Origin of the sequence: Spirosoma endbachense (genome assembly GCF_010233585.1) — a bacterium.
In the GTDB taxonomy this organism is placed as follows: domain Bacteria; phylum Bacteroidota; class Bacteroidia; order Cytophagales; family Spirosomataceae; genus Spirosoma; species Spirosoma endbachense.
Genome location: NZ_CP045997.1, coordinates 519,045 through 634,387, shown reverse-complemented (window position 1 = coordinate 634,387; position 115,343 = coordinate 519,045). Strand labels below are relative to the sequence as shown.

Below are 115,343 nucleotides of genomic sequence, written 5' to 3'. Positions count from 1 at the left end.
GACCGACTCCACATCCCAGGCCGAAGCAAACCAGTCGATACCCTGTTCGTGACAATACTGATCGATGGCCGTATATTCCAGCATGCCAAATTCAGTTTTGCGCTTATAGTCGATGTAGGTCATGCGACCCCAGGGCGTGTCGCGCATGATGTTCCACTGATCGCGGGGAACGCAAATTTCGGGCGTCCGTTTCTGAAACTTCACCGCATCGGCTCTGGCGGCTACGGCTTCATCGATCAATTTTTTAGCCAGTTCGAGCGAGCCGTTGTGGTTAATGCCAATTTCGGCAATGACATAACTGGGTTGTCCATGGCCAATTTTTCGGCCTGTGTTAAGTGTAATGGTTCTCATTGGGTTGTATGGTTGATGCAAGTTGAACGGATACAATATGTTTGGCGTCAATAATTAATTCGGCCAGTTCGCGGAAGCAGCCTTCGCCACCTTTCGCATCGCAGCAGTAATCGACAATGGATTTGTTGTAACGGGTTGCATCAGCCGGGCAGGCCGAAAATCCAACGGCTTTCTGGATCTCCAGATCGTTGACGTCGTCGCCGATGAACGCTACTTCCGACGCATCTAAATCCTTGCGCTCCAGGATCTCGGCCAGTAAAGACAGCTTATCTTTACTGCCAAGGTGCAACTCTGTAATCTTTAATTTGGCAGCCCGCGACACAACCGATGGTGAGGTTTCGCCGGTAATAATTCCCGTCTCAACACCCACCAGTTTCCGAAGCCGCTCAACGGCCATACCATCCCGCATGTTGAATTTCTTCAGCACCTCGCCTTTTTCGCCGTAATAAACGCCTGCATCGGTCAGAACGCCATCGCAGTCCGTCAATAGGAGTTTTATGCGAGCAGCTTTTTCGATTAATTCCTGATTCAAATTGTTTTACGGTTTATGGTTTACAGGAGTCGATTGGCGGAAACTGCCATTTCGGGTATTTTCGGGCCAATCGACTCCTGTAAATCAGTTCATTAAATTGCCGTCCAGCCACCATCGACTACCAGATTGGCACCCGACATGTAAGCCGATGCATCGCTGGCCAGAAAAACAACAGCCCCCTGATACTCATCGGGTTGGGCCATACGACCCAGTACGGTTTTAGCGGAGTAATTCGAGATGAAAAACTCGTTCTGGCCGTTTTCTACACCGCCCGGCGAGAGCGTATTGACCCGAACGCCTTTCTGCCCCCAGTAAGCGGCCAGAAACCGGGTGAAATTGACTACGGCACCCTTGGTGGCCGGATAAGCGGCTGTTTTGTAAAAAGTCTGTTCGCCTGCTTCATTGCGGTAAATGCGCTGGTCGGGACCCACAAGTCCATAGGTAGAAGCTACGTTGATAATGCTGCCTTTGCCTTGTTGGGCCATCACGCTACCGAATACCTGAGAACACAGGAAAACACCTGTTACATTGACTTCCAGTGATGCCCGAAACTGGGACACTGGAAAGTTTTCGAAAGCCGTTAATTCCAGCGCCATGGCCGGATTTTCGACGGCTTCGTTTAAAGCTGCATTGTTGACCAGTACGTCAATTCGGCCATAACGTTCCAGAATCCGGTCGCGGACTTGTTTAACCGTTGCTTCATCGGTTACATCGAGTCCGATGCCAAAATGAGTATCGCCCAATTGGGAAGCGAACGACCGAGCCGCTTCTTCGTTTAGGTCGGCCACAACGACATTGGCTCCGGCTTCCGCCAGTGCCCGGCAGTGGTTGCGCCCGATCAGCCCAAGCGCCCCGGTCACAATAGCCACCCGATCGGTAAGTGAAAATTTATCAAGCACAGGAAAAAAGTTTTCGATTTTCAGCTTGTAGGATTTAGTGTTAATGTATTGTAAAGCAAGGCATTAACACTAGAATTATTTTCAAACTGTTACCCTCGGTTTGATGTTATAATCACTCGTTTTGCGGAATACCGCTTCGAGCACTTCACCGTGCAGATACGATTTTACGTTACCGCTTTCGATCGCTTCCTTCATAATCGGCAGCACATCCCGGTAGGCCGAAAGCGTATAGGCAATATCCTCATCGGAGTGACTGAAACACATGTTGTGAAAACCCGCCCACAAGATGCCGCGCTTGATCATTTCCTGTTGCATCAGGGTTTTGAGTTCCAACCCATTACCAGCGCCAGGCGCGAACGTAACCATCGATCGGCAGTTATAGCCAATGCACCTGGTCAGGTGCGATAGACCTAGTTCAGCAGCCAGCTGGTTGTAGCCATTTTTCAGTAAGCCGCCTTTTTCGTCGAGATAAGCCGGTACATTTTTATCGCGAAGTTCGTTGATCGTAGCGATGCAGGCAGCGAGAGAGAGGGCTTCCCCGCCGAATGTTGTATAGCTAAATACTTCATTGTTAAAGAGATTCATCACATCAGTACGGCCGGTCAGGAGGGCGATGGGCATGCCATTGGCACAGGCTTTGGAATAAACCGCCAGGTCGGGTTTGACGTTGAAATACTCCTGTGCCCCACCGATCGCGATCCGAAAACCAGTCCACATTTCGTCGAAGATCAACAGGGTTCCGTTTTCGCGGCAAACCTCCGCCAGTTCTTCCAGAAATCCGGGTTTAGGTGCTTCGAAGATGAACGGTTCCAGGATCAGTGCAGCAACGGTGTCGTCGAGCGCTGCCTTGATGCTGTCGATGTCATTGTATTCAAACGTGTAGGTCATATCCTGAATCGCATCTGGAATACCTGCATTCCGGCTCGTAACGGCGATGTACCAGTCGTGCCAGCCATGATAGCCGCAGCAGAAGACTTTTTCGCGACCCGTAAACGCACGGGCCACACGAATGGCGGCCGAGCAAACATCGGCACCGGTCTTACTGATTTTTACCGCTTCAGCATTCGGAATAATTTCCTGAATCAACTCCGAGAGTTCAACTTCAAGCGGATGCATCAGCGAGAAGGTGATGCCTTTGCTGAGCTGCTGTCGAATGGCCTCATCGACAACGGGATAGCAATAACCCAGCGAAACCGGCCCAATGGCTGCGTTAAAATCAAGGTATTCGTTGCCATCGACATCCCAAACGTGTGCGCCTTTGCCACGATCAAGGTATTTCGGGGCAATACCTTTCGTAAACTGCCCTGGTCCTTTGGCAAGCGTCTGGGTAATGGGCTTCTGAACGGCCAATGCCCGTTCGTAATACTGATCCGACACTGTAATGTCAGGATAGGTTTCGTTAAAACGGATACTATTCATGAGATGATGAGTTATGCAGAGTGAATGGGTAAGCGAACGGATCATGGATCGCCTGGTATCATTCTCTGTCAGTCGGCTAGATTTTCTACCAGATGCTCGATGATGGCCTGGGCAATTTGGGCCCCCGTAAATCCTTCATGTTCCAGTACTTCATTCAGGCGGGCCGGTTTATACCATTTCCCTTTCAGGGCAAAGGGGAGAACATGGGCCGTTTTGCGGTATTTGAGAAGTGTTTCTGCCACAATACTATACAGCCCACCAGTCAGGAAATGATCCTCAACGGTCACGACCAGATCCGAATTGGCACAAACCTCCAGAATGACCGTTTCGTCTACCGGTTTCAGACTGCGCATATTCACCAGACCAACCGAGTACCCATCATGACGTAACAAATTGGCGGCAATCAATGCCTGTTCGAAGAGCATACCGTACACCAGAATCGTTACATCGGAACCCCTCGAGACCACTTCGGCGCACCCGATTTCGAAGGGTTGGTTGTGTTGATAGGTGGCTGGTCGGGTTGAGATCCGCACGTAGGATGGCGATTTTGAGGCCCAGATCGTGGGTAGCATCTGGAGTAGATCCTGTTCATCAGCCGGGCAAAAGACCTGCATGTTCGGAATACCCCGCATCAGGGCGATATCTTCAACCGCCTGGTGCGTAGGGCCATTGCCATCAGACAAAAAACCCGGAATAAAGCTGCTCAGTTTAACGGGCAGATTACCAATGCCAACATCGGTACGGATAAATTCATAAGCCCGCATCGACAGGAAAGCCGCCAGGGCATGAACAACGGGAGTGCGGCCCCGTAGCGCCAGTCCCGCAGCCGCACCAATCATAGTCTGTTCCGTAATGCCGGTGTCGATAAAGCGATTACCAAGATTTTTGGGCATATTCCGTACCAGTGCCCGGTTTTCGGCCGTCATAACGACAACCCGTTCATCGGCAAGAGCAGTTTGGGTAAGTAATTCCTCGTAAGTCATTTTTTTAGTTGCTCTAAGGTGTATACGATAAGCTATAAAAAGCTTGATCGAAGGGCTCGGTCACCTGTTCTATAGCGGGTTCATACAGCTTATATTCCTTTCTTTTAGCGCACTACAAGCGTTTCAGATTCCAGTGTAGCTGTGTGTTCGCCGTGTAGTTCAGCGAGCAGAGCATTTACTTCATCGTGAGTGAAATTGCAGAACCAGCGATCGGCGCGGGCTTCAATACTCGGCAAGCCTTTGCCCCGGCGCGTATCGGCGATGAGCACATTGAGCTTCCCGGACTGAAATGGAAATATGGATAGTGTATCATCTAACACTGTAAAGTCGTGCCCATCTACCCGTTTGACCCCAGCCCCAAAGGCCAAAAATTTATCGACCAGCGGTTCCAGTGGAATCAGTTCTTCCGTAGGCATGTTGGCCTGGAAGAAGTTTCGGTCGACCACAAAGAGCAGATTATCAAGCTTGTAGGCATTAGCTACCAGAACGGCCTCCCAGACGGAGCCTTCGTTTAATTCACCGTCGCCCAGAATACAGACGACCTTATTGGGCGATCCGGCTATTTTACAATCCAGGGCGACGCCCAGTGCTACCGATGGCAAATGGCCCAATGAGCCGGAATGAAATTCAATACCGGGAACTATCACATTTGGGTGCCAGTAAATGGAATCCCGTGTCGATAAATGATTGTTGAGCCGTTCGACAGGGAGCCAGCCCAGTTCGACGAAGGTGCCGTAAAGGGCGGGTACGTCATGGCCTTTCGACAAAAACAGGTAATCGCGACCAGGATCGTTCAGTGTTTCTTTTTTTATGTTCAGAAACTGTTTGTAGAGATAAACGACCAGATCCGTCGCCGAGAGCGACGCGCCCGTAAAGCACCCTCCATCCGTAGACATCCGGATGATGTGTTCCCGAACTTTCAGGGCTGTTTTTTGTAGATCAGTTAACTGTTCACTATTCATGCACTACTTGGGTTTATGGTTTACGGCGTTCTGTTTTTGGTTCATGAAAAAACCGCAAAATGAATACGGCAAACCCATTAACTAATTACTGAGTACTCTCGTTTGATTTGCTGAAACAGTGTGGAGTTCGTTTAAATGATTGCGGTACCAGTTTACGCCCGCTAAATCGGCATTGATGGCATAGATTTCGGGTTTGCGCTCAAGTAAAGCCAGAATGTCTTCGCAGGAAAAGGCTGGGTTTGCCGGATATAATTCCTCGTAAACAGTACGGATGAACGCATAATCTTCCCGGTAGTCAATCGTGAAGCGGTGGCTCATGGAGTAATCCAGACCCGTTTGCCAGCTCACGTTACCCCTGCGGAACGTTTCGGGTGCCGTATCCCAGATATAGGGTGTGGTGTGTTCGCGTTCGAGGGGCTTCGTTGCTTCGAAGTGTGTTCGTTCCAGACAGGCTCGGGTCATTATTTCGACATCGTTGCCATCGGGCCAGGTAGCCGGGTGTAGATTACTGACGAAGTCATACTGTCCGGGATGATCCAGGAAAAACTGTAAAGTCTGATCGACAATACGCGGGTCGATCAATGGGCAGTCGGAGGGAATTTTAACCGCAATGTCTGCATTCCAGCGTTCTGCAATCTGGTAATGCCGATCCAGACAATCGTCCAGGCCTCCCCGAAAAAAAGCCACATGCTCATCCCGGCAAAATTGCTCGATCAGATCGTCGGACGGGTCGGTTGACGTTGCAACGACTGTCGTGAACGGTGTCTGGCACTGATTCAATCGCTCAAGCATTCGGGCCAGTAATGGTCTGTCCAGAATAGGCATCAGGACTTTGCCTGGCAGGCGGCTCGATGACATCCGGGCCTGAACGATGACAACAAGGGCTGAGCGGTTCATATACTCAAAACAAACGGCACGTAAACACCTGATTCAAATTAATTGCGCTAGTTACAGCGAAAGTCGTTGCCGGTCATATGCCACGGCTTCGTATTGATACGATTTAACAAAATGTTCATCTGGACCCGTATCCCTTAGGAAGTCGCGGCAGATGCGGGCAATGTTCTGAGCCGATGTGCCACCGTTCTGAATGGGCGTTAATCGACGGAGTTCATCGATATCGAAGTAAGACGAAACCGGCTTTAATAAGGCCATTCCTACATACACCACCGTTGAATACTGCGTGATGAGTTCCGCGCAGTTGGCGATCATTTCGTTCGTATTGCCTTGCTGAAAAATCAACGCATCAGGTGGGGCAATCTGCCGGATTTCGGCTTCGGCCCGCTCCCAGGCTTCGTTAGGATGGAGCTTGAACAATAGCTGGCGTCCATTAGCCATCGAAACAGCTTTGCGAATAAATCCCAGCCGGTCTTCGCTTCGGAAGGTTTCCCGGATATCCGATGTGGCCACCATGACATAATCGTGATGCGGGAAATCATTTGCCATATACTGGCGAACGTTATCGAAGTTGGGAATGCCCGTCACGAAAATTTTGCTGGCTTCCGTGCCCATCCCCGTAAAAAAGGATTTATAGCCTTCTGACGCTGCGCAATAGATGTTACAGAGGTTCGACGCGCCGTTGAGCGATGTACCAACGCTGAAGTAGCGCGGTAAACCCAGGGCTTTCACGGCCCTGGTCAGCCAGGTTACTTCGTCGACCATACCTTCCTGCACCCAAATGCTCTTCGTGGCCTTTACCGCTCCCGGCACAACCAGGTCAGAGCATACCACGATGAGGTCGTAGCGGTTTTGTTTTGCCTGATAATCGATGTTGAGGTTGAACGAGCGCAGATACGTTTCGGCATCAGTTCGGAATTTGCCCGCCAGAATGGTATGATCGAGCCAGCCCTGTCGGATTCCCCAGTTAATTAACTTAGCATCAGCATAGAACTGACTGAACCAGCAGTCATATTCATCGGCAAGCTGCGCCGAAATCTGGTGCATCTGCGAGGTCTGATTAACCGAACCGACTATGAAGAGTATTTTCTTTTTCACAGGAACAAGCTACTAAATTCTAAAAATCGAACTTCATTCTAAAGCGGATACCATAGCCCTGAGGGGCCAGTGGATTATCGAGGTATGACAGTCGTTTGATCAGGTCGACCCGGAGGATCTTGAAGATGTTGGCAATACCCACGCTTGCCTCCATGTAGGGCCGGGAATCCAGTGCAAATGAAACAGGCTTACCATTTTCATCCGTTGGTAGCCGGAGCAGGCCATCAGACTGCCCGGTCGTTATATTGTCGGGACCAGGTCGGTTTTCCGGGCGTAGTCCGCCCCACAAACCTTTGAACGTAACTACTTCACGCAGTTTGAGTTTTTTTAATAAAGGAATCTTATTGAAAATGAACCCATTGAAGTAGTGATCGGCAAAAACAGCCCCGTAATGATCACTGACAAACTCCAGGAAGTTCATCATATTATACGACTCCGGTTGATAAGCGTAGGTCTGGTTGGCGCGGTGAATGGTTAGCAATGGGAAGGGGAGCCGACCAAATGTTTGCCCGCCTTCGAGCGTAATGTCTGTATAGCCGATGGGTGCCACATAAAACCGTTTGTTTGCATAGACCATCAGACGCTGAAAGTTGTATTGCCCATCCAGTAATCCTTTAATTCCAGCGGTAAAGCGGATTTGAATGATCGGATATTTGTTTACGATGGGAACCCGATAGTTTTTACCCTGATAAAACTGCTCGTGGGGAGCATACCGTAGGCCTGCCGTTAGTTCAGTACTGGTTACGTTCGATATGGGTAATACTCCCCCTTCCGGTACATACCGGTCAAACGTAAGTGCCCCCGCCGGTGTTTGTTCAATGCGCTTTACATTGAGGTTAAGGCCTAGTCCGCTCTTCGATTCGTTGAGGTAATCGATGGCGAAAACCTGGTTATAGGTCCGCCGATTGTTGGGCCCACGTTTGAACGAGAGCAAAAAATTGTCTTCCTGCACAAACTGAAGTTCCTGCCCCGGAATTTTCAGGTCGTTCTGGACACTGACCTGCAAATGCTTGATCGGGTAGGTATAGGTGTTATGGTCCGTCAGCGAAAAGGTGGCTGAAGCAAAATATTTGACCCGTTTGTCGCGAAAGCCATACGCGCCGTAGGTTTCAAAAGCCATTCGGTCGCTAAAGGTTGTCGTTGTTCGTCCACCCACGCGTAATCGCAACCCTTCGACCGGATTGAAACTATAGAATGTATTGACTGGACCAAGCTCAAATGGGCCGAACGGTTTATAGCCTTCCAGTAGAAATAGCGCCGTGTTCATGAATTTCTGGAATACCGGGACTTTTCGGACGCTATCGACCATTTCATAGATACCCAGTTCTTTATCCGAAAGGGGTTGATGGCGAGCCTGCGCCCAGAAGGAATCAGATCGTGTCAGGGCATCTTTACTGACATCGCTCGATAAACCACTGAATCGTTTGGAATCAATGGGTTGATTCACCATGTAATCGCGATACGAAACACTGCGCTGGCCAAACAAGCCCATGCCGTTCTCTTTTTTGAGGAGATTGAACTCAATGGCCAGCTCATCTTTGGTGAGCATCAGCCCCTGATCCTGCACAAAATCATATTCCTGGGCCAGCCGCATGTCAGTGACGAAATTGACGTTAATGTCTTTCGAAAAACCCATGACCACTTTCCGAATCGCGTAGCTCGAATCGAGTGCGATTGCCATTGTTCCCTGAAACAGTAAATCGGTTTTGTTTCGGGGCGAAAAGCCAAGATTCACGCATCGAACACCTTTGATATCCGTTGAATCGATGATGACGTACTTGTAAAATTGCGGAGCCAGGGGCGAGGTCGGGCCGAGAAACTGATTCGATAGCAGCATAATGCTGTTATCGTACACATTGACATCCTGATAGAGGGTTTCCAGATAAACCTTGATGCCATTATTGTCCACGTAATTTCCCAGTCCGGTCATTTTTTCGCCTTCCACGACTTCTTTTTTTCGCTCGGGGTTACGGCTGTAGAGTACGTTGGAAATGGATTCCTTCAGATAAATGGGTAGGTTTACTTTACCCGTTACCTGTGACGTATCGAGATAGTTGAAGACAAAATCGAACTTTTTGAGCGATCGGCGATTACGGAATTTTTCGGAGATGTTGCTCAGATCGAATTCAATCTTTTCGTATTTGTTATACTGGTAAAACGAAAGCGCTTCCTTGCGGTTCTGACCCTTGTGGGCGATCACTTTTTCGATCAGTAAAACCGCCGGATTATCCTTATTCCGGTAGCGTTCGCGCTTCCCCCGAACCGTCACCTCCGACAGGTTCTTTTGCTGCGGCTGCAACCGGAAGTTGAGCACCAGTACTTTCTGCGAACCATCGATGGTGATTGTTTTTGATTCCGGCGCATAGCCAACAAAGGAGGCCCGGAGAGTAATCGTACCTGGCGATAACTCCAGGGCATAAGCCCCATTCAGGTCGGATTGTGTACCCATTGTTGAGCCTTCGACCAGAACGTTCGAGAACTCAACCGCAGCATTGGTACGTGCATTAATCACTTTACCCCGAACGATCGTTTTTTGTGCAAACAGTTGACAGACAGTTAGTAAACACAAAAGGAGGGAGACCAGCCAGAATCGGTTGGAACGAGTGAGAGAGGGATGAAAAGCATCCCGGTCAGACGAGCCCGTATAGTTTTCGTCCATAAGCAAGATGAATCGTTGAATGGTGTGCCAACCCCATTTCTATGAAGTAAACTCGGTTGACTACACACATACAGTGTAAGTCCAAAAAAAGTTTTCACTTATTTTAAATTCTTGTTTAAAATAAACGTTTACTTTATTTTGTCCAAGAGAATACTGGTCAAGGATAATTTAAAGGCTGAGATTTTTTGACTAATGAGTACGTTTCATAGCTGACAATCTTAACTGCTCAAACCCCTATCTGAACCCTGACAAAACAACAAAATGAAGACTAAAATAAGAAGGTTAGGGAGGCCGTTTTGGGTAGAATCGCATCATCGTACCGATACAATTCAGAAGGCTGGACAGCTACAATTTGTTGGATTTTTACGAGGTAGTGACAAGGATCTGCCCGCCATTTTTAACAGTTGCAGCTGGTCACAAACACCCTCAGATTGTCGCGATTGCCCCTCATATTAATACCTCGTCCGGTTTAACTTTGTGCATACAGTAAACGAATAGCAAATAATATGAGAAAGATCCGAATCCTGGAACATATCTCACTCGACGGCGTGATCCAGCACGAAAACGACGAAAACTTCACGCATGGCAATTGGACGATGCCTTTTCGAAGTCCGGCTGGCTTAGAGGCCGTTGAAGAGGCACAGGGCAGCCCCTTCGATCTGCTGCTTGGCCGTCACACCTACGATTTGTGGTCCGACTACTGGCCCAAAGCCGGCAATATGCCGATAGCCAACGGCCTGAATGCTGCGACCAAATACGTCGCCACCCACCGACCGGACAGCCTCGAATGGGGGCCGTTTATGGACTTAGGTACGGATAGCATAGCGGGTATTCGCAGCCTTAAGGAAACAGACGGCCCTGACCTGATCGTCTGGGGAAGTTCAACACTGACGCCGGTGTTGCTCGACCAGGGATTGGCCGACGAGGTTGTATTGCTGGTCTACCCGGTTTTCCTGGGCCGGGGCAAGCGTTTTTTTTCGGACAGTGTGGACCCGTGCGAACTGGCTTTGGTCAGCACGAAGGTTACGCCCACAGGCGTGTTCATCAATACGTACCGGCACGTTAGATCGCTGCGAACTTAAGTTTGCACCAATTCCGGGTCTTTTTCCAGAGTACTGATCTGCTCGGGCTTGAAGCGATTTGTAAACCTGATCAAGGATCGTTAATGCAGGAACCGGTCCAGGTCAATGCGTATGGAGAGCTGGCTGGTTCCGGCTGTGGGAACCGATGAGAATCGGGCATAGGTGAGCTGGAAGCCACGAGCCTGTACGGAAGCGCCAAACGAAATACCGGCACCACCTGCGCCTGTTGCTACTTTACCCTCCTGGCGTTTTTGGTGATTATAACCCAAAAGTAAATGCACATGCCGGCTAACCAGAAATTCGGCACCGATACTCAAATGACGGGCAATTTTTTCCATTACGCTCGTCGTTTGTGAAATCAAATTGCCGTTCAGATCGTAGCGTACATTCAAATTGGGATCGTTATAGCTGATGTCGAATCGCTGTAAATGGTGGGCCGTTACGGTCAGGCGTATGGGCGCGTGTTTGGGCTTTACGGTTACCCCAGCCTGTAAATCGAAAGGCAGATCAGCGTCGGTTGGTCCGTAATTTTTGAGGAGATAACCAACGTTTTTAGCCACCAGACCGAAGGTTAAGTCCTGATTTGGATGCCGCCAGACACCGCCCAGATCGGCCAGGATGCCGAATGCAGAATAAGTTTCGATACTTGAACCGACTGCTTTGATCGTAACACCAAGCGTGAAATTACCTTCTGTCCGGGCATGAGTGAGGCTCAGCGCATAGTCGTTGGCACTGAATGTGCCCAAGGAATTACCCGCTGGGTCGGTCAGGTCAAACTGACCATAACTAAGATACTGCAAGCCTATTGCCCAACGGGCATGCCGGTCTACTGAATTAGATGAGATGGGTAGACCGTACTGTAAGGTATAATACTTCGCAGCTGCGAGATAAGGCATCAGGCTAATAGCCAGTTGATTATCTTTGCTGGAATCGGCAAGTGCCGGGTTGTTGAGGTGATACGAACCGTCGGGTTTAGTGGCAGAAGCAACCTGCCCGCCAAGGGCAGCAACACGTGCGTGCGTGGGCAGATCCAGAAACGAAAAAACGCGTTGCCCGCCGAGGGTTTGAGCATCAGTGATTCGAGAAAGGATGGAAAGGAAAATCAGCCCCAGATAACGTTTTCGCACAGATCAAACAACTAGTAGTTTAGCAAATGTCGGCGAAAAAGCCTGAAAGCTCAACTTCAGGGCTCTATAAACCAAACCCAATTTTTAGTCCGGCGGCTACGCTTAGCTGAGGGCTACGACCTGGTTGAAAGCGATCGGGCAGAAACCCACAGCCACATTGCCGTTCATCGGGAGTTGTTTGCGTAATACCGTAACGTACCCCGACACCAATGTACAGATCCAGCAATACGCGGGACAGGCTGGTAACTGACTCACCAGGGATGGCAATCTGACGTCCCCATTTTACATGGCTACCCACCACAAATCGACTGATGGATTTCTGAGAAACCGGGGCATTTAGCGCTGCATAACTACTTTCTTTTGTGCCATTGATCTGTTTGGCAAATCCTTCAACAGCGATGTAATTGCCTAAAGGGAAATTGCTTCGAATGTGAATGTTTTGCCGATTGTTCGTGCGGTAGTGACTGGTGTAGTGACGCCATTCCGATCGAAAACGCCAGATCGACCAATCTGCAAATTTTTCCTTCTGATCCGTTGTAACCGATAACCCTTTATGGCCGTAGCCAATTTCAGCCTGAACGGAGTTTTGACGGCTGATGCGAACTTCAACAGCTCCCTGAACGGTTGCGTCGGGGTCGAGCAATAAAGACAAAGGGGCCAGTTTTAGAATAACTCCGGTCGAGTGCCGATAACGAATTGTCGAATCCTGCGCCGAAACGGATCGCGTAACGAGCAGAAAAAAGAACAGGTAGAGTCCTTGTTTCATCGTGGCTTTAAATAAACATTGGTCTAAATGATGATACAAAATTCTACAAAATCGTTGGAATTGATAAGAACATTTAACTTTGTCTAATTCGCTTTCGCAACGATCAACCTCATGCAAACAGAAACCCGTCCCGATACCGATTCCTCTTCAACTGCCAAGCTCTCAAAAACAGAAATTCTGGCCCGAAAAAATACCGAAGCCGAACTCGGTGGAGGACAGAAACGCATTGATAGTCAGCACGCCAAAGGAAAGCTGACAGCACGCGAACGAATTGCTCTGCTTGTTGATGAAGGGTCATTTGAGGAAATCGGGAAATTCGTCATGCACCGCACCCGCGACTTCGGGCTGGACAAGGAGCATTACCTGGGCGATGGCGTCGTAACGGGATACGGTACGATTGATGGGCGGCTTGTCTATGTTTTTGCCCAGGACTTTACGGTATTTGGGGGTGCCTTGTCTGAAACCCACGCTGAAAAAATCTGCAAGCTCATGGATCTGGCCATGCAGAATGGAGCACCCATAATCGGACTAAACGATTCGGGCGGGGCCCGGATTCAGGAAGGTGTTTTGTCGCTGGCGGGTTATGCGGATATTTTTTACCGAAATACAAAGGCGTCGGGTGTGATTCCGCAATTGTCGGCAATTATGGGTCCTTGTGCCGGAGGTGCCGTTTATAGCCCAGCCATTACGGACTTCATTTTTATGGTCGAGAACACGAGCTACATGTTCGTGACGGGACCCAACGTAGTGAAGACCGTTACTCATGAAAGCGTTACGGCTGAAGAATTGGGCGGAGCCAGCACCCACAGCACAAAATCGGGCGTGACCCACTTTGCCTGCGAAAATGAACTGGCTTGTATTCAGCACCTTAAACGGCTCCTGAGTTATATTCCACAGAACTGCGAGGAAGATCCCATGATGTTTCCGTATGAACCGGGTCAGGACGAAGTCCGTCCTTCACTCAATCGCATCATTCCGGAAAATCCGAACCAGCCCTACGACATGCGCGAAGTGATTGAGGAACTGGTGGATGTAGGTAGTTTTATGGAAGTTCACAAGAATTTTGCTGAAAATATTGTCGTTGGATTTGCGCGGATAGGCGGACGCAGCATTGGTATTGTGGGGAATCAACCGGCTGTACTCGCTGGGGTTCTTGATATAAATGCCAGCACGAAAGCGGCCCGGTTCGTTCGTTTCTGCGATTGCTTCAATGTTCCGTTGCTGGTACTCGAGGATGTGCCGGGCTTTTTGCCCGGAACTGATCAGGAGTGGAATGGGATTATTACGAATGGGGCTAAATTACTGTTTGCCTTTTGCGAAGCCACCGTTCCGCGGGTTACGGTCATTACGCGTAAGGCATATGGTGGTGCCTACGATGTCATGAACTCGAAGCACATTGGAGCCGACCTCAACTATGCCTGGCCTTCTGCCGAAATTGCGGTGATGGGCGCCAGTGGAGCCGCCGAAATCATTTTTAAACGCGAAATTGCGGAAGCCGACGACCCACAAGCCAAGTTGCAGGAGAAGGTGCAGGATTATACCGAAAAGTTTGCCAATCCGTATCGGGCGGCTCACCGGGGCTATATTGACGAAGTAATCATGCCTGACCAGACACGTCAGAAACTCATCCGGGCGTTTGGAATGCTGGAAAATAAAGTAGCCACGATGCCAAAGAAAAAGCATGGTAACATTCCGTTATAATGCCGTTGAAAAACAGACCATTCCAGCTTATAAACTAGGATAACCATGCATTCTTAGTGAAACTTTGTGCATCTTTGTGTAAGAACCTCCACCAACGTGACGAACGAGTATGGCAAATCAATCCACCAAACCACCAGGTAGTTTATTGAAAACCGTACTAATCGGCTTATTGATTATTTTCAGCCTTGCTCTTGTATTAGGAACACTCTCCGTTGTGTTTCCTTAGTTCGTTAAGCGTCAATTGCATTGAGAATCACGGCACAGGCTTCCCGAATCTGCTCTTCAGTAATAATTAACGGAGGAGCAATTCGCATCGAATTGTTGCAGAACAGAAACCAGTCGGTGATCACGCCTTTGTCAATGGCTCGGTCGATAACGGGCTTTACAACCTCAAAAGAGGCAAATTCGGCAGCCAGCATGAGTCCTTTACCCCGTATTTCATGAATGGCTGGATGCTGTAGTAATTGCCGGAATAATTGCCCTTTCGCTTCTGCGGCTTCATGAAGTCGTTCGTCCCGAATAACAGTAAGGGTTGCCAGCGAGGCTGCACAGGACACCGGATGCCCCCCGAAAGTGGTAATATGGCCCAGTATTGGGTTGTTTTTCAAGACGCTCATCAGGTCTGCCGAACCAATAAAGGCACCAATTGGCATTCCGCCCCCCATGCCTTTGGCACATAGGAGCATATCTGGAATGACTCCAGAGCCTTCAAAGGCCCAGAACGTGCCGGTACGGCCAAACCCCGTCTGGATTTCGTCGAAAATCAGCAGGGCACCGACATCGGTGCAACGCTGGCGAACAGCCTTCAGGTAGGCAGGATCGTGTACACGAACACCCGCTTCGCCCCCGACTACTTCCATAATGACGGCCGCCGTTCGGGTGCTGATCTTCTCGATATCATCCCAGCTACCGGAATGAATATGCCGAATGTCAGGTAGGAGCGGGCGGTAATTGCGTTTAAAATTTTCATCGCCCGAGAGCGACAGGGCACCCTGCGTTGAACCGTGATAAGCGTTAAAACAACTGATGATTTCGGTTCGGCGGGTATACCGTTTGGCCACTTTCATGGCTCCCTCGACAGCTTCCGTGCCGGAATTGGTAAAGTAAACATTATTCAGACTTGGTGGTAGGGTTTGCGTCAGGGCGTGAGCAAGCTGCGTTTGCGGAGTCTGAACGTATTCGCCGTAGACCATCAAATGAAGGTATTTATCCAACTGATTTTGAATGGCTTCTAAAACGCGGGGATGCCGATGTCCCACATTACTGACGCCGATGCCCGAAATCAGATCCATATAGGCTTTACCAGTCGTTGAGTACATGTAAACGCCTTCGGAGCGTTCAAATTCCAACGCTAACGGAAAGTCGGATGTCTGAGCAACGTGCTGAAAAAATAATTGTCGGTGTGTAACACTGTTCATGGTAACCAAAAAACGTTAGTGAGGCTTCATCTCAACCCCATCAGCCGGAAAATTCAAAAAATGGCGCTAGTGCCTATGTTTCAGCTAGTTATATAGCCTGGTCGATACTGTAAACTAATTTACTGCCTGATCCATCAATTGTTAAATGTCAGTCAGTTGCTTTCAGTTCATTTAGGTTGAAAACAAAAATGCCCGGTAGCGAGGGCTGACCGGGCGAAATCTGAGGGGGGGGTGATCGATTTAGTTAGCCGTTAGCATGGAGACTATCGGGCTTGCTTCGCCTTGCGCAGCTAACCGGAAGCTGGTCGTTTTTGTGGCCAGCTTATCGGAATCGATCCAAATCCGCCCTTTTCCAACAGGAATCAAGGCGCTGTTATTATCGTCATTTGTCTTTTCCTTCAAGACAAAGGCATATTGAAAATTCTTGATACCGGCATCCGTAATTTCTCCTGACATTACCGTGATCGTTTTATAATTGATCGTTTTAGATACGCCGATATCCTCTGAAAAGATCGTAAACGAATTGCCATTGCCAGAAATAAAAGCCCCTTTGCCTGACCCGGTATCCGATCCGTCATTTTTATAGTCATACTTGATCTTGCCATCGGTAGTCTGCTCATAAAATTTATATTTATAATCAGCGATAACCTTTCCCTTTTGCCAGGAGTCTTCAGTACCATATGGGCTCAGTAATTCCCAGGGTGAAGCGACAATGATGGTACCCGCCAAGGCCGGTGGAACTTTACCCTCATTAATGGTCATTCCCCGTGTTCTGAGATCGTCGATGATCGTGGTCGGAACAATGTTCTGAATTTGCGTGGTAAACCCTTTGGTCGGGTCGTCAGGAGCATCAGATTTCTTACAGGAGTCGAATAGGATCGACAAGGCAAATAGCGCCAACAGGGCCAGGGGCCGCATAGGGAGGGACATTTTCATAAGTTTGGTATGGATATATTTAACACTGCAAGAATACACCGGAAAATCGAATTGTATGCGCAGTCATTGACCGGTAAATGGCGAACTTATTAAACGGTGCATCGGGCGATGACCCCTGGGAAATTGGTATAAAACGCCCGGTTTCACTATAAATCACGCGTTCTACAATTATCTACACCATTTTTAGTTAAATACTCGTTGAAAAGGTATCAAGTCTTAATTCTTGTTAATATCTGACCTCACAAAACCATCATAGTGTTTTAAGTGAGAACTTTACGGCTTTATTGATGACGCTGTATTAATAGCGAAATGCAATGCTATCAATACAGATAGTCAGTTCGATCAACGACAAAAAGCAGGCATGATACCAACTGTATACCAATAAATTAGGTCTTGCCTAATGAAGGAAGAAAACAAGGGGAGAAAGTGTACTGTGAGTGATTTTTAGTTACTTTGTGGAGTGGAACTGAAAAGCTCAACTTTTCAACTATGAAAACAATACTTCTACTAGTGCTCTGTTGCCCACTGGTCTTGTGGGCGCAAGGTGTGAAAATAACTCCGGAGGACATGGCCCGCAAGCAATCATTTCTATTGCTGCACGATGGTTCGGTGGTACGAGGGCAAATCATCAGGAACGATAATTCAGGTGTTACCGTCAGAAAAACCGATGGCGATATGACCTATATCGAGATCGATCAGTTACTGGGTATCATGCCCATTCGACCGCGCCCGGCCAGTCTGACTCCCCGTACGTCCCTGTTCTCGACCTTTGTCCTTAAAGATAGCACGCGGATAGAGGGCAGCTTTGTAAAGCGTGATAGTGCAATGATCACCGTTCGAAAGCGCAATGGCCATTTGACCTACTTTGAGCCGGAACTGGTAGCCCGTATCGATTCGGTATGGATGGAGCCACGTACAGCTACTGATTCCAATCGTGTGTTTTCAAACCGGTTTTCACCCTGGTTGCTTGTCGGCGAAACGGCTTACAATCCCGAAAAAGGGCAGGTTTATTATCGAAATAAGTGGCTCTTCCAGAATGAATTCCACTATGGAATTACCCGCTTCTGGAGTATTGGAGCCAGGCTTACTACACCAATCCCTTCACAATATCAGACAGGCTTCTTTACGAATTTCGACAATGGGATGCGTACTCCCAGGCTTTCATCGAAATTTAGTATGCCTATTGGCCGCAAAGTTCGAGTTGGCCTTTCCGTCGCTTATCAGCCGTTAACAAGCGCCGAATCATATCGGCGGGGTGCATTGACATTGCAGGCACTTGGTTCATTTGGCAATAGCCAACGAAACATAACACTCGGCTACGGCCTGGTTAATTGGGGAAGTCAGCGAATTTATCAACTCTGGTCTTCAGCTTACCCAACACCCTTCACCACCGAACACATACCCAACCAATCGTTCATTACAGTGGGTATTATGCAGAAGGTGCGGCCCGGCCTGACCTTACTCAGCGATAACCAGATCAACCTGGGACAGGGTTCTAAGTTTGGTGATAACGGACAACGGGCTACTTTATCGTTCGCTTTCCGACTTGATCGCAAACGGCATGCTTTTGATCTGGGTCTTTACAGTTTGATCTATCGGAGCAACTACCTGCACGATGGAAAAATCATACTCTTCTATCCGTACATTGGCTACAATTTGATATTTGGAACTAAGTAATACTCGACCTGGAGCCGTTAGCGCGAATGAGCAATTGCCCAAACTGGCAATTGCTCAGAATACTTTTTATACTGAAGTTGACTGGCATTCAGGCCAAAAATCGTACAGGAACAATCGGCTGCGAATTGATACCCAGATCGATGAAACTCAGCGTTTATTGATCAAGTTGTAGTGCAGTAACACAATGACAGATTTATTACAGTATATCCATTCCTTTACCGAGTTTTCCGAAGAAAGCTGGACAATTCTTCGATCCATAATAACAGAAATTGCAATCAAAAAAGGCGATTATTTAGTACAGGCCGACAAGGTTTGTCATTCATTATTCTACATCAGTAAAGGATATTGCCGCGCATTCAATGTGCAGGATGGCGAGGAAGTTAATACCAGCTTTTATTTTGAGAACGACATTGCGACTGATATGAACAGTTATGTCTTTGCCGTAAAATCCTGTTTCTTCATTCAGGCCTGCGAACCGTTAACGGTTTATAAATTCGATAAAATGGATGTACTTGCCATTAGCAAAAGAGCGCCTGAAATAGAATTAATTGCGAAACGAAACCTTCAACTTATTGCTGCCAAACAGGAAAAACAATTGCAGCTGTATCGGCTTCTTACAGCTAGAAAACGCTACGAATACTTAGAAAAAAATCAGCCCCAACTCGTGCAACGTGTGCCGCTAACCCAACTCGCTTCTTATTTGGGGGTTAAACGCGAAACTCTGAGCCGAATTCGAAACAATAGACGCCAGCGCTGATTTTGTGACAAATGTCACGGGCTGGACCGAATTCGCCGAACCAATTTTGTATTCCAGTTAAGGATAGACAAAATGGCTTCGCAAATGGTTTATTACGGTTTTTTAGTACTCCACCTCACCGGGTTTGTGCTATTCGCAGGCACGACCATCGTCGACTTCGTTGCATACCGACAGTTTTGGAAACTGTTCGGGAAGGATAAATCCCAGGCCATAGTGATCAGTCAGGTCCTGGCTAAATTTCCGGTACTTATGGGAATAGGAATCATTCTGCTTATTCTTTCGGGAGTAGGTATGATGGCAATGACCAATGGCGTATTTGGCGAACAGTTATGGTTTAGACTAAAATTCGGCCTGGTTATTATTCTAATTGCCAATGGACTTCTAGTAGGCAGACGTGAGGGTGTTATGCTAAGACGTATACTGGCAGAAAGCAATATAGAACTTACTGAAGCGATAAAAAAAAGAAAACGTAATCTGACTCTATTTTATCCAATACAATTCACCTTATTTTTTACAATTCTACTACTGAGTGTTTTTAAATTGACGTAGTCCAGAATCATAAAAAAGTTACGAAAATTCTTAGTATTTCTGAGAGAATTAACGTAAAAATATTATAATAAAATAATGACAAATGATTCGTTAATTCTTCTGTCAAGCAGTCGATATGGCGTTAACGATGTGGTGTCGGTTTATTCGTGTAGTGGTGTCGGCTTTTCAAAACCGACATAGCGACGACGGTTCACTGGTCATACTGAAGTTTCTCAAGCCGCAAAGGGCAATTTAAGAAACTGACAGCACGAAAATACCCGCTAAATCGAGTCAAAAATGGCTAGACAACTCTTGCGAGTTGGTGAAATTCACACTGCCAGTAGCCAATAATCGCAAATTGAAAATGACCTACTAAAAAGCAAATAAGATGAAAAAGGATAAAACAATTTACTGGATTGCAACAGCAATTATTGGCTTTGTAATGATGTTTAGTCTGTATAAAATGTTTACCCCTGACTATGATCGCCTTAGCCTGCCAAATTATTTGAGAACTGAACTGGCAGTCTTTAAGATAGCAGGGTTAATCGTTTTATTCATACCTCAATTTTCAACCCGATTAAAAGAGTGGGCCTATTCAGGATTTGGTGTTACACTTATTTCGGCTAGCGTGGCACACTACTGTAGTGGAGATTCGCTCATAAGATCCTTAGAACCAATCATTTTTCTGGTAATACTCGCTATTTCAAACAGCTATCTGCATAAAATAGAGAAAGCAGTACATGAAGAATCGAGCTTACCGGAACGTGAAGCTGTGACAAACGCACTGACACGTCAGTGAGTAAAAAAAGACAGTCACCGTCTGCTACTTCTCAAAAAAGCAGACGGTGCCACCTACCCAATCTTTATTCTTGTTAAAATTTACACCAATCATTTCGCCCCGGCTCAGCCGACTCAGGTTTGTCAGCAGGGTAGGGCGTGCATCGGCCTTAGGCCAGATAAACAGCATCCTGATTTCGGATTTTACCAGGCCATCCGGTGATTGAATAACGGGTTCATATTTGACTTTTCGCTGGAGAAGGTAGCCCTGTCGCTGTTCTATCGGAATGGCATCGAGGTCTGCCGTGGTGATGTGCAGTTTGACGCCACTACCCGCAAACGAGAACAAAGGCTTCAGGACGTAATTTTCCAGATCGGCCGGATAGTCATTCAGGTCAGACAAAAAGTAACTCTCTGGCACATAAGGACTGTGCAGAAGCGGTAAGGTATACTTGCTGATACGGAAAAACCAGTTTGGGTGTCCGACCCACTCAACATCTACGTCGTCGGTGAGGTGAAAGTCGGTTTGCAGATCAGGGAAATTCTGTAAATCGTCGAAAATAAGGCGGTTATAGATGCGTTTGATCCGGACTGACCGGCCATCTTTCTCATAAAATAAGTGCCGTCCCTCTTTTCGAATCTTCGTCAGGCATACCGCTGCAACGCCCAGGTAATTTTCTGTCAGCGTAAAATCGATACGGGTTTTTTGCTTTTCGGGATAGATCTCCAGCAGAATAACTTCCTCCGGAATACAATCCCCAACAATCATCTGGCGGAGCCGATCCAGATATTCCGCGTTTGTTGAGACGTTGAATAAATGTGACAGGTTATCCGGAATGGGGTACTGAGCGCGAAATTGACTCGCTATGTAGGGCTGGAAACCATACAGGGACGGAAAGCCCTGCAATTCAATAAGCTGAGGAGTCAGCTCTCCGTGTGATGGACCACCTGATTCATCTTTACAGACGGCAAAATCGACCGCCATAAACTGCGTGTGCAGGTCCTCATTCGGCACACGCTGACCAGCCGGGATGGCGCTATCAGTCAGGGATTTGAAATCGGCACGCGTAACGACATTCACAATATCATCACAGGCCGCCAGGAGTTTGTCGGTTAAAACTTTGGGAACGAAAACGGGTGTTTCGGCCACGCGAAAATCGAGCTGACCGGGTAAATCGAGTTCGATTTTTTCCAAAAAAGCCCGGTAACGTTCCGGGCTGAAGGCTTGGTTGTAGGTCTGACGAACGGGCTGGATCATGGAATGGGCAATTATTGGCAGGAATACGGCCGGGCTGGTTCCCCTTTAACGGATACACAGGCCCAGCCGTGTTTGGATCAACTAACAAGTTCAGATGATAACGACTGGATAGCCTGACGCAGAAAACTGGGTAGGATAACCGACTCGGTCAACGCAATTTTATCCGGGTCCTGCAAATAAGAGACCATATCGTCGTACTTTTCCTGGCCGAAATTGGTCACGATCTGGTTCCGTTTCTCATCAGTCAGGAAGTACCGCAGCATTCCTTCGTTATCTGCTTCAGGATGAAACTGTGTCCCGATTATTTCGGGAGAAAAACGGATAGCCATGATTGCCCGATCGAGTGGTACATGGGGTCGGATTTTCTCCAGGCAAAGGATCGATGCACCCATCTCGTTCAGACGCTCCAGATTGGGTTCCGTAATCTGGTAATCCCGAGAATCGACAGCATAGAAGGGATCAGGCAAGCCCTGAAACAGCGGTTCAGTATAGCCGTCATCGGTCTGATGAATCGGGAAAATACCGAATGACGTCGATTTGCGCTTACTGAGCAAGCCTAATTCCAGATGACGAACGGTCAGTTGAAACGAATGACAGATCAGGAACACGAATTTCTTCTGCTCATGCTGACGATTCCAGGCGAAAAGCTGGTCAATTAACGCAAAGTAAGGCTGTTCCCAGGCATCTTCAGAAGGTAACGGGCTACCTGGTCCGCCCGAAGAAATATAAACGTCATAGTCGAGGCCCGGTATTTCATTATTGCCCCGAACATTGAAGACATCAAAAGCCAGTTCGGCCTGGTCATGGCCCTGGACGCTTCGAATCAACTGTAAAATACAACGCATGCCTTCGTTGGCGTGGTTGTTATTCATGTCCAGTACGGCGATTTTTACTAAGCTCATAGTGTATAGAGACTGGAGAAGCCACAGTCAAAAAATAGCGGCTTTGGCAGCCATTTAAAACTCCTAAAACTAGTTAATTCCGAAAGAAGTTTCCTCGACAATGTAATCCACAACCCGCTTTAGATCGTTGTGTTGCTGGAAAGCAGCCAGTTGGCGGTCAGCGCCCGTACCCATTTCAAGAATTTTCAGTACGTACTCACATTCCGACCGGCTACCCAGATCATCGACCACATCGTCAATAAAGCTGAGCAGTTCGTGAATCAGGTGGTGCGTTGGCACTTCCTCCTGTTTCCCAAAATCGATCAGTTTTCCTTCAATACCATAGCGGGCGGCCCGCCATTTATTTTCGTTGATGAGTATTCGGCGATAGGGCCGGAAATTCAGATTCTGCTGGTGGAGCTTGTATATTTTGGCGACCAGGGCCTGCATAATGGCCGCTAAACAGATCGTTTCATCAATACGCATGGGTACGTCGCAAATGCGAAACTCAATCGTGTTAAAGAACGGATGCAACCGGATATCCCACCAGATTTTCTTGCCATTGTCGATGCAGTTTGTCTTCACCAACAGGTTGATGTATTCATCGTATTCGGCTGCCGATGAGAAAAAATCGGGAATGCCCGTACGGGGAAATTTGTCGAATACCTTAGACCGATAGGATTTAAAACCGGTATTACGACCCCGCCAGAACGGTGAGTTGGTCGATAGCGCGTAGATATGAGGCAGGAAATACCGTACGGCGTTCATAATCTGAATACCGTCGTTCCGGTTTTCGATACCTACGTGAACGTGCAGGCCAAATATGAGGTTGGAACGGGCCACATCGCGCATTTCGTCGATAAGTCGATCGTAGCGTTCATTGGGCGTAATGAGCTGGTCCTGCCAGTCCGAAAAGGGATGCGTACCGGCAGCCGCTATCTTCAGATTCTGTTTTTCGGCCAGTTCGATGATCATCTTGCGGAGATACGTTACCTCCTGACGGGCATCCTGAATGTTGTTGCAAATGTTCGTGCCAACTTCCACAACGGCCTGGTGCATTTCGGCTTTGACGCGTTCCTGAAGAACGATCTGTCCGCCGTCAACGATTTTCGACATGTGGGAGCGCAACTCGCCCGTGCTGGGGTCAATAGTCTGAAATTCTTCTTCAATTCCTAGGGTGAATACAGGCATTTGCGCAGGGATTAAGTGTCGATGGGTTGGTTTTGTCGTAAAAAACACGAGTAATATACTGGTTTTTTATAAACTCAAAGTGGGAAAGATGGTTTTTATTGATGAAGACCAAATAGAAATAAAGTGTTTCAGGAACTGGATCGACGGGAAAAATAACCTGTTTAATTAAACCTTATTAGTCGTAGAAAATGACTGCCTATACGCAGCAACTAGAGGAGTTCATTCAGGATGTGCTCATCACAATCCATGCAAACATCAGGGATCTTGAAGAGAAAAAATCCTTTGCTGACCCTGAAGAACACGATTACATTGATGGACGATTGTTCAGCTATATCGAAATGATGGCTGTTCTGCGCGCTTCAGCCCGCGATGCCGGCATTGATCCGGCAGCGATCGGATTATAATCGCAAAGGCGTTGCCAGCAACGGGCATGGCTGATCCATGAAACTGTATTTTAAACGAGAAAGGGCTTACTGGCGTTTAAACGTGCGCGTGGCCGTGGGGGATTGCCTGAAACCTAATTCAAAGAAATTTTCGACCTTCAGAATATCGCCCTGTTGCTCGATGGCGTAGTCGGCTCCCAGTGACGAACTTGACAATAGATTTCGAACAAAGATCCGTTCTCCCTGTAGCTCATAGAGATAAATTCCGCTGCCAATTTTAGGTAATAGATAACCCGATGAATTGCGCTCCGTACCCCGCTTAACTATGAGCGAAGCCGGTAACGAAGCCCCCATATGATCGAGATTGAAGAGAAGGGTATCCTGACGGGCAGTAACTTCAATCCAGGTGCCGGTCAGGGTTTCGGGCGATAGCGTATCCGATTTTTTGCAAGCCAGTATGGTCAGGCTTACTAAGAGCAGGGTATAGAATGAGCGCATAACTGAATACATTTACCTAGAGATTCCGGCCTTCACTAAAAGGTTGGAATGGAGCCGGCTACTTATCCGAAAACCCGATTTACCGATCGACGGACGACTAGATCAGAAGCTGTATTCGCACAAAAAAACGATGATATGGAAGGCTTTTTACCCATCATACCATCGTTTAATTAGGTTTAAGCCAGTTTTTATGCCTTTGCTTTTTTACTTTTTTTTGGCTTTTCTTCTTTCACTTCTACCTTGGCTGCTTTTTCTGGCTTCGTGGCTTTCGGTTCCTTCTCCGGTGGTGTTTCTTTTGCCACCTTTGCCACAGCAGGAATTTCTCCTGTAATAGAATTACGGACGAACGTACCCCAAGTCAGATTGTCTTTCCCTTTCTGCGCCTTTTTGGCCCGTTCGATCGCCATTGACGCGGCTGCTTCTACCACCCAGTCAAAATTCTCCTGACCAACTGAATTTACGTCGGCATCGGGGGCAGGATTACAGAAGTCGATGGCAATGGGGATGCCATCGCGAACCGCAAATTCAACCGTATTGAAATCATAACCAAGACCATGATTTAGCGTTAGCACGTATTCGGTCATTGTTTTTAGCAGCTTCTTGCCCGCGTCGCCAGTTGTCTTCATGTCGGCGGCATAGCGAAGGTGATGCGGATTCCGTGGCTCATAGGGCATAATTCGAACATCTTTCCCGCCGATACAATAACACCGGAAGTAATCGGTAAAGTCGATGGCTTCCTGATAGAGCATAACCAACTGGCCGGTTTCGTCGTAGGCTTTATACATCTGCTCAGGATTATCAACCTTATAGACGCTCTTCCAGCCTCCTCCGGCATGAGGTTTCATGAAGGCGGGGAAGCCAATATGCTTAAATATGCCATCCCAGTTCATGTGTTTCAGATTGCGGAACGAATTGTGATTCGTATCGTCGGGACGCTCTTTGGACGGTAGCAGAATGGTTTTCGGAACCGGAACCCCTAATTGAACAGCCAGCGCGTTATTGAAAAACTTCTCATCGGCACTCCACCAGAACGGATTGTTAATGACGGCAGTGCCGGTCAAAGCAGCGTTTTTAAGGAATGCTTTGTAGAAGGGCACGTCCTGCGAAATGCGATCAATGATAACGGCATAGTCCGTAGGGACACTTTGTTCAACCTGTTCTATACTGACAAATTCTGCCGGGAATGTACTTTGCTTCTCATTGACACGATCTACAAAGGCCTGTGGAAACGTGTTTTCCTGGCCAAATAAAATACCTATCTTTGGCTTGTTGCTCATAATCAGATAGTTAAGTGTGTTTTTGGGTTTAGCCAACAAGAGCAGCAAAACAATGCTCTGAATTACTGGCGTTTATAGGGGTAAACATACGTAGTTATTGTTTGTTCTGGCAAGCTTTTACTCCATTCTAATTTTTCAGGTTTGCCTACACGTTGGAATTCCAGTAAGGGCTGGCAAATCTGAAAGTCCTGGAATAATTACCATAACCATCACTGGCCTAATGTTTGTTTAAGCAGATGAGAACGCAAATTCCTGACCAATTAATAACTACTCCATCATGAAAAAGAAACTGCCAATGTACCTTTACATTATCATTGGACTGATCCTGTTAGCGATGGGCGTCGCGTATTATTTGTGGAGCATGCCAACGGAAATTCCTTGAAAAGCACTACACCGATTCCACACCATGAAGAAACGTACATTAATTCGCCTGCTTCAGCAAAAGGAGCGGCTTGAAGCCGATTTGGTTGCTAATTGCCTGGAAGCTAAATCGGTTGAGGAGTTTCTTACTGGAATTACACCCGCAACAAATCAGCTATTAAAGGCCAAATTGCGCCGGTTTCAAACGAATGAGAATCGAACCGGGTATGCCCTGGCAGCGGAATATGGGCAAGTATTAAGTCAACTGAAACAACCGTAGGCAGTTCTGTCTATGAACCTTCACTTTGGCTAGCGGCTATCGTAATAATTGAAGCTAATTCCAGCCTTATAGCAACGTTTTTAGATGATGCTCCAGGTGAGCGACATAATCATTTATAAGCCAGCTTACCGTTGATTCAGGCTTGTCGGGTTGTCCGAACCGAATCGAATGGGTAAGCGTCTCGCTCGACATACCTTCGGCTACGTAAAGAATCTGCTCGTTCAAACTTCGCCAGAGAGCGATCAAATGAGCCAGAGGTAGCGATTGATAGTGGTTGGCAATCACCAGCTTATCCTGATTATACCCCTGAATGAGGTAGACTTCTTCGGTAAATTGTGCATCCGTAAACCGCTTCAGGTTATTCACCGCCGAATCGATCAGGTGCCCCAGAATTTCCTTTCTCGACCATTTGCCGGGCGCTTTTTTTGTTAACTCTTCGTCTGAAAGGCCCAGTATGTTTGCTGGAATCTGTATTACGTGGGTACGGAGCCGTTGCAGGGCGTCGGCAATAGCACCCGGAGGTTGGGGGTCACTCATGAGGTATGCGGAGAAAGAAGTCGATCACCTGTCTGTTAAAGCGGTCATTTAGCCGCACGGCATTAAATCATACTCAGATACCGGGGAAACTGGTCTTTCCAGACTGGCCAGTCGTGGTTGCCCCAGGGTGTTACATCGAGCTTGTGGTGAATGCCCTTGCGGTGCAGAATGCCCGACATTTTATAATTGTCATCTTTACAGAAATCATACTCCGATGTTCCGAGTACGATATTCATGTGGTAAAATTCGCTATTCTGAGCGTTTGGCAGAAAATCGGGAGGATTGTTGAAATAAACGTTCTCGTTGTAGTAACCACCCAGAAATGACCGGATATCGAATGCCGCGCCCATGGTGAGCAAATGACCGACCTGTTCGGGATGGCGAAACGCAAAATTCAGGGCGTGGTAGCCACCAAATGAGGCACCCGATACGCCTATTTTTTTAACATTGCATTCACGCTGGATTCCCGGTACTAATTCCTCATGCAGAAAGCGATCATACAGAACATGGTTCCAGATGCGTGTGCCGGGGTGCAGGTGCTTGGCATACCAACTGTCGCGGTCGATGCTGTCGATACAATATAATTTAACTTTACCCGTCTCTACAAACCAGCGAGCCTTCTCCGTCAGACCGAAGTCTTTATACTCATAATAGTGGCCCATAGAGGTTGGAAACAGCAATATTGGGTAACCCCAGTTGCCATAAACCAGCATCTCCATATCGCGACCGAGGTGATGTGAGTACCATTTTCGATAATCCTGCTGCACCGTACTAGTTGTTTAGAAGTGGCCTGTTTTTTCGGGTGAAAAATAGAGGAAATAGCTCGTATCGACAAAAATAGACCATCATAAGCCGAAAAAATCCCTACTTTGCATGTTGTGATACCATTAATTCTGACATTTTTTGCGCTTATGGCTGCCCATTTACCGGCCTTCTCTCCGGAGTCACCCACCGTAACGGTTCGGCACGATGATTCATTAATTTCTGTTCCGCTTCGTCGAGCTATTCATCTCGACATTATTCTGCCTCCTGATTATTCGCAACGAACGATACCTTATCCGGTTCTGTACCTGAACGATGGCCAGGATCTTCCCCGATTGCAAATGACACGCGTCCTGGATTCTCTCTACCAAACGCAGGCGATCCAGTCGTTTGTCCTCGTAGCTATTCATGCCGGTGATCGGATTCAGGAGTATGGCACCGCAGCCCGTGCCGATTACATGAATCGGGGTAGCAAAGCCGGTCTGTACACGGATTTTGTGCTGACAGAACTGCTTCCGTACGTTAAAAAACACTATAACGTTAGTAATGAACCGACGAACAGCGTCTTTGCCGGTTTTTCACTGGGCGGTCTCTCTGCGTTTGATATCGTTTTTCATCATCCGGAACACTTCAGCCGATCGGGGGTATTTTCGGGATCATTCTGGTGGCGGAGTAAAAGCACGGAAGACGGCTACCGCGACGAAACCGACCGGATCATGCACGATCTGGTCCGCAAAGGTTCGCATCACCGGCAGCTGAAATTCTGGTTTGAAACCGGAACCGACGATGAAACCAGCGACCGTAACAACAACGGCATCATTGATTCCATCGAAGATACGACGGATTTGATCGGTGAGCTGGTCAGAAAAGGCTATAGCCGTGCGGAGGATATTCGCTACGTGGAGATTGCAGGCGGCAAACATGATCAGGAGACCTGGAGCCAGATTATGCCGGATTTCCTGCTATGGGCGTTTGGACAGTAGCGGCTGTCTTTGGCTGACTCCGGCGAGGGTGTTTGATTAGAAAAAATCAGTAATGGCGCTTTTAATGGTATTGGTCGATACAATAAATGGTTTTCGGGTAATTGTAATGGCGATCGGCGTTTGCGTGTCCGATACGGGTTCTAAAACCTGATAGGTGCCCTCAACCGCACCAATACCCGTCTGGATACGGAAATTTCCGGTTGTTGAATCACCTGTAAATAGCCCGCCTTTTTCGGTGATGGCTGAGTTGGCTTTCGCGGTGAATTGGTTGGCTGTTCCGGGGAAATCAATCGTGAATGTGCTCATTGTCGCTTTATGTAATCGGGTTCGTGTCGATTATATAGTGTAAGACGAATCGCTTTTGGAAAGTTTTCAAAAAAAGCTGATAAAATTTGTTTCCGTCCTACACAGCATTCAGAACGCTGTAAAGAAAACCCTTATCTGATGAAACTATTGATAATAATAAAAGCGCTGACCCTATTGGCAATAGTTGCCTGCAAAAGCCCTGAGGTGACCTCACCACCAGCGGCCCGTAAACTGGTCTGGTCGGATGAGTTCGATAAGGCGGGTCTGCCCGACTCGACCAAGTGGTCTTACGAAGTAGGGGGCAATGGGTGGGGTAATAACGAATTGCAATACTATACAGCCAAGCGGCTTGAGAACGCCCGGGTCGAAAACGGGAAACTCATTATTGAAGCCAGAAAAGAAGCGTACCAGGGCAAAAATTATACCTCGGCGCGGTTGATGACACAGGGTAAAACAACCTGGACCTATGGCCGGATTGAAGCTATGGCCAAACTACCCGCCGGCCGTGGAACCTGGCCTGCCGTCTGGATGCTCGGTAAGAATATATCAACAGCAGGCTGGCCGAAAGCTGGTGAAATTGACATTATGGAACACGTCGGTTTCGACGAGGGTGTCATTCATGGTACGGTTCATACGGAAGCGTATAACCACGCGAAGAAAACTGAAAAAGGGAAGGCCATCCCGATTAAGGGCGTAGCGACGGATTTTCACCTATACGCCATCGAATGGACAGCCGACCGAATCGACTTCTTCGTCGACGATCAGAAGTATTATACGGTTCAGAAATCTGCTTTAGGAAGTACGGAAGCCGAGTGGCCATTCGACAAACCGTTTTATCTACTTCTAAACGTTGCCGTAGGCGGCAATTGGGGCGGACAGAAAGGGGTTGACGAAAGCATCTGGCCGCAACGAATGGAGGTCGATTATGTACGGGTTTATCAATAAAAAGTAAGAACCAGTAGAAAAAAGCAAAATCATTGCTGACCTGACGGCACCTACGGTTGGCTTAGTGACCTGAAGCCCGGAAAGCCATTGATCAGCCAATATGGGGAGTTTTTTGCGAGAATGTGATTAAAATGGATCGTCTCCGTACATACGACGAATCTTATCGCGGGTGCGTTTCAGACGCATTTTGACTGCGCTGTTCTTCAGATTCAGTTGTTCGGCAATTTCCTTAATATCAAGATTATCTTCATACTTCATTCGCAACATGAGTAATTCTTCTGCCGAAATGGCTCCCATTGCTTTGTCCAACTGCTGCAACTGAAATTCTTTGTTATCCTGATCTGTCGAATCGGTCCAGATATAATCCTGATCCTCGTCTAAAGCGACCGTTGAATTTCGATTGGACTGGCGGATCTGGTCCATGCAATAGTTGTACGAAATGGAATACAACCAGGTTGAAAAAGCCGACTTTTCCTGAAATTTAGTAAGGTTTCCGTGCACACGCAGGAAAATATCGTGCGTATAATCTTCTGCCTTGGCTGAATCTTTCGTTAGTGATAAACAACGCCGATACACTTTGGTCACATAGCGCTTATATAAAGTTTCAAAGTAGTCATTTTGATGAGTGTTCAAATGCATTTGTATTAACTCCTCATCTTTTAATAAATGCTTCATAGGTTAGGAGAGTAATAAGGCAGTTGAGTCGCCAATACGTCTGGCTTTTGATGCTTGTTGTACTCGAGAGACAATAAACAGACTTGCAAGCTCAAGATTAGGAATACTAAAGTGTACTTGGTACGCTTTAAGTAAGAAAATTAGCTCCATTAAGTATAACTTTACTTACGTATATAGGTATCTTTTTTAGATAATATATTAAACGGTATTTTTTGCTCCTATTATTTATAGTATCTGCCGAAAACAGTAGACTTAAGCTGTTGGGTATAAAACGTATTGGCTTGCCTGGAAATGACCGACTGGATCAGTTAAACGCCTACTAGTTTACTTTTTTTCTACTTTGTCCATCCTTGCGGATACCCACATAATAGCCGACACTGTTCGGGTATAGCTTGCCCATATCGGTTGCGATAGCCGTATTCAGGGTTATTCCATTAAGAACAGGAAGTACTGTTGACATGGTTAGAACGCCGGAAAACTGCCGAACTGGCTCTGGAAACGGGACTTCATAGGTGCCCAGATTCTCACTGAAAGAGGCTTTGGCCTGAAAATGGAAAATGCTATGCACATGCCCCGAAAGGCCAACGTGCATGACAGCCACCCGGTTGTTGTTGGTGAATCCATAGCGGGGCAGATCGCTGCGGCTGTTATCGGATGGCGTAATAAAAGGCGTTCCGAGTGTCATTCCATAGCGCGACCAGCCGTCCTGATACTGGGAGTGATTAAAGTAATTGTCGCGGCCCCGTTGTTGTTCACTATTGTCTATAAAAAGAGAACCTCCCTGATTCTCCGTATAGAGGTACTCGAAAAGAACCGATTCGATCTGTAGCCCACGAGGATTTAGTGGCCTCAGATTACGAATGCGGACCCCATTCAAGCCATCGCGCAGGTTCGTGAGGTGAAACAGGGAGCCATCTTCGTAAATACTCTGACGGTATGCAAAGATCGAATAGGAGTGGGCAACATACTCAAAGCCCAGATCAACCGTGCCGAGGTGGTTGCCAATTCGATTCTCCCGGTCGAACTGACTAATTCGATTGGTATCGACATTGGTACGATTGCCGAGCGAACTGGCGGAAACCACGTCGATATAGTCGCGGAAGGTGGAGGGCAGGAGGTTATTTTTAATGCGCGTATTGGGTAACTGCGTTGTCGTGCCCCCCCACATGACCTGGTGATTCATTCCGCCATATAATTTCAGTCGCCAATGGGGTCTGCCCAACCGCATATAAATTGCCTTTTGATGCAGACGGGTATTTTTAACAAACCGATCGACTTCAAACCAGCCGTGGGCGTAAAATCCTTTTACGGCAAAAAGCCCATTTTGGGGTGTGTACTCCGGAACCGATACCTGAAACTTAAGCATGGGTAGCGCATTGCCCGACATACTATAGGACCCGGAAGTAAGGGTCGTGTCGACCAGGCCAATAACTTCGCGTCGACGCCCCCCCCAGATTTCAACGGACCCCAGCCTTACCTTCGCGTAGGCTTCCGGAATAAGTAATCGTACATCATAGCCAGCGTTCAGAACGGCTTCTGCCCGCCATCCCCAGTCCACCCGACGGTTAATGGCCTGTAAACTATCGCGTTTGCTTTTTGGCGCATCGTGATAATCAACATGCATCGCGTGTCGTAAGGTCAGCGTGGAATGATCAATTGGAACGATGCCGTATTGATTCGTCCTGAGCCAGAACGGATTCTGACCCGATGACGATAAATAACTACCAACCTCCGTTTGATAGCGTAGGGGTTTCAGGGTTTGACTAAAGCAACTGGATACCAGGAGCAGACAGGGTAAAAGTAAACGCATAGGCTGCCGAAAATCATTTTGCCGGAACTACCAATTAGATCATGAAACCTGGTATTCCGTCACTGTCGACACAAGAATACTTAATTAATGCAGGTACATAAAATATGCCATTGTATCCAAAAAAGACCCTGTAAGTATAGTTTATTTTTTATATAATACACTTAATTGATAGTGTATGTAGTGTCTATGGGAGTAAAAAGAGTGCCAGAAATGAATTCTTATTAGTCAGAAAAGACCACTGAAAATCAGAATATAACAGCTTCCCGCCTGGCCAATATGCCAATTGGTTATAAATTGATCGGTATGTTTTTTTCGAAACGCCGTCAATATTGACGTACCTTTGCAAAAGATTTAGAAATCCGGTTCGACAGAACCCAATCCGTTGTTAAAACAACAGTTTAGTTCTTCATCAACTTTTTATAGATAGGGTTCTGTTATTGAGATGATTACCGATATTCTGAACAAATACCCATCAGGGGAGTATTAAAAAAAAAGCCAATATCACTTACTATTAAGTTGTCAGACTATATTATTACCGAATGGTTGTTGAACCCTACCAGTAACCACCTAACACGATATGTCGGCAGCTTTACTTTTTGCTTGAATAACCTATGATTCCCAACGACGAACTCATTCGAATCATTGACCTCCTTAATACAACGTATGAAAGCGAGGAAGCCTGGCACGGCCCTTCGGTAGTTGAAGCCCTTCGGGGCGTTACCCCTGAAATGTCTGGTCGACGGATCTCACCCAATACGCACTCCATTGCCGAACTGGTCTTTCACATGACGAGCTGGCGGATTTTTTGCGTCAAAAAGATGCAGGGCGATGCAACATTCGATATTACAACTCCCGAAAAAAACTTTGGCGCCCTGCCCGATAAAATTGATGATTTCGAATGGGAAGCCCTCGAAATGGAATTGAGTTTAAGTCAGGAAGAACTGATCAACGAGCTGGATAAGCGGGACGATGATGAATTCCTGGAGGATATCGTGCCGGGTCGCGATTATACCTATTATGATATGCTGCATGGAATCGTTAACCACGATTTGTATCATACCGGTCAGATCATGATACTCAAGAAAGCGCTAACGTTCAAGGGAGCAGGTTCACAATTTGCCGATGATGATGAGGATGAATATGGATCGCCTTATGGTAGCAGTCAGGAGCATGATGATTACTATTGAGGACAGTATAAATCCTGCGTTTTTATTGTATGGCTCTCCGGAGCCATTTTTATAGGCTAATTGACCAACCCACTGCTTGAATTACTGGCTTGTTAAATCCGAACCCGATACGTACGGGTGGCATCATTTCACGAAACAGGGCCGTGCTGTATGGGACGGTGTTCGTAACTATCAGGCTCGCAATAACCTGAGGCTGATGCAACTGGGCGATCAGGTACTGTTCTACCATAGTATACTGAATCCTGGAGTCGTTGGTCTGGCTACGGTCGTGCGGGAAAGCTACCCCGACCCAACCTTCCCCGATGGGTCGGCTCTGGCACCCTGGGTCGTGGTCGAACTCGAACCGGTCATGGCATTGGCGAAACCGGTTTCACTGGCTCAGATCAAAGCCGAACCGATGCTCGCAGCGATTGGCCTCATAAAACAGTCGCGTTTATCGGTCATGCCAATCAGGCCGGATGAGTTTGAACTAATCTTGAAAATGGGAATGACGAGTGAAGACGGAAGCGTGTAAACTATTTTTCACCCAGTATTCTTCACTCACTACATTAATATGCCCGACATTCACCTCATTACCCCCGCTCCCTGGACTGACTATGAACTAATCGACTCGGGCGATTTTCAGAAACTCGAACGCTTCGGGGATTTTGTGCTGGCACGCCCTGAACCACAGGCTATCTGGGATAAATCATTGTCTGATCGCAATTGGGAAGAGCAGGCTCATGCTATTTTTCGACGAGACAGGCAGTCGCCCGAGCGGGGCGACTGGCAAACAACTCCCGATATGCGCGATCCCTGGTTCGTTTCATTCCGACAGGGAGGGCTGAATCTGAAATTCAAGCTTGCCTTAACGACCTTCAAACACGTTGGCCTGTTTCCAGAGCAATCCGATAACTGGGTCTATATCCACGATACGATTAAAAAACTGTCGACGGGCGTATCCCGCCCCAAAGTACTGAACCTGTTTGCCTATACCGGGGGGGCTTCTCTGGCTGCCCGGCAGGCCGGAGCCGACGTTACCCATGTCGATGCCGTAAAACCGGTAATCAGCTGGGCGCGCGAAAACATGGATCATAGCGAGCTTGACAACATACGATGGGTCGTTGAGGATGCGGTTAAATTTGTTCGTAGAGAGGTCCGTCGGGGCAATCACTACAATGGCATTATTCTGGACCCACCGGCCTATGGTCGCGGACCCGATGGTGAAAAATGGGTACTTGAAGAGCACCTCAATGAGTTGCTTAAATCCTGTGCCGATCTGCTCGACCGCAACGACTTCTTTTTCATTATCAACCTCTACTCGCTGGGCTTCTCGTCGATTCTGCTGGATAACCTCATGCGGCAGGTATTCGGAATGGTACCCAATTCAGAATGGGGAGAGTTAGTTGTCGAGGATAATTATCATAAACGTCTGCCGTTGGGGGTTTTCTATCGGTTTGCATCCGTTTGAATTGCCTAACTTTGTTGAAAATGATTGATAGATCGGCTAGTGAACGGATTGATTCCTGATCATACGAACAGGGTCATTCATCCGCTACAGCCAAATCCGTCAAATCCAGTCATGCGTCAGTATTTGCTCATAGTCCCCCTTATTGCTACACTCCTTGCCTGTGGCAGCGATGATCGGCAAACTGCCAGGATACCGGATTTCCCGAAACCCGGCGACAGTAGCCGGACGGAGGGGGCGCTGCGTGCACTGACGCGAGCCATCAATCAATCGTCTCCGGCATCGGCCTATGCCAAACGGGCTGTTATTCTGCTGGCAATGGGTCGAATCAATCTGGCCCTGAGTGATATCGATGAAGCCATCAGCCGAAACGACAATGCCGGTTCGTATTACCTGACACGCGCCCAGATTTTACGGGCGCTGCAGCAACCTGAGAAGGCGCTCGTTAATGCACAACGTGCTGAAATTCTGGGTATTGATACCCCCGAACTATATACGCTGATGGGCGATCTCTTTCAGCAACAGAATCAGTTTCCCAGAGCACAGCTTTACGTAACAAAAGCCCTGCAAATGGCTCCCTACGATGGTGAAGCCTATTATTTTAAAGGGCTGATGACGGCCCGCCTGGGTGATACGACCCAGGCATTGGCCTTATACCACCAATCGCTTCGTTTAAAGCCACGCTATCTTGATACGTATAACCAGCTGGCGTCAGTATATCGGGTGCAGGGCGATCGTAATTCAGCGTTGGCTTATAATAGTCAGGCGCTTCGCTATTTCCCCAACAACCCCAAATTATACTACGGGCGGGGCTTGATCTATCACATGGCGGGTGAACTTGATAGCGCCATGACCTGTTATCAACAGACACTGAAGGTGCAGCCGAACTACTATCAGGCGTATTTTCAAATCGGATTGATTAACCAGAAATACCGGAATTATTACGTTGCATTAGCCAATTACGAGCGAGTTCAGCAGCTTCGGCCGCAGTTCCCGCGCATCGATACGTACCTGGGCTATTGTCATGAGCAGATGGGTCAGTATGATTTAGCGATTGCCGCCTATACGAAAGCAACCAGGCTAAATGCAGCCGATCAGCAGGCAGCCGCCGGTTTATGGCGATCACAACGGCGACAATATTCGCAAAACTCATATAACTCGTTATTTTTGCCGAATACGCCGGATGAAGCACTGACACCGACGCAGAATCGTGCCACACTCGACACAACCCGTGTCCGTGTATCGACCATTCAGCCAAAGTCGCAGGTTCCGGCTGGCTCCGGTGATTCGCTCCGGCGAACCATCAAGCCGATTGGACAGAATTAATGAATACCCAATCATATAGTAAAAGTAAGTAGCTTACAGTTGTAGGTAGGCTGCGGGTACCCACAAATAAATTAGTACACAAATGATTGCGCAGGACGAACAAATCCGCGTAACGCTACCCGACGGGAGCGTTCGGCAGTATCCAAAAGGAAGTACCGGGCTGGATATTGCCACCCAAATCAGTGAAGGATTGGCCCGCAATGTGCTGGCTGCCAAAGTCAATGGTGTTGTTCAGGACGCCACGCGGCCCATTGAAGAGGATGCGACCATCCAACTCCTGACCTGGAACGACCCTGAAGGGAAAGCAACCTTCTGGCACTCATCGGCTCATTTGCTGGCCGAAGCGCTTGAAGCCTTGTATCCGGGTGTCAAGTTCGGCATTGGACCCGCTGTTGAAACGGGATTCTACTACGATGTTGATCTGAACGGTCAACCCTTTTCGCAGGAGGATTTTAAAAAGGTTGAGGATAAAATGCTCGAACTGGCCCGCCAGAAACAGCAGTATATCCGCAAACCGATGAGCAAAGCCGATGCGATTGCCTATTTTACAGAAAAGGGTGATCCGTATAAACTGGACCTGCTCGAAGGACTCGAAGATGGTACCATTACGTTCTATAGCCAGGGTGATTTTACGGACCTTTGCCGGGGGCCGCATATTCCGAATACGGGCTTTATCAAAGCCGCTAAACTCATGAACGTAGCCGGAGCTTACTGGCGCGGTAATGAGAAAAATAAGCAGTTGACCCGGATTTACGCCGTTACGTACCCCAAGCAAAAAGAACTCGACGATTACCTGTATCTGCTCGAAGAAGCAAAAAAACGGGATCACCGTAAGCTGGGTAAAGAGCTGGAATTATTTGCCTTTTCGGAGAAAGTAGGGCAGGGGTTACCGCTCTGGCTGCCGAAAGGAACCATGCTGCGCGAACGGCTGGAGAACTTCCTGCGGAAAGCCCAGATACGGGCGGGTTACTCGCCGGTTGTGACCCCTCACATTGGCAGCAAGCAACTCTACGTGACGTCGGGACACTGGGAAAAATATGGCGAAGATTCGTTCCAGCCTATCAGAACGCCCGATCCGAACGAGGAGTTTCTGCTGAAGCCGATGAACTGCCCGCACCATTGCGAGATCTATAAAACCAAACCGCGCTCCTACCGCGATCTGCCTCTTCGACTGGCCGAATTTGGTACCGTTTATCGGTATGAGCAATCAGGAGAGCTGCACGGACTGACCCGCGTACGTGGCTTTACACAGGATGACGCGCATATCTTCTGCCGCCCCGACCAGGTGAAGGATGAATTCATGAAAGTGATCGATCTGGTGATGTACGTCTTTAAATCGCTTGGATTTGATGACTTTAGTGCCCAGATTTCACTCCGTGACCCGGAAAATAAAACGAAATACATCGGTTCTGACGATCTTTGGGAAAAAGCAGAAGCGGCTATTATCGAGTCGGCGGCCGAAAAGGGTTTATCGACGGTTACAGAATTGGGCGAAGCGGCCTTCTACGGCCCCAAACTTGATTTTATGGTCCGTGACGCGCTCGGTCGGAAATGGCAACTCGGTACGATTCAGGTCGATTATAACCTGCCCAATCGTTTCGAACTGGAATATATTGGTGCTGACAACCAGAAACACCGTCCCGTCATGATTCACCGGGCGCCGTTTGGTTCACTGGAGCGGTTTATCGCGATCCTGATCGAGAACTCAGGCGGAAATTTCCCGCTCTGGCTATCGCCGGATCAGATTGCGATTCTGCCGATTTCTGAAAAATATGAAGACTACGCAAACGACTTGTTTTTCAGCTTGCAGGAACACGACATTCGTGGCTTTGTCGACTTGCGTGATGAGAAAATCGGGCGTAAAATTCGGGATGCGGAAGTAAATAAAGTGCCGTTCATGCTTATCGTTGGCGAAAAAGAAGCCGCCGATGGAAAAGTTTCGGTCCGCCGTAAAGGGCAGGGCGATCTGGGCAGCATGGGTATCGACGAGTTTGTCAAGGCATTCCAGTCAGAGGTGAAACTATGAGTGGGCAGTCTTCAGTGGGCAGTTTGTACGGACAATAGTCGGCAGCTTACTGCAAACTGAAGACTGCAAGTTGTTTAAATCTTGCGTAGAATCAGTATTTTCGATAGTTTCCCGAACTTTTTAGAACAACGAACGTTATCCAAGCGATTTTAAAAATTAGTTACACTAAACACAATCTATGGCATTACCCCAGCGCAGACCACCTCGTCGTGTGGTTGAAGAACCGTACAAAGTTAATGAGCGCATTTTGGCCCGCGAGGTGCGGGTGGTCGGTGAAAATGTAGAGCAGGGAATCTACGACATAAATAAGGCGCAGGCTATGGCCAAAGCGCAGAACCTCGATCTTGTCGAGGTGTCGCCCAACGCTGTGCCGCCCGTCTGCCGTATAGTTGACTACTCCAAGTTCAAATACGAGCAGAAGAAAAAGCAGAAAGAAATCAAAGCCAACGCTACCAAGGTCGTTATCAAGGAGATCCGATTCGGTCCCAATACCGACGATCATGATTTCGAGTTTAAGCTCAAACATGCCATCAACTTCCTGAAAGAAGGCGCAAAAGTGAAAGCCTACGTTCAATTCGTTGGGCGGGCCATTGTTTTTAAAGACCGTGGTTTCCAGCTATTGGAGCGTTTTTCTAAGGGACTTGAAGATTACGGCAAGGTAGAGGCAGAACCCAAACTCGAAGGCAAACGGATGAGTATGTTCCTGGCCCCCAAAGTAGTTGTTCCCAAAAAATGATCGCGGATGGACTGATGAGAGCTTAGGCCAGTTGACGCGAACCCAGGTTCGAGCGACTCCGTAACTATCATCCTACTTTTCCGCTGATCACATATCAATCTGTTGCAAAAAAACTAGTCAGGTTGACTTTACCGCTTAAAGTCGACCTGACTAGTTTTTTGCATTCATTCAGAATTAACGATTGGTGCTTTGCTTAGCGAAGGCAGTAATCATTTTTTTTGTATCTTTGCGGCCTGTTTACTTAATTTTCCATACAAAGCGGTTTACTGCAATGCCTAAAGTAAAAACCAATTCGGCCGCCAAGAAGCGTTTCAAGCTGACCGGCACCGGAAAAATCAAGCGGAAGCACGCCTTCCACAGTCATATTCTGACAAAAAAGACAACCAAACAAAAGCGTAATCTGGTACACGACACGCTGGTATTCCCAGCCGATGAGCGTCGTATCAAAGCGCTGTTGAACGTCTAAGGTAAAGAAAAGACGCAGTTGCGTCTTGGTTTCACGTTTCACCCGATGCCAGGCCTTAAAGAGTAGACAGTACGCAATCTGATGACTGCTGACTAGCCTGCCGCCCGTCGTCAAAAAACACAATTTATTATGCCACGTTCCGTCAATCACGTTGCCTCACGGGCGCGTCGGAAAAAAGTAATGAAGCTGGCCAAAGGTTATTTCGGTCGGCGTAAAAATGTTTGGACGGTTGCTAAAAACGCCGTTGAAAAAGGTTTAGGCTACGCTTATCGCGACCGTAAGGCCAAAAAACGGGATTTCCGCGGCCTCTGGATTCAGCGGATCAATGCCGGTGCCCGGATCAATGGTCTATCGTATTCAGCCCTGATGGGTGCACTGAACAAATCAGGCATCGAACTCAACCGTAAAGTATTGGCCGATCTGGCCATGAACCACCCGGAAGCATTTGCCGCCGTTGTGGAACAAGTAAAGTAAACAGACTTTTAGTAAAAGGAGCGAGGAGTGAGTAATAGGAGATAACTATGCGTCAGCACTCCTACTACTCACTCCTCGCTCCTTTTACTAGCATTATGTCTGCACCAGTTTCGTTTTGATGCCGACCCGTTCGCCATCCGCCTGCCGACCAAGGAGAAAAACATCAATTTCAGTTTCTCCTGCGTGAAAAACCTGCCGCCCGGTCAACTCAGTTTCCAGAAGTTGTTTCAATTGCCGGAATTTTTCAGTCCGCGCTTTTTCTTCGCCTTCATACCAGTCCTGTTCAGTAACGACCGGTTCCCAAAAGTCATTTTCGGGCACTTCTTCCACATACACACCGGGTGGCAGCATCTGCCAGTCCTTCATCTGACTAACAGTTAGGGGTTCCTGCTGGTTAAGATAACACTGGACGAACTCAATGGGCTCGTCTGATTCGCTGGGATAGAGCAAATCGGTTAGCATCCTATTAATTCTATCGTTTAATTTTATTTTTTCGGGTGCCTGACCGCTACTTTTGGGGTCTTCGTTCGTCATAGGGTGTATGCTAGTTCACGGCAAAATAACGGATTCAATTCCAAGTGTCAGTCGGAATCTAGCTAATTTTAGCGCGGGGTGTAATCGAACCTATTCCCGTTAATCCTAAAACAGTAAAAATCATGTTAGAAACATTAATGAATCTGGTTCAGCAGCAATCGGGTCAGGCAGTTATCAACAATCCGGCTATCCCTAACAGCCAGAACGACAGTGTTATGCAAACGGTCGCCAGCAGCATTCTCAGTGGACTGGGGCAGCAGGCGCAGGGTGGTGGGCTGGGCAGCCTGCTCGGCATGGTTGTTAACGGCGGTAACGTTCAGCAAAGCCCCGTAACACAGGGAGTTCAGGATCACGTTGAGCAGAATCTGATGGAAAAGCTGGGTATTTCGCCCCAGGTTGCCATGTCGGTAGCGGCTGCTGTTGTGCCCATGGTATTAAGCAAATTGATGCACAAAGCATCTGATCCGAACGATTCGAGTGTTGATGGCAATACCATTCTGGGAGCTGCAACGGGTCAGCAGGGTGTTGATTGGATGGGTATGGCCGGTTCGGCAATGGCGGATGGCAAACTCGATATGAATGATCTGTTACGCGTGGCTGGTCAACAGGGCGGTGGGCTCGGCGGAATGCTGGGCGGCCTTTTTGGTAAATAATTAACATGTAGTGTAACGACTGCCGTCGTACTAGTCCGGTTTTCAACGGGCTAGTACGACGGCAGTCTGTATTGTATGGACTGAAGAAACCAGCTTGACAATTGGTTCACTTGTAATGAAGCAAAAGGGTACTGGACAACCAACATCGGCATGGCTCTGCCGGACTGCCACATTTTTTTGGTGCGGGCGACTTTTGCGCGACATTCTGGCCCAGTTAACTACTTTATTCTGCCAATCTGACAGCAAATCAAACAATTTTCTTGGCTGGCATTTGTATTGATAGATAGGATATGTCTGTCAGATTATACACAGCCAACTAAAGAAACTAAACCAGTTATGGGAAAGATTATTGGTATTGACTTAGGCACCACAAACTCGTGTGTGGCCGTGATGGAAGGCAACGAGCCGGTCGTGATCCCGAATTCAGAAGGAGCACGCACGACACCGTCAGTCGTCGCGTTTATGGACAACGGCAACGGCGAGCGGAAAGTCGGCGCACCGGCCAAACGCCAGGCCATCACCAACCCGAAGAATACGATTTCCTCGATTAAGCGTTTCATGGGTAAACGCTATGCTGAGGTAACCAACGAAATTAAAAACGTCGCCTATGACGTTGAAAACGGCCCCAACGCAACACCACGTGTCCGCATTGGCGATCGTCTATATACACCACAGGAAATTTCGGCACTGATCCTTCAGAAAATGAAGCAGACTGCCGAAGATTACCTTGGTCAAACGGTGACTGAAGCCGTTATCACGGTACCAGCTTACTTTAACGATGCCGAACGTCAGGCCACTAAAGAAGCTGGTCAGATCGCCGGTCTCGATGTTAAACGGATCATCAATGAACCGACTGCGGCTGCACTGGCCTACGGTCTGGACAAAACGAATCACGATCAGAAAATCGCCGTATTTGACCTGGGTGGTGGTACGTTCGATATCTCGATCCTCGAACTCGGCGATGGTGTATTTGAAGTGAAATCGACCGATGGTGATACCCACCTCGGTGGTGATGACTTCGATCAGGTTATCATCGACTGGCTCGCTGATGAGTTTAAGAAAGACGAAGCGATCGATCTGCGTCTGGACCCAATGGCCCTGCAACGCCTGAAAGAAGCCGCTGAAAAAGCAAAAGTTGAACTGTCGAGTTCGAATTCGACCGAAATCAACCTGCCCTACATCATGCCGGTGAACGGTATTCCGAAACACCTGGTGCGAACATTGAGCCGGGCTAAATTTGAGCAATTAGCTGATTCGCTGATTCAGCGGAGCCTGGAACCTTGCCGTCGCGCACTGAAAAATGCGTCGTTATCGGCTAGTCAGATTGACGAAGTCATTCTGGTGGGTGGTTCGACCCGGATTCCGAAAGTGCAGGAAGAAGTAGAAAAATTGTTTGGTCGCAAGCCATCGAAAGCCGTTAACCCCGACGAAGCCGTAGCCATTGGTGCTGCTATTCAGGGCGGTGTGTTGACCGGTGAAGTGAAAGACGTGTTGCTGCTCGACGTTATCCCGCTCTCGCTGGGTATCGAAACAATGGGCGGTGTATTTACCAAAATGGTCGATGCCAACACGACCATTCCGAGCAAGAAAGTAGAAGTTTACTCGACCGCTTCGGATAACCAGCCGAGCGTAGAGATCAACGTGTTACAGGGTGAGCGGCCAATGGCGGCTCAGAACCGTCAGTTAGGCCGGTTTATCCTGTCCGATATTCCACCGGCACCGCGGGGCGTCCCTCAAATTGAAGTAACCTTCGATGTCGATGCGAATGGTATTCTACACGTAACGGCTAAAGATAAAGGTACGGGCAAAGAACAGAAAATCCGGATTGAAGCTTCGAGCGGTCTGACCGATGCTGAAATCAACCGGATGCGTGAAGAAGCCAAAGCCAATGAAGCCGCCGACAAACTGGAGCGCGAAACGATCGAGAAAGTCAATCAGGCCGATTCGATGGTGTTCCAAACCGAGAAACAACTGAAAGAGTACGGTGATAAGCTGACTCCACCGAATAAAACGGCTATTGAAGAAGCGCTTGCCCAACTCCGTACGGCGCACGGTTCCCGCGACTTAGCGGCTATCGATGCGGCTCTGGAGAAACTGAACGCAGCCTGGTCTACCGCTTCGACCGATCTCTACAACGCCACTAACGGCGCCGGAGGTCCAACGGACGGTGCTGGTTTCGACGGTGGAAACGCCAACCCTGGAAATCAGGGACAGCCAACCGGCGACAACGTTTCGGATGTTCCATATGAAGAAGTGAAGTAAGAAAGCATAAAGTAGCTAGCCCCGCCGAGGAAACTTGGCGGGGCTTTTTTTATAATCCAGACTCAAGATATAGACGGGGTTATCCCTGTTCATGCATTCCTGATGGGTGGTGAAATCCATTGATTACACAGGTAGTTGCCAACAAAAAACGGTCAGCTTCGAAGGAGCTGACCGTCATGATTCTTATTTAATGTATTCGGTTATTTGAATGGCACATTGAACTTGCCTTCGGTAATTGTACGCTTTACGCCTTTGTCACTATAGGCTGTAAAGGAGAATGTGCCTTCAACGTCAGTCGTGGTCATTTTGGTTATCGTAACGGTGCCATCACCGGGTTGCACCCGAGTCGAGAATGAATCCGAGCCATTGCCCAGAGAAAGCACACCGAAATTTACGTAGCTTAATTTATGGGTGCCGACCAGGGCCGAATAGGGCAGGGCAATCATAACCACATCGCTGGTTTTGCTGTCGAGGCCATAGATTGCGTAGTAACCATCGTTGCCGGGGGCAACTACTTTGGCATAAACCAGGTCAGGAATAAAATCCTTGCCGTCGACTTTCGTAGAGAAACCCGATGTGGTTTGAGTAGTCGACTGGCCTGGTGTAGTGGTGGTTGAGGGAGTGGTCGATGTTGTCGGGGTGGTTTGCGTTGAAGCAGGCACTACATCGTCACCCTTTTTGCTGCATGAAGTTAAACCGAAGATACTAGAGATGGCCAGGATTGCTACTACGCGTAAAGTTTTCATGATTGAATGAGAAATTATTGTGTCAGTGAACAAGTGAAAAGTTAGGTTCTGTTTTACGATGATTGAGTCGTCTGAGTCAGTGATAGAGGAAGACTTTCAGTGTCTATTTCCCGTTGACGAATCAAAACTAATACAGCTGAAAAGAGACTATCGGAGCGACTATACAGAAGGTGGACCTGGCTTTAAAAGCGGTGGAGATAATCCGAAAACTGGCGGCTTTGCCCGGCTACCGCACCAGGTCTCAGATCTGCGCGAATTAGACCCGTAAAAAATGACAGATTAGGTAGATTGGCTTCTAAACACTTAATTTCGCTTAATGTCTTCCAAACCCTTCCTGCTCATCGGTATAACCGACGATAGTCCTCAAAGCCAGCACATCCCAACACTTACGGGTCTGTTTGACAAAGGCCTTGACTTTTTATACTGGCGAACGTTTCCGTTTGCCGAAGCCATGAATTCCTTATTTCCGGCTGTCTGGCAGTCTGCGGTCTTACTCGCGGGCGATAACGCTCCTGCTGTTCCTGCGCCGTTTCGCTGGCATCTGAAAGAATCGAATCGGCAGTTTTTTCAGTCAGACGAATACAGTACACAGGCACAGCGGCAGCAGCCCTTTTCAACTAGTATTCATAACCTGCAGGAATGGCCGTTGCTGGCCGGACAGGTAGAACTGGTCTTTTATAGTCCCATTTTCCCCAGCATCAGCAAGCCCGGCTATGGGCCATCAGCCAGTCTGGACACGGTAGCTCAACAGCTAAAAACAATTCGGGAGGAATCCGACAACCTGCCGCTGTTAATCGGTCTGGGCGGGATTGATGAAAACAACGTGGCCCTGGTAAAACAGGCCGGATTCGACGGTGCCGCCCTGATGGGGGCCTTGTGGCAGCGTACCGATCCGATCGCTGGATTCGAATGCATCCAGACCGCACTGCTTTTCTAACGCGGCTCTTTTCGCGTTAGAAAAGTAGCTAATTGAAAAATGGAGGATTAACCAGTGGTTTGTGGGTTGCCGGTCTGGCGACGCAGGCTTAGCTGACTAAACGCATTTAGTCCACCCGTCAGATTATACACATTCCGAAAACCCAGTTGCTGGAGAAACGCAACGGCTTTTTGGCTCCTTCCTCCCGATTGGCAATGAATGACAACGGGTCGGTCGGTGGGCACACGTTCGGGATGTTGTAGCAAGGCCGATACCGGGAGCAGTGTCCCCCCCAGATTTTCCCGTTCGTATTCATGCGGTTCCCGAACATCAAGCAGTAGAGGCTTATCCACTCGTTCGAGCCAGTCCATTAGTGCTGCTGCCGTTAGTTGGGGAAGGGTATCGGCACAGACAGGAGCCGGCTTCGGCAGGGTGCGAATGGCTTTATTGAGCGGATTGGTAGTAAACGAGAACGTCTCGAAGGAGAGGGTCAGCGCATTGACTATCAATAATTTGCCACTAAGCAGGTCGCCAATGCCCGTGATGAGTTTAATCACTTCGTTGGTCATCAGGCAACCCATTAAGCCCGGCAGAACACCCAGTACACCAACGTCGGCGCAGGCTTCCAGCTCGCTGGGTTCAGGATACAGACAGCGATAGGTTGGTCCTTCTTTGTGATTAAATACGCTAACCTGACCCTCGAATTTGTAAATAGAACCGAAAATCAGGGGCTTATTGAGCAACACACAGGCGTCATTGACCAGATAACGGGTCGAAAAATTATCCGAGCCATCGACAATAATATCATAGTCTTCCAAAATCGATAAGGCATTGGCTGCATCCAGGAAAACCGGATGGGCTACCACCCGGATGTATGGATTTTGTCGGGCAAGAAGTGCTGCTGCGACCTCGGCTTTGGGCTGGCCGATGTGTTCCGGCGAAAAAAGCACTTGCCGTTGCAGGTTGCTTTCTTCGACCATATCGCCATCGATTAGGCCCAGCGTACCAACTCCGGCCGCCGTTAGATACTGACCTACCGGGCAGCCCAGGCCACCGGCGCCAACAACGACAACACGGGCCTGCCTGAGGCTATTCTGGCCAGCCAGCCCGATTTCAGGTAATCGGATATGACGGTTATAGCGGTTTAACTCCTGATCAGTCATCGGCTTGTCAATAGTTTGTCCCAGTCTTTCCAAACGGGTTCATAGCCCTGCCGTCGAATCACATCGACCATGTCGGCCGGGCTACGCTCATCGGAAATCGTAAACTGTTCGAGCGATTCCGGCTCGACGGAATACCCGCCCGGATTTGTCTTTGACCCTGCGCTTAAGCTGGTGATACCCAGTTTTAGCACATGATCGCGGAAGCGGGGCGTTTCGCGGGTCGACAGCGACAGCTCAACCTCTTCGTTAACGAGCCGGTACGCACAGATCAATTGAACCAGATCGCGGTCGGTCATGCACCGCTCGAATGATCTGGACGTAATGGTGTCGTTTTGCATCAGGTCGATGGGGCGAAGGCGCGGAAATGAGAGGCTATACCGGGTTTGCCAGTAAGTGCGTTCGAGATAATGCAGGTGAGCCCCCGTAAAAAAACTATCGGTTCGCCAGTCCTCCAGGCCAAGTAAAGCGCCCAGCCCAATTTTATGCACACCCGCTTTCCCCAGCCGGTCGGGGGTATCGAGCCGGTACTGAAAATTTGATTTTTTCCCTTTCGGATGATGATTTCTGTACGTATCGCGGTGGTAGGTTTCCTGATAAACCAGCACCGTATGTAGCCCTTCGGCTATCAACTCTTCATAATCCGGCTGGTCGAGTGGTTGTACTTCCATCGAAATATGGGCGAAGTAGGGTTGCAGCAGGCGAATCGCGTTTTTCAGGTATGGCAGCCCGACGGTCTGATTGGCTTCACCGGTAACCAGCAGGATATGGTCGTATCCGAATTGCTTTAATGCCTGCGCTTCCTGGGTTATTTCGCTATCAGTCAGTGTTTTACGTCGAATTTTGTTATCCAGGCTAAAGGCGCAGTACGTACAAATGTTCTGGCACTCGTTCGAGAGGTAAAGCGGAGCATACAACTGAATCGTTTTGCCGAATCGTTTCTGTGTCAGCTGATGGCTGAGCTGGGCCATCGGTTCCAGATAAGCCTGGGCTGCTGGTGATAGCAATGCTTTTAAATCGTCAAGCGACCGCCGGGAGTTTCCCAGCGCCTGTTCCACCTGTCGCGCAGTCGTGGTGTAAATGTCGCGCTGGACACGATCCCAGTCGTGCGCGTCGAACCAGTTTTTGGATCTCGTCATTCGTCCAGAAAAGCAGTTAAGGGGCTACTCGCATGAGCGGTCAGGGCGGGGCGGGCAAGCCGGGCTTCAAAGGCCATCCGGCCTGCTTCAACCGCCAGTTTAAAGGCTACGGCCATCCGAACGGGGTCCTCAGAAACCGCAATGGCTGTATTGACCAGCACCGCATCCGCGCCCAGTTCCATCGCTGCGGCTGCGTGCGATGGCGCGCCCAATCCCGCATCGACCACAACCGGAATCTGGCTTTGATCGATAATGATTTCCAGAAAATCGATCGTCCGTAAGCCCTTGTTGGTGCCAATGGGTGCTCCTAAAGGCATAACAGCTGCTACGCCGACGGCTTCCAGCCGCTTGCACAAAACCGGGTCGGCATGACAGTACGGCAACACCACAAACCCCAGTCTGACCAGTTCTTCGGCGGCCTTGAGGGTTTCGATAGGGTCGGGGAGAAGGTACTTTGGGTCGGGGTGAATTTCCAGCTTGAGCCAGTTTGTTTCCAGTGCTTCGCGGGCCATCTGGGCGGCAAAAACGGCCTCTTTCGCCGTTCGGACGCCAGACGTATTCGGCAACAGATTCAGGCGAGGGTGCGTCACATGAATCAGCATATCATCCTGGCAGTTCTGGGTATCGACCCGTTTCAGGGCGACCGTCACCAACTCCGAGCCCGAAGCCAGCAGGGCGTCTTCCATCAGTTGAGCCGAGCCGAATTTCCCCGTTCCTGTAAACAGGCGGGAGGTGAATGTTTTATCGGCAATCGTTAGCGGTTGTTTATTCATGCGTATCGTGTGTTAACGCCTGCCAGTACCTGGCGTAATGGCGATGGTGCGGTTTGTCAAGTTGGCAACCGTCTCTATAAAAAGGCGTGTTTCGGCAGCTGGGTCGGTGGATTGGCTGATCGCCGACGATACGGCAACCCCGGACAGACCGGTCGATACCAGCGTGGGTACGTCGGCAATAGTTATGCCGCCAATCGCCACAACCGGCACAAAAACACCCAGTTGTAGCAGCGATGACAGAATTTTCTGATAGCCTGCCAACCCAAGAATCGGGCTTAGTTTCTCCTTGGTCGACGTAAACCGAAAGGGGCCTAGCCCCACATAATCGACGCCGGTCTGGTCAAGATCGAGCAACGTTTCCAGCGTATTGGCGGTGCCGCCAATAATGACCGCATCACCCAGCAATGCCCTGGCTTCGGGCACCGGCATATCGTCTGCTCCCAGGTGAACGCCATCAGCCCCGATCTCGCCCGCCAGCTCGGGATTGTCATTGATGATCAGTCGGGCATTGTATTGCCGACAGACGGCAAGCGTTTCCAGGGCCACGGCTTTCCAGGCCTGATAGGGCTGGTTTTTGAGCCGCAGCTGAATCCAGTCCGCACCCCCCGAACAGGCGATTTCGGCCTGTTCGGGACGGGTTGTGATGTACTGTAATGAGCTAATTTTCAGGCTGCTCATAGGTAAAGCTGATTGCCCTGTTCGGCAAATTCCTTTGCTTTGGCCTGCATTGCTTTATCGAATACTTCGTCGTGGCCCAGCGCATGCTGCTCGGCATAATCGCGTACATCCTGGGTGATTTTCATCGAACAGAAATTGGGGCCGCACATCGAGCAGAAATGCGCAATTTTGGCTCCTTCGGCCGGTAAGGTTTCGTCATGAAAAGCCCGTGCCGTGTCCGGATCGAGCGAGAGATTGAACTGATCGTCCCAGCGGAATTCAAAGCGGGCCTTGCTCAGCGCATTATCGCGGTACTGCGCACCCGGATGTCCTTTCGCCAGATCGGCTGCGTGGGCCGCAATCTTATAGGTGATCACGCCGTCTTTCACGTCCTTTTTATTCGGCAGACCGAGGTGTTCTTTAGGGGTCACGTAACAAAGCATGGCCGTCCCGAACCAGCCGATCATGGCCGCGCCGATGCCCGACGTAATGTGGTCATAACCAGGGGCAATGTCGGTTGTCAGTGGGCCGAGGGTATAAAATGGAGCCTCCTCGCAGCACTGCAGCTGTTTATCCATGTTCTCTTTGATGAGGTGCATCGGCACATGGCCAGGGCCTTCGATCATTACCTGCACATCGTGCTTCCAGGCGATTTTTGTCAGTTCCCCCAGGGTTTCCAGCTCCGCGAACTGGGCCGCATCGTTGGCGTCGGCAATAGAGCCAGGCCTTAGGCCGTCGCCCAGCGAAAACGACACATCATAGGCTTTCATGATGGCGCAAATCTCCTCAAAATGCGTATACAGAAAATTCTCCTGATGATGAGCCAGACACCACTTGGCCATGATGCTCCCCCCGCGCGACACAATGCCCGTTACCCGGCGGGCCGTCAGGGGAATATACCGAAGCAGAACACCCGCGTGAATCGTGAAATAATCGACGCCCTGTTCGGCCTGCTCAATGAGCGTATCACGGAACAATTCCCACGTTAGGGCTTCTGCCTTGCCATTCACTTTTTCAAGGGCCTGATAGATCGGTACCGTTCCGACCGGTACCGGGCAGTTGCGAATGATCCACTCGCGTGTTTCGTGAATATTCTTTCCCGTTGATAGATCCATCAGTGTATCGCCACCCCAGCGGCAGCTCCATACGGCTTTTTCGACCTCCTCCTCAATACTTGACCAGACAACGGAGTTGCCGATATTGGTGTTGATCTTGACCAGAAAATTTCGCCCGATAATCATCGGTTCACTTTCCGGATGATTGATGTTGGCCGGAATAATGGCTCGACCGGCAGCAACTTCCTGTCGGACAAACTCCGGCGTGATAACCTGTTTGGGTGTATTCGCCCCGAAGCTCATGCCCGGATGTTGCTGCCAGAGGGTAGATTGATCATTCAGACTATCGTTGCGCTGGTTCTCCCGAATAGCGATGTACTCCATTTCGGGGGTGATAATCCCCTTTCGGGCGTAGTGCAGCTGCGTTACATTTTGACCGGCTTTGGCGCAATAGGGGTGACGGATGTGGGCAAAGCGCAGGGAGTCAAGTGTTTGGTTGCCCAACCGCTGATTACTGTACGCCGATGAGAAGGCTGCTAATGGCTCCACATCTTCCCGGCCGGTAATCCAGGGTTCACGCAGTCGGGGGAGGCCCCGTTGCAGATCGATCACCGCGTCGGGATCGGTATAGGGACCACTGGTGTCATAGACGGTTACGGGCGCGTTGGGCTGGCGGCTCGGTTTAGATCCCGTATGCCCATGCGCTACCGTATCCGAGAGGATAATCTCCCGCATGGCTACGCGGATGTCGTGCAATTGGCCCGGCACGTAAATTTTACGGGAACCCGTCAGGGGCTGGCGCGTAATGGCGGGCTGTTCAGGTTGTTCGGTTTTCTGGCTCATGTTATCCTCCCTGGGTGGCTTGTAGAATGGTGACTTTATCGTTTCCCGATAAGATATACTGCGACCAGTCCGTGCGGGAAACAATGGCGTTGTTTACGGCTACGGCAATGCCTTTCTGGTCGGCAAGGGCTAATTGGATCAGCAGACTGCTTAGCGAAGCTGCCGAGGGCATTTCAACGGATTGGTTGTTGACTGAAACGAGCATAGTTGTGTATCATGCGCAGGAAAGCACAAACGATAGGGAGAAACCGGGCAGTCTGACTGGGAGGATAAACTGAAGAAGGACAGGAGACAATGCATGCGGCTAACCGCGCCTGCAATCGTCCAGTAAAAAACCTTCTCGCTTTTCCCTCCGCAGGTATTATCCTGTTCAGGTTCAAAGGGTAGTATCTCAGCCCGGTCTGGGCACCCCTAAAGCTTCGCTTTTCAGCGGGACAAATATAGAAACGTTTTTGAGAAAATTGAGCAGGATTATCGCTAAACCCCGCGCCACGGTTATTTTAGAGTGTCCTGATTAACCGTAGCACAGGGTTTAGCAATAGTCCTTTTGAGACTCCGTTACGGATAAATAGCCCTTCGGTCAGTAAAAACATACTAAATTAGCCTTACAATAACTCGATAGCCATAACACTTACCCGTTAGTATCAATGACGACACGACGATCGTTTCTAAAAAGTGCCGGAGGCAGTGCCGCGCTGGCCACTATGAGCCCGGCCGCAATTGCTTCGGTGAACAGTGCTGAACAGCACAACGCACCCAGTGAAGATTTGTTTAAGCTGGGCATGGCCGGCTACACCTTTGTTAATTTCAATCTGGATCAGTCGCTTGAGATGATGAAGAAAACGGATGTACACTATTTGTGCATCAAGGATTTTCATCTGCCCTTAACCAGCACACCCGAACAAATCACGGCCTTTCACGAAAAGTTAGCTAAATCGGGGGTTACGGGCTATGCCGTCGGCCCGATCTACATGAAAACGACCCAGGAAGTCGACAATGCATTTGCGTACGCCAAACGGGTTGGGGTAAAACTGATCATCGGCGTTCCGAATACGGAGTTATTACCCTATGTCGACAAGAAAGTGAAAGAGTATGATTTCCGGTACGCCATTCACAACCATGGCCCTGATATTGCGCTGTACCCCAATGCTGTATCAATATACAGTGCTATTAAGGATCTGGACGCCCGAATCGGATTCTGTTTCGACATGGGCCATGACCGGCGCAATGGCGACGATCCCGTTGCCGATCTGCAAACGTACGCCAAGCGCATTTTTGATATCCATCTCAAAAACGTAACGGCGGCTACCAAAGAAGGAAAAACCTGCGAACTGGGCCGGGGCGTCATCGATATACCGGCTTTTGTCGACATGCTGCGGAAGGTGAAATACGAGGGTAGCTGTAGTCTGGAATACGAAAAAGACATGAAAGATCCGCTTGCCGGCATTGCCGAGTCGGTCGGTTATTTCAAAGGCGTTTGTGATGCCTCCCGCAAACGAAAGTCGTAATCCAATTACCTAATGACTAACAACCTGAAATTAATGGAAAATTCAAGACGAGAGTTTATCAAGAAAGCGGCCCTGAGTACGGCTGGGCTAACGGTTGGCGGATTGGCAACTGGCATGTCTGCCAAGAGCTATGCCAAAATAATTGGGGCCAACGAGCGGCTGAACGTCGCTATTGCCGGATTGGGTCGTCGGCTGGAGGCCTATTACGAACCGATCTCCAAAAAGAACAGTAACGTCGAACTGGTGTACCTCTGCGATGTGATGAAGAAACAGCGGGAGTCGGCACTTCAGAAGTTTTCGAAGCATATCGACTACAAACCGAAGCTGGAAAACGACATCCGGAAGGTCATCGCCGACAAAAATGTGGATGTGCTCATCAATGCCACGCCCGATCACTGGCATGCCCCCGGCACCTGGCTGGCCATCCAGGGAGGAAAGCATGTGTACGTCGAAAAACCCTGTAGTCAGAATCCCCGCGAAGGCGAACTGCTGGTCGAGTTTCAGAAAAAATACAATAAAGTCGTACAGATGGGGAATCAGCAACGTTCGGCGCTGGAATCCATCGACATCGTCAACCAGATCCACAACGGGGTGATTGGCAAAGCCTATAAAGCCGTGGCATTCTATGCCAATAACCGGGGCGAGGTGCCCATTCCGAAGAAAGCACCCGTTCCGGACGGCCTCGACTGGGATTTATTTCAGGGGCCAGCTCCCCGCACCGACTACACACACGATACCTGGGATTACAACTGGCACTGGTACGGCTGGCTCTACGGAACGGCCGAAAGTGGTAATAACGCCACCCACGAACTAGACGTGGCCCGCTGGGCATTGCAGGTAGAATTTCCTGAATACGTGACCGTTGAAGCCGCCAAGCGGTATTTCCCCGAAGATGGCTGGGCTGTTTATGATACGATGGATGCGACGTTCCGGTTTCCGGGTGACAAAATCATCAAGTGGGATGGCAAGAGCCGGAATGGGCATAAAACATACGGCAGCGACCGGGGAACCATCATTTACGGGACCAATGGAACCGTGTATGTCGATCGGGGCGGGTATAAACTGTTTAACCGCGACGGCAAAATGATAAAGGATAGTAAGGCGACCGGCTCAGAAGCGGGAACGGCCCTGGGTGGTGGTGGCGATATGACCACCCGACATATCCAGAATTTCTTCGAGGCTATTCGGGGGAAGGAGAAGCAGAACTCGACGATTGAAGAAGGAGCCCGGAGTACGCTGCTCTGCCACCTGGCAAACATTGCCTTCCGGACCAATAAATCATTCGCGGTTGACGCGAAAAATGGCCATATTCAGGATAAGGACGCCATGAAACTGTGGAGTCGTGAGTATGAAAAAGGCTGGGAGCCAAAATTATAAGTGCCGTTCACAGGGCATGAACTGAGATGGGTTAATACACACAGAAACCGGGCAGCCGCCCGGTTTCTGTGTGTATTAACCCTATTGAACAAAAAACAGAGTAAAGAAGGAGTTAGCCGGTCATTGGCGGCTCGTTTTTTGCCGATTCTGAATCGCTTTATTGATCACCTGCATGGTTGAGGCTTGCCGGTGGTGCACAAAATCCATCGCTTTCGCAACTTTTTTCTTCGCTCCGGCATAATCCTGATGGATTAACCGCAGTTGCTTCGTCCAGTCGTCGGCTGACGATTCGTCGACCTGAAACAGCCAGTCGGGTAAGCCAATGTCGCGGAACATCCACGCCTTTCGCCCGTGTGAGGGTGGCCAGGCGTGTAGAACGGGTACACCCAGGGTCAGTCCCATAATGAGTGAATGCGGCTCCATCCCATAAATAGTATGCGCCCGGGCGTAGACGGACAGGGCTTCGTCGGCATTCCAGAACGTATCGCGCCAGACCACGTTTGCTTTTACATCATCGGGTAACTGATCGTAGAGGAAGCTTTTGGCGGTTTCGATTTCTTTGGTCACTTCGGGGGCCAGCAGCACCTTTAGCCCCGTATCGCGCACCCAACTGGTGATCATCACCCGAATTTTAGCCATCCGCTCGTTGTCCTGCTCCTGTAACTCAGCAACCGATTTGATAAGGTCGATGGCATTGGATCGCCGGTTGGCGTAGGGCGTATTGGTAAGGATCACAACGGCCAGAAATGTTTGCTTATCGAGCCCCGACTTTTTCAGATACGCCAGTCCTTTTTCTTCATCGCGCACATTGATCCCAAAACAACCATCCGGCCCGAACTCAAGCACGGGCGTCCGGAACTTGTTTTCTTTCAGGAATTTAAGCGACTCGCCATCGCGGCAATAGACAAACGCGGCCTGGCTCAGCACGTTTCGATACGCGTACATGGACGGAAAATCGAAGCGATCGAATGACTGGCCGTAAATGCCAAACGGGATGTTATTTTCGGCGCAGTAGATATACGGAGTCAGGCTAGACATGTTCCCTGCCCAGTCTTTGCCATACAGCCCAAAATTCATGGCCATCCCCGAATTGAACAGGAACAGATCGGCTCGCTCAAAGGCTTCCCGGATCTCACCCTCGAATGGTTTTTCCGGTTCATAAAACTTCCCCCGGATGATGGTCACCTTCGGGAAGTTTTTACGGATGAGTTTTTCGGTTTCGGGGCGCGGGTCGGTATGCCACAGGAGAATTTCGGCGTTGGGAACCGATTGCGTCAGCAGCCGGATGGTGCCAGGGGTATGCCCCTGATCGCCAATATTGCCATCGCCCCACGAGGAGCGCAGAATAATGACCGGGCTTTCCTTCTGGGAACCGCGCGGATTCTCTGGGAGGAGCAAGGGGTTCTTGTCGGGCCATAACGTTACTGCGGAGGATAGGGCCGATTGCTTTATAAAATCCCGTCTTGATGCCATAGGCTAGAGTGGCGTCACGTTTTTCTTGAGGAGACCCATTGTTTCACGCTGGCGCTGTTCCACGAATTTTCGTCCTTTGGCCGCTTTCGCTTTGGCTGCTTTCGGATCGTTGGCCATGGCCAGTACAGTCGGAACATATCGGGCCACATCCTGCTCATTATCCATATCGAACAGCCAGTCGCCGAGGCCAATATCCCGCCACATGGCCCCCTTGCTGGTTTGCTCGGCAAATCGGCCGACAATGGCCGGAATCCCATTGCCGATGCACATGATGGGCGAATGCATTTCCAGCCCGAACAGGCCCGCCGAGCGGATGTATGTGCTGACCGCTTCATCGGTAATCCAGTACCGGTCGCGCCAGACGACTTTGGGTTTGACATCGTCGGGCAATTTGTCCAGCAGAATTTCTTTTCCCAGTTTTACCTGCGTTTCGTCTTCCGGGCAAATCAGAATTTTCATCGGTGTTTGACGGACAATGGCAATGATCGCTTCCCGAAGCGGAGCGTTGTCATGTTCTTTCATCGCCTGATTTCGGGCATTTCTTGTCTCATCAAAGGGCGTTTTTTTGCTGGGAATCTCCCAGTAGGGCGTAAAACGGGTGCGGGGAATAACGCACAGAAACTTGCCTTCTTCCAGCCCGTGTTCCTTCATAAAGGCAGTTGCTGCCTGGTCATTGCGCAAATCCACGGCAAAAGCCCCATCGGGGCAAAATTCCATGATGGCATTGTTTACCCCATTGGCTTTGGCAAAATCCAGTGAAATTGAGTCCCGGAAGAGGGCGAAGCTGGCTTTGTTCAGTAGGTCAACATCGAGCGGATTAGCCGTAATGACCGCTTTGGGATCAGGGCTGTAGACACCGGGGAACGTAATGCCGTAAATACCGAAGGGCTTCCCCGTTTCGTTGTGCCAGCGCTCCACATCCTTGCGGGCAACCAGCGAAGGCCCGGACCCATGCAACAGAAAGACACATTCCCTGAAGGCCAGGGCAATCTCATCGGGTGTTTTGATGATCGGTACATTCGGAAACCGCCGACGTAATAACGCATCAACCCCATTGTCGACGCTGGATGGCCATAATCGTACCTGCACATCCGGCAGGTATTTTTCCAGCAGCGTCAATACACCGGGCGTATGCCCAATATCGCCGATGTTGACCGTTTGCCAGGACGAGCGAAGAATGATGGATTTTTTAGCGGCCAGCCCGGTTGTGGTTGATTGGGCCAGTGCCGGAATGCCCGTCAGGAGTCCGATCAGGGCGGGCGTTTGTTTAAGAAACTCTCGGCGGTTTGTCATAAAAGAGCGTGGTGATAACGGTTTGTCGTAATCTTCGGAATGTTGCTTACGCATTTAGGGCTTTCGCTCAGCGCCGTGCTACCGCAGCCGGTGGTTACTACTGATGGATCAACTAATCACCGTCCGCGGCTGTGGTGGCATGGCGCTGAGCCTTTAATAGCCTGGATTTTGTTTTAGATTCGGATTGGCATCCATATCCGTTTGTGGAATAGGCATCAGCACGTGAAAGGGTTGAATGGTGGCATTGCGGGCAAAACTATTCTCGGCCTTCACGGCATCGAGCAACCGGCCCGTTCGGATTAAATCGAAGCGCCGGCTGTTTTCAAAGGTCAGTTCCAGCCGGCGTTCGAGCCAGACCGCTTCTTTGAATTGCGCGTACGGCAGCCCCGAGAGTGCAGTAAGCCCCGCCCGGGTCCGAACCTTGTTCAGCGCTGCGTAGGCATCCGTCGTCGGGCCATTGCTGGCCTCATTCGTGGCTTCCGCATACATCAGCAGCACGTCCGAATAGCGAAGAATGGGGATGCTGGTCCCTTCGAGGGTTTTAGCCGGTTTATCCCACAGCTTCTGAAAGGCGATGGCTTTGGTGAAATCGGGGTCGGTACTGGACAGCGTCGTGGTCACCCCATTGTAGACATACGACGTCAGGAAGGTGACGGCTTTCCGTGTGTCTTTATCCGAATAGAGATTGAACAGACTCGGGGAGGGGCGGGCAATGCCGGAACCCGTTCCCGGATAAATGGGGGCAGAGCGCACGCCATACCCCCGGCCTAAGGTGTGCCCTTTTACATCCGTCAGATTCTGGATCTCGAAAATGTTCTCTTTCCCACCCCGCGCCGAGATGGCAAAGGCGTCGGCGAAATTGGCATAGAGATCATACACGCCCAGATCCATGACTTCTTTGGCTTTGGCAGCCGCCTGTGCCCAGTAGGGCGAACCGGCCGTGGTGCCCGCTCGGGTCAGATAGACGCGGGCGAGCATGCCCTTGGCGGCCCCCTGCGTAGCCCGCCCCGACTCACTGGCCGGGTAGGTTTTCGGTAAAACGCTTTCGGCTTCTTTCAGATCCGCTTCGATCAGTTCATACACCTTATCCGCCGGATCACGCGATACGGCCAGGCCATCCAGCGAGGTTGTTTCTGTCGTCACGATGGGTACGTCGCCGTAGAGCCGGACGAGGTTAAAGTAATGGAGTGCCCGCAGAAATTTTGCCTCGGCGATGTACCGTTTTTTCAGGCTCTCATCCATCGAAATGCCCGGCAATCGGCCAAGTACAATGTTCGATCGGTTGATACCCGAATAGGCTCCGGCATAATTCGAAATGAAGGTGTTCGACGGGGTAATGTTGTAGCGCCAGAGCAGCGGCCGGTCGGCCGAACCGGTCAGGAACGGGACGCCATCATCGCTGGTCGCGAGGTCCAGAAATGGATCGGTGCCGCCAATCTGCGAATAACAGGCCCCCAGAGCCGCTTTGGCATCGTCGGCTGTTTTGTAATAGGTGACATTGGTGAGGTTCGTAACCGGCGACAGATCCAGCTGCTTTTCACAAGCCGCCAGAACGAGCACCATAAACGGGGCTATATGCTTGAATTTCATGGCTTTGATGGGGTTAGAACTTTAAGTTTAAGCCAACCAGTAAGGTTTTGGCTGCCGGATAACCGCCATAATCGAGCCCCTGACTCAGGGATGAACTGCCGTAGCGATTTACTTCGGGATCATAGCCTGTGTAGTTGGTAAACGTAAGCCAGTTTTGAGCCGTTACGTAAATCTTGGCCGAACTGATCGCCAGCCGGGTCAGTACAGCTTTGGGAAGAGTATAGCCGAGCGAGATGTTCTTGACCCGCAGGTAAGCGCCATCTTCCACCTGAAAACTCGACAGAATCCGTGAACCACCGGCACTGTTCGCCCGTGGAATCGTATTGCTTGGATTCGTGGGCGTCCAGCGATCCAGCGCCCTGGCCGACTGGTTATTACCTCCCGTTAGATTCAGCAGATCGAAGGTGCCGTAATTCAGGATCTGATTGCCCGAATTGCCCTGCACGAAGATGTTCAGGTCGAAACCCTTAAACGAAAAGGTATTGTTGAACCCACCAAAGAGCTTGGGGTTCGCATTGCCAATGATGTCGCGGTCATTATCGTTGATGACGCCGTCGCCATTGAGATCCTTGTAGCGAAGGTCACCGGGCCGGGCTGTTTTCTGCGCTGACGCGTCGATTTCGGCCTGGCTCTGAAAAATACCGTCGGCCACACGGCCGTAAAAATTACCCAGCGGACTGCCGACCTTGAGCAGAATCGGGTTGATACTGGTGGCAAAAATAACCGCATCGGTCCCCGTTGTGAATTGCTGGCGGCCATCGAGGGTCAATATTTTATTCCGGTTGAAGGTGATGTTGAACTCCGACGTCCAGCGAAAGCCCCCTTTATCGATGTTGATCGTATTCAGGGACAGTTCAAGTCCTTTGTTCTCCACACTGCCAATATTCTTGAGGGTATTGGAAAATCCCGACGAGGTGGGAATGCCGACGTTGAAGAGAAGATCCGACGTTGTTTTGATGTAGTAATCGGCTGTCAGCTGAACCCGGTTGTTGAACAGACCCACATCAAGACCGGCATCAAACTGCGCATTTCGTTCCCAGCGCAGATCCGGGTTGGCCACGCCGGAGGTTGTCGCACCGGAGTTCAGGGCACCACCCAGAATGTATGAGGTCGAGCTGATATTGGCCAGGTAGCGATAGTTGCCAATTTCCTGGTTGCCCGATAGCCCGTAGCTGAGTCGCAGCTTGGCATCCGAAACGACCGTCAGATTCTTCATCCATTTCTCATTGGCGAGTTTCCAGGCCAGCGCGCCCGATGGAAAGAAACCGAATTTCTGATTCGGGCCGAACCGGCTGGACCCATCGCGTCGACCGGTCAGCGTCAGCAGAAACCGATCATCGAAGCCATAGTTGATCCGGGCGAGGTACGATATCAACCGCCAGTCGCTGGCCGACGATGTTGGGGCTACCAGGGTCGACCCGGCTCCGAGGTTGTTGAACAGGGCAAAATCATCGTTAAAGGTGTTGGCTCTGGTGATTACGCCTTCCGTTGTCAGCCCCTGGATCGTGTAGCCAAGTAAGGCGTTCAGGCTATGCCGGGGCGTCAGTTGCCGGGTGTAATTCAGGGTGTTCTCATTCAGCCAGCCGATGCTTTGAGCCGTTTCGATACTGGCCCCACCGCCCAGGCTGGAACCCGCCAGCGATAGCCGGGTCTGGTAACTGTTGGATTTGGTGTTCTGAAGATCAGCCCCGAAACTGGTCCGGAAGTTCAGGCCGTCGATGATCGTATAATCGAGGTAGGCGTTGGCCAGCAACCGCATGGTCGAGCTTGGGTTCGTGATCTCATTGGCGACGGCCAGCGGGTTATCGACCCCATAGCCGTTGAGAGCGCCCGTATTTTTGTAATAGCTACCGTCGGGATTGTAGGTCGGAAACGTGGGCGCATAACTCAGCGCCGAACTCGTTACCCCCCCACCACCATTACCGTCGACATCCGTTTTGGCGTTGTTGCCGGTGGTATAGGCCCCCTGCGTGGTCAGCCCGACTTTCAGCCGGGAGGTCAGGTTGTTGTCGAGGTTGGCGCGCAGGGTATAGCGTTTAAAGTTCGAGTTGAGGATAATGCCCTGTTGGTTGTAATACCCAAACGAAACGGCATAACGCGATTTTTCGGACCCTCCTGAGGCCGAAAGCTGGTGATTCTGGATGGGTGCCGATTGGAAAATCTGCTGTTGCCAGTCGGTACCTTCACCAAGCGCCGAAGGAAGGGGCTGGTCGGGGGTGGACCCGTCGAAAAAAGGTTTGGCACCCCCATTGACGCGGGCTTCGTTCACGAAATCGGCAAATTGCCGGGCATTGAGCAGGGGAATCGTATGCCGAACGGTTTGAACACCGTAGTAGCCATCGTAGCTGATGACGGCCTTCCCGGCCTTGCCCCGTTTCGTTGTAACCAGAACCACCCCGTTCGACCCTCGGGAGCCGTAGATGGCGGTTGCCGAGGCATCTTTCAGTACTTCAATGGATTCGATATCGTCGGAGTTGATCGAATTCAGGTTGCCGGTTGGAAAACCGTCGATCACGTAGAGGGGGTCATTGCTGGCATTGACCGACCCTGATCCCCGGATCCGGATCGTAGCGCTTCCACCGGGCCGGGCCGAATTGGTCACGACCTGTACACCCGCGGCCCGCCCCTGCATAGCCCGGTCGAGGGAAGGGATGGGTGTGGCTTTGATGTTCGCTTCACCAACTTTGGCAACCGCACCGGTCAGGTCCGACTTTTTTACGGTACCATACCCAACGACGACCACCTCATCGAGGTTCTTATTATCGGTCTTGAGGGAGACGTTCAGGGTTGCCCGCTTACCCACCTCGATTTCCTGCGGCTGAAAACCGACAAAGCTAAAAACCAGCACAGCGGCTTCGTTCGGAACGGCAATCTGAAAGTTTCCGTCCGTGTTCGTGGACGTACCCCGCTGTGTCCCTTTTACCAGCACACTGACGCCCGGCAAGCCTTCTCCCTTTTCGTCCGTGACCGTTCCACTGATGGGCAGATCGGCCAGCATCGGCAGGGGAAAGATCAGACTGGGGATTGTTTTCGTGTCCGTTTCGTCCTTCCGAAACAGGATGATTTGTTTTCCGGAGACTTCGTACTGAATGTGCAGGGGTGTCAGCAATTCCGTAAGGGCCTCTTTCAACGTCACATACCGGGCGTCCAGGGTTACTTTTTGGTTGATCTGAATTTCCCTGGGGTTGTAGACAAACAGCACATGGGTTGTTCGTTCGAGCGTCAGCAGGGCCCGCCTGAGGTTGGTCGTCTCCGTTTTGAGGGTTATTCGCTGATCAAGAATTTCCTGCCCATGTGCATGATGCGCATAGGTCGCACCCACAAACAGGATGGTCATCAGGAGCTGAATAACCGATAGTTTCATGAGCGTCCGGCAGGAGAAACGGTTAGTATCGTGTTTATCCATGAGAGAGTAGGGGTTTGCTCATGGATAGCGGCAAGCGTACGCAGATACTGTATTTATTTGTAATTTTTTCGAGAATAATTTTTAGTGTACCGATACTGGTTGGCAGATACACCTATTTATTGTCACATCCCTGGCTATGAATAACGATTTGCCCGTCGACCAGTTCATACGATGAGCGGGTGATTTTACAGATCAGGTTCAATTTATCAAACAGCGATTCGTTGGCCAGATTCGCCGTCAGGTAGCATTCTTTCAGGCTGGGGGCATCGTAAATGAACGTTAACCCGTAATTCCGTTCGAGCAGCTCAAATACCTGGCTGATGGGCGCTTCATCAAAAATATAGTCATTCGATGGCGATTCATTCAGCGTAACCGGCTGTTCGACGACCGATTTGACCAGGCGTTTGTCGATGCTCGAAAACGCAACCTGCTGGTTTGGCGTCAGTACCATGCCTGCGGATTCATTTTTTCCGGCCAGCCGGTCCCGGCGGACATCAGTTCGCATGTAGACCGACACCCGGCCTGTTCGTACTTCAACTTTCGCGTCGCTGGCCGTACTGTTCACCAGAAAACTCGTCCCCAATACCTGGGTCGAAATCTGATCGGTGTAGACCCAGAAGGGTTTTTTCGGGTTTTTAGTAATGGAAAAGAACGCTTTACCGCTCAGGTACACTTCCCGCCGGTCGGGGTCGATCCGTTTCGAATAGCGAAGTTTTGCCCTGGGGTACAGCAATACGGTACTGCTGTCCTGGAGCCGGATCGTCTGGGGGTGGCTGGTGGTATTGACCATTTCAATGGACGCGCTGGCCAGCGTCGGACTAAGCTCTGCCAGGGAGGCACTCACCGGATCGGCCTGTTGGCTGATGTATCGGAATGCGACAAACCCCAGGCCGAGCAGAACCAGAACCGAAGCCGCCACCCGGAATGCCGCCCTGCGCCAGAGCGGAACCACCGTCGGCTCGCCCGCCTGGAGGATGTTCGCCATGATGTGGTCGAGTTCCGGGGGAGCCAGGGCAGTATCTTTTTCGGCCAGGGCCTGCAAAAAGGCCCTGGCCAGCTGCACCTTGTCGGCACAATCGGGGTTTTGATCCAGCCACTCCAGCCAGAATGCCTCACTCTGTCGGTTGTGATTGATTACCCAATGCCGGAAGTAGTCGTCCCGCGTCAGATCATCAACACTATAGTCACGATAATCGGTATGCTTCATCTGTGTTTGGCGTGAGTGCTACCCATAGATAGCCAATATGTTGTCAAATACCTGTTTTTGAGGCTGTTTTTTTAGAAAGCGATGCGGTCGACCAATTGCGTAAGAATCAGAAAGCCCACCCAGTTTTCCCGAAATGTCTTAAAGGCGGCCTGTAGCAGGTTCGAAACCGACTGCGGATTCACACCCATGATGTCGGCAATTTCGTCGCGTTCCAGGTTCTGGTAATAGCGGAGGTAAATGACTTCCCGCTGGCGTTTGGGTAACTGGTTGAGCGAGGCCGAAATGCGCTGGGTCGTCTCAACCAGGCTTTCCTGTTCAATGAGTGACCATTCTGGCGAAAATTCGACAAAGCTCAGGTCATTCTCCAGGTCGGTCGGTTCATCATCCCGATTGATCCGTTGCCGGTACCCTTCCCGCAGCACCCGTTTGCGGACGGAGCTAAGGAGATAAGCCCGGACACTGTCTGGTGAACTAATGCGATCCCGGCGGCTCCAGATGTCGATAAAGACTTCCTGAACGCAGTCTTTCACAAAGTCCTCGTCCCGCACAAATTTGTAGCCGTAGTTCTGTAAGGCATTGAAATACTTCTCAACGAGTTTTCGTAAGCCTGACTCGTTGCTGTTTTTTATCAGTTGCCAGAGCAACAGGTCCGATACAGCCGGAGCGGGTCCATTCGTTTTCATAAAAAGACATCGGCAGGAGAACGCCAATGGTTACCAAAACTCGCTGGCCTATTAATTCTACTTTTCAAGTAGAGAACGATTAGTCGGTAACCAGGCGGTTTTATAGTCGTTTCCACGCGTAATCACGTCCACCCTGACGAACAACGACCTGAGCGACCTGGCCGGCTTCGTTTTTATGGAAAGATAGCTGGGCATCCACTACTTTGAGGAAGAAATCGGTGTCACTCTCCGGATAACTTCAAAGCGGGGCTGGCCCGTGATCTGGAGAAAAAGCTTACCCGATTCCTGGGTTATTGTCATGATTCGGTCGTCGGAATGCCGGTAACGACCGATATACTGCGTGAGTACGGGTTGACCGACGGACACGATTTTTCGGTTTTTGGGGAGCTGATAGGGGAGATCATAAACGATATTGATGAGGTCTCTGACGGTTGGTTCCGGAGAGGTTATATCAGAGGCATCGTCGATGTTGCTGAGGAGAATAAGGGTGATATCATCCTGAGGAAACTGAATGTAGTAGGTGGCAAAACCGGGTAGATTTCCGTTCTGGAAAATCAGCTTCGTGTCGTTCTGAAACGTAGATACGCCCCAGCCGTACCCCCAGTTTCCGTTGTTGTGGGGCGTCAGTGCCGACTCCCAGGTGTCGGGTTTGAGCAACCGCCGGTTCTGGACCACGCGCGACCAGCGGTATAAATCGCCCACAGTGCTATACATTCCCCCAGCCGCATAGGCCACGGTCGAGTCGATGATCGGCGTAGGCACCAGCACCGAATCATTCTGGAAGGTGTAGCCCGTTGTTTTGTTCCCGTTTTTCAGATTAATAAAATCAAATCCGGTATGGGTAAGCTGGAGGGGACGGAGAAACCGCTCCCGAACGACGGTTTCAAAAGGCTGGCCTGTTACTTTCTCGACCACCAGGCCCAGCAGATAATAGCCCGAGTTGGTGTAGTTCACGGCGGCCCCTGGTTTGCCGGTCAACGGCTTTTGACTGAACTGCCGGACCAGCCATTCTTTCGTGACGGGCCGGGTCAGACGGGCGCGTTCGGTGCTGTCGGGACTGTACAGCAGGTTTTTAAAATCGTAAATGCCCGATGTATGGATGAATAACTGCTCCAGGCTAATCTGATCGGCCCTGGGATAATCGGGCAGGTGTTTACTCAACTTATCCTTTACGGAAAGTTTTCCTTCATCCTGTAAGCGCAGAATCGCGGCCCCCGTGAATGGTTTCGTGATCGACCCGAGTTGATAGATGCTGTTGGTATCGTTCTGAATTTTTGCGGCCACATTGTTCCAGCCGTAGCCTTTCTGAAGGAGAATTTTTCCGTTTCGGGCAACGAGCGCTGTCCCGTTGAACCGGTGCTGCAGACTGGCTGCTGTCAGGTATTCATCCAGCTTGTCGGCCGTGGATTGGGAAGCAGCTGTAGCCTGCTGTGCGTTGAGCGTTGCCGTCGACCTGATCAGGATCAGGAATAGCCAGAAACATTTTTTCATGGTTCGTTCCGTGTTTTTGCCCCAAATCAGCCAGAAAATACCCAATAAATCGTCTCAAATCCGGATTTGAGCGCAACTTTTGGCGTGCAGACCAGCACCGAATCACCGATGTTATCAAACGATGCTACCGTTTTCCGAACAATAAAAAAGTTTTTTCGGAACTATGGTTGTTAATTAAATACCGATCGGTATATTTGTACCATGTTTACACCACGATCCGAAACAACCCGTCAGTTTATCATTGAAACGACCGCCGGTATTTTCAACCGGAAAGGCTATGCCGGGACGTCCTTGTCTGATCTGACCGAAGCCACCAGGCTGACGAAAGGGAGTATCTACGGTAATTTTGACAATAAAGAAGACGTAGCCCTTGCCGCGTTCGATTACAATATCGCGTGCCGAACCGGCATTATTCAGGATGCGCTCAGGGACTATTCAAGCAGTCGGGATAAGCTTCTGGCATTTATTACTATTTTCGGGAGTGCCGGAAGCAGTGCTTTCCCGGCGGGTGGGTGCCCCTTACTCAATGCCGGCACCGAAGCCGATGACACCCATGAACCGTTACGCGAACGAGTGGCGGAGCAGTTGATCCTTTGGAAGGAGGATCTGGTGGGTATCATTCAACAGGGCATGGCGGCCAATGAGTTTCGGGCGGATACGAATGCCAGCAAACTGGCCTTATCGATCATTGCTCTGGTTGAGGGTGGCATTCTGATTGGGCGATCAACCCGGAATCCGTTTTACCTGGATACCATACTCGATACGATCCGGGATCTGGTTAAATCGATCGAATTGACCAGTTGATTTTTTTTGCTTACTTATATACCGATTGGTATATGTGCTGTGGCCAGGTGACTGAATTTGAACGAAGAAAACCTCAAGGTAATGAAGTACAAACTATTTGGCCGGAAAACGGGACTGCGTGTCTCGGAGCTGGCTTTAGGAACTGGCAATTTCGGCACCCGATGGGGACATGGTGCCGATCCCACGGAATCGCGTCGGGTATTTGAACGCTACGTTGAGGCAGGGGGTAATTTTATCGATACCGCCGATACCTATCAGTTTGGTCAGTCCGAAGAGTTCGTCGGGGAGTTGATCGCCAGCGATCGGGACCAACTCGTGCTGTCCTCGAAATTTACGCTGGGTGCTGAGCAAAAGGCGGGTATTTCGACGACGGGAAACAGCCGGAAAAATATGATCCGTTCGGTCGAAGCCAGCCTGAAGCGACTCAAAACGGATCGTATCGATGTGTACTGGGCGCACTTTTCGGACGGGCAGACACCCCTTGACGAACTTGTTCGCGGTTTCGATGATCTGGTGCGATCGGGCAAGATTCTTTATCCCGGCTTCTCGAATTTTCCGGCCTGGCGGATTGCCAGCGCGTCTACGATGGCCGATCTGCGCGGCTGGTCGCCCATTGCGGGTATTCAGATTGAGTACAGCCTGGTTGAACGGACGCCTGATCGGGAGTTGTTGCCGATGGCCGAAGCCCTCGGACTTGGCGTTGCCATCTGGTCTCCGCTTGGCGGTGGCTTGCTGACGGGTAAATACCGGGCTGAAACCGTCGATACCGATTCCCGGCTCCTGAAGCTGGGCCGCGTAATCCGCAGCGAAAAAAGTGAGCGGGATACGGCCGTTCTGGATACACTGGCGTCAATTGCCAGCGAAACGGGCGTGCAGACGCTACAAATTGCCCTTGCCTGGCTGCGGCAAAAAGCCGATGCATCGGCTACCGATATCATTACCATACTGGGCCCTCGGACACTCAGTCAACTGGAGGATAACCTGGCTTCCTTAGCAGTCACGCTGACCGATACCCAGATTCAACGACTGGATGAGGTGAGTGCGGTGCCGTTGGGTTACCCGCATGAACTACTGGCCAGCACGGCTGCCCGCTTGAACGGCGGTAGTTCCGAACTGACAAGGACCGGGAAACCCGTGTATTGAACAGAATTTCACTCCTATTTTTTTATTAAGTAATATACCGTTTGGTATTTAATTAAAAACAACCATGAAACGAATCATTCTTACCGGAAGTAGCAGCGGGTTTGGTTGGCTGACGGCCAAAACACTGGCAAAACAGGGCCACATTGTATACGCCACCATGCGTAATGTTACCACAACGAATGCGGCCGTCGCGCAAACCATTCGCCAGTGGGCCATTGACCATGACGCGGCTATTCGGGTCGTTGAACTCGATGTGACCAGTGATGCGTCCGTTCAGCAGGCGATGGCTGAAATCGCCGACGATGCGAATGGACAGATCGACGTACTGATTAACAATGCCGGGATCGTCATTACCGGACTGAACGAATCCCTGAGCACGGAACAGGCCAATCAGATTTTTCAGGTGAATGTACTCGGCGCCGACCGGATGATTAAAGCCGTGCTGCCGTATATGCATGCGCAGAAAAGTGGCCTGCTGATGCACCTGTCGAGTGGTCTTGCCCGGCTTCATTTGCCGCTGCTGGGGGCTTATAGTGCCTCCAAGGCGGCTATCGACGCGCTGGCCGAAACGTACCATTACGAACTCCGTGCTTTGGGTATCGATTCTGTGATTGTGCAGCCTGGGGCCTATCCGACCACCGACCTATTGACCAAGCAGATAAATCCGGCGAATCCTGGCGTGGAGGAGGTATACGGCGAAACGATCCTGCCCATCAAACGGGGTATTGCGCATATGTTTACGCCTACCGAAAAAAGCCCCGATCCGCAGGAGGTGGCTGATCTGATTGCCAGACTGGTCGAAACCCCCGCTGGTGAGCGACCCCTCTGGAATGCGATTGGCATCGGGGGTGTTCAGCCGTATGTAGAGCAATTGAATCAGGGTACCCAGCAGTTGGCCGCTACGGTATTCAATGCCATCGGGGTCACCGTACCCGCCTGATCGTTTGGGTGACGGGCGGGGGTGGAGAAACCATTTCGCCACCCGAAACAAAAAAGCGGCCACGGGTAAGGGCCGGTTTATAGTAGAACGTGCTGGAGACCAACTTTGGTCAGGTGAACGGATTTGATTTCGGTGATCTGATTAACGCATGGTACTACTCCAACACGTTCTTTTTCCATGTCTGGCAGCAACGTTTTGGCTTTGGCAATTTCTGGGCCGCTTACACCCATTGATCGTCCATTTTCCGGTTGCCCTCCTTTGTATAGCGCTGCTACTGGAAGTGGTCGGATGGTATCGCCGGTCGGCCGACTGGCGGGCGGGCATTACCGCCCTGGTCTGGATCGGCACCCTGAGCTCCGTACTCGCAGCGGGTTTGGGGCTGCTGCTGGTGAATCAGGAAGCGTATAGCGGAGCGACGGTCACCAGTCATCAGTGGCTGGGTCTGGCAACGGTCTTTCTGGCGGTTTGTACGGTACTGGCGCTGAGGTCGGGCCGCATGCCGCTGTACCGGGGCTTATTGGGGGTGACGGTAATCGGCGTTGGACTGGCGGGTCATTATGGCGCGTTGCTGACGCACGGTGACGATTACCTGACCAGCGTACTCCCCCTGCACAATGAGAAAGTCCCCGAAACCAACGACGCCACTTTTGCCTTTGTCAGCAGCAGTCAGCCGCTGACGGTCAAACAGATCGAAGACCTGAACCTGGAAGTCCGGTCGATCCTCGCGCATACGTGTTACAGCTGTCACAGTGCTACCAAAACAAAAGGGGAGCTTCGGCTTGATAAAAAGGACCTTGTTCTGAAAGGCGGGAAGCACGGGATCATTCTGAAGCCCGGTCATCCGGAAGACAGCGAACTTATCCGCCGGGTGAGCCTGCCTGCCGGTCATAAAGAAGCGATGCCGACCAAAGGAAAGCGGCTCAGTGAAAAAGAAGTCGCCCTGCTGGCCTTCTGGATCAAGCAGGGCGCCCCCTGGCCGGATGGTCCCGAAAAAAGCCTGTATCGGGTAGCCGCCCTGGCCCCCCGCTTACCCGCGATTCCCCCGGCTACTGTCGATATTACCCAACCCATCGATCGGTTCGTGAGCGCGTATTTTCAGGCGAACAAACTGGCCTGGAAGGGCGTCGTCGATGACCGGACGTATATCCGCCGGGTGTATCTGGACGTTGTTGGTCTGCTGCCTTCACCCGTTGATGTTCAACAATTCACGGCCGATCCGAGCCCGGATAAACGGAACGTTCTGGTCAGGAAGCTACTGGACCGGAACGAAGCCTACGCCCAGCACTGGCTCACCTTCTGGAACGATGCTCTTCGGAATGATTATACCGGTACGGGCTACGTGACCGGCGGGCGTTCTGATATTAGCACCTGGCTGTATCAATCGCTCAAAAAGAATAAGCCCTACAACTGGTTTGTGCGGGAACTGATCAGTCCGACGAAGCAATCGGCCGGGTTTATCAAGGGAATTCAATGGCGTGGCACCATTAACGCGAGCCAGCGAACCGAGATGCAGGCAGCCCAGAATGTGGCTCAGGTATTACTCGGGCTTAATCTCAAATGTGCTTCCTGCCACGATAGCTTCATCAGCGACTGGAAACTGGCCGATGCCTATGCGTTCGCGAACGTATTCGCCGATAGCACCCTGGAAATAAACCGATGCGATAAGCCGACGGGTAAGATGGCCGGACGCCGTATCCTCTTTAACGAACTGGGTACGATCAGCGTCGATGCGCCAACCGAGCAGCGCCTTCGGGAACTGGCTGATTTTCTGGTTCAGCCGAAAGACGGCCGACTCTACCGAACGGTCGTCAACCGGATCTGGGCGCAGCTGATGGGGCGGGGTATTGTCGAACCCGTAGATGCCATGGACAACCAGCCCTGGAGCCAGGACCTGCTGGATTGGCTGGCCTATGATTTTGTGCAGAATGGGTACGATCTGAAGAAGCTGATGTACGCCATACTTACCTCAAAAACGTACCAGTTACCGTCCGTAGGGGTAAAGGATGCGGGTTTACTGACCGCGCCTACCTATGCGTTTGAGGGCATGGTTCGTCGGCGCCTGACCGCCGAACAGTTTGCCGATGCGGTCAGTCTATCCTTCAACCCCATCTACCAGGATACCGCTATTGTGAAGCGATTACCCCAAACGATTCATCGGGAGATTCCGTTTGTGCGGGCATCCCTGGTGAAGAACGATGCCTTTCTGACGGCTCTGGGTCGACCCAACCGCGAAACGGTCAGTACCAGCCGCCTGTCGCAGGCCAATCTGTTACAGGCCCTGGAGCTAACCAATGGATTGACGTTTAATGAAGCCTTGAAACGGGGCGCCGGTATCTGGAAAGTGACTTATCCATCGTCGGACGCGCTCGTCAGGAAATTATACTGGCAGGCCTTAGGCCGGGAGCCAGCGCCCAAAGAACTCGCCGTTGCCCGGCAGCTGCTGGGTAAAACGCCGGATATAGACGGTATTCAGGATCTGGTGTGGGCCATTGCCCTGCACCCCGAATTTCAGTTAATTTATTAATATTCAGGTCAGTACGTTACGGTCAGTATGTGATGAAGAACAGGTGGAATAGACGGGAATTTCTGCAGAAAACGAGTGCGGCTACGCTGGCGGCACTGGCGGCCAGCGCGCCCATACCGAGTCTGCTGTCGGGTTGTACGTCCGGATCAACTGCCGTGCAGGGAACCGCCGATACGGTGATTCTGCTCTGGATGGCCGGGGGCATGGCGCACACCGAGACGTTTGACCCCAAAAAATACACGCCTTTCGAGAAAGGCATGGCCGGGAATCGGGTATTGAGTACGTTCAAGTCAGTGCCGACCGTTCTGGATGGCATTCACTTTTCGGATGGGCTCCAGAGCATCGGTCGCGTCATGGATAAGGGCACCCTTATTCGGTCGTATGTGGCGGCCGATATGGGGCATATTCTGCATTCGCGGCATCAATACCACTGGCATACCTGTTACGAGCCTCCGCAAACCGTGGCGGCTCCGCACATCGGCTCCTGGATTGCCAAGGAACTGGGTCCGAAAAATCCGGTGATTCCGGCCTTCGTCGATATCGGTCAGCGCTTTACCGTTGGTGAAGGCGAAGAGCTGAAAGCCTTTCATACGGCTGGTTTTCTGGGGAATGAATTCGGTCCGTTTTTTATTCCCGATCCCAGCCAGGGCCTTGAGAGCGTTCGGCCCCCGATTGGCATGGACGCCCGGCGGTTCGAGCGACGGAACCAGTTGTATAATGAACTCATCCGTAACAGCCCCGTTGGCGAGTTTGGCAGCGATTACCAGAAAGAATCCCTCCGGCGATCGATGGAGCAGGCCTACCGGTTACTGAACTCCCCCGAAGCGAAGGCCTTTGATCTGAGTACGGAGCCTAAAGCCAGTTATGACCGGTACAATACCGGTCGGTTCGGGCTGGGTTGTCTGCTGGCCCGCCGGCTGACCGAGCAGGGTGCCCGCTTCATCAGTGTCACGACCGAATACGAGCCGTTCAAGGGGTGGGACACGCACGAGAATGGCCATACGCGCCTGGAAGAAATGAAGAAGCAGATCGACGGGCCGATTGCCCAGTTGATTACGGATCTGGCTAAAACGGGGCACCTGGAGCGCACCTTAGTGGTGGTGGCCAGCGAATTCAGCCGGGATATGATGGTTGAAGGGCGGCCGGGGGCCAAGGTGCTGGAACAGGTGAACCAGCCCGATGTACTGTCGGACCTGAAATTTTACGGCATGCATCGACACTTTACCGATGGCTGCTCGGTGCTCCTGTTCGGGGGTGGAATCAAGAAAGGGTTTGTGTACGGTAAAACAGCCGACGAACGGCCCTGCAAAACCATCGAAAACCCGGTTCGTATCGACGGAATCCATCAGACCATCTACCACGCGCTGGGTATTCCGCCCGATACCCAGTATGAGATCGAGAAGCGCCCGTTTTATACAACGCCGGATGGGAAGGGGAAGCCGGTCCTGGAGCTCCTGGCTTAATTAAGCGTCCGCTTTTTTGGGTTTATACGGCCTGTACTGTCGGGAGTTGGCTGTTTCGTCGCGGACTGGCCCGGTTTAGCCCGACCCGTAGAACCACCCGCCCCGTCGGGAGAGGCCGATCGGTTTTTGGCTGCGGTGGGCGGAACGTACATATAGGCACGGGAAGCCCCTTCGTCGTCGATCGTCATGCTGTTTGGGTCGCTGGTCGTGGGGCGTTTCCCTTCGGTGAGGTAGCCGGTTCCGGTTGAGGCCGTCGATCCGCCACTCTTAGCGCCCGTAGTCGATTGAGCCTGACTGGCCTGGACAAGGCCAATGGCGAGAAAAAAGGGAATGACGGCAGAGTTGATTTTCATGGGTATTGCTCGTTTTCGATTGGATGTATTCCGTTACCATCAGTAAACGATTCGTGGGTGCTTAAGTTTTCAGCATAAATTCCCGTGAACTATCAGACAAATTTCCGTGTTTATCAGACAAATTTCTTATGTTTGTCGCATGATCGTTCAAGACCGCACCGCCCTCGTTTTTTCCGCCCTGAAAGGTGTTCCAGCTACTCGTTTCTTCGAGATTGCCGACCTGACGGGCTATAAACGCGAACAACTGGCGGAGGTATTCGATACCTCCCTCAAGACGTTTCAGCGCTATGAGCGGGAGCATAAGAAGCTGAATCCGCAGGATAGTGAGAAAGTCCTGAAAATCATGGCCCTCTTTCAAACCGGTGAATCCGTTTTTGGTACCGCCGATTCATTCCGGCGGTGGATGGATAAGCCGGCCTATGGCCTGGGCAATCAGGTCCCGTTCGACCTGTTGCATACTTCGGGAGGTATCGATCTGGTGCTGGACGAAGTAATCCGGATCGAATACGGCGATCTGGCCTAGGCATACGGTCGGCCTGGTTTTCGGTCAGCTTTCCGGCTGATCGATGTCAATGATCAATTTCCCCTGGGCGGTTCGTTGCGTCAGGGCGGTATACGCATCGTTTATCGTTTCACGGGTATACCGGTTTTTATCGACCAGCGGTCTTAGCTTTCCAGCCTCAACTAAAGCGGTGGCTTCCCGCAGAATGTCGCCATGATGAGCCCGGCCTTTTCCCGAGATCAGCGGATATAAGGTAAAGACGCCGGAATAGGTGGCTCCGCGAAAGGACAACGGTGCCAGGTTATGCGTACCCCATCCCAACATACTGACCACATGCCCGGTATAGCGTTTGACTGCTGTAAAGGAATCATCCAGCATGTGGCCGCCAAGGGTATCGAGGATGCAGTCAAAGCCTTCGCCAGCGGTAAATTCCTGTACGTACGCATCGACCGAAAGCCGTGTATAATCGATAGGCGTAGCCCCGTACGTTTTCATCAGGTCGTGCCTGGGGGGATCAACCGTTGCGAACACCTGTGCGCCTTTTGCAACGGCTAGCTGTACCGCCATATGACCGACGCCACCCGCACCGCCCTGAATCAATACCGTTTGTCCGGCGTGTATATGGGCCCTGTCTACCAATCCTTCCCAGGCGGTTATGACCGATAAGGGCAAGGCAGCGGCTTCCCGGCTGGTTAGATTGGCGGGCTTCAGGGCCAGCAGATCAGCGTCTACTGCTGCATAGTCGGCCAGTGAGCCCGGTATACCCGCAATACCACCGATCATACCATACACCTCGTCGCCGGGTTTGACCGCAGTTACGCCTGCACCAACGGCTTCCACCACTCCAGCCATATCGATGCCTAAAATAGCCGGTAACCGGGTTTGCGCATGAGCGGCCTGCCCCGCTTTAATTTTTAGGTCCAGTGGATTGACCCCGCTGGCGCTGATTTTGACCAGAACCTGTCCCGGACCGACTTCCGGAACGGCTACATCGCGTAGGTGAAAGGGAGCGTCGTACGCTTCCAGAATGAGTGCTTTCATACGGCAGTTGCTTTTTTTGATCGGTTAGCCCGACCGATTGAACACCACAAAGGTCCGGTGTGTATTCCCGTTTTCTGTTGTATTTTTACATACTTTTGGGGTATATTTGTGCTATGGTAAACGATCATCTGCGTGAGCCTTTCGAACTGATCCTGAAAGAATTTATGGATGTATGCCCCCGTGGGAAACACGCGCATACCTTTTTTGAGGTGATTTATATCGTAGCGGGTACCGGTCGGCAGTGCATTAATGACACCGAGGTTCGTTACGGGCCGGGCAACCTGTTTGTGGTGGCACCGAATGACACCCATACCTTTAAGATCGAAACAACCTCGCGGTTCTTCTTTATCCGGTTTAACAATGGTTACCTTCAGGCATCCAAACAGAATAAGGAACTGGTTGAGCGGCTGGAACTGATTTTACAGAATGCACGCCATGAACCCGGTTGTCTACTCCGGAATGAAGCCGACGAACGAGCGGTCGCGCAGCTGATGGAGATCATCCTGCACGAGCATCTGGGTAAGGATCTGTATCATAAGGAACTGATCGGGCAGTTGGTGAATACCCTGCTGGTGATCATCGCCCGGAACATTTCGCAGGCGTTTCCGGCGGTCATCGATGAAACCAGCGAAGAAAAAGCGATTGACATCCTGCAGTACATTCAATCCAATATTTACTATCCTGAGAAATTACGGGTGGAGGCAATCAGTGCATACCTGGGCTTATCGGAAACGTATCTGGGGCGTTATTTTAAGAAACATGCGCATGAAACCCTACAGCAGTATATCCTGAACTATAAGCTGAAACTGGTTGAGAATCGACTGGTACACAGCCAGATGCGCATTAAGGAAATCGCCGATGAGTTCGGCTTTACCGATAAGAGTCACCTGAACCGGATCTTTAAGAAATACAGGGGCGTTAATCCCACCAGCTTCAGGCAGTCAGCCAAAGCCGTTGTTGTTTAGTCAAATCCGCCCGAAAGCCTGCTGCCAGCTCCTGATGCTTGTCTATCGAATTACAAAAGCTATTTATGCCGACCGGCTGGTTGCCTCCGGAGGAGCTGCCCGCTGGAACAGCCGGGGTCAGTTCGTTCTTTATACGGCTGCCACGCGCGCCCTTGCCTGCCTGGAGAACGTGGTTCACCGCAGTGGCGAGGGCTTACAGGATACGTTTCGGGTGATGGTTATTGCTATTCCCGATACGGTGCTGATCACGGAACTGCCCCCGGAAACGCTGCCTGCCGACTGGTTTGATTTCCGGCAGTACGACGCCTGTCAGCGGATAGGAGGGGAGTGGCTGATGAGCGGCCGGTCGGCGGTTTTGCGGGTGCCGTCAGCGATCATCGCCAACGAATGGAATTACCTGCTCAATCCGGCTCATCCCGAATTTAGCCGCATTGCTCTGCAGCGTACGGAGCCGTTTCTGTTTGATCCACGGATCAAATCCTGACGGGGAATCAAGGCTTTTTACCTGCAAGCGCTTTACGGACAAAGACTTGAACAGACTCCCGTAAATCGTTTCGTTTATGGGTATATTTTAGATGAAATAGAATTGTATTTCGTTTAGATAATAATGGGTCCGGTCAGTGCCGATCCGGCGATTTAGGAATGGGATTATTTTAGTTGTTTTATGTCAGTATAGCCAGTTTCTACGGCATTATTTCGCTTTTCTTGTAAAAATTTTGTATATTTGTCTACAAAGCGGCCTGCACATTGTATGCGAGCCGGAATAGTAATTTTCTGCGAAACTCCAACTTGAACATGGCGGAAGAAAATCCCGACCTCGAATCTCCCAGTAACATCATTCCCATTAACATTGAGGACGAAATGCGTGGGGCCTACATTGATTATTCAATGTCGGTTATCATCTCGCGTGCCCTTCCAGACGTTCGTGACGGTTTGAAGCCGGTTCACCGTCGGGTGTTATTTGGCATGGCCGAACTGGGCGTTAACTACAATAAGCCCCATAAGAAATCGGCCCGTATTGTGGGGGAAGTATTGGGTAAATACCACCCGCACGGTGACTCATCCGTTTACGACACCATGGTCCGTATGGCCCAGGACTGGTCGTTGCGGTATCCACTCGTAGACGGTCAGGGTAACTTTGGGTCCATTGATGGCGACTCACCAGCGGCTATGCGGTATACCGAAGCCCGGTTAAAGCGGATTGCTGAAGAGTTGCTGACCGATATTTATAAGGAAACGGTTGATTTTCAACCCAACTTCGACGATTCGCTCCAGGAGCCGTCGGTGATGCCGGCTAAGTTGCCCAACCTGCTGCTCAACGGTTCGTCGGGTATCGCGGTCGGGATGGCGACCAACATGGCTCCCCATAACCTGACCGAAGTGGTCGATGGCATTATTGCCTATCTCGACAATAACGAGATCACCATTGAAGAACTGATGCAGTTCGTCAAAGCGCCTGATTTTCCAACGGGGGCAACCATTTATGGCATGGAGGGCGTTAAGTCGGCCTTTAAGACCGGTCGCGGCCGGGTGGTCATGCGGGCCAACGCAACCATCGAAGAAAATCGCGGCAAAACCCAGATCATTGTCACGGATGTGCCCTACATGGTCAATAAGGCGGTAATGCTGGAGAAAACGGCTGAGCTGATCAATGATAAAAAGATCGAAGGCATCATGGCCTTCCGGGATGAGTCGGATCGGGATGGGCTGCGGGTCGTGTATGACCTCCGTAAAGACGCCATACCGAACGTTGTTCTGAACAACCTCTATAAACATACTGCGCTGCAATCGTCCTTCAGCATCAACAATGTCGCGCTCGTGAAAGGGCGGCCGATATTGCTCAACCTGAAGGATATGATGAAGTATTACGTCGAGCATCGGTTCGAGGTAGTTACCCGTCGGACGCAGTACGAACTTCGTGAGGCTGAGAAACGGGCGCATATTTTAGAAGGGTTACTGATTGCCCTGGACAATATCGATGCGGTTATTAACCTGATCCGTTCATCGCGTGATCCGGAAGTAGCCCGCACCGGTCTGATGCAGCAGTTCTCCCTGAGCGATCTTCAGGCGAAAGCGATCCTGGAAATGCGTCTGCAACGGCTGACGGGTCTGGAACGCGACAAGCTACAGGCAGAATACGACGAGCTGATGAGCGTGATTGCTGATCTGAAAGCGATTCTGGCGAATGAAGAACGGAAACGGCAGGTTATCAAAGACGAACTGATCGATATTCGGGCCCGCTACGGGGACGAACGCCGGACGCAGATCAACCCCCTCGGTGATGGGAATATCAGCGACCTGTCGCTGATTGCCGATGAGGACATGATCATTACGATCTCGCACGAAGGGTATATCAAGCGGACACCAACCACCGAATACCGGTCGCAGGGACGGGGTGGAGTAGGAGCGAAGGCTGCGGCTACCAAAGAGGAAGACTTTACGGAACACCTCTTTACCGCCACCATGCATAACACCCTGCTGGCGTTTACACAAAAGGGTCGGTTGTACTGGCTGCCCGTTTACGAACTACCGGAGGGTTCCCGCCTGTCGAAGGGTCGGCCACTGGCTAACTTTATCAACATCGAATCCGATGATAAAGTACGGGCCGTTATCAACGTAACGGATCTGAAAAACGAAGACTACATCAACAATAATTACATTGTGATGTGTACCCGGAAGGGAACTATCAAGAAGACCATGCTGGAGGCCTACTCCCGGCCGCGTCAGAATGGCATCATTGCCATTACGATCGATGAGGATGATCAACTGCTGGGGGTGTGTCTGACAAACGGCGACAACGATATTGTGATCGCATCGAGTGCCGGGAAGGCGGTCCGTTTCCACGAAAGCCGTGTTCGTCCGATGGGCCGTACGGCGGCTGGTGTCCGGGGTATTTCGCTGGATGACGAAGACAAAACGGATCACGTGATCGGCATGGTTTGCATTGCGTCGGCGGATGCACAGTTGCTGGTCGTTTCGGAGAAAGGCTACGGTAAACGGTCGGAGATCGATGGGTACCGGGTGACAAACCGGGGGGCCAAAGGAGTTGGCACGTTGAAGGTGACCGAAAAGGTTGGGCGGTTAGTAGCCGTACTCGATGTGGCGGATAACGATGACCTGATGATTATCAATAAATCGGGAATTGCCATCCGGACCCCGGTTAATGAGATCAGCGTGATTGGCCGAAACACCCAGGGTGTTCGCCTGATCAGTCTTCGTGACGGCGACGAAATATCGTCCGTAACGAAAATCAAGCAGGAAGAAGTTGAAGACGTAGCTTCGGCCGATACTGAAGAAATAACGGAATAAATCGGTATAAATCGCTTACGATGAGCGGCATGAGCCGTCGGTGCTGATATTCGAATCAGCCCGGCGGCTCAAACAATTTACGGCTGGTCATGCTTATACAGACAGATTCCGTAATTTCGTTCCTGAAAAATAAACACAACCCCATTTTACACATGAAATCAGTTTTTGTAGTTCTTATAGCCTGTTGCCTGTCTGCAGGAGTACATGCTCAGAACCAGGGTGGGGCAGCTGCTACGTTGGATGCTGCCGCGATGGATGCCGTTAAGAAAGATAAGGAGAAAAGCGACAAGGATATTACCGATGCAAAAAGTGCGGCTAAAGCCAGCACCTGGATGGATCGGGCTAAAACCTACCAGAACATCGCTGGTCAGTATATCCGTATCGACTCCAGTGCTGCCACAACGGCTTACGAAGCGTTCAAGAAGGTAATGGAACTGGATAAAGACAAGAAAGGTGGTCCGGGTAAATTGGCGAAGGAAGCGGAAGAAGCGTTGAAAGGCCAGGCTTTATACGGTGCCTTCATGCAGCAGGGTGTCGCCAAATTCCAGGCGAAGAATTACCCGGATGCCATCAAGGCGATGTCGATGGCGGGTGATATCAATCCGAAAGATACGCTGGCTCCCTTGTATACCGCCATTGCCGCCCAGCAGGTGAAAGACAACGCAACGGCTAAAACCCAACTGGAGAAATACATTGCCGGTGGGGGAAAAGATGCGTCTATTTATGGCTCGCTGGCCATGCTGTACCGGAGTGACAATGAAATTGACAAAGCGCTGGCTACGCTCGACAAGGCCATTGCCATGGCCCCTAATAACAAGGATCTGGGGAACGAGAAGATCAACATTATGCTGACGACAAACCGGATGGATGAAGCCATTACCGGCATGAAGCAAATGGTGGAGAAAGATCCCAGCAATGTTCAGAATCTGGTGAACCTATCGATTGTCTATCACAATGTTGCTGATAAGACAAACGAAGAGGTTCGTAAACTGGAAGGTGAGACAAAAAAGGGAAGCAATGCCGGCAAGCAACTGGCCGATGCGAAAGCCCTGCTTGACACCTATAACGGTGAGGTAACCCGGTTGAGCGGTTTGATTAAAAAGCAACCAAAGAATGCCGATCTGAAACGCCAGCTGGCCGATGTTCAGAAAAAGTCGACGGATCAGAAAGCAACCATTGCCCAGTTGGAAACGGAAGCTAAAGCAGCCGCAGCCAATGCGTCGGCAGCATCCGAGGGGGAGAAGAAGCTGACTGATTTGAGGCAAAAACTGGCAGAAGAAAAGAAACTGGAAAAAGACTATCTGACTAAAGCGATGGCCGTCGATGCGAATAATTACGATGCCAACTTTAACCTGGGTGTCTTTTACTTTAACGAAGCGGTCGAAATGAAGCGGTCGGTCGATAAGATGGACATGGCTGAGTACAGCAAAAACGGGAAAGAGCTGGACGGTAAAGTGTGTGGTAAATTCAAGCAAGCCTTACCATACTTTACTAAGGCCAAGTCAATAAAAGACGAAGCTGATCTGAACGAAAACCTGACGAATCTTCAGAACATTCTGAAGCAGTACGAAGAGAAGAAAGTCGCCTGCATCGAAACGAAAGAATAGGGAATAAGGTCGGTATCGAAAGGTGCCGACCTTATTTAATAAAAACTTTACTTAACATAATATAAATTATACAACAAATAAATGAGAGTAATCCACAGGCTTATCCACAACTTATCCACGTGGAACACTAAAGTATTGCTTTACAAGGAGTTAGGTTAAATATGGGCTTTATAGCCTCTAAAAGCGGTTTTTTTACACGCCTGTTGGCAAAATTTCATGACGATCCACCGAAAAATCAATCGATTGGTGAATCGTCATCGGCTACAATCTGGAGGATAGAATATAGCTGATGTATAGTATCAGTTTCGGTAAAAATGGAATCAGTCATCCTGCGACTTCCTCTACTTCCTTCTGGTGATGGGCTTCTTTTTTAACTGATTGATTTCAGCGCGGGTCATTCTAAAGTGGTGATTATAGCACCAGGGTGATTGGATTCTAAACGCAGGAATCAGTTCCATTGTATCGGAGTAAAAACGACCGGAATTCCCATAAGATGGATACGGACAAAGCCATGATAAAACAAAAAACGGTGTTGAACGAGAGCCCAGCGACGAATTAAAACCAGATTGGATGCTTCTGGCTCAGGGCAGCATTTGCTCTAAATAGACGTTCCCGGCTAACCGATCAAATGGGCGTAACAATAGGGATGACATTCGTTAGACGGTTACCGATCACCGATCATACACCGCTAATTAATTTAGCACATGAATGCGAACTCAACGTGTGGCCGACAGTTGAAACGAAAGTACACAAAGTAGAAAGCTTATGGGTTTACCTGGCTGGCTTCTTCGAAAAGACGCATCGCCATAAGGCCATTGCCCACCGCACCGCCTGCCCGTATCGCGGCCGCAATGAAAACGGTTTCAGCAATTTCTTCGCGAGTAGCACCTGCCTGAACCGCATTGGTGATGTGGGCTTCAATGCAATAGGCGCATTGAGTTGTCAGGGCAACCGCCACTGACATGAGTTCCCGATACTTGATGGGAATAACACCATCCGTTCGCTCGGCTGTATGTTTTAGGTTTAAGAAAGCGGCAGCCTCTTTATTAGCAGAATTGATGAGGGTATCGGTATAGGCACGGTCTTTAGGCGTCTGGTATTCGGTCATAGGATTTAGGATGAACGGGTTAAACAGGAACAGGATCAACGAGGAGTTGAGGGGTTGAAGAAATTCAACAATCAACAAAAAATAAAACGGTTCGGCCCAAACAAGAAAAGTTGTTGGGAGACCTAGAAATTATGAACCCGAAGGCGTGTATTCCCGAAACGAGCCGTCGGTATAGAAAATTAATATTCGTTCTACTTTCTTGTCTGTCGTAGCAGGAACTGGGGGGGAATCGCCACCATCTATGATTTGTGCGGGTGTTGGTATACTGGGAGGAATCTCGTTCCGCTGACTTCGAATGGTGATGGGGTGAGGTGTCGAATAAGGCGTACTTGTACTGAATCGTTCAGATCGATCCTGATTCGAGGGACGGGGTACACCCCTATCTGAATAGCCAGCGGGAACTGACTGATTCAGGTGGTTCTGATTATCTTCTTCCATAATCCACTCATACCCTAGCTCAGGGAAACGGCGGATTATTTTCTGAATAATATCGAAGCTGGGGCGATTACGACCCGAAAGAATATGAGAAATGCTGGAACGCTGTACACCAATTTCATCTGCAAAGTAAGACGGCGATAGATTCTTGTCAATTAGGATCTGTTTAATTTTGTCATTAATCGTCATGAGCTTTCGAAGAACCATAGTATATACAAATATAAAAGTAAATATAGAAATAAATAATTCAATTGTAAATTTACAAAGCCACAATTAACATAAGTAATTGTGGCTTTGTTGTCAATAGTTAATGTAAACAGTGTTTATTTATATTGTAAACTGAATAAATGTTAAACCGATACATTATTCTCGCGGAGCGCATCATTCAACGATGTTTTCAAATCTGTAGATTCTTTTCGCTGTCCAATGATGATAGCACAGGGAACATGATATTCGCCAGCCGGGAATTGTTTAGCATAACTTCCCGGTATAACCACCGAGTTAGCAGGAACGTATCCTTTGTATTCGACGGGTTTAGCACCCGTCACGTCAATTATTTTTGATGAACCCGTGATGGTAACGCCAGCTCCTAAGACAGCCCGTTTCCCAATGCGTGCACCTTCTACCACAATACAACGTGAGCCAACAAAAGCGCCATCCTCAATAATAACCGGAGCTGCCTGGGGTGGTTCCAGTACACCTCCTATACCGACTCCGCCACTGAGGTGAACATCTTTCCCGATCTGGGCGCAACTGCCAACCGTTGCCCAGGTGTCGACCATGGTTCGTTCATCGACATAAGCGCCAATATTAACATAGGATGGCATAAGGATTACGCCGGGTGCCTGATAGGATCCGTAGCGTGCTACCGCCGGTGGAACGACCCGTACTTTAGCGTCGGCGAAATTGCTTTTTAATGGGATCTTGTCATGAAATGAAAAAATACCAACCTCCTCGGTTTTCATCTGCTGACTGATAAAGTAGAGCAGTATGGCTTTTTTTACCCATTCGTTCACCGTCCAGTCAGCATTTTCATGAGCGGGCGGATTGGCTACGCGAAGGGCTCCCCTATCTAATTGATTTATTACGTCTTTAATCGTCTGGATTGATTTAGGATCTGATAAAAGATCTCTGTTTGCCCAGATAGCCTCGATTTCGGTATTCATTTAATTAAAGAAAAAGTTTATATCTAAGATAATAACTATCTGATAATCAATATTTTAATTTTTTACACAAAATTATATTTTGTATTTGATAAATATTATACTACCCCTTTTTTCTTTTGGTTCAAAGATAAGGATTCAACGCGTATAGTTTAAATATAGGCAATTATTTTTTCTAAAACGATGCAGAACCTAGCTTAAGCATTGTGCGATAACCTAGGCCGTCCTATATTAGTTGAGAGCATAAATGATGCCAGATGCATAGGAAGTTATTTAAGTGAAGATGGGTGTAGAGGACTAAGCGTAAAATGGACGGCACCTTGTAGAGGCTGGTACATGCATGAAAGATGATCTTGATCTCTTTGGCTTACCGATAGAAAGATTTATTGAAACAGCGAAACTCCTGTGTGCGCAGCAATAGAAAGTAGATCAAAGAAGAATAACGATCGCTTGTTTTAGTCTCGTCAGGTTGATAAAGAGAGTGATCAAATTTTAGCCAGGCATTTTCATAAAGGAACTATGTGGTCGAAAGTCCTCACTCGATCCTCACTTGGAGTTGATAAAAAAAGTATAGAGTAAGTGGGAGTACGACGAGCCTGGCATAAGCTGGCTATAACCAATAGTATTTTGGTCTAGAGTTGAGTATGAACAGAACAATAAACCAACCAACCAATAATAGGGTATATAGAATAGGCTAGATACATGTATAAGAAGTCAGGGATGTACTAAACAAGAATTATTTAAAAAATACCAGCAACACCAATTAAGAAGTTAGTATTGTTTGTATAATATCGAGTAACTGTTGTTTAAATGCTATTGGAAGTCCATAAACTCGATGAGATGGCAACAAACTAGTGTGAATATGCAGAAGTAGTCTGTATAATAAATGAAATGCTATAAACTTAAAAAAACCAGCTGCTAATTGCATGATTCTCTGTGAGTAGAATAGCCTGTAGAAGATTCTATCGACGAGAACTAAAGAATAATAAAGAGATAAATCGATATGAATAACAGAATGAATTTTTAAAATTTAGCAAATACTTCTCTCCTACCCTATTTAGTATTATCTATAGTCAATATTTTAGTAAATACTAATAAATATACTAATATAATTAGCATTTTTAGCTAAAATACTAACTGTTCATTAGTAATATTATTGATTTTAGCTAAAAATTTCCCTTCTAATACTAATTTTAGTGCTATTTTACTAACATAAGCTCTATATACTAAAATTACGTTTTTTTATAAGCATCCTATTTAATACGTATATTTGAGCCGAAAACAAACCTATTTTTAGTTCATGGAAAAAATACGCGTTGCCATCAATGGCTTCGGTCGAATCGGTCGTCTTTCGTTCAGACAATTACTTGCCAAGGAAAACATTGAGGTTGTTGCTATCAATGACCTGACAGATAACGAAACATTAGCACACCTGTTAAAATATGATTCCGTTCACGGTAGGTTTTCAGGAACTGTACAATCCGATAAAGATAGTATTACCGTCAATGGAACACGCATACATGCCTATGCAGAGCGTGATCCTAAAAATCTTCCCTGGAAAGAACTAAATATCGACGTCGTTCTTGAATCAACCGGGCGTTTTGTCGATGAAGCCGGGGCTGGTCAACACTTAACGGCAGGCGCTAAGAAAGTAGTTATTTCAGCACCTGCTAAAGGGAATATTCCTACAGTCGTATTAGGCGTCAACGACGATACCCTGACCGGCGAAGAGACGATTGTTTCAAACGCTTCCTGTACGACCAATTGCCTGGCACCAATGGCAAAAGTTCTGGATGATGTTTTTGGTATCGAAAAAGGGTACATGACAACCATCCACGCTTACACGGCTGACCAGAACCTTCAGGACGCTCCTCACTCCGATCTGCGCCGGGCACGGGCAGCGGCCTTATCGATCGTTCCAACCTCTACGGGTGCCGCCAAAGCGGTGGGTCTGGTTTTGCCCCAATTAAAAGGAAAATTAGATGGCAATGCCCTACGGGTGCCAACTCCGGATGGTTCGCTCACCGATCTAACGGTCATTCTGAAGCGTGACGTCACTGTAGAAGAAATCAATAACGCAATCAAAGCAGCATCAGAAACCACGCTGAAAGGCTATCTGGAATACAATGTGGATGAAATCGTTTCGATTGACATCGTAGGTAATCCACATTCCTGCATCTTCGATTCAAAACTGACCGCCACCAACGGTAATCTGGCCAAAGTTGTTGGCTGGTACGACAATGAATTTGGTTACTCGAGCCGTGTGGCTGACTTAATTACAAAATTATTTAAGTAGCGTACAAATGTTAATTCAATTGAAGGCGATTTACAAAATTAAGTTGAAGGTTCGTTGATTAACAATATTAAATCTAATTTACAAATGGGTGTGATTTACAAGATCACACCCATTTTGCATTGTAAATAGTTAATTGTAAATCCTTTATCAAAGAACACTTGTTCGTATTTGGTCTTTATGCCTAAGTGTATTTTGTTCAATGGTGACTGGTATAAGTCAGTTGTCAATTGTAAATCGGAGCAGCCAAATTGTTTAACCTGCTCAACACTGTAGGCGAATAAATCAGGGCTATCTGTTTTTAAATGCATAGTCCCACCCCTGACAAGAAGCTGTTTGTAAATCGCTAAAAAACGAGGATGAGTCAGTCGATGCTTATCCTGCTTCGGCCGGGGCTGGGGGTCCGGAAAGGTGATCCAGATTTCGTTGACCTCCCCTTCCTCGAAAAATTCCTGCAGGTAATTTATATCCGTTCGCAGAAAAGCTACGTTCGTCAAACCAAGCGTCTGTGCTATTTTGGCCCCTCTGGCAATGCGATCCCCTTTTATATCGACGCCGATAAAATTGGTATCCGGGAACGCCTGGGCTAACCCAATTGTATACTCCCCTTTCCCACAGGCCAACTCAAGTACAATTGGTTTGTCATTTGTAAAATAGTCCAGTCGCCAGCGCCCTTTGATCGTTTTATAGAGGGGTTTACCAACTTCAATAACGTTTGCGCTTTCTGCATTTTGCAGAAAGAAATGATGTTTACGACGAGTCACTGTTATAAGTCAATTAATTCAGCAATGTGGTAATTACTACCCGTAATGAGGATCAGGTCGTCGGGTGTTGCCTGTTGTAAAGCGGCTGCCAGCGCACTGTTTACATCCGGGTAACTTTTACCCATGCGACCCAGCGAAGCCGCTTCGGCCTGAAGCGTAACCGCTGGTAAGGACCGGGGTGTATCCGCCTGACAAAAGTAATAGATGGCCGATTCGGGCAGACTAAGCAGCACAGCGGTGCGGTCTTTATCGGCAACCAGCCCGATGACAAGCCGCAACGATGCAAACGGAATGGATTGTATCGTTGTAAACAAAGCATCCAGACCGGGTTTATTATGGGCCGTATCGACAATAACTCGTGGCTGTTGGTGAAGAATTTGAAAACGACCTTTCAGACCGGTTAATGGCACAACCGCTTGCAAACCGGTTTGAATTGACTCCGTGGATACGGGTAGAATCGTTTGTAAGACATCAACTGTCGCCAGAACCGTCGCTACATTATGCAACTGATATCCGCCCGTTAAATCCAGCGAAAATGACTGAGTTTCTCTGTCGCCTGATTTGACCCGGATAGTCCTCACCCCGTCCGACAGGCCAGCATCGGCAACCGTATACAGCTGATCGGCAAAGACAATAGGTGCCTTTAGTTGATTAGCCATTTCGGTAAATACCGGCGTCGTTTCTGGCTGGGTCTCTCCAATGATCACCGGTATACCCGCTTTAGTAATACCGGCTTTTTCACGGGCAATCTTTGTGAGTGTATCCCCCAGAATATCGGTATGGTCAAGACCAATGTTGGTAATGACGGATGCTAAGGGTGTAATCACGTTCGTCGAATCCAGACGACCACCCAGCCCTACTTCAATGATGGCGACATCGGGTTGCTGACGGGCAAAATAAGCAAAGGCCATCGCCACCGTTACCTCAAAAAACGACGGCTCGATGGATTCGATCAATGACTGGTTGGTGGTCACAAACAAAGCCACATCGTCCTCAACAATGGGCTGTCCATTCAGCCGGATACGCTCGGTGAAGGATTTTAAATGGGGCGATGTATATAGGCCAACCCGGTAGCCAGCCGACTGGTAGATAGCAGCCAGCATGTGCGAGGTACTGCCTTTGCCATTCGTTCCGGCTACGTGAATACTCCTGAACTGCTGTTGCGGATTGCCCAGCGCTTCACAAAGCCGGAGAGTATTGTCCAGGCCGGGTTTGAATGCTTTGGGGCCAATCCGGTGAAAAACGGGGAGCCGACTGTATAAATAGTCGAGTGCTTCCTGGTACTGCATTTACTTGGACGTAATGATAAAGGTAATTGTACCGGTGGCTGTTGGTGGCGTGGCTCCCCCTTTCGGACGTAGCCGAAGCCGCTGAACGGCCTTTCGGTATACTTCTACGACAGATGGACTAACGGTAGTCTGCTGGGTTTGAACCCTGGTTATTTCGCCATCGCCATCGACCGTTATTTTAAAGATAATCTTGCCCGTCTCATCGGAATCATCATTGACACTTGGACGGCCCGCGAGCGACCAGCCCGACACATCGAATGCCACGCCGGTAGCGGCTCCGCCAGGGGTACCATACAGGCTTTTGGCATCAATCTTTCCGTTGGGGTTGCCTTTATCCCCAACACCACTTGCGTCATCGCCATTGTTATTCCCGCCGGTTCCGGAGGCTTTCCCAACCGTACCGTTCGAACCACCCCCACCCGATGATTTTTTGAACAGGGCATCGTTATTGACGGTCTCGACCTTTTTGGGCGGTGCCGGGGGGGCAGGCTTTTCAACGGGAGCCGCTTTTGAGGTTTCAACCCGTTTAGGCTCGGGTCGTTCGGGTGTAGTAACCGGGCTCGGTTCTTTACTCGCAATGAGTGGCTTTTCGGTTGCCGTTTTAGCCGGTTTGGCCTCCTCTACTTTGGGAACTGGCGTTGGTCGGCTCTTTTCCAGCCGGGGAGTCGTGTTCACCTTCGGGTTCGGCCTTTTTTCGGCCGCTTTTACATTCTCCGGATTGGGTGAGTCAGAGGCCTTATTATAGGTCTGAATGCGACCGCTCCCCCTGGAGTCGGTGCCGAAGTTGACCTCCACGAATTGAATCGGGGGTGGATTCGGGATCGTTTGTGACAGGTGAACGAGTAATAAGATAGCCACCAGGAGTACATTGATGATAACGGCACCCGCCAGTGACTTTACCCGAATTTCGCCCTCGTTGTCGAATGTGATACGGTTCATGAGGTAGGGATGATTTTCGTAGACTATAACGTTGACATTGACTGCTTCGTTTATCCAGATTACGGATCAGCCAGGGTCTTCTAAACAAAGTAACATAAAATCTGCGACAGATGGCCGGATGAGTCCCGATTCAATGGTTATGTTTGCAGCCCGAACGTTCAGATCTTACCCGTATGCCAGTACTTCAACCCATTGTTAACCTAGCCGAACTGCTCAGCCAGAAAGGAATTACGGACGTCGTGGTGTCGCCAGGTTCCCGGTCGGCACCGCTGACGCTGGCCGTTGCCCGGCATCCCCGGCTACGGGTCCGCGTGATGGCCGACGAGCGATCAGCGGGCTTTGTTGCCCTTGGAATGGCTCAGCAAAGTCGAAACCCGGTGGCGATCATCTGCACCTCGGGCAGTGCGGTCTACAACCTGGCTCCGGCTGTGGTGGAAGCTTATTTTCAACAGATTCCGCTCCTGATCCTGACGGCTGACCGGCCCCACGAATGGCTGCACCAGCAGGATGGGCAGACGATCGATCAGGTTAATCTCTTTGGGACGCACGTGAAGCGTAGTTATGACCTCCCCGCCGATTATAGCCATCCCGATGCCCGCTGGTATATTGAACGATCCCTCAATGAAGCCGTGAACCTGTGTCGACTGGCCCCATTAGGCCCCGTTCATATCAATGTACCGCTTCGGGAGCCGTTTTATCCAACGACCGATGAACCCTTCCCCTATGAACAGGTACGACTCATCGATACGCTGCGTGTCCAACCGGCACTGCCGCCCGAAGTCTGGCATGATTTACTCAACGAATGGGAGCGCAATGAACGAATCCTGCTGGCCGTAGGGCAGCTTCCGTATGATCCGGATTTGCTGACCTGCCTGCAAAAAATCAGCGAGGAGATGGGGGTACCCGTTGTTGGCGAGATTGTCAGTAACACGGCCCGCAATGGCCTGTTCATTACACATTCGGATACGTTCCTGTCGGGACTGGACGAGGCATTCGGTGTGTCGCTTCGACCGGATCTGCTCATCACCATGGGTCATTCGTTCCTGACCCGGAATCTGAAAACATTTTTCCGCCGGTTTCCGGCGCGTCGGCACTGGCACATTCAACCAACGGTGGATCGCATCAACGATTCGTTTCAAAGCCTGACAACGCTAATTCCCGCAGAACCTCGCCTTTTTTTACAGAAATTAATGGCAGACCTGGATTTCCAGCGTTTTTTGCAGGGCGATGAGGACGATGACTCGCATGAATTTCTGAACCATTGGCAAACCGCCGATCGACAGGCCGCCCGCCTTGTTTACCAAACAATTGCCGGTACGGATGCCCGACTCACGGACTGGTCGGCGGTACAGGCCGTGCTGGATCAGTTACCCGCCCAGTCGATCCTGCATCTGGCCAATAGTATGCCCGTACGCTACGCCAATCTCTGCGGAGTCGATCAGTCCTTGCAGATTCAGGTTTCGGCCAATCGGGGAGTCAGCGGTATCGACGGCTGCCTGAGTACGGCTGTCGGTGCCGCCCTGATGACGGACCGGATCGTTACGCTGCTTGTTGGCGATGTTGCCTTTTTTTATGATCGAAACGCCCTATGGTCCGCTCCTGTGCCGCCTAATCTGCGAATTGTGCTCCTCAACAACGATAGCGGACATATTTTCCGGATCATCGACGGACCCAGCCGACAACCGGAGCTGGAAACGTATTTTGAAACGCCCCACGGATACACGGCCCGAAATACCGCCGACGATGCCCGGATTTCGTATCAGGTCTGCGAAACTCAGGACGCATTGCGATCCCTCCTACCCGATTTCTTTGCGCCCAGTCCGCAGGCAAAACTGCTGGAGATATCAACGGATAAGCACACGAATCAGAATCAGTTTTTAGCCTATAAATCAGCAATTGGAGAACTGACATTAAAACTACAACGATAGTTATAGTTCATAGATGACACATTGTTAAAACCAGTTTTTTCAATGAGTCGATCGCGAATCTGGTTTCATGGATCATCGGAAAAACAGGTTGAATTGGGGCGATCAGTACGAATTAGCTAATAAATGCAGTAAGTTTATGGGCTAAATTGATTCACTACAAACACGCTAAAACAGTATCGTTGCCCATGAAAACAAACATTGGTATTTCTCCGGAAAATCGGGAAGTTGTTGCCCATCAGTTAGCCAAACTCCTCGCCGATGAGTTTGTCCTGTACACCAAAACCCTCAACGCCCACTGGAATCTGGAAGGGATGGACTTTCATTCGGTTCACCTCTACTTTGAAGAACTGTACCAGCAATCGGCTGAGATCGTCGATGATGTGGCCGAACGGATCCGGCAGTTAGGTCATTACGCACCCGCTACGTTAAAAAATTTCCTGCAACTGACCCATCTGACGGAGCAGGACGAGGATGGTAATGACAGCCGCAGCCTCATCAAAAAACTGTTGAACGACCACGAAAGTATCATTGAATTCATTCGGGGTAATATTGACGAATTTCAGGACGCCCACAAGGATGCCGGTACGGGTGATTTTGTGACGGGACTGCTGGAAAAGCACGAAAAAATAGCCTGGATGCTTCGGGCACACCTCAAGTAATACCAGCAACCGGTCCCGGCCAATCCGCAGACTGGCCGGGACCGTAAAACAGGCTTCAGTTCTGGAGCGATCTGAAGCTGTCCACATACCCATTCAAGATCGGTCTGGTGAAACCGATCCGGCACAAAAAAACGGGTCACCACACGGAAGTACCCCAATTGGAGGATGAATCCTACTCGGATCGTCGACAAAAACGCCCATTTATAGCAGGCCAAGCCATATAATCTATTCGTACCCCCCTTCATTCGCTGGACGATTTGCTTCCTGATAGCCTTCGTTAGAATAACGACACTGTCGGCCCGGCCAATGAACAGTTTATCATCGATCTCATTACGATTTCCCTTAGGAAGTGATGGCACTCTTGCCGCATTTAAGGCTTCCTTCTTGCCAATGTAGAGTCCTTCGGCATACCCCATCGATATTCCCGCCTGTCGCCCACCGCTGAAGAGTAGCGTTGGATAGGCATTCGTCAGAAAGCCCTGATCCAGCAGAATCGTCGCACGGGAGTTGGCTGGTATACTCACCTGGGTTTTAGCAGCCGGAAATCCCGCCGGAACCTGGACTCCTTCGACCTGGCGGGTAGACGCCAAACGTTGCCGTGTCATTTCCTTGGGAGGCAATGGGGAGGGTACCAGCATCCAGCCGGTAGAATTGACCGCTGCGTCTTTGGTCAGACCTGGGCCGATGACGCGCGCTTTGACCCAATTACTATCGTTATAATCAGTTTTATTCCAGCAGGATAAACGTTTACGTGGGACATCACACCTATAATGTCCCAACTATAATTTACCAATCGAACGCCACATGGCCAGCTCCTGGCTGAAGCGGTTGTCAATGATTTCGCACTGAGCATCAATCCGCATGGTAGGCCGGGTCTTGAGATTATAAGCTGGCCATTGGGGTACATCTTTAGCCGCTGGCTTACCGGTACGGGCAAACGTGGTCCATAATTCGGCAAAGTGATGTGAGGCTACAAACCGCTCAGGTCGATTGCCGCCAAAGAAGCTCTCTTTTGGCGCGGACCCATCTCTGGGCGGAATTTCATTATTGAATTTGAACGAAATATCCATGGCATGGGGCGTTCCCATCGGATAATCCGTACCAGGAATAGGTTTCTCGGACTTGTAGCCAAAATTGTAGAGATAAACCGGTGCTCCCCCTTCTTTAACCTTTTTTTCGGCAATGTCTACTGAGCCCAGACCCATCATGGCAATGGAGGAAATGGCAATATATAGTTGTGGGGCTGTGGCATTGGGTCTTGCTTTGCGATAGGCAGCGATCAGTTTAGGGGTATCCTCGCCGTATTGAGGTTCCAGCCGTTTCTGTAAACCGTCGAAATCCAGTTTAGCAAACTCCGTGTCTTTTCGCTCCCAGGCGAAAAAGGTGTACTCGTCCTCGTTCCAGCCAACCAGTAAGGGTTTGTTTTTAGATAGAGCGGGCGCTGTTGGATCGAACGGATGATGCGGCAGAACGACGCCATCGACCACGGGGCCAAAGCCTCCTGCTCTACGTAGCACAGCCCCCTTTGTATTTTTCCCCAGAAACGGTGCCACAGAAGGTAATTTACCCTGAATGGCCAGTAAATCAGCCGCCGGTACGTCCAGCAACTTTTTCCAGTCTTTGGGGTCTATGTTCAATTCTTTTAAAAGCAGGGCAGTCGTTTCGGCGGCTGTCTCCTTCGGTGTCATCCGAACACCGGGACCGCTTTCAATAGAAGCTTTGTTGAAATAAGGAGCCGCCGAAGGCATAGCATACAAACAGGACGTTTTGGCCCCGCCACCCGATTCGCCCCAGATCATCACGTTGGCAGGATCGCCCCCAAACTGGGCAATGTTGTCATGAACCCACTTTAGCCCATCCACGATATCCAGCATGCCCATGTTGCCCGATCCGGCATAGTCGGGTCCGCCGATGTCATCCAGATACAGAAAGCCTAATAAACCAAGCCGGTGGTTGGTTTCCACAACCACCACATCAAAGTTTCGAGCCAGATTAGACCCATCCTGCCCTCCGGAAGCGCCCGAACCGACCACGAAGCCCCCACCGTGACTGTAAAACAGGACAGGCCGCTTCTTGTGGTCATTGGCAGGTGTCCACACATTTAAGAAAAGACAGTCTTCCGATGGAGCAGGCTCATTGCGCCGGGGGTTCTGAATAGCCGGTGCACCAAACTCCAGAGCATCTCGAACCCCCGTCCATTTTTCTAAAGGAGCAGGCCGCCGAAATCGTCGATCACCCGAAATGCGGCCCCCGTAGGGTATGCCTTTAAACAGATTCACTCCTTCCTTACGCATACCCCGTATCCGGCCATGCGTAATCGCCACCTCGACAAACTCATCGGCTTTTGGAGCAGACGGAAAAGCAACCTGTGGCAATGAAATTGCAGCCGTGGCCAGCGATAATTGCGTTAAAAAATCCCGTCTTTGTATCATGTGTATAGGGCTCGTATATCAGTAGTTCATGCGTATCTGCTTACAAAAAGACAACGTAACGTTTTATTTATCCAATTATATTTTCTTAACTACTGATTAGAAAAACTAATCAATAGTATCTTCGCTCACCCCCGGACATATCATGTGGGATTGACTTATGGAATTACGCCAGTTAACCTATTTTGTGGGGGTTGCCCATGAATTGCATTTTGGCCGAGCCGCGAAGAAGCTATTCGTTACGCAATCTGCATTGAGTCAGCAGATTAAGCTGTTGGAAGTTGAACTGGGGGTCGAGCTATTCGTGGGTATCCAGCGGTCCAAATGGCATAAAGTGGAATTAACCGAAGCGGGCGCCCTTTTTCTGATCGATGCTGAGCGTATTCTGCAACTGAGTGAGAAAGCGATTCGCACGGTTCGACAGACGGTGGCCAATCAACAGGCTATTACACTGGGCGTTTTCAAATTTATTCTGCCCGAACGAATCATGGGGATGCTCGAACTTTTCTCAACCCACTTTCCCACCCTATCCATTAAACTCGTTGAGTTATCGAATACGACGGAGGTCCAGGAATGGGTCGCTGCTGAGCGGGTTGATCTGGGGATGACCGTTCTACCGTTAGTCTGCGACGGATTATCGGCGACTCCCTATGCTGAAGCCGATTATTCGATCCTGATGAACCGGAACCACCCGCTGGCTACTCAAAAAGGGGTCCTGCTGGAGCAGATACAACACGAAAAGTGGATTGACGTTGGACAGGTGGCCGGGGTATTTTTCATGCAGGCGGAGGAGATCTGTCGCCTGGCGAATATTAACCGGTCCAGCAACATCGTCCAGCAAGTGCCTTCCTTTGACTTGTTAAAAAGTATGGTTCGACTGGGGAAAGGGATTGCCTTTATTCCAGCCGCTCTGGATTTAAGTCAGGAACCTAGTCTGCTATCGATGCCTATTCTTAACGCCGATGGGACGCCTTTCAAACAGGTTGTTATTCAGCATATTCTGATTCACAAATCCGACCATCCAACACCATTAGTACAGTCGCTGGCAGGATTGATCAAGATGCCGGGAGCAGTTACGCCATAGTGAATAGCCTTAGCCAAGCAGGTGCTTGCAAAATTCAAACAATTCGAAATGCGGATGGGGTTAGCCGTGTATGTTTTTTAAAGAAATTGTTGAAATGCGACGGTTCTTCAAAACCCAGACTGTAACTGATTTCAGCAATGTTCCAGTTCGTATGCTTCAACAACGCCCCGGCCTCACTGACTAGCCGTTCGGAAATATGCTCGGTGGTTGTTTTGCCGGTGGTTGCCCGGATGGCCCGGTTCAGGTGATTGACGTGGACCGCCAGACGCTGCGCATAATCGGCAGCCGATCGGAGCATGAACCGTTGTGAGGGTGACTCGATCGGGAACTGCCGTTCGAGTAATTCGGTAAAAACGGCGGTGATCCGGGAGTTCGCGTCCGGGTGCTGATAGAGGGTTTCGGATGGCTCCAGTTTCAGGGCATAATGGATAAGCTCCATGACGTAATTTCGCAGCAAATCGTATTTGAATCGGTAATCCGAACTGATTTCACCCATCATCCGCTGAAAAATAGCACTGACGTGTTCATCCTGACGCTCGTCCAGAAGGTACGTTGGCTTCCCCCCGGTAACAAACATCGGCAGTTCATTCAGGCTGCCCCGAATCTTCTCGGTAAAAAAGGCTTCTTTGAAAATACAGAAATAGCCCGTTTTATCGTCGGACAGCGATTCCCAGGAATAAGGGACCTGTGGATTGAAGAACATCAGCGTCGTACCGGCAATCTCGATGCTTTTATCCGCGTAATGATAGACATTTCGGCCCCGGATCAGGGTTATTTTGTAAAAGTCACGACGGCTGTAAATGACCGGGGTACTGTGAGGGCCGATGCAATCTTCCAGGCGAAATACGTTAAAATGACCAATATCCTGCTGGAGCGTATCAGGTAACCAGTTCATTTTTCGCTGGTAGAAATCTTCAAGTGTTTCGATCGTTGACATACCCAAAGTTACAGGATTCAAATAAATTATCAACAAACCGACCGGAATCTAGGGCATCGGGTCTGTAGGCGGCCTCTGCTCCTATCGGCAACGCGCCGATCGTTCGGTACGCGCCTGCTCGTCACCCGCCGATTCGCCCCGTTGCCAGGCTTGGCAGGCTCCGGACTGATTACCGAGGGCCAATTCAGCCATTCCCAGGTAATAATACAATTGATCGACGGAGGCATCCAGTTTTTCGGCCTGCCTGAATTCGGTCAGAGCCTGCGACGACTGTTTCTGCTTCAGGTAATAGATGCCCAGCGTCCGGTGGGCCCAGGCGTTCGACGCATCGAGTCGAAGGGATTCCTGCACCAGCGGCAGCGCTTCGGCCGGTCGGTTCAGCATCAGCAGCAGATACGCCTTGTTATTGAGGTAATACGGTTGATTCGGTTTTGCCGTCAAGGCCCGGTTAACATACGCCAGCGCATCGGTAAATTTCCCCTCCCGCGCCAGGAGCAGGCTTTGGTTATTCAGCGCAGCATCCTGTTTCGGATTGAGTTGTAATGCCTTATCGATGTCCTGGCGGGCCTGCTCGTAGGCTTTCTGACTAAAATAGTACGCACCCCGATTGGTCAGTGCTTCGCTGTTTCGGGCATCGAGCTGGAGCGCCCGGTCGTAGGCTGCCTGGGCCTGTGAGGCCTTGTTGAGCCGAACGTAAGCATCTCCCAACCGGCTCTGGTAGTAGGTAGAGTCTTTGTACTCCTTTTCGATCCGTTGCAGATCAGCCAGGCTACCCGTCGCATCGCCGGTTTCGAGCAATACCTCCGCGCGATTTAAATACGCTGCGCCAAAATCGGGGTCGGCCTGAATGGCACGGGTATAATCAGCCAGGGCTCCTTCGCGGTCGTCATTCCGGAATCTGGCCAGTCCCCGGTTATTAAACGCATCCGCAAAATCCGGCTTTTTTTCCAGCGCTTCCGAGTAAAATCGAATGGCCTCCCGATATTCCCGTTTTTGCAGCTGTACATTCCCACGCAAAAAAAACTGAGCCGCTTCGTCGGTATCCTTTGTACAGGATGTTATTCCGCATGAATAACCGATACTCGCTACTAAAAAGATACCGAAGCGCAGGCAATCCTTTCTTATTTTTGTCAGCAGATCCCTACCGTCTGCCAATTCCCTGGTTAGTTTACAGTCTACCGTATTCATTCGTCATAAGTCGTTAACACATGCGCTTCGTTCAGGATATTCCGCATTCCCAGTTCCGCATTGGCCTCTACGCCTGGAACAGCAAATATATTGTCAAGATTGAAGCAGGCCCCTATGAACAGACCTATAAAATCAGCGAGATGGACCTGACCGAAACCGATGACGTTTCGACGATGCTCGACGACACGTTTTTAGCCACTGTCGCTCAGCGGTTTCTGCAGATGGATGCCGACTGGCAGGCCACCGGGGAGCGCAATGGCGTTTTGTAGGGTTCGGTTTGCGCAGGTGCAGGCATCAGCACTCCCCCCGGAAAACGGAAAGCGATCGTTAACTCGTCGGTTTATCGGGAACGGGGGCTGATGCGTGGAATTCGGCGTAAATCCGGTTCATGTAGTCGTCGAGCAATTCCTGGATTCGGGCGGGCTGCCCGGAGCGGACGATCAGGCCTACGTGGTATTCGCGGTTCATGCGCCACCAGATTTCGGGGTCCGTAAACCGCGACTGATCGGGCCACTGCTGCCGCGCCAGTGAAACAATCAAACCGGCATACTGCGGTTGATCGGCCGGAACCTCGTAGGTTTTTCCCCGCGCAACGGCATCTTCCAGAATCGCCCATTCCCGCCAGAGGTTAATGCCAGATGCCGCTTCGACCATCTCGGCAATGTGCGCTCCGCCTACTCGCGACGCCGTTTCCAGAAAATACAGTTCGCCGTCATGGTCGCCCAGGATGTACTCCGAATGCGACGCGCTATGCCGCATACCAAACGCATTCATAACCCGGATATTCAGGGCGTATAGCGGTTCGGTTTCGGGCGAATCGGGGGCGATGTTTATGGTTCGGAATACGCCCCCTCCGTGCGCAACCTCCATGGGGGTAGCCAGGTATTTACTGGCTCGGGTAAAGACGACCTGTCCGTCGTACGACAGCGAATCGACGTGATAGACCCGACCGGGCTTAAACTGTTCGATCAGGAACTCATGCCGCCGATCACCCAGCCTGTGAATCACCGACCAGGCTTCATCCAGCGAATGCACCTTCTGAATACCGGTAGCCGACGCTTCCGAACGGGGTTTGATGAGCCAGGGCGCTTCGGTCGATTGCAGGAAACGGGTAATCGTCTCATCGTGAAACAGGCCACTGAAGGCGGGGACCCGAATACCATCGGCGGCCGCCCGCATGCGCATCGCCAGTTTATCCCGAAAGAAGCGGGCGGTCGTCTGCCCCATTCCCGGAATCCGGAACGTTTCCCGAATGAGCGCTCCTTTCTCCACGTCGAAGTCATCCAGCGCCACAACCCGATCGATCGGACGGGAACGCATCGCATGCGCCAGTCCCGCAATCAGCTGATCCAGACTGTCGGAAGAGTTACTGGGTGATGGCAGGAAGAAAAACTCGTCGATTGCGTCGCGAGGCCAGTCTTTATCCGCTAATTTCTGATCGGTCAGCAGATAAACCGTATTGCCTAACGCTTTGCAGGTGCGCATGAACTCCTCTCCCTTGAAAAAGGTGGCAATGCACAAAAATGACAGCGAACCCATAGAGTATGCAGTTTGGATGCCAAAAAGATAAAGAAAAGCGGGCTGATTTTTGTCTACTCAGGTCTGTTTTCTATTCACTGATGGCCTCAACCGGCCTTAGTAGCTCCCAAGCCAGTCAATTAGTAATCGGCTCGACAAAAACCAGCTACTTGCGTTCTGCTAATTGGCGCAAATAATCGATCAACAGCCGGATGCCGAATCCAGTGGCATTTTTCTGTGAACCGAATTCGGTATCCGCGAAGGCCATTCCGGCAATATCGAGATGCGCCCAGGCGGGGTGCTTCTCGGAAAATACTTCCAGAAACTTGGCCGCACTAATGGACCCGGCAATGGGTTTACCGCTAAAGTTTTTCAGATCGGCCACGTCAGATTTAATGTCTTCTTTGTAGACATCCCAGATGGGCATCCGCCAGATACGCTCTCCCGTCTGATCGGCGGCCCTGGTGAGTTCAGCGGCCAATGCATCATTCGGGGTAAAGAGTCCAGCCGCGTGGTAACCAAGCGCGGCAATGACACTTCCCGTCAACGTAGCCAGGTCGATCAGTACGTCGGGCTTAAAATGGCGAACCATATACCCCAGACCATCGGCCAGGATCACCCGTCCTTCGGCATCGGTATCAATGATTTCAATGGTTTTGCCACTGTACGAGGTTATGACATCCCCCGGTTTGGTCGAGCGCCCATCGACGCTGTTTTCCGTCGACGGGACAATACCAATCACATGAACGGGCAGTTTCAATTTAGCCGCTACCTCAACCGTACCCAGCACAGCGGCTGCTCCCCCCATATCGCTCTTCATGAGGTGCATGCTGGCGGATGTCTTGATTGAAATACCGCCGGTATCGAACGTGACGCCCTTTCCGACCAGGCCCACTTTAGGCAGGGGCTGATCCGACGGTTGGTTCGTCATGTCGGGTTTATACTCCGCAATGATTAGTACGGGCGGAACCTCACTCCCCTGGCTCACGCTGAGTAAAGCCCCCAGACCCTGCCGTTCGAGTTCGGCTTTGTCGAGAATGGTTACGGCGTATCCATGTGTCAGACCCGATTGACTGGTCCAGTTGGCCAGTGTCTGCGGATTTTTATAATTGGCCGGCGCATTCATCAGGTCGAGCATTTCGCGCTGCGTCTGCGCTATGGCTTCGGCCTGCACCAGCGCCTGTCGTGCCAGCTCAAGGGAACGTTCGGCAAGGACGAGGGTAAGAACGCCATCGGCTGCGTAAAAGGCCGACGGATCGCTCTTTTCGGTTTGATAGAGCCGAAGATCGTAGCCGCCGGCACGAATGCCCAGTACGACCGCTTCGACAACCTCGCCGTCAAAAGCCGCTAACGCCACGCTAACCTGTTGTGGCAATCGATCTTTCTGCGTAAAAAACAGTTTTCGAAACGCTTTAAGCCAGTCGATCGATCCGGGATTCTCACCCAGGCCAAGCAAATAGATGCGTTGACCGCCGGGCTGATAAAGCGGCAAAAACTCCTGAAAATCAGCCTTAAAATCAGCCTGTAGGATCGACGTGGGCAATCCAAGTGCGTCCGCTATCGTACGGAGTGTTTCGGCTAACTCCTCGGTTTTACGGACCGGAATAATGTGCGCATCCGCCGAAACGGCCTGCGACTGTACGACAATCTGCATATCAAGTCAAGCGATAAATCCAGTTGCTATCCTTCTTTTTCTCCCTTAGGGAATCGTTCCGTAAAACAGCCATTCCACGGCTTTCGGAAACTCATGTCCCCAGTATGATTCACTATGCTGCCCTTTCGGATCAATAAGCAGTTGCGTTTCGATGCGGTTCCGGCCGGGCGAATGGTCCAGCGCGTCAATTAGCTGTTTCAGGCTTTGAACCATGAATTTCGACTCCTTTGCGCCACCAAAAGCGTATACTTTTGTCGGTTCCTCAACCCGGAACCGGGCAGCCTCTGACAAAACGTTTTTAGAAATCCAGAGCGATGGCGAAAAAACCAGCAGCCGTCCGAACGTTGCGGGATGCAATAGCCCACCATACAGGCTGATCAGTCCCCCGAGCGAACTGCCACCGATTCCGGTGTTGACAGCATCCGGCAGCGAACGAAATATCGAGTCGATGTACGGTTTCAACGTTCGCACCAGAAAGTCCAGATAGTTCCGACCGTCACCGGTTCCTGCCATTGTCATCTCAGGGGTAAACTCACGAACCCGGTTTACGCCCCCGTGATCGATGGCGACCACGATCAGCTCGTGGTGGTGTCGGGATGCCAGCACGGCCAGCCGACGGTCAATTTCCCAGCTACCATATTCCGACCCGGCCCCAATCAGATTCTGGCCGTCATTGAGATAAAGCACGGGGTACCGTTTGTCCGACTGATCGTAGTCATGGGGGACTAAAACACGAACCCGGCGCGTCGTTCCCAATTGCGGGATCGTAAAATCCGGAGCCAGCAGGCCAAGTTTCGGCAGAAAGTCCGGATTGAAGGAGCGACCAAACCACCGCCAGTGGGGCACATAATCGCGTCGGGTTCCGGTTTTTCGGCGGCTGATGCGATTCGGCGGAACATCGCCTGCCATATCCAGTTCGGCCTGATCCCAGCCACCCCGCGTGTATTTATACTCCAGCACCTCGGGCAAGGGTACTCCCGTCGGAAAATCGAGCGCATATCCACCCGATTCCATCGGCCACATCCGGAACGCGTCGATATCGGGATACCAATCACAGAAGTTTCCGGATAGATAAACCGGCCGGTCATCCTGAACGGGTGTCGTGAGTTCAAAGCGTAACGGTGGAGGCATTGATTCGTGTTCGATACGATGACAAAGGTAGGACAGGGTAAAGATTTATAGCTAAAAAAGGCCAGACACTTTGTCTGGCCTTTTTTAGCTGGTTCAGCAATTCAGCGCTACTTTATAAACAACCATTTGTTATACAGCGCTTTCTGAGCAGGTGTTTGACTGGCCAGTGGCTGGAGTCGGTAGCTGGCCAACGGATTCTGGGTCAGCGTGATGCTTAATTCCCGAAGAATGCCCGACCGGTTGACGAGCACCTTGAGCACATCACCCACGCGCCGACCACTGACAAACCGCAACAGATCATCACCAACCCGAAGGCCATCCACGGAAATGATCTCATCGCCTACATTCAGCCCGTCGGTATACGCGGCTGATCCACGCCGAACGCTGGTTACGGTTGCTTTTCCATTGGCCGGGCTCGTTGCTGCGCCCAGGAACCCATCCTGCGTTTTGCTGGCGACATTCGCTAATTGAAGACCAACCGGTTCAAAATAGGCGTTGTAGTTGATGGGCTCGGCGCTATTTACCGCAATGGTAAAGAAATCATCGAGTTTACGGCCTGCCACCTGCTCGGCGGCCTTTCGAAACTCCTCGTCCGTAAAGCCACGCTTCTGTTTCTTGTAGTATTCCGTATAGAGATACCGCATCAGATCATCCATGCTCCGCTCGCCATTCGTGCCCGCCAGAATCGAGAGGTTCAACAGTGTTCCCAATACGCTCCCTTTACTGTAGTACGAGATGGTGGTATTGGCCGAATTTTCGTTCGGGCGATACCCTTTTATCCAGGCATCCCAGCTTGATTCAGCCGCCGACTGCACGCGAACCCCCGGTTGATTCTCGATGGTTCCGATGTCGTTGGACACAATGGTCAGGTAAGCCTCCGGTGTGTGAAACCCGGCCCGGCGCAGGATGTTGTCCTCGTAGAAGGACGTGCAACCCTCCGACAACCAGAGCATGTGCGTGTAGTTCTCATTCTCGTAATCGAACGGCCCTAGTGCCACCGGACGGATGCGCTTTACGTTCCAGAGATGAAAATATTCGTGGGCAACCAGTGTCAGAAAGTTTTTATAATTCGTTTCGGTCGAATAGGCCGTCCGATAGGTTTCGAGCGTGGTCGAGTTCAGGTGCTCCAATCCTCCGCCACCCTGCGGAATATGGTGAACGATGAACGTATACTGTTTGCAGGGATGCTCCCCAACGACCGAAGCGGCCGCTTCGCAAACCCGCTTGTAATCGGCCGCCAGCCGTTGTTCATCGAAATACACATCCCCGAACATGGCTACCGTATGCGGCACATTTGAGGCCGTAAACCCAAACGTACGCTGGTTTCCGATCTCAATGGGCGAATCGACCAGCAGGTCAAAATCCGGTGCTTCGTAGGTAAAGCCGGCATATCGGGCCGTCGGACTCGAAACGGGCTCCAGGGCCGTGGTAACGACTTTCCAGTCTTTATAGGGCTGAACAATGACGCGATGCGGCAGGTTTTTCAACGCATCGTGGTACATAAACATACTGGCGGGGGTTACGTACCCATGATCGATATCGATGAAACTCGTCCGAACGGTCAGCTCATTGGCATAAACCCGATAGCGGATCGTGAGGTTATCCTCCGTCGAATAGACACGCCAGGCATTCTTGCGAATTTTTTCGCTCGGTACGATTTTATCCGTTCCGGTGCTGGTGGCCGTAAAAGCCTCTACATTTTTAGCATATTCCCGAATCAGATACGACCCTGGTGTCCAGACGGGCATTTTAATGTCGACATAGCCGTTTTTCTTCGCGTTGGTGGCAGTTGCACTATTTTTCAACTGCAACTCCACCTCAAAATAGTGCGTCTGCGGTTCCGGCATGGACAGCACATAGGTGATGGATGGCGACGCAGTGGGTGGGTTTTCGTCATCAACGAATCGGGGGGCGGCCGTTGACGGAAAAACAACAAAAAATGTCCAGACAGTAAGTAAATACAGGAGCCGGGCGTTTTTTTTCATACGGAAACAGGAATACCTTCGTTTTTTGTCCAGATTTGACGTGATATTTGCCAATTTATCGGCGAAGCTACGACGCATTCCAAGCATTCACAACCGTTCATTTCGTTTATGCCCTATTCAATCACCCAACTGGGTCAATGCCAAACGCTCCGATTTTTACCGGACTGGCTGTCGTTTTCCCTGATTCTTGGGTTGCTTACCGTGCTGTCGGCCCAGGCCCAGCGAACCCAGAGTTACTCCGAACCCGACTATCACTACCGAAATGGTCTGGAACTGTTCGAGAAAAACAATTATGCCGCTGCCCGCTACGAATTCCGGCAATACCTGGAACCCCGACGCGGTAATGGCACCCGAACGCTGCTCAACACCAGCGATCAGAACGCAGTGGAGGCCGAATATTACATCGCCCTGACCAGTCTGTATATCGACGAGCCCGGTGCGGAGGTATTGGTGGACCGGTTTGTCAAAAACCACAGCGAGCACCCCAAAGCCGGCCAGTTGTATGGCGATCTGGGCTCGTACTACTATACGCGCCAGGATTATGCCAAAGCGATTACATTTCTGGAAAAGGCCGTTGAACAGGGCGGGGCCAATACGGCCTATAAATATCAGCTGGCCCTCTCCTACTACAATACGCAGGATTTGCAGCGGGCGTTGCCCCTGCTCAACGCGGTTAAACTGGATCCCAGTTCGACCGATGCGCCAGCCGCATCCTACTATGCCGGTGTCATTAATTTCCGGAATAAAAATTTCAACGAAGCTGTTGCCGACTTTCGGCGGGTCGAATCGAACCCGATCTACAAGGATCAGGTTCCGAACTGGATTGCCCATGCGCTCTATCGCCAGCGCCGATACGACGACCTGCTCGCTTATACCGAACCCCTGCTCCGGCGAAATAACGGCGCCGGGCTGAGTGAAGTGGCCCTGTTTACCGCTGAGGTGTATTACCAGCAAAACCAGTTTGCCAAAGCGATTCCGTACTATAAACAGTACATCAGTGCTGCCGGCGCTAAAACACCAGGGGCCGTGAAGTTCCGCTATGGCCAGTCGCTCTTTCGCACGGGTGCCTACAACGACGCGATCACGCAGCTGAAATCGCTGGCGGGTGGTAAAGATACTACAGCACAATATGCGGCTTATACGCTCGGGGTTAGCTATCTGCAGACGCAGAATCCAACTTTTTCGCTAAACGCGTTCGATCAGGCGGGTCGGCTCTCGTTTAACCGCGAAATCCAGGAAGAGGCCCGGTTCAATCACGCGAAACTGCAACTGGATCAGAACAATGGGGCCGATGCGGTGAAAGAACTTACGGCTTTTCTGAAACAGTATCCCGATAGTAAATTCGAGAATGAAGCCAATGAGCTGGTCGGTGAAGCCTACTTTGCCTCCAATAATTATCCCGCGGCCATTGCCTACATTGAGGGATTAAAACGGAAGACGCCCAAGATCAATGCTACTTACCAGCGGCTGACCTATAGCCAGGGTGTCAGTGATTTTAACGCGGAACGATACCCGCAGGCCGTTGCCAATCTCGATAAATCGTTGAAGTTTCCGATCGACAACGAGCTTCAGCAGGCCGCTCAGTTCTGGAAAGCAGAAGCCTACTCCGCCGGAAAGCAATACGATACGGCGATTCCGCTCTACGCCAGCATCTCGAAAAATGCGGGCGACTATGGGAGCCGAAGTTTATACGGACTCGGCTATGCGTATTACAACAAAAAAGATTATACCCGCGCCCAGACCTATTTCCGCGATTTTGTGAGCCGGGGCAGTAGTTCCGGAGATTCACGGTCCGACCTATCGGCGCAGGTGCAGGACGCTACGATTCGGCTGGCGGATTCGTATTTCGCCACCAAACAGTACGAAAATGCCATGCGTTTTTACGATCAGGCCATTGCCCAGAACGCACCGGACAAAGATTACGCATCCTACCAGAAGGCTGTCATTCTGAGTTATGTTGGTCGGGATGCGGAAGCAAAGGCGCAGTTCGACCAGGTGCAGCGGCAGTACCCGAACTCACGCTTTGTCGACGAATCGTTGTTTCAAACGGCGAATGTCGATTTCGAGAAAGGAGCCTATCAGGTGGCCATCCGCGGCTTTTCGAAGCTGATCGACAGCAAACCAAATAGCAAGCTCGTTCCGGCAGCCCTGCTCAAACGGGCGATTGCCTATGGAAACATTCAGCAGTACGATCCCGCTGTTGCCGATTACAAACGCATTCTGACTGATTTTGGCGAATCGGATCAGGCGCAAAGTGCCCTGCTCGGTATCCAGAATACCCTGAACGACGCCGGTCGACCCGAAGAGTTTTCGCAGGTTCTGGGGCAGTATAAAAAGTCGAATCCGGCCAGCACGGATGTGGAGCGGGTGCAGTTTGAGAATGCGAAAGACATTTACTCGAACCAGAAATATCAGCAGGCTATTCAATCGCTGCTGACCTTCATGCAGGAGTATCCGGCCAGTCCGAATACCAACGAAGCCCGCTACTACCTGGCCGAATCCTATCGCCAGACCGATGATATTGCCAATGCGCTACGGTATTATAACCTGGTTATTGCGGATAATAAATCGGAGTTTCTGGTACGATCGGCCACACGAGCTGCTGAGCTGGAAAGCAAACAGAAAAACTACCCACGTGCCATCCGGAATTATCAGGTCATCTTAACCAGAGCAGGCAGTAAAGCGGAGCAGGTTGCCGCCCAGCTGGGAATGATGGATACCTACTTTGCCATGCCGAAACCCGATTCAGCCGCGGCCATTGCCCGCGAGGTTTTGGCCGCCGGAAATGTAGTTGCCGGGGCACAGAACCGGGCGCAGTTAATGCTGGGTAAGGTAGCATTCGGGAAAGGCGACTATAAAACGGCTCAGGCTGATTTCGATAAGACCATTGCCCTGGCGAAAGACGTAAATGGAGCGGAAGCCCAGTACTATCTCGGTGATATTCTCTATCGGCAGAAAAAATACAAAGAGTCGGTCGCTACGCTCTTAAAATTCAACGAGCAATTCAGCGAATTTGAGTATTGGAAAGGGAAAGCCTTCATGCTGGTATCCGACAATAATGTCGCCCAGGACGAAATAGCCCAGGCCAAAGCCGTTTTGAACTCAATCATCGAAAATTCATCCGACGAAACCATTATCGCCGAAGCCAAACAAAAGCTGGCGAGCCTGGAGAACAAAAATTAATGAAGAGTGACGAATGACGCATCAGGAACGAGGACCAGTATGTACCCCATGACTACTTAGGTTTCACTTTTGATGCGTTGTTCTTCGCTACTTTCTCACGCTTCACTATGACATATCGTCCCCTACTCACCCTTTCCTTTCTTTCGCTGTCGGCTACGTTGTTGGCGCAGCAGCCGAAGCCAACCCGGCCGGTTAAAGAAGGTGAGGTCGATAATCAGGAAATTACGGTCGAAAAAAGCCGGAAGATCGAGCTTCCGCCTGCCAATCGGCTGTTCAACAAAATTCCATCCGTTAAAGCACCGGCCGAACAACGGAAACTGACCTATGAATTCGAAGACCGGAAACTGACCGTTGGCGATCCGCGCATTACGCCGGGTGTTCTGGCCCCGGCCATGACCCAGCCCGACGAAACACCCGCCTTTAGTAACTATGTAAAGGTTGGCGCCGGTAACTACAGTTCGTTCCTGGGCGAAGGCTTCGTCGGGATCAACAACCTGTCGAATCTGTCGCTGGAAGGATCGGTCAGGCATCTCTCGTCGGGCCTAGGCCCCGTCGATGGCAAGAATTCGTCCCAAAGCGATACCAAGGTTAAGGTAACGGGTAAATACCTGACCGACGCCTTCAAACTACAAGCCGATGTAGGGTTCGACCGGAATGCCTATAATTTTTATGGCTACAGCCGCGAGTATGCGAACTCATCGGCGTTCAATCCGGACCTGATCAAACAGCGCCTGAATACCGTAAACGTCCGGCTGGGCATCGAAAATGCCAATACGGAAAACGCCATCGATTACTCGCTGCGTACGGGTATTACCTCCCTTCGCGATCGGTTCAATGCTTCCGAAACGGATTGGGGTACGAATTTCAACGGCTCACTGGGCATTACTGACAATGTGTTTGCACTCGTGGCCGCCGACGCCTACGTAACCCAGCGCTCCGATGGCTCGATCGTCGACAACCGGAATCTGTTCCGGGTAAAGCCAACTTTCAAATACACGTCGTCCCTGTTTACCATAACAGCGGGACTCAATGCAGTCAATCAAACGGATCAACGGCAGGGCATCAATAATACAAGGGCTTTCCCGGTGGTCGATATCGACGTGGTACCGGTGGCCAACATCCACTTCTTTGCGGGTGTTGACGGTGATATCAACCGGAACACATTGCGCTCATTATTAAGCGAAAACAAGTGGTTAGCTCCACAAGTACTTTTAGTTAACACTGTTAAGTCCCTGGATATCTACGGTGGTTCAAAAGGAGCTCTTGGTGGCGGTTTTTCGTATGAAGGAAAAGTTTCCTACGCCAGTTACCGGGATTTTTCAACCTTTAACAATACGTTCCCGGATTCGACCAAGTTTTTTGTCCTGTACGATGGCGGCATTTCGCGGGTGCTGACCATCTCTGGCCAGCTTGCCTATGCCCAGAAGGACAAATTCCGCTCGACGCTCAAAGGAGACTTCTTCCGCTACGGTTTAGACCGGCTTGAAGAAGCCTGGGGCCGCCCCCGATTTGCGGGTACGTGGACCAACTCGTACATTCTGAATAAAAAATTATTCATCACGGCGGATTTGTATTTTTATGAGGGCATCAAAAACAAAAACTTTACGTCAAACAAGGTCTATACCCTAAAACCGATCTACGACGCCAACATTAAAATTGACTATTTCCTAGGGAAACAGGTATCTGCCTTTGTCTCGTTAAATAATATCTTTAACCAGAATTACGAACGCTATTTGTATTATCAGTCGCAAGGCCTTAACTTTCTCGGAGGAATTAGTTATTCATTCTAACCTCCATCGACGAACAGACTATGGCTTCCGTCAATGACTATCTCAAAAAGTTGCTGTACCAGTACGACTGTGTAGTTGTACCAGAGTTGGGGGCCTTTCTGACCCATTACCAACCGGCATCCTTTACGGAAACCAGTGGTTTATACCTGCCGCCCCGCAAACGCGTTGCCTTTAACGAGGCTTTGCGGTTAGACGATGGGATTCTTGCCAATTATATTATGCTGCATGAGCCCCTGACCCGCGAAGGCGCTCAGCGGCACATCAGTTCGTTCGTTGCTGAACTTCGGAAACAGGTCGATCAAACGGGTCGTTTCGAACTGGAAGGTGTCGGTACGTTTACGCAAAACGACGAAGGCCGGCTTCAGTTTGACCCCAGTTTACGGCATAATTTTTTCGGTGAAGCCTATGGCATGAGTGCTATTTCGGCACAATTAGTGACGAGCCAGTCGCTACTCGAACCTGCCATTGACGCCGTGCCCATTACGGCAATTGGGCCTGTTCTGGTTCGGGATGAGGATACGGTTATAGAGCCGCTTCGCCCTGCCCGCTCCTACTGGCGAATTGCGGCAGCGGCTTTGCTGATCGGTTCATTGGGCCTGTTTAGTTATTCGTCCGTGATTAAGCCCGGTCAATCGCTGCAAAGTAGTCTGGATCCGGCAAACCTGTTTCGGCTTCCGGCTTCGTTCGTCAATCGTTCTGCAGCGGTAAAAGAAACAGCGAAACCAGTCGTTGTTCATCAGGCCAAAGCAGTGTCAACCGCCCCGGCCGTTACAGAAGCTACTCCCGTTGCAACCCCTGTTCAACCTGTTTCTACGCCTGCTCCGGTTGTTGTCAAGGAACCCAGCGTGGCACCGATTAGCCAGCCAGAGACGGTTGTTAGTACAGCGGTTGCCACAAAACCGGTGCGTACAGGCCCTTACTTCACGGTTATAGCGGGTAGTTTTTCCAGTAAACGAAACGCGCTCCGTCTGAGACGTCAATTAAAGAAAGCGGGCTATACCGACGCCTACGTGATCGCCCCAAATCAAAAAGGGCAGCTGTACAAAGTGGCCGCTGCTGGCTCCGCACTACGCGAAGAAGCCGTTGCCAGTATGGCAGCTGTTGGTCAAGTGGCCGGTACGGAAACCTGGATATACAAGAATTAGATAGACACGAGTCCAAAAAAAAGACCGCTCGATCAAGGGCGGTCTTTTTTGTTTTTATAACTCAATGTTCAGTCCGGCTTCTTCTCCACAGATGCATAGTTGGCCTTTAGCTGGGCATTTTCCTCTTTAAGTAATTGTATTAGATCATCTTTACTTTTCAACAAATCGGCATATAAGTCACGGGAATCAGTCATCTTTCCTTCACATACGGTTCAGGCTATTATTGAGAGAAGAGACATTCCAGATGGTAACTGGAACCATAATGGGCACTTAGATATAGTCCCTTAAACATACATTTATGAAAGCAGTAATAAAGGAATGCTACAGTACTGATGTTGACGATTTGTTCGATTATAAGCCGGATGCTATCAATGGCTTCGACTTTCCTCTTCGATTCGTGATCGGCCCCAAAGATGCTCTAGGTGGAGAATGCTTTGATGTCTTAGTATGTAATCTTGCTTACTTCCAAAATAAATTCCCACCTGGAGAAGTTATTTTTGGCCGACACCTCCTTATTGTTCAACAGTATGATTTCAACAACATCCTTGACTTTGTGGCAAAGTATGTCACATCGCTTGAGGAAGACACTTGGGACGCTTTAGCTAACAAACTTGCCAGAATAGGTAAATGGGAGTTTGAAGATTACAGGCCCTATACGGTTTAACGTAGTATTCTTTTATCTTAAGACAATTAAGTAGTAATCTAAAGGTAAAGACTGAGTAGCCATCGCTGGCAAATACCAACGTTTACTTCATAGCTAGACCACCATTCGATTTCCCTGAACATGACAAAGGCTCCCGCTTTCGCAGGAGCCTTACATCACACACAAACAGGAAGCTTAGCCAAGGTACGTCTTCAGCGCCTTCGACCGGGAGGTGTGGCGCAGACGGCGGATGGCTTTTTCTTTTATCTGACGAACCCGTTCACGGGTCAGATTAAACTTCTCACCAATTTCTTCGAGTGTCATGGCGTGTTCGCCATTCAGACCGAAGTAGAGGGTAATCACATCGGCTTCACGCTGCGTCAGCGTCGACAAAGCCCGTTGTACTTCCTTACGTAGTGAATCGTTGATCAGACCCGAGTCGGGTTTGTCTTCACCATCGTTTTCGAGTACGTCGAGCAGGCTGTTTTCTTCACCCTGCACAAACGGAGCATCCATCGACACGTGGCGGCCAGAAATCTTTAACGTATCGACCACTTCAGCAGCGGAGATTTCAAGCACGGCGGCCAGTTCTTCTGGTGATGGCTCCCGCTCAAATTTTTGCTCCAGGTCAGAAAACGTCTTCGAAATCTTGTTCAGCGAACCAACCCGGTTCAGTGGTAGACGCACAATACGCGATTGCTCGGCCAACGCTTGCAGGATCGATTGGCGAATCCACCAAACGGCGTAGGAAATGAATTTAAACCCCCGTGTTTCATCAAAACGCTGGGCGGCTTTAATCAGACCCAGGTTCCCTTCGTTGATCAAATCACCTAACGAAAGCCCCTGATTCTGATATTGTTTTGCTACAGACACGACGAAACGTAAGTTAGCCTTGGTCAGCCGTTCCAGTGACAGTTGATCACCTTCCCGGATTTTTTGGGCCAGCGTTACTTCCTCATCGGGCGTAAGCAGGTCTACTTTACCAATCTCCTGCAAGTACTTGTCTAACGACTGGCTCTCGCGGTTGGTAATCTGTTTTGAAATTTTTAGCTGTCTCATGATACGTTGCCCCGATTCGGGTGGCTATATAACGCTAACTTTTGACGTTGCATTACACGAAAAAGTAACAATCTCTTACGCATTTTTGTTCTCCGGTTTCGGCAGAAGAACTTTACGCGATAAACGATACTTTCCTGTCTTTTTATCCACGTCAATCAATTTTACCGTCACCTCTTCACCTACTTGCAGGACACCGTCCATGGTTTCAAGACGTTCCCACTTGATCTCGGAAATGTGCAAAAGTCCATCCTTTCCAGGCATAAACTCGACAAACGCACCGAATGGCTGGATGGTTTTCACCTTACCTACGTACACTTCACCCACTTCAGGTACGGCCACAATCCCTTTCACGCGTGAAACGGCCCGGTCCATACTTTCTTTGTTGGTAGCAAAAATGCTTACCCAACCCGCGTTGTCGTGCTCGTCGATATTAACAACGGCGCCCGAATCTTTCTGAATATCCTGAACAACTTTACCACCGGGTCCGATAACGGCGCCGATCTGGTTGGTGTCAATCTTGATAACGATAGCCCGGGGAGCGTGTGATTTCAGATCTGACCGGACGTCGGCAATACCCTTAGCCATTTCGCCAAGAATGTGAAGCCGTCCAAGACGAGCCTGCTCCAGAGCCTGCGCGAGTACCTCGTACGACAACCCGTCTACTTTCAGGTCCATCTGGCAGGCAACGATCCCTTTAGTCGTGCCGGTCACTTTGAAATCCATATCGCCCAGGTGATCCTCGTCGCCGAGGATGTCGGACAATACGGCATATTTATCGCCGTCCGAAATCAGCCCCATGGCAATACCGGCTACCGGTGCCTTGATTTTGATACCTGCATCCATCAGCGCCATTGTACCGGCACATACGGTTGCCATCGACGACGAACCATTCGATTCGAGAATATCCGATACAATCCGAATGGTGTAGGGATTTTCGGATTCAGGTGGCAATACTTTCTTCAACGAACGGTGGGCCAGATTACCATGACCGATTTCCCGACGACCAGCGCCCCGGTTGGGTTTTACTTCACCAGTCGAGAAACCGGGAAAGTTATAGTGCAACAGGAATTTGCTGTACCCCTGGTACATCGCCTGATCAACAATTTGTTCATCAACTTTCGTACCAAGCGTTACGGTCGTCAGCGACTGGGTTTCTCCACGGGTAAATAAGGCCGATCCGTGAGGACCTGGCAGATAACCCGCTTCGGCAGAAATGGCACGGATCTCATCGAGTTTACGGCCGTCTAACCGAACGCGCTCGTCGAGAACCAGTCGGCGGGATGCCTCCCACTCCAGATCGTGGAAATACGTTTTTATCAGGCTTACATTCACTTCCGAACCTTCGGGGAATGTAGCCAGGTATTCCTGAAGCACGGCTTTAAAGCCCTCAGAACGCCCTTTTTTGCTGGGATTCTGCCGGCTAGCCACTTCGTATACTTTATCGTAGCAATACGCACGAACAGCAGCACGAAGTGCTTCGTCGTGCGTTTCGTGATTGTATTCGCGCTTTTGGGTTTTACCAACCTTGGCTTCTAATTCTTTTTGCGCCTGACACTGCACTTTGATGGCATCATGGGCAACTTTAAGTGCTTCCACGACTTCGGCTTCCGAGCATTCACTCATTTCGCCTTCCACCATGCAAATGTCTTTTTCGGTCGCAGCGACAATCAGATCGAGCGTAGCCCGGTCAAGCTCTGCCGTTTTGGGGTTGATTTTATACTGACCATCAATTTTCGCAACCCGAACTTCAGAAATGGGTCCGTTGAACGGAATATCGGATACCGCCAGTGCCGACGATGCAGCCAGTGCGGCTAAGGCATCGGGCTGAACGTCCGGATCAGCAGAAATCAACGTGATTATTACCTGGGTATCGGCGTGGTAATTGTCCGGAAAAATCGGCCGCAGCGCGCGGTCAACCAGACGGCTAATCAGAATTTCGTGATCGCCCAAACGACCTTCCCGCCGTTGAAAGCTGCCAGGAATTCGGCCAGCCGATGCAAATTTTTCCTGGTAATCAACCGACAGGGGTAAGAAATCAACGCCTTCTTTCGCTTCTTTACTCGATACGACCGTGGCTAACAGCATGGTGTCGCCCAGTCGCACAACCACCGCTCCGTCGGCCTGTCTGGCCAGTTTGCCGGTTTCGATGGTAATTTCCCGCCCGTCGGGCAGCGCAACGGATTGCGTGGTGATTTGAAACATACAACAGATTTTGGATACGCCCTCTTACAGCTTTACCGCTATGTCAGACCGAGATAATCCCGCTCTGTACTTTAACCTCATTATTAAACTCTTTCCTTAACCGCTTTCACGACAGCAATCACTAATTCACTAAAGAAACCACAAAAATGAGGGAATCTACTGTTCAGCAGATTCCCTTTTTAGTGCATGGTCCGATTATTTTCTCAGACCCAGCGCGGCCAGAATAGCCCGGTATCGTGTGATGTCTTTTTGTTGCAGGTAGTTCAGCAGACGCCGACGCTTACCGACTAATTTTAAAAGACCTAATTGGGTGCCGTAATCGTGCTTGTGAACTTTCAGGTGCTCGGTCAAATGACTGATCCGGTACGTGAACAGCGCGATCTGGGATTCGGCCGACCCGGTGTCACCAGCACTTTTGGCGTGACCCGAGGTGGAGAAGATCTCCTGTTTTTTTTCGGTCGTTAGATACATCTTCAGACAGCTAAATAAAATAACAAAATTTGAATTTGGGTGCAAAGATAGTAAAAAAACGGACAGCTTCCAGTAAGCAGCCCCTGAAAAGTTTAGAGCCGTGAAATTACCCGTTGTTTGACGACTTAAGGCGAGCTTCCTGAACCTGTAGCCGGTAGGCTGCCCATTTCTGCTTTACCCGCTCCCAGGCGATACGATACACGTCGCCATCGAACAGACGTGAGTCATGGCGGGCGCGCTGCATCAGGAACAGCCCCACCGGAAATAGCACCAGGTTAGCCATCCAGGCACCAAGTGGCACCCAGATCAGGCCATCTTTGGCGTATTTATCGCCCGTGAGTGTCAATACATAAAGAAATATGAAGAAGACGATCGATACCAGAACCGGTAAGCCAAAGCCCCCTTTTTTTATAATAGCCCCCATTGATGCGCCGATCAGGAACATGACAAAAACGGAAATGGCCTGGGTAAATTTATGATTGCTCTCCAGTTGATATTTCCAGACATTTTTTTCTTTCTCCGTCAGGAAGTTCACATTCGAAGTGGCATACGACAGGATATTCTGCGCCTGGCTATAAGCCGCCTGAGCAAGGTCGGGCTGAGCAAGATTCTGTTTTTTCAGTAATGAATCGATCCATTTACCGTCTTTCACCACAACGGCAGGCTTTGTGGTGACGTTGGTTTTAAATTGATAGTTGTAATACTGTCGCGATGTATTGGCAACACTCAGGCTCGTATTTCTATAATCTTTTCGTAGCGAGTCGGTCAGGTCCGAGAGTTGCTTCAGGTCTTTCATGTACTCATGGTACTCGAACTGATTTTCGTCCGTGCGTTTAATTCCGAACGATTCCAGGCTGATGACGAGCCTATAGTCTTTAAACCCATTCCGAACAAACTCGGCTCCTTTCACGGGTGTGCCATTGCTGGCGTAACTGACCGTCCCATTTCCCGAATACTCCTGATAATCATTGCCATTGAAAAGTTGAAAAACGAGGTATGTCCGATCCTTATCGGTATACATCCGCCCCGAATCAGCCAGAATGATCTCCCGATTACCAGTTTCAAGGCCATTTGTCGGATGCTTGTAAATAACCAGTCCTTTTAGTAAATCACCGGTGGTACTTTCCTTATCGGTTTTGACCTTTTGATCTACTTTAATACTGTAGCCGGGCAGGTCATTATAAAAAATGCCTTCTTTTAGACTCAGGGTTGCTTTGGCCGTTTTAATGTCATACAGCAGGCTATATCCTTTAAGATTAGCCCAGGGCGATACACTATTGTTGAACCAGAATGAAAAGGAGCTTATGCCAACGGCAACCACGAGCAGCGGGCGCATGGCACGGGTGAGCGAAATGCCCGCACTTTTCATGGCTGTCAGCTCAAAAAATTCGCCAAGATTACCGAACGTCATCAGCGAAGAGAGCAATACAGCCAGCGGGAGCGCGGTTGGAATCGTTAGCAGGGAAAAGTAAAAAAGAAGACGGCCGAATGTTGCTAAATCAAGGTCTTTCGAAACGAAATCGTCGATGTAGAACATCAGGAGCCGCATCAGGAAGATAAAAATGACGACACCCAGTGTAAGAAAAAACGGCCCCCAGAACGAATTGAGTACTAATTTATCTATTTTCTTCATTCTAATGTCTAATGATTGTACCCGAAACAGGCAGGTAATGGTTCACTGGCTTCTCTAGTATACGCTCAGTTCCTGCTGTACGGTTCCTTTCTCATTATTCATTAACAACTATTAACTACCAACAATTTCTCTGAGCTTATCCATTAAACCATCCCAAAGATCCTGGAGTTCGTCTTCGTCGGTTGTTGAGGAATAATCGGTTATCCGTAGAAATGTAGACTGGGTAAGTTCGGATTGATCGACCCGAAAATCGACATAATTGTTATCCGATCCGTTTTCGGCTGTATCTAAAAACTCAAAACGAACGCCTTTATTCTGTCGCATCGAAACCTGCCGCGCGATGTGACTCTCATTGTCCCATTGAAAATCGAATCGTTGTTCCGGCATCGTATTTACTTTATTGGCAAACCATTGTGATAAGCCCGAAGCCGTGCTAATGTAAGGAAACAGCATTTTTGGGGATGCCCGGAGTTCGTATTCGGCAACAAATTTTAATTTCTCCATGTCTACTTATTTAGGAAAAGGACCAGGGATTACAGACCGGAACGTCAGCTCTTTAGAACAGTAACGAATATTCTCTGCAACCCGGTCTGAGCAAAGGTAAACGATTTTTTTTGCGAAAGTCAACGCACTTTTTTGCGTCAGCCCATTTTTTGCTTACTTTTGTGAAATCAAATCCGGCGGGGTAGCTCAGATGGTTAGAGCGTAGGATTCATAACCCTAAGGTCGGCAGTTCGATCCTGCTCCCCGCTACTCTGATAATCTAGAAATAGCCCCTAATTATACACTAATAGGGGCTATTTTTAGTTAAATTCAGGAATCCAGTCATACGCTCGCTCCTGCCCTGCCTCATGGCTTGACTCATTTCCGGAGCTTACCATTCTGTTATTTGCCGGGAATTTGTATTCCTTTTCCCTTTTCG

The 115,343-nt window shown here is 50.0% G+C and carries 101 protein-coding genes, 1 tRNA gene and 1 riboswitch (1 of these 103 only partly in view); of the genes, 43 read left to right on the top strand and 59 right to left on the bottom strand.

What is annotated here, in order from left to right; all coding sequences use genetic code 11:
• From GJR95_RS02510 to GJR95_RS02470, 9 genes are all read right to left on the bottom strand, one after another.
• Nucleotides 1-351: the beginning of an N-acetylneuraminate synthase family protein gene (locus GJR95_RS02510; RefSeq protein ID WP_162384385.1), read on the bottom strand. 555 nt of this gene lie to the left of the window's left edge; only the first 351 of its 906 coding nucleotides appear in the window; its start codon is at nucleotides 349-351; its stop codon lies beyond the left edge, outside the window.
• Entirely contained in the window at nucleotides 332-883 is a 552-nt protein-coding gene (locus GJR95_RS02505) for a KdsC family phosphatase (protein ID WP_162384384.1), read from the bottom strand. The genes GJR95_RS02510 and GJR95_RS02505 overlap by 20 nt, the downstream gene beginning before the upstream one ends.
• 92 nt (nucleotides 884-975) lie before the next feature.
• Complete coding sequence (locus tag GJR95_RS02500; RefSeq protein WP_162384383.1) at nucleotides 976-1,782, bottom strand: SDR family oxidoreductase; 807 nt, start codon at nucleotides 1,780-1,782, stop codon at nucleotides 976-978.
• A gap of 81 nt (nucleotides 1,783-1,863) precedes the next feature.
• Nucleotides 1,864-3,201, bottom strand: coding sequence for an aminotransferase class III-fold pyridoxal phosphate-dependent enzyme (locus GJR95_RS02495; RefSeq protein ID WP_232541058.1), 1,338 nt, complete (start codon nucleotides 3,199-3,201; stop codon nucleotides 1,864-1,866).
• 68 nt (nucleotides 3,202-3,269) lie between these two features.
• Nucleotides 3,270-4,184 carry a transketolase family protein gene (locus GJR95_RS02490; RefSeq protein ID WP_162384381.1) on the bottom strand — a complete coding sequence of 305 codons (915 nt, stop codon included), beginning with the start codon at nucleotides 4,182-4,184 and terminating at the stop codon, nucleotides 3,270-3,272.
• A 104-nt stretch (nucleotides 4,185-4,288) separates the two neighbouring features.
• A complete protein-coding gene (locus GJR95_RS02485; RefSeq protein WP_162384380.1) occupies nucleotides 4,289-5,146 on the bottom strand; it encodes a transketolase in 858 nt (285 codons plus the stop codon).
• Nucleotides 5,147-5,227: 81 nt separating this feature from the next.
• Nucleotides 5,228-6,043 (bottom strand): cytidylyltransferase domain-containing protein, encoded by an 816-nt coding sequence (locus GJR95_RS02480; RefSeq protein WP_162384379.1) that lies wholly within the window; start codon nucleotides 6,041-6,043, stop codon nucleotides 5,228-5,230.
• 51 nt (nucleotides 6,044-6,094) lie between these two features.
• Nucleotides 6,095-7,138, bottom strand: a complete 1,044-nt coding sequence (locus GJR95_RS02475; RefSeq protein ID WP_162384378.1) for a glycosyltransferase family protein — start codon at nucleotides 7,136-7,138, stop codon at nucleotides 6,095-6,097.
• A gap of 19 nt (nucleotides 7,139-7,157) precedes the next feature.
• Nucleotides 7,158-9,797, bottom strand: a complete 2,640-nt coding sequence (locus GJR95_RS02470) for a DUF5686 and carboxypeptidase-like regulatory domain-containing protein (protein WP_162384377.1) — start codon at nucleotides 9,795-9,797, stop codon at nucleotides 7,158-7,160.
• Between the two features lie 506 nt (nucleotides 9,798-10,303).
• On the opposite strand from GJR95_RS02470, the gene GJR95_RS02465 reads away from it, so the two are divergent.
• The gene (locus tag GJR95_RS02465) at nucleotides 10,304-10,879 is read left to right on the top strand and encodes a dihydrofolate reductase family protein (protein ID WP_162384376.1); all 576 of its coding nucleotides are present in this window, start codon (nucleotides 10,304-10,306) and stop codon (nucleotides 10,877-10,879) included.
• A gap of 80 nt (nucleotides 10,880-10,959) precedes the next feature.
• Here the strand turns inward: GJR95_RS02465 and porQ are convergent, their stop codons facing one another.
• Both porQ and GJR95_RS02455 read right to left on the bottom strand, forming a co-directional pair.
• Nucleotides 10,960-12,006: a type IX secretion system protein PorQ gene (gene porQ, locus GJR95_RS02460; protein WP_162384375.1), complete on the bottom strand. Its 1,047-nt coding sequence runs from the start codon at nucleotides 12,004-12,006 to the stop codon at nucleotides 10,960-10,962.
• Nucleotides 12,007-12,070: 64 nt separating this feature from the next.
• A complete protein-coding gene (locus tag GJR95_RS02455; RefSeq protein WP_162384374.1) occupies nucleotides 12,071-12,772 on the bottom strand; it encodes a hypothetical protein in 702 nt (233 codons plus the stop codon).
• 111 nt (nucleotides 12,773-12,883) lie between these two features.
• Here GJR95_RS02455 and GJR95_RS02450 point away from each other — a divergent pair, with 111 nt between their 5' ends.
• Nucleotides 12,884-14,473, top strand: coding sequence for an acyl-CoA carboxylase subunit beta (locus GJR95_RS02450; RefSeq protein ID WP_162384373.1), 1,590 nt, complete (start codon nucleotides 12,884-12,886; stop codon nucleotides 14,471-14,473).
• A gap of 230 nt (nucleotides 14,474-14,703) precedes the next feature.
• Here GJR95_RS02450 and GJR95_RS02445 read toward each other — a convergent pair whose 3' ends face one another.
• Together GJR95_RS02445 and GJR95_RS02440 are read right to left on the bottom strand one after the other, a co-directional pair.
• Nucleotides 14,704-15,891, bottom strand: a complete 1,188-nt coding sequence (locus GJR95_RS02445; RefSeq protein WP_162384372.1) for an aspartate aminotransferase family protein — start codon at nucleotides 15,889-15,891, stop codon at nucleotides 14,704-14,706.
• Between the two features lie 240 nt (nucleotides 15,892-16,131).
• Nucleotides 16,132-16,827, bottom strand: a complete 696-nt coding sequence (locus GJR95_RS02440) for a hypothetical protein (RefSeq protein WP_162384371.1) — start codon at nucleotides 16,825-16,827, stop codon at nucleotides 16,132-16,134.
• A gap of 489 nt (nucleotides 16,828-17,316) precedes the next feature.
• Here GJR95_RS02440 and GJR95_RS02435 point away from each other — a divergent pair, with 489 nt between their 5' ends.
• The 4 genes from GJR95_RS02435 (at nucleotide 17,317) to GJR95_RS02420 (ending at nucleotide 20,588) form a co-directional block, all read left to right on the top strand.
• A complete protein-coding gene (locus GJR95_RS02435; RefSeq protein ID WP_162384370.1) occupies nucleotides 17,317-18,504 on the top strand; it encodes a hypothetical protein in 1,188 nt (395 codons plus the stop codon).
• Nucleotides 18,505-18,688: 184 nt separating this feature from the next.
• The gene (locus GJR95_RS02430; RefSeq protein WP_162384369.1) at nucleotides 18,689-19,261 is read left to right on the top strand and encodes a Crp/Fnr family transcriptional regulator; all 573 of its coding nucleotides are present in this window, start codon (nucleotides 18,689-18,691) and stop codon (nucleotides 19,259-19,261) included.
• A gap of 72 nt (nucleotides 19,262-19,333) precedes the next feature.
• The gene (locus GJR95_RS02425) at nucleotides 19,334-19,810 is read left to right on the top strand and encodes a hypothetical protein (protein WP_162384368.1); all 477 of its coding nucleotides are present in this window, start codon (nucleotides 19,334-19,336) and stop codon (nucleotides 19,808-19,810) included.
• A 367-nt stretch (nucleotides 19,811-20,177) separates the two neighbouring features.
• Entirely contained in the window at nucleotides 20,178-20,588 is a 411-nt protein-coding gene (locus GJR95_RS02420) for a DoxX family protein (protein ID WP_162384367.1), read from the top strand.
• A 24-nt stretch (nucleotides 20,589-20,612) separates the two neighbouring features.
• Here the strand turns inward: GJR95_RS02420 and GJR95_RS02415 are convergent, their stop codons facing one another.
• From GJR95_RS02415 to GJR95_RS02405, 3 genes are all read right to left on the bottom strand, one after another.
• Nucleotides 20,613-21,824, bottom strand: a complete 1,212-nt coding sequence (locus GJR95_RS02415; protein ID WP_162384366.1) for a hypothetical protein — start codon at nucleotides 21,822-21,824, stop codon at nucleotides 20,613-20,615.
• 77 nt (nucleotides 21,825-21,901) lie between these two features.
• Nucleotides 21,902-22,726, bottom strand: coding sequence for a type 1 glutamine amidotransferase (locus GJR95_RS02410; RefSeq protein WP_162384365.1), 825 nt, complete (start codon nucleotides 22,724-22,726; stop codon nucleotides 21,902-21,904).
• 69 nt (nucleotides 22,727-22,795) lie between these two features.
• Nucleotides 22,796-23,896, bottom strand: coding sequence for a carboxylate-amine ligase (locus GJR95_RS02405; RefSeq protein ID WP_162384364.1), 1,101 nt, complete (start codon nucleotides 23,894-23,896; stop codon nucleotides 22,796-22,798).
• Between the two features lie 188 nt (nucleotides 23,897-24,084).
• On the opposite strand from GJR95_RS02405, the gene GJR95_RS02400 reads away from it, so the two are divergent.
• Nucleotides 24,085-24,300 (top strand): hypothetical protein, encoded by a 216-nt coding sequence (locus tag GJR95_RS02400; RefSeq protein ID WP_162384363.1) that lies wholly within the window; start codon nucleotides 24,085-24,087, stop codon nucleotides 24,298-24,300.
• A 66-nt stretch (nucleotides 24,301-24,366) separates the two neighbouring features.
• Here GJR95_RS02400 and GJR95_RS02395 read toward each other — a convergent pair whose 3' ends face one another.
• Together GJR95_RS02395 and GJR95_RS02390 are read right to left on the bottom strand one after the other, a co-directional pair.
• Nucleotides 24,367-24,777, bottom strand: a complete 411-nt coding sequence (locus tag GJR95_RS02395; protein WP_162384362.1) for a hypothetical protein — start codon at nucleotides 24,775-24,777, stop codon at nucleotides 24,367-24,369.
• Nucleotides 24,778-24,965: 188 nt separating this feature from the next.
• Nucleotides 24,966-26,054 carry an ATP-grasp domain-containing protein gene (locus GJR95_RS02390; RefSeq protein WP_162384361.1) on the bottom strand — a complete coding sequence of 363 codons (1,089 nt, stop codon included), beginning with the start codon at nucleotides 26,052-26,054 and terminating at the stop codon, nucleotides 24,966-24,968.
• A gap of 406 nt (nucleotides 26,055-26,460) precedes the next feature.
• Here GJR95_RS02390 and GJR95_RS02385 point away from each other — a divergent pair, with 406 nt between their 5' ends.
• On the top strand, nucleotides 26,461-26,694 hold the full coding sequence (locus tag GJR95_RS02385; protein ID WP_162384360.1) for a hypothetical protein: 234 nt from the start codon (nucleotides 26,461-26,463) through the stop codon (nucleotides 26,692-26,694).
• 66 nt (nucleotides 26,695-26,760) lie between these two features.
• On the opposite strand, the gene GJR95_RS02380 is transcribed toward GJR95_RS02385, so the two are convergent.
• On the bottom strand, nucleotides 26,761-27,231 hold the full coding sequence (locus tag GJR95_RS02380) for a DinB family protein (protein ID WP_162384359.1): 471 nt from the start codon (nucleotides 27,229-27,231) through the stop codon (nucleotides 26,761-26,763).
• A 62-nt stretch (nucleotides 27,232-27,293) separates the two neighbouring features.
• The gene (locus GJR95_RS02375) at nucleotides 27,294-27,998 is read right to left on the bottom strand and encodes an esterase family protein (protein WP_162384358.1); all 705 of its coding nucleotides are present in this window, start codon (nucleotides 27,996-27,998) and stop codon (nucleotides 27,294-27,296) included.
• 144 nt (nucleotides 27,999-28,142) lie between these two features.
• Between GJR95_RS02375 and GJR95_RS02370 the strand changes: the two genes are divergently transcribed.
• The gene (locus tag GJR95_RS02370; protein ID WP_162384357.1) at nucleotides 28,143-28,976 is read left to right on the top strand and encodes an alpha/beta hydrolase; all 834 of its coding nucleotides are present in this window, start codon (nucleotides 28,143-28,145) and stop codon (nucleotides 28,974-28,976) included.
• A gap of 36 nt (nucleotides 28,977-29,012) precedes the next feature.
• Here the strand turns inward: GJR95_RS02370 and GJR95_RS02365 are convergent, their stop codons facing one another.
• Nucleotides 29,013-29,282 (bottom strand): hypothetical protein, encoded by a 270-nt coding sequence (locus GJR95_RS02365; RefSeq protein WP_162384356.1) that lies wholly within the window; start codon nucleotides 29,280-29,282, stop codon nucleotides 29,013-29,015.
• Nucleotides 29,283-29,420: 138 nt separating this feature from the next.
• On the opposite strand from GJR95_RS02365, the gene GJR95_RS02360 reads away from it, so the two are divergent.
• Entirely contained in the window at nucleotides 29,421-30,227 is an 807-nt protein-coding gene (locus tag GJR95_RS02360) for a glycoside hydrolase family 16 protein (protein ID WP_162384355.1), read from the top strand.
• 126 nt (nucleotides 30,228-30,353) lie between these two features.
• On the opposite strand, the gene GJR95_RS02355 is transcribed toward GJR95_RS02360, so the two are convergent.
• Both GJR95_RS02355 and GJR95_RS02350 read right to left on the bottom strand, forming a co-directional pair.
• The gene (locus GJR95_RS02355) at nucleotides 30,354-30,902 is read right to left on the bottom strand and encodes an RNA polymerase sigma factor (RefSeq protein WP_162384354.1); all 549 of its coding nucleotides are present in this window, start codon (nucleotides 30,900-30,902) and stop codon (nucleotides 30,354-30,356) included.
• Nucleotides 30,903-31,221: 319 nt separating this feature from the next.
• Nucleotides 31,222-32,712 carry a capsule assembly Wzi family protein gene (locus GJR95_RS02350; protein WP_162384353.1) on the bottom strand — a complete coding sequence of 497 codons (1,491 nt, stop codon included), beginning with the start codon at nucleotides 32,710-32,712 and terminating at the stop codon, nucleotides 31,222-31,224.
• Nucleotides 32,713-33,323: 611 nt separating this feature from the next.
• Here GJR95_RS02350 and GJR95_RS02345 point away from each other — a divergent pair.
• The 8 genes from GJR95_RS02345 to rplT all read left to right on the top strand — a co-directional run bounded on the left by GJR95_RS02345 (nucleotide 33,324) and on the right by rplT (nucleotide 40,374).
• A complete protein-coding gene (locus tag GJR95_RS02345; RefSeq protein WP_162384352.1) occupies nucleotides 33,324-33,899 on the top strand; it encodes a DinB family protein in 576 nt (191 codons plus the stop codon).
• A 76-nt stretch (nucleotides 33,900-33,975) separates the two neighbouring features.
• On the top strand, nucleotides 33,976-34,413 hold the full coding sequence (locus tag GJR95_RS02340) for an EVE domain-containing protein (RefSeq protein WP_162384351.1): 438 nt from the start codon (nucleotides 33,976-33,978) through the stop codon (nucleotides 34,411-34,413).
• 39 nt (nucleotides 34,414-34,452) lie between these two features.
• A complete protein-coding gene (locus GJR95_RS02335) occupies nucleotides 34,453-35,349 on the top strand; it encodes a class I SAM-dependent methyltransferase (RefSeq protein ID WP_162384350.1) in 897 nt (298 codons plus the stop codon).
• A gap of 111 nt (nucleotides 35,350-35,460) precedes the next feature.
• Nucleotides 35,461-36,672: a tetratricopeptide repeat protein gene (locus GJR95_RS02330; RefSeq protein ID WP_162384349.1), complete on the top strand. Its 1,212-nt coding sequence runs from the start codon at nucleotides 35,461-35,463 to the stop codon at nucleotides 36,670-36,672.
• Nucleotides 36,673-36,754: 82 nt separating this feature from the next.
• A complete protein-coding gene (thrS, locus tag GJR95_RS02325; RefSeq protein WP_162384348.1) occupies nucleotides 36,755-38,698 on the top strand; it encodes a threonine--tRNA ligase in 1,944 nt (647 codons plus the stop codon).
• A gap of 178 nt (nucleotides 38,699-38,876) precedes the next feature.
• Nucleotides 38,877-39,434: a translation initiation factor IF-3 gene (infC, locus tag GJR95_RS02320; protein ID WP_162384347.1), complete on the top strand. Its 558-nt coding sequence runs from the start codon at nucleotides 38,877-38,879 to the stop codon at nucleotides 39,432-39,434.
• 271 nt (nucleotides 39,435-39,705) lie between these two features.
• Complete coding sequence (rpmI, locus tag GJR95_RS02315; protein ID WP_162384346.1) at nucleotides 39,706-39,900, top strand: 50S ribosomal protein L35; 195 nt, start codon at nucleotides 39,706-39,708, stop codon at nucleotides 39,898-39,900.
• A gap of 129 nt (nucleotides 39,901-40,029) precedes the next feature.
• Nucleotides 40,030-40,374: a 50S ribosomal protein L20 gene (gene rplT, locus GJR95_RS02310; protein WP_111340765.1), complete on the top strand. Its 345-nt coding sequence runs from the start codon at nucleotides 40,030-40,032 to the stop codon at nucleotides 40,372-40,374.
• 93 nt (nucleotides 40,375-40,467) lie between these two features.
• On the opposite strand, the gene GJR95_RS02305 is transcribed toward rplT, so the two are convergent.
• Complete coding sequence (locus GJR95_RS02305; RefSeq protein ID WP_162384345.1) at nucleotides 40,468-40,908, bottom strand: nuclease A inhibitor family protein; 441 nt, start codon at nucleotides 40,906-40,908, stop codon at nucleotides 40,468-40,470.
• A gap of 122 nt (nucleotides 40,909-41,030) precedes the next feature.
• Between GJR95_RS02305 and GJR95_RS02300 the strand changes: the two genes are divergently transcribed.
• Complete coding sequence (locus tag GJR95_RS02300; protein ID WP_162384344.1) at nucleotides 41,031-41,561, top strand: hypothetical protein; 531 nt, start codon at nucleotides 41,031-41,033, stop codon at nucleotides 41,559-41,561.
• A 294-nt stretch (nucleotides 41,562-41,855) separates the two neighbouring features.
• Nucleotides 41,856-43,823 (top strand): molecular chaperone DnaK, encoded by a 1,968-nt coding sequence (gene dnaK, locus GJR95_RS02295; RefSeq protein ID WP_262889806.1) that lies wholly within the window; start codon nucleotides 41,856-41,858, stop codon nucleotides 43,821-43,823.
• A gap of 200 nt (nucleotides 43,824-44,023) precedes the next feature.
• Here the strand turns inward: dnaK and GJR95_RS02290 are convergent, their stop codons facing one another.
• Nucleotides 44,024-44,569: a DUF6252 family protein gene (locus tag GJR95_RS02290; RefSeq protein ID WP_162384342.1), complete on the bottom strand. Its 546-nt coding sequence runs from the start codon at nucleotides 44,567-44,569 to the stop codon at nucleotides 44,024-44,026.
• Nucleotides 44,570-44,885: 316 nt separating this feature from the next.
• On the opposite strand from GJR95_RS02290, the gene GJR95_RS02285 reads away from it, so the two are divergent.
• Nucleotides 44,886-45,506 carry a thiamine phosphate synthase gene (locus tag GJR95_RS02285; RefSeq protein ID WP_162384341.1) on the top strand — a complete coding sequence of 207 codons (621 nt, stop codon included), beginning with the start codon at nucleotides 44,886-44,888 and terminating at the stop codon, nucleotides 45,504-45,506.
• Between the two features lie 47 nt (nucleotides 45,507-45,553).
• Here GJR95_RS02285 and moeB read toward each other — a convergent pair whose 3' ends face one another.
• Genes moeB through thiS form a run of 6 tightly spaced genes read right to left on the bottom strand, consistent with a single transcriptional unit; the run spans nucleotide 45,554 to nucleotide 51,317 of the window.
• Nucleotides 45,554-46,648 (bottom strand): molybdopterin-synthase adenylyltransferase MoeB, encoded by a 1,095-nt coding sequence (gene moeB / locus GJR95_RS02280; RefSeq protein ID WP_162384340.1) that lies wholly within the window; start codon nucleotides 46,646-46,648, stop codon nucleotides 45,554-45,556.
• Nucleotides 46,645-47,784, bottom strand: a complete 1,140-nt coding sequence (thiH, locus tag GJR95_RS02275) for a 2-iminoacetate synthase ThiH (RefSeq protein WP_162384339.1) — start codon at nucleotides 47,782-47,784, stop codon at nucleotides 46,645-46,647. The genes moeB and thiH overlap by 4 nt, the downstream gene beginning before the upstream one ends.
• Nucleotides 47,781-48,557, bottom strand: coding sequence for a thiazole synthase (locus GJR95_RS02270; protein WP_162384338.1), 777 nt, complete (start codon nucleotides 48,555-48,557; stop codon nucleotides 47,781-47,783). Before GJR95_RS02270 ends, thiH begins: the two co-directional genes overlap by 4 nt.
• A 12-nt stretch (nucleotides 48,558-48,569) precedes the next feature.
• The gene (locus tag GJR95_RS02265) at nucleotides 48,570-49,235 is read right to left on the bottom strand and encodes a thiamine phosphate synthase (protein WP_162384337.1); all 666 of its coding nucleotides are present in this window, start codon (nucleotides 49,233-49,235) and stop codon (nucleotides 48,570-48,572) included.
• Nucleotides 49,232-51,112 carry a phosphomethylpyrimidine synthase ThiC gene (gene thiC / locus GJR95_RS02260; RefSeq protein ID WP_162384336.1) on the bottom strand — a complete coding sequence of 627 codons (1,881 nt, stop codon included), beginning with the start codon at nucleotides 51,110-51,112 and terminating at the stop codon, nucleotides 49,232-49,234. Before thiC ends, GJR95_RS02265 begins: the two co-directional genes overlap by 4 nt.
• Nucleotide 51,113: 1 nt before the next feature.
• Nucleotides 51,114-51,317 carry a sulfur carrier protein ThiS gene (gene thiS, locus GJR95_RS02255; protein WP_162384335.1) on the bottom strand — a complete coding sequence of 68 codons (204 nt, stop codon included), beginning with the start codon at nucleotides 51,315-51,317 and terminating at the stop codon, nucleotides 51,114-51,116.
• A 125-nt stretch (nucleotides 51,318-51,442) separates the two neighbouring features.
• Nucleotides 51,443-51,535: riboswitch (TPP riboswitch) on the bottom strand.
• A gap of 224 nt (nucleotides 51,536-51,759) precedes the next feature.
• On the opposite strand from thiS, the gene GJR95_RS02250 reads away from it, so the two are divergent.
• A complete protein-coding gene (locus GJR95_RS02250; RefSeq protein WP_162384334.1) occupies nucleotides 51,760-52,620 on the top strand; it encodes a TIM barrel protein in 861 nt (286 codons plus the stop codon).
• 33 nt (nucleotides 52,621-52,653) lie between these two features.
• Nucleotides 52,654-53,997, top strand: coding sequence for a Gfo/Idh/MocA family protein (locus GJR95_RS02245; protein ID WP_162384333.1), 1,344 nt, complete (start codon nucleotides 52,654-52,656; stop codon nucleotides 53,995-53,997).
• A 120-nt stretch (nucleotides 53,998-54,117) separates the two neighbouring features.
• Here the strand turns inward: GJR95_RS02245 and GJR95_RS02240 are convergent, their stop codons facing one another.
• The 7 genes from GJR95_RS02240 to GJR95_RS02210 all read right to left on the bottom strand — a co-directional run bounded on the left by GJR95_RS02240 (nucleotide 54,118) and on the right by GJR95_RS02210 (nucleotide 65,140).
• Entirely contained in the window at nucleotides 54,118-55,470 is a 1,353-nt protein-coding gene (locus GJR95_RS02240) for a polysaccharide pyruvyl transferase family protein (RefSeq protein ID WP_162384332.1), read from the bottom strand.
• A 3-nt stretch (nucleotides 55,471-55,473) separates the two neighbouring features.
• Nucleotides 55,474-56,763 carry a polysaccharide pyruvyl transferase family protein gene (locus GJR95_RS02235; protein ID WP_162384331.1) on the bottom strand — a complete coding sequence of 430 codons (1,290 nt, stop codon included), beginning with the start codon at nucleotides 56,761-56,763 and terminating at the stop codon, nucleotides 55,474-55,476.
• A 153-nt stretch (nucleotides 56,764-56,916) separates the two neighbouring features.
• Nucleotides 56,917-58,353 carry a RagB/SusD family nutrient uptake outer membrane protein gene (locus GJR95_RS02230; RefSeq protein ID WP_162384330.1) on the bottom strand — a complete coding sequence of 479 codons (1,437 nt, stop codon included), beginning with the start codon at nucleotides 58,351-58,353 and terminating at the stop codon, nucleotides 56,917-56,919.
• 13 nt (nucleotides 58,354-58,366) lie between these two features.
• Nucleotides 58,367-61,759 carry a TonB-dependent receptor gene (locus GJR95_RS02225; RefSeq protein ID WP_232541057.1) on the bottom strand — a complete coding sequence of 1,131 codons (3,393 nt, stop codon included), beginning with the start codon at nucleotides 61,757-61,759 and terminating at the stop codon, nucleotides 58,367-58,369.
• A gap of 112 nt (nucleotides 61,760-61,871) precedes the next feature.
• Complete coding sequence (locus tag GJR95_RS02220) at nucleotides 61,872-62,966, bottom strand: FecR family protein (protein WP_162384329.1); 1,095 nt, start codon at nucleotides 62,964-62,966, stop codon at nucleotides 61,872-61,874.
• 71 nt (nucleotides 62,967-63,037) lie between these two features.
• Complete coding sequence (locus tag GJR95_RS02215; protein WP_162384328.1) at nucleotides 63,038-63,649, bottom strand: RNA polymerase sigma factor; 612 nt, start codon at nucleotides 63,647-63,649, stop codon at nucleotides 63,038-63,040.
• A gap of 198 nt (nucleotides 63,650-63,847) precedes the next feature.
• Complete coding sequence (locus GJR95_RS02210; protein WP_162384327.1) at nucleotides 63,848-65,140, bottom strand: serine hydrolase; 1,293 nt, start codon at nucleotides 65,138-65,140, stop codon at nucleotides 63,848-63,850.
• Between the two features lie 201 nt (nucleotides 65,141-65,341).
• Here GJR95_RS02210 and GJR95_RS02205 point away from each other — a divergent pair, with 201 nt between their 5' ends.
• The 5 genes from GJR95_RS02205 to GJR95_RS02185 all read left to right on the top strand — a co-directional run bounded on the left by GJR95_RS02205 (nucleotide 65,342) and on the right by GJR95_RS02185 (nucleotide 72,014).
• Nucleotides 65,342-65,944: a TetR/AcrR family transcriptional regulator gene (locus tag GJR95_RS02205; protein WP_162384326.1), complete on the top strand. Its 603-nt coding sequence runs from the start codon at nucleotides 65,342-65,344 to the stop codon at nucleotides 65,942-65,944.
• Between the two features lie 81 nt (nucleotides 65,945-66,025).
• Nucleotides 66,026-67,087: an aldo/keto reductase gene (locus GJR95_RS02200; protein ID WP_162384325.1), complete on the top strand. Its 1,062-nt coding sequence runs from the start codon at nucleotides 66,026-66,028 to the stop codon at nucleotides 67,085-67,087.
• A 64-nt stretch (nucleotides 67,088-67,151) separates the two neighbouring features.
• Nucleotides 67,152-68,027 carry an SDR family oxidoreductase gene (locus GJR95_RS02195; protein WP_162384324.1) on the top strand — a complete coding sequence of 292 codons (876 nt, stop codon included), beginning with the start codon at nucleotides 67,152-67,154 and terminating at the stop codon, nucleotides 68,025-68,027.
• Between the two features lie 148 nt (nucleotides 68,028-68,175).
• A complete protein-coding gene (locus GJR95_RS02190) occupies nucleotides 68,176-70,551 on the top strand; it encodes a PSD1 and planctomycete cytochrome C domain-containing protein (protein WP_162384323.1) in 2,376 nt (791 codons plus the stop codon).
• A gap of 32 nt (nucleotides 70,552-70,583) precedes the next feature.
• On the top strand, nucleotides 70,584-72,014 hold the full coding sequence (locus GJR95_RS02185) for a DUF1501 domain-containing protein (protein ID WP_162391536.1): 1,431 nt from the start codon (nucleotides 70,584-70,586) through the stop codon (nucleotides 72,012-72,014).
• Here GJR95_RS02185 and GJR95_RS02180 read toward each other — a convergent pair.
• Nucleotides 72,011-72,367 (bottom strand): hypothetical protein, encoded by a 357-nt coding sequence (locus GJR95_RS02180; RefSeq protein WP_162384322.1) that lies wholly within the window; start codon nucleotides 72,365-72,367, stop codon nucleotides 72,011-72,013. The two genes, GJR95_RS02185 and GJR95_RS02180, sit on opposite strands and share 4 nt — an antisense overlap.
• Nucleotides 72,368-72,506: 139 nt before the next feature.
• Here GJR95_RS02180 and parS point away from each other — a divergent pair, with 139 nt between their 5' ends.
• Nucleotides 72,507-72,890, top strand: a complete 384-nt coding sequence (gene parS, locus GJR95_RS02175; RefSeq protein ID WP_162384321.1) for a type II RES/Xre toxin-antitoxin system antitoxin — start codon at nucleotides 72,507-72,509, stop codon at nucleotides 72,888-72,890.
• Between the two features lie 24 nt (nucleotides 72,891-72,914).
• On the opposite strand, the gene GJR95_RS02170 is transcribed toward parS, so the two are convergent.
• The gene (locus GJR95_RS02170) at nucleotides 72,915-73,910 is read right to left on the bottom strand and encodes a zinc-dependent alcohol dehydrogenase family protein (RefSeq protein ID WP_162384320.1); all 996 of its coding nucleotides are present in this window, start codon (nucleotides 73,908-73,910) and stop codon (nucleotides 72,915-72,917) included.
• 113 nt (nucleotides 73,911-74,023) lie between these two features.
• On the opposite strand from GJR95_RS02170, the gene GJR95_RS02165 reads away from it, so the two are divergent.
• The 4 genes from GJR95_RS02165 to GJR95_RS02150 all read left to right on the top strand — a co-directional run bounded on the left by GJR95_RS02165 (nucleotide 74,024) and on the right by GJR95_RS02150 (nucleotide 79,791).
• Entirely contained in the window at nucleotides 74,024-74,875 is an 852-nt protein-coding gene (locus GJR95_RS02165) for an AraC family transcriptional regulator (RefSeq protein ID WP_162384319.1), read from the top strand.
• A gap of 34 nt (nucleotides 74,876-74,909) precedes the next feature.
• The gene (locus GJR95_RS02160; RefSeq protein ID WP_162384318.1) at nucleotides 74,910-75,359 is read left to right on the top strand and encodes an RES family NAD+ phosphorylase; all 450 of its coding nucleotides are present in this window, start codon (nucleotides 74,910-74,912) and stop codon (nucleotides 75,357-75,359) included.
• 311 nt (nucleotides 75,360-75,670) lie between these two features.
• On the top strand, nucleotides 75,671-78,184 hold the full coding sequence (gyrA, locus tag GJR95_RS02155) for a DNA gyrase subunit A (protein ID WP_162384317.1): 2,514 nt from the start codon (nucleotides 75,671-75,673) through the stop codon (nucleotides 78,182-78,184).
• 152 nt (nucleotides 78,185-78,336) lie between these two features.
• Nucleotides 78,337-79,791: a tetratricopeptide repeat protein gene (locus tag GJR95_RS02150; RefSeq protein WP_162384316.1), complete on the top strand. Its 1,455-nt coding sequence runs from the start codon at nucleotides 78,337-78,339 to the stop codon at nucleotides 79,789-79,791.
• A 763-nt stretch (nucleotides 79,792-80,554) separates the two neighbouring features.
• Here GJR95_RS02150 and GJR95_RS02145 read toward each other — a convergent pair.
• The 3 genes from GJR95_RS02145 to GJR95_RS02135 form a co-directional block, all read right to left on the bottom strand.
• Complete coding sequence (locus GJR95_RS02145; RefSeq protein WP_162384315.1) at nucleotides 80,555-80,899, bottom strand: carboxymuconolactone decarboxylase family protein; 345 nt, start codon at nucleotides 80,897-80,899, stop codon at nucleotides 80,555-80,557.
• Nucleotides 80,900-81,028: 129 nt separating this feature from the next.
• On the bottom strand, nucleotides 81,029-81,541 hold the full coding sequence (locus GJR95_RS02140) for a helix-turn-helix transcriptional regulator (RefSeq protein WP_232541056.1): 513 nt from the start codon (nucleotides 81,539-81,541) through the stop codon (nucleotides 81,029-81,031).
• Nucleotides 81,542-81,684: 143 nt separating this feature from the next.
• Nucleotides 81,685-82,500, bottom strand: coding sequence for a 2,3,4,5-tetrahydropyridine-2,6-dicarboxylate N-succinyltransferase (locus GJR95_RS02135; protein ID WP_162384313.1), 816 nt, complete (start codon nucleotides 82,498-82,500; stop codon nucleotides 81,685-81,687).
• 1,297 nt (nucleotides 82,501-83,797) lie between these two features.
• Here GJR95_RS02135 and gap point away from each other — a divergent pair.
• Nucleotides 83,798-84,793: a type I glyceraldehyde-3-phosphate dehydrogenase gene (gene gap, locus GJR95_RS02130; RefSeq protein WP_162384312.1), complete on the top strand. Its 996-nt coding sequence runs from the start codon at nucleotides 83,798-83,800 to the stop codon at nucleotides 84,791-84,793.
• A 95-nt stretch (nucleotides 84,794-84,888) separates the two neighbouring features.
• On the opposite strand, the gene trmB is transcribed toward gap, so the two are convergent.
• Genes trmB through GJR95_RS02115 form a run of 3 tightly spaced genes read right to left on the bottom strand, consistent with a single transcriptional unit; the run spans nucleotide 84,889 to nucleotide 87,782 of the window.
• Entirely contained in the window at nucleotides 84,889-85,554 is a 666-nt protein-coding gene (gene trmB / locus GJR95_RS02125; protein ID WP_162384311.1) for a tRNA (guanosine(46)-N7)-methyltransferase TrmB, read from the bottom strand.
• A gap of 2 nt (nucleotides 85,555-85,556) precedes the next feature.
• Entirely contained in the window at nucleotides 85,557-86,843 is a 1,287-nt protein-coding gene (locus GJR95_RS02120) for a bifunctional folylpolyglutamate synthase/dihydrofolate synthase (RefSeq protein ID WP_162384310.1), read from the bottom strand.
• Nucleotides 86,844-87,782, bottom strand: coding sequence for an energy transducer TonB (locus GJR95_RS02115; protein ID WP_162384309.1), 939 nt, complete (start codon nucleotides 87,780-87,782; stop codon nucleotides 86,844-86,846).
• A gap of 173 nt (nucleotides 87,783-87,955) precedes the next feature.
• Between GJR95_RS02115 and menD the strand changes: the two genes are divergently transcribed.
• Nucleotides 87,956-89,710, top strand: coding sequence for a 2-succinyl-5-enolpyruvyl-6-hydroxy-3-cyclohexene-1-carboxylic-acid synthase (menD, locus tag GJR95_RS02110; RefSeq protein WP_162384308.1), 1,755 nt, complete (start codon nucleotides 87,956-87,958; stop codon nucleotides 89,708-89,710).
• A gap of 185 nt (nucleotides 89,711-89,895) precedes the next feature.
• Nucleotides 89,896-90,369 (top strand): Dps family protein, encoded by a 474-nt coding sequence (locus GJR95_RS02105; protein ID WP_162384307.1) that lies wholly within the window; start codon nucleotides 89,896-89,898, stop codon nucleotides 90,367-90,369.
• On the opposite strand, the gene GJR95_RS02100 is transcribed toward GJR95_RS02105, so the two are convergent.
• Both GJR95_RS02100 and GJR95_RS02095 read right to left on the bottom strand, forming a co-directional pair.
• Nucleotides 90,270-90,974, bottom strand: a complete 705-nt coding sequence (locus GJR95_RS02100; RefSeq protein WP_232541055.1) for a hypothetical protein — start codon at nucleotides 90,972-90,974, stop codon at nucleotides 90,270-90,272. The two genes, GJR95_RS02105 and GJR95_RS02100, sit on opposite strands and share 100 nt — an antisense overlap.
• A gap of 174 nt (nucleotides 90,975-91,148) precedes the next feature.
• Nucleotides 91,149-92,801: a carboxylesterase/lipase family protein gene (locus GJR95_RS02095; RefSeq protein WP_232541054.1), complete on the bottom strand. Its 1,653-nt coding sequence runs from the start codon at nucleotides 92,799-92,801 to the stop codon at nucleotides 91,149-91,151.
• A gap of 157 nt (nucleotides 92,802-92,958) precedes the next feature.
• Between GJR95_RS02095 and GJR95_RS02090 the strand changes: the two genes are divergently transcribed.
• Nucleotides 92,959-93,882, top strand: a complete 924-nt coding sequence (locus GJR95_RS02090) for a LysR family transcriptional regulator (RefSeq protein ID WP_162384305.1) — start codon at nucleotides 92,959-92,961, stop codon at nucleotides 93,880-93,882.
• A 34-nt stretch (nucleotides 93,883-93,916) separates the two neighbouring features.
• On the opposite strand, the gene GJR95_RS02085 is transcribed toward GJR95_RS02090, so the two are convergent.
• Together GJR95_RS02085 and GJR95_RS02080 are read right to left on the bottom strand one after the other, a co-directional pair.
• Nucleotides 93,917-94,819 (bottom strand): helix-turn-helix domain-containing protein, encoded by a 903-nt coding sequence (locus GJR95_RS02085; RefSeq protein ID WP_162384304.1) that lies wholly within the window; start codon nucleotides 94,817-94,819, stop codon nucleotides 93,917-93,919.
• Between the two features lie 81 nt (nucleotides 94,820-94,900).
• Complete coding sequence (locus tag GJR95_RS02080; RefSeq protein ID WP_162384303.1) at nucleotides 94,901-96,007, bottom strand: tetratricopeptide repeat protein; 1,107 nt, start codon at nucleotides 96,005-96,007, stop codon at nucleotides 94,901-94,903.
• A gap of 20 nt (nucleotides 96,008-96,027) precedes the next feature.
• Here GJR95_RS02080 and GJR95_RS02075 point away from each other — a divergent pair, with 20 nt between their 5' ends.
• Nucleotides 96,028-96,276 carry a hypothetical protein gene (locus GJR95_RS02075; RefSeq protein WP_162384302.1) on the top strand — a complete coding sequence of 83 codons (249 nt, stop codon included), beginning with the start codon at nucleotides 96,028-96,030 and terminating at the stop codon, nucleotides 96,274-96,276.
• A 58-nt stretch (nucleotides 96,277-96,334) separates the two neighbouring features.
• Here the strand turns inward: GJR95_RS02075 and GJR95_RS02070 are convergent, their stop codons facing one another.
• The 4 genes from GJR95_RS02070 to GJR95_RS02055 all read right to left on the bottom strand — a co-directional run bounded on the left by GJR95_RS02070 (nucleotide 96,335) and on the right by GJR95_RS02055 (nucleotide 102,295).
• Nucleotides 96,335-97,546: an ATPase gene (locus tag GJR95_RS02070; protein WP_162384301.1), complete on the bottom strand. Its 1,212-nt coding sequence runs from the start codon at nucleotides 97,544-97,546 to the stop codon at nucleotides 96,335-96,337.
• A 145-nt stretch (nucleotides 97,547-97,691) separates the two neighbouring features.
• Complete coding sequence (locus GJR95_RS02065) at nucleotides 97,692-99,179, bottom strand: leucyl aminopeptidase family protein (protein WP_162384300.1); 1,488 nt, start codon at nucleotides 99,177-99,179, stop codon at nucleotides 97,692-97,694.
• A gap of 45 nt (nucleotides 99,180-99,224) precedes the next feature.
• A complete protein-coding gene (locus GJR95_RS02060) occupies nucleotides 99,225-100,310 on the bottom strand; it encodes an alpha/beta hydrolase (RefSeq protein WP_162384299.1) in 1,086 nt (361 codons plus the stop codon).
• Nucleotides 100,311-100,417: 107 nt separating this feature from the next.
• Nucleotides 100,418-102,295 carry a M61 family metallopeptidase gene (locus GJR95_RS02055; RefSeq protein ID WP_162384298.1) on the bottom strand — a complete coding sequence of 626 codons (1,878 nt, stop codon included), beginning with the start codon at nucleotides 102,293-102,295 and terminating at the stop codon, nucleotides 100,418-100,420.
• Nucleotides 102,296-102,403: 108 nt separating this feature from the next.
• Between GJR95_RS02055 and GJR95_RS02050 the strand changes: the two genes are divergently transcribed.
• The 4 genes from GJR95_RS02050 to GJR95_RS02035 all read left to right on the top strand — a co-directional run bounded on the left by GJR95_RS02050 (nucleotide 102,404) and on the right by GJR95_RS02035 (nucleotide 109,077).
• Nucleotides 102,404-105,478 carry a tetratricopeptide repeat protein gene (locus GJR95_RS02050; RefSeq protein WP_162384297.1) on the top strand — a complete coding sequence of 1,025 codons (3,075 nt, stop codon included), beginning with the start codon at nucleotides 102,404-102,406 and terminating at the stop codon, nucleotides 105,476-105,478.
• Between the two features lie 107 nt (nucleotides 105,479-105,585).
• Nucleotides 105,586-107,268, top strand: coding sequence for a TonB-dependent receptor (locus tag GJR95_RS02045; protein ID WP_162384296.1), 1,683 nt, complete (start codon nucleotides 105,586-105,588; stop codon nucleotides 107,266-107,268).
• A 20-nt stretch (nucleotides 107,269-107,288) separates the two neighbouring features.
• Nucleotides 107,289-108,413 (top strand): HU domain-containing protein, encoded by a 1,125-nt coding sequence (locus GJR95_RS02040; RefSeq protein ID WP_162384295.1) that lies wholly within the window; start codon nucleotides 107,289-107,291, stop codon nucleotides 108,411-108,413.
• A 298-nt stretch (nucleotides 108,414-108,711) separates the two neighbouring features.
• The gene (locus GJR95_RS02035) at nucleotides 108,712-109,077 is read left to right on the top strand and encodes an Imm8 family immunity protein (RefSeq protein WP_162384294.1); all 366 of its coding nucleotides are present in this window, start codon (nucleotides 108,712-108,714) and stop codon (nucleotides 109,075-109,077) included.
• Nucleotides 109,078-109,251: 174 nt separating this feature from the next.
• On the opposite strand, the gene GJR95_RS02030 is transcribed toward GJR95_RS02035, so the two are convergent.
• From GJR95_RS02030 to GJR95_RS02010, 5 genes are all read right to left on the bottom strand, one after another.
• Nucleotides 109,252-110,115, bottom strand: coding sequence for a sigma-70 family RNA polymerase sigma factor (locus GJR95_RS02030; RefSeq protein WP_009282104.1), 864 nt, complete (start codon nucleotides 110,113-110,115; stop codon nucleotides 109,252-109,254).
• Nucleotides 110,116-110,190: 75 nt separating this feature from the next.
• Nucleotides 110,191-112,317, bottom strand: a complete 2,127-nt coding sequence (pnp, locus tag GJR95_RS02025; RefSeq protein WP_162384293.1) for a polyribonucleotide nucleotidyltransferase — start codon at nucleotides 112,315-112,317, stop codon at nucleotides 110,191-110,193.
• A gap of 195 nt (nucleotides 112,318-112,512) precedes the next feature.
• Entirely contained in the window at nucleotides 112,513-112,788 is a 276-nt protein-coding gene (gene rpsO / locus GJR95_RS02020) for a 30S ribosomal protein S15 (RefSeq protein WP_162384292.1), read from the bottom strand.
• Between the two features lie 106 nt (nucleotides 112,789-112,894).
• Nucleotides 112,895-114,421, bottom strand: a complete 1,527-nt coding sequence (locus GJR95_RS02015) for an LptF/LptG family permease (protein ID WP_162384291.1) — start codon at nucleotides 114,419-114,421, stop codon at nucleotides 112,895-112,897.
• Between the two features lie 111 nt (nucleotides 114,422-114,532).
• Complete coding sequence (locus tag GJR95_RS02010) at nucleotides 114,533-114,925, bottom strand: START-like domain-containing protein (RefSeq protein ID WP_162384290.1); 393 nt, start codon at nucleotides 114,923-114,925, stop codon at nucleotides 114,533-114,535.
• A gap of 175 nt (nucleotides 114,926-115,100) precedes the next feature.
• Here GJR95_RS02010 and GJR95_RS02005 point away from each other — a divergent pair.
• Nucleotides 115,101-115,174: transfer RNA gene (locus GJR95_RS02005), tRNA-Met, on the top strand.
• The last annotated feature ends 169 nt before the right edge of the window (nucleotides 115,175-115,343 follow it).

What these genes read in the sequence shown, in the direction of transcription:
- moeB (WP_162384340.1), bottom strand. Translation starts at nt 46,648, where the DNA reads ATGACTGATCAGGAGTTAAACCGCTATAACCGTCATATCCGATTACCT.
- GJR95_RS02145 (WP_162384315.1), bottom strand. Translation starts at nt 80,899, where the DNA reads ATGACCGAATACCAGACGCCTAAAGACCGTGCCTATACCGATACCCTC.
- GJR95_RS02435 (WP_162384370.1), top strand. Translation starts at nt 17,317, where the DNA reads ATGAAAACAATACTTCTACTAGTGCTCTGTTGCCCACTGGTCTTGTGG.
- GJR95_RS02030 (WP_009282104.1), bottom strand. Translation starts at nt 110,115, where the DNA reads ATGAGACAGCTAAAAATTTCAAAACAGATTACCAACCGCGAGAGCCAG.
- GJR95_RS02225 (WP_232541057.1), bottom strand. Translation starts at nt 61,759, where the DNA reads ATGGATAAACACGATACTAACCGTTTCTCCTGCCGGACGCTCATGAAA.
- GJR95_RS02425 (WP_162384368.1), top strand. Translation starts at nt 19,334, where the DNA reads ATGGCTTCGCAAATGGTTTATTACGGTTTTTTAGTACTCCACCTCACC.
- GJR95_RS02355 (WP_162384354.1), bottom strand. Translation starts at nt 30,902, where the DNA reads ATGAAGCATTTATTAAAAGATGAGGAGTTAATACAAATGCATTTGAAC.
- GJR95_RS02405 (WP_162384364.1), bottom strand. Translation starts at nt 23,896, where the DNA reads ATGCCTGTATTCACCCTAGGAATTGAAGAAGAATTTCAGACTATTGAC.
- GJR95_RS02060 (WP_162384299.1), bottom strand. Translation starts at nt 100,310, where the DNA reads ATGCCTCCACCGTTACGCTTTGAACTCACGACACCCGTTCAGGATGAC.
- GJR95_RS02045 (WP_162384296.1), top strand. Translation starts at nt 105,586, where the DNA reads ATGACATATCGTCCCCTACTCACCCTTTCCTTTCTTTCGCTGTCGGCT.
- GJR95_RS02170 (WP_162384320.1), bottom strand. Translation starts at nt 73,910, where the DNA reads ATGAAAGCACTCATTCTGGAAGCGTACGACGCTCCCTTTCACCTACGC.
- GJR95_RS02220 (WP_162384329.1), bottom strand. Translation starts at nt 62,966, where the DNA reads ATGAAGCATACCGATTATCGTGACTATAGTGTTGATGATCTGACGCGG.
- GJR95_RS02415 (WP_162384366.1), bottom strand. Translation starts at nt 21,824, where the DNA reads ATGATCCAGCCCGTTCGTCAGACCTACAACCAAGCCTTCAGCCCGGAA.
- GJR95_RS02285 (WP_162384341.1), top strand. Translation starts at nt 44,886, where the DNA reads ATGTCTTCCAAACCCTTCCTGCTCATCGGTATAACCGACGATAGTCCT.
- GJR95_RS02240 (WP_162384332.1), bottom strand. Translation starts at nt 55,470, where the DNA reads ATGGCATCAAGACGGGATTTTATAAAGCAATCGGCCCTATCCTCCGCA.
- GJR95_RS02040 (WP_162384295.1), top strand. Translation starts at nt 107,289, where the DNA reads ATGGCTTCCGTCAATGACTATCTCAAAAAGTTGCTGTACCAGTACGAC.
- rplT (WP_111340765.1), top strand. Translation starts at nt 40,030, where the DNA reads ATGCCACGTTCCGTCAATCACGTTGCCTCACGGGCGCGTCGGAAAAAA.
- GJR95_RS02300 (WP_162384344.1), top strand. Translation starts at nt 41,031, where the DNA reads ATGTTAGAAACATTAATGAATCTGGTTCAGCAGCAATCGGGTCAGGCA.
- thiS (WP_162384335.1), bottom strand. Translation starts at nt 51,317, where the DNA reads ATGCTCGTTTCAGTCAACAACCAATCCGTTGAAATGCCCTCGGCAGCT.
- GJR95_RS02430 (WP_162384369.1), top strand. Translation starts at nt 18,689, where the DNA reads ATGACAGATTTATTACAGTATATCCATTCCTTTACCGAGTTTTCCGAA.
- GJR95_RS02465 (WP_162384376.1), top strand. Translation starts at nt 10,304, where the DNA reads ATGAGAAAGATCCGAATCCTGGAACATATCTCACTCGACGGCGTGATC.
- GJR95_RS02050 (WP_162384297.1), top strand. Translation starts at nt 102,404, where the DNA reads ATGCCCTATTCAATCACCCAACTGGGTCAATGCCAAACGCTCCGATTT.
- GJR95_RS02115 (WP_162384309.1), bottom strand. Translation starts at nt 87,782, where the DNA reads ATGAACCGTATCACATTCGACAACGAGGGCGAAATTCGGGTAAAGTCA.
- GJR95_RS02075 (WP_162384302.1), top strand. Translation starts at nt 96,028, where the DNA reads ATGCGCTTCGTTCAGGATATTCCGCATTCCCAGTTCCGCATTGGCCTC.
- GJR95_RS02470 (WP_162384377.1), bottom strand. Translation starts at nt 9,797, where the DNA reads ATGGACGAAAACTATACGGGCTCGTCTGACCGGGATGCTTTTCATCCC.
- GJR95_RS02330 (WP_162384349.1), top strand. Translation starts at nt 35,461, where the DNA reads ATGCGTCAGTATTTGCTCATAGTCCCCCTTATTGCTACACTCCTTGCC.
- GJR95_RS02235 (WP_162384331.1), bottom strand. Translation starts at nt 56,763, where the DNA reads ATGACAAACCGCCGAGAGTTTCTTAAACAAACGCCCGCCCTGATCGGA.
- GJR95_RS02450 (WP_162384373.1), top strand. Translation starts at nt 12,884, where the DNA reads ATGCAAACAGAAACCCGTCCCGATACCGATTCCTCTTCAACTGCCAAG.
- GJR95_RS02080 (WP_162384303.1), bottom strand. Translation starts at nt 96,007, where the DNA reads ATGAATACGGTAGACTGTAAACTAACCAGGGAATTGGCAGACGGTAGG.
- thrS (WP_162384348.1), top strand. Translation starts at nt 36,755, where the DNA reads ATGATTGCGCAGGACGAACAAATCCGCGTAACGCTACCCGACGGGAGC.
- GJR95_RS02290 (WP_162384342.1), bottom strand. Translation starts at nt 44,569, where the DNA reads ATGAAAACTTTACGCGTAGTAGCAATCCTGGCCATCTCTAGTATCTTC.
- GJR95_RS02440 (WP_162384371.1), bottom strand. Translation starts at nt 16,827, where the DNA reads ATGAAAATGTCCCTCCCTATGCGGCCCCTGGCCCTGTTGGCGCTATTT.
- GJR95_RS02360 (WP_162384355.1), top strand. Translation starts at nt 29,421, where the DNA reads ATGAAACTATTGATAATAATAAAAGCGCTGACCCTATTGGCAATAGTT.
- GJR95_RS02120 (WP_162384310.1), bottom strand. Translation starts at nt 86,843, where the DNA reads ATGCAGTACCAGGAAGCACTCGACTATTTATACAGTCGGCTCCCCGTT.
- GJR95_RS02480 (WP_162384379.1), bottom strand. Translation starts at nt 6,043, where the DNA reads ATGAACCGCTCAGCCCTTGTTGTCATCGTTCAGGCCCGGATGTCATCG.
- gyrA (WP_162384317.1), top strand. Translation starts at nt 75,671, where the DNA reads ATGGCGGAAGAAAATCCCGACCTCGAATCTCCCAGTAACATCATTCCC.
- GJR95_RS02250 (WP_162384334.1), top strand. Translation starts at nt 51,760, where the DNA reads ATGACGACACGACGATCGTTTCTAAAAAGTGCCGGAGGCAGTGCCGCG.
- GJR95_RS02105 (WP_162384307.1), top strand. Translation starts at nt 89,896, where the DNA reads ATGAAAACAAACATTGGTATTTCTCCGGAAAATCGGGAAGTTGTTGCC.
- GJR95_RS02200 (WP_162384325.1), top strand. Translation starts at nt 66,026, where the DNA reads ATGAAGTACAAACTATTTGGCCGGAAAACGGGACTGCGTGTCTCGGAG.
- GJR95_RS02150 (WP_162384316.1), top strand. Translation starts at nt 78,337, where the DNA reads ATGAAATCAGTTTTTGTAGTTCTTATAGCCTGTTGCCTGTCTGCAGGA.
- GJR95_RS02100 (WP_232541055.1), bottom strand. Translation starts at nt 90,974, where the DNA reads ATGACACGGCAACGTTTGGCGTCTACCCGCCAGGTCGAAGGAGTCCAG.
- GJR95_RS02165 (WP_162384319.1), top strand. Translation starts at nt 74,024, where the DNA reads ATGGTAAACGATCATCTGCGTGAGCCTTTCGAACTGATCCTGAAAGAA.
- pnp (WP_162384293.1), bottom strand. Translation starts at nt 112,317, where the DNA reads ATGTTTCAAATCACCACGCAATCCGTTGCGCTGCCCGACGGGCGGGAA.
- GJR95_RS02350 (WP_162384353.1), bottom strand. Translation starts at nt 32,712, where the DNA reads ATGCGTTTACTTTTACCCTGTCTGCTCCTGGTATCCAGTTGCTTTAGT.
- GJR95_RS02410 (WP_162384365.1), bottom strand. Translation starts at nt 22,726, where the DNA reads ATGAGCTTAGTAAAAATCGCCGTACTGGACATGAATAACAACCACGCC.
- GJR95_RS02345 (WP_162384352.1), top strand. Translation starts at nt 33,324, where the DNA reads ATGATTCCCAACGACGAACTCATTCGAATCATTGACCTCCTTAATACA.
- GJR95_RS02445 (WP_162384372.1), bottom strand. Translation starts at nt 15,891, where the DNA reads ATGAACAGTGTTACACACCGACAATTATTTTTTCAGCACGTTGCTCAG.
- gap (WP_162384312.1), top strand. Translation starts at nt 83,798, where the DNA reads ATGGAAAAAATACGCGTTGCCATCAATGGCTTCGGTCGAATCGGTCGT.
- GJR95_RS02385 (WP_162384360.1), top strand. Translation starts at nt 26,461, where the DNA reads ATGAAGAAACGTACATTAATTCGCCTGCTTCAGCAAAAGGAGCGGCTT.
- GJR95_RS02270 (WP_162384338.1), bottom strand. Translation starts at nt 48,557, where the DNA reads ATGAATAAACAACCGCTAACGATTGCCGATAAAACATTCACCTCCCGC.
- GJR95_RS02070 (WP_162384301.1), bottom strand. Translation starts at nt 97,546, where the DNA reads ATGGGTTCGCTGTCATTTTTGTGCATTGCCACCTTTTTCAAGGGAGAG.
- GJR95_RS02010 (WP_162384290.1), bottom strand. Translation starts at nt 114,925, where the DNA reads ATGGAGAAATTAAAATTTGTTGCCGAATACGAACTCCGGGCATCCCCA.
- infC (WP_162384347.1), top strand. Translation starts at nt 38,877, where the DNA reads ATGGCATTACCCCAGCGCAGACCACCTCGTCGTGTGGTTGAAGAACCG.
- GJR95_RS02400 (WP_162384363.1), top strand. Translation starts at nt 24,085, where the DNA reads ATGACTGCCTATACGCAGCAACTAGAGGAGTTCATTCAGGATGTGCTC.
- GJR95_RS02495 (WP_232541058.1), bottom strand. Translation starts at nt 3,201, where the DNA reads ATGAATAGTATCCGTTTTAACGAAACCTATCCTGACATTACAGTGTCG.
- GJR95_RS02395 (WP_162384362.1), bottom strand. Translation starts at nt 24,777, where the DNA reads ATGCGCTCATTCTATACCCTGCTCTTAGTAAGCCTGACCATACTGGCT.
- GJR95_RS02065 (WP_162384300.1), bottom strand. Translation starts at nt 99,179, where the DNA reads ATGCAGATTGTCGTACAGTCGCAGGCCGTTTCGGCGGATGCGCACATT.
- GJR95_RS02135 (WP_162384313.1), bottom strand. Translation starts at nt 82,500, where the DNA reads ATGAATACCGAAATCGAGGCTATCTGGGCAAACAGAGATCTTTTATCA.
- GJR95_RS02455 (WP_162384374.1), bottom strand. Translation starts at nt 12,772, where the DNA reads ATGAAACAAGGACTCTACCTGTTCTTTTTTCTGCTCGTTACGCGATCC.
- GJR95_RS02370 (WP_162384357.1), top strand. Translation starts at nt 28,143, where the DNA reads ATGGCTGCCCATTTACCGGCCTTCTCTCCGGAGTCACCCACCGTAACG.
- GJR95_RS02215 (WP_162384328.1), bottom strand. Translation starts at nt 63,649, where the DNA reads ATGAAAACGAATGGACCCGCTCCGGCTGTATCGGACCTGTTGCTCTGG.
- rpmI (WP_162384346.1), top strand. Translation starts at nt 39,706, where the DNA reads ATGCCTAAAGTAAAAACCAATTCGGCCGCCAAGAAGCGTTTCAAGCTG.
- GJR95_RS02245 (WP_162384333.1), top strand. Translation starts at nt 52,654, where the DNA reads ATGGAAAATTCAAGACGAGAGTTTATCAAGAAAGCGGCCCTGAGTACG.
- GJR95_RS02380 (WP_162384359.1), bottom strand. Translation starts at nt 27,231, where the DNA reads ATGAGTGACCCCCAACCTCCGGGTGCTATTGCCGACGCCCTGCAACGG.
- menD (WP_162384308.1), top strand. Translation starts at nt 87,956, where the DNA reads ATGCCAGTACTTCAACCCATTGTTAACCTAGCCGAACTGCTCAGCCAG.
- rpsO (WP_162384292.1), bottom strand. Translation starts at nt 112,788, where the DNA reads ATGTATCTAACGACCGAAAAAAAACAGGAGATCTTCTCCACCTCGGGT.
- GJR95_RS02190 (WP_162384323.1), top strand. Translation starts at nt 68,176, where the DNA reads ATGGTACTACTCCAACACGTTCTTTTTCCATGTCTGGCAGCAACGTTT.
- GJR95_RS02420 (WP_162384367.1), top strand. Translation starts at nt 20,178, where the DNA reads ATGAAAAAGGATAAAACAATTTACTGGATTGCAACAGCAATTATTGGC.
- GJR95_RS02305 (WP_162384345.1), bottom strand. Translation starts at nt 40,908, where the DNA reads ATGACGAACGAAGACCCCAAAAGTAGCGGTCAGGCACCCGAAAAAATA.
- GJR95_RS02160 (WP_162384318.1), top strand. Translation starts at nt 74,910, where the DNA reads ATGCTTGTCTATCGAATTACAAAAGCTATTTATGCCGACCGGCTGGTT.
- GJR95_RS02095 (WP_232541054.1), bottom strand. Translation starts at nt 92,801, where the DNA reads ATGATACAAAGACGGGATTTTTTAACGCAATTATCGCTGGCCACGGCT.
- GJR95_RS02365 (WP_162384356.1), bottom strand. Translation starts at nt 29,282, where the DNA reads ATGAGCACATTCACGATTGATTTCCCCGGAACAGCCAACCAATTCACC.
- GJR95_RS02140 (WP_232541056.1), bottom strand. Translation starts at nt 81,541, where the DNA reads ATGGTTCTTCGAAAGCTCATGACGATTAATGACAAAATTAAACAGATC.
- GJR95_RS02490 (WP_162384381.1), bottom strand. Translation starts at nt 4,184, where the DNA reads ATGACTTACGAGGAATTACTTACCCAAACTGCTCTTGCCGATGAACGG.
- GJR95_RS02195 (WP_162384324.1), top strand. Translation starts at nt 67,152, where the DNA reads ATGAAACGAATCATTCTTACCGGAAGTAGCAGCGGGTTTGGTTGGCTG.
- GJR95_RS02210 (WP_162384327.1), bottom strand. Translation starts at nt 65,140, where the DNA reads ATGAAAAAATGTTTCTGGCTATTCCTGATCCTGATCAGGTCGACGGCA.
- GJR95_RS02230 (WP_162384330.1), bottom strand. Translation starts at nt 58,353, where the DNA reads ATGAAATTCAAGCATATAGCCCCGTTTATGGTGCTCGTTCTGGCGGCT.
- GJR95_RS02085 (WP_162384304.1), bottom strand. Translation starts at nt 94,819, where the DNA reads ATGTCAACGATCGAAACACTTGAAGATTTCTACCAGCGAAAAATGAAC.
- GJR95_RS02485 (WP_162384380.1), bottom strand. Translation starts at nt 5,146, where the DNA reads ATGAATAGTGAACAGTTAACTGATCTACAAAAAACAGCCCTGAAAGTT.
- GJR95_RS02055 (WP_162384298.1), bottom strand. Translation starts at nt 102,295, where the DNA reads ATGAAAAAAAACGCCCGGCTCCTGTATTTACTTACTGTCTGGACATTT.
- GJR95_RS02265 (WP_162384337.1), bottom strand. Translation starts at nt 49,235, where the DNA reads ATGAGCAGCCTGAAAATTAGCTCATTACAGTACATCACAACCCGTCCC.
- GJR95_RS02185 (WP_162391536.1), top strand. Translation starts at nt 70,584, where the DNA reads ATGAAGAACAGGTGGAATAGACGGGAATTTCTGCAGAAAACGAGTGCG.
- thiC (WP_162384336.1), bottom strand. Translation starts at nt 51,112, where the DNA reads ATGAGCCAGAAAACCGAACAACCTGAACAGCCCGCCATTACGCGCCAG.
- thiH (WP_162384339.1), bottom strand. Translation starts at nt 47,784, where the DNA reads ATGACGAGATCCAAAAACTGGTTCGACGCGCACGACTGGGATCGTGTC.
- GJR95_RS02090 (WP_162384305.1), top strand. Translation starts at nt 92,959, where the DNA reads ATGGAATTACGCCAGTTAACCTATTTTGTGGGGGTTGCCCATGAATTG.
- GJR95_RS02205 (WP_162384326.1), top strand. Translation starts at nt 65,342, where the DNA reads ATGTTTACACCACGATCCGAAACAACCCGTCAGTTTATCATTGAAACG.
- GJR95_RS02335 (WP_162384350.1), top strand. Translation starts at nt 34,453, where the DNA reads ATGCCCGACATTCACCTCATTACCCCCGCTCCCTGGACTGACTATGAA.
- parS (WP_162384321.1), top strand. Translation starts at nt 72,507, where the DNA reads ATGATCGTTCAAGACCGCACCGCCCTCGTTTTTTCCGCCCTGAAAGGT.
- GJR95_RS02015 (WP_162384291.1), bottom strand. Translation starts at nt 114,421, where the DNA reads ATGAAGAAAATAGATAAATTAGTACTCAATTCGTTCTGGGGGCCGTTT.
- GJR95_RS02390 (WP_162384361.1), bottom strand. Translation starts at nt 26,054, where the DNA reads ATGAGCAACAAGCCAAAGATAGGTATTTTATTTGGCCAGGAAAACACG.
- GJR95_RS02180 (WP_162384322.1), bottom strand. Translation starts at nt 72,367, where the DNA reads ATGAAAATCAACTCTGCCGTCATTCCCTTTTTTCTCGCCATTGGCCTT.
- GJR95_RS02035 (WP_162384294.1), top strand. Translation starts at nt 108,712, where the DNA reads ATGAAAGCAGTAATAAAGGAATGCTACAGTACTGATGTTGACGATTTG.